Here is a 113,359-nt window from a genome sequence, read left to right as displayed (position 1 = left end):
TGTGGATGTGCACGGGGACGGATTCGAGCGCCATCTTGCACCGCGACGCGGTGCTATGAAGCAGATGGGCGAGGGATTGCGCGCGGCCGAAGCCGAACTGGCGGCCAATGGCATCACCACGGGCGTGCTGGCACAATTCGTCAGTTGGGAAGGCGGGTTGCGGGGCCTTGACTTCGCCGATCAGGTCTTTGCCGCGATCGCGGAGGTCGGGCCGGATCTTGTGACGGATCTGCGTCCGCAATTGCGGTTCGAGACGCATCTGATTGATCTTTATGCCACCTTGCCGGAGCGGGTGGCAAAGTGGGGCGTCGCCTATGTCGTGTTCAACGATCACCTGCCACATGAGCGCCTTGCCGAAGGGCGTAAACCGCCCCGGATCACGGGGCAGGCCTTGAAAGCGGGGCGAAATCCGGACGTACATTTCCAGATGTTACTGGATCTGCATGCGCGCTCCGGCGAGGTGTTCGCAGCCCTTGGCCCGCTCTGCGATGCGTTGCTTGCTGCGGGTGTCCGTATCGGAAGTCATGATGACAACACAGCCGAAGCGCGCGCGCAGTGGCGTGCGCGTGGCGCGCGTGTGGCTGAATTTCCCGAAACGCAAGGCGCGGCAGAGGCTGCACGTTCCGCGGGCGACGCTGTTGTTCTGGGCGCACCCAATCTGGTGCGTGGCGGCTCTCACAAAGGCAACGTGTCGGCGCTCGACCTTGTCGCGATGGGACAGTGCGACGCCCTGGCATCTGACTATCACTACCCATCTCCGCGTCGTGCGGCATTGATGTTGGCGCGCAGTGGCGTGCTGGATTTCGCGGCGGCGTGGGCCTTGGTGTCGTCAGGGCCTGCCCGCGTTCTTGGGTTGACGGATCGCGGCAGGCTGGTCCCGGGGCTGCGCGCCGATATCGTGATTTTGGATGCAGAAGATCGCGTGGCGGCTACCCTGTCGGGCGGGCGCGTCAGTTACATGTCCGGGGATGTGGCAGAGCGGTTCGTGGCGGGCTGAAGACCGCCTTACGAGGTCCATGGCAACGTGCGGGATTCTTGCAAGATAGCGCTGCTGCCTATGAAACGACCCGGTTGACATGGCCCATTTTGCGACCTGCGCGCGCTTCGGCTTTGCCGTAGAGATGCAGAGCGCTGCCTGCCTCGCGCGCTATCTGGGGAACGCGCTCCATGTCGTCTCCGATCAGGTTTTCCATCACCACGTCGGCGTAACGCTTGCCGTCGCCCAGCGGCCACCCCGCGATTGCGCGGATGTGCTGCTCGAATTGATCCACGACGCAGCCATTCTGCGTCCAGTGCCCGGAATTGTGCACGCGCGGGGCAATCTCGTTCACGATCAATCCTTGCGGCGTCACAAAAAGCTCGACTCCCATGACCCCGACATAATCGAGCGCGTTCAGGATGTTGGCGGCCAGCAGAATGGCATCCGTACGCTGGCTGGCTGACAGGCGGGCAGGGATTGTGGTGCTGTGCAAGATACCATCCTTGTGCACATTCTCGCCCGGATCGAAACAGGCCACGGACCCATCCAGACCACGCGCGGCGATGACAGAGACTTCGTGGCTGAACTCCACGAAACCTTCGAGGATTGCGGGCGCACCCTTCATATCGGTCAAGGCGGTGGCCGCGTCCGCCGCCGCCATGATCCGGGCTTGCCCCTTGCCGTCATAGCCAAAGCGCCGCGTCTTGAGGATCGCGGGCGTGCCGATCGCGGCCAGCGCGGTCGCGAGGGCGGCCATGTCCGGTACGTCCGCATAGGCGGCAGTTTTCAGGCCGAGGCCAGAAAGGAAGTCTTTTTCCACAAGCCGGTCCTGGCTGACGCGCAGCGCCTCGCGGCCCGGCCGGATCGGCGCATGGTCTTCGAGCGCATCCAGAGTCAAGGTGGGGATATTTTCGAACTCATAGGTGATGACATCGACCGTGGTGGCAAAGGCGAAGAGCGCGTCGTTGTCTTCGTAAGGGGCGGTGGTGCACATGTGCGCGACGTCACCGGCCGGGGGCAGGGCGCTTGGCTCAAAGATGTGGGTCTTGAAGCCAAGCCGCGCGGCCGCAACCGACAGCATACGTCCCAATTGGCCTCCGCCGAGAATGCCGATGGTTGCACCCTGGGCCAAAGGTTTAGTCATCGGTCGGTACCTCGGGGATGGAGGCCGACAGGTCTGCGCGCCATTGATCCAGACGTGCCGCCAGATTGGCATCGTTCAAGGCAAGAATACCCGCAGCCATCAGACCCGCATTGGCTGCGCCGGCCGCACCGATCGCCATGGTCGCCACCGGAAAACCGCGCGGCATCTGCACAATGGAATAGAGCGAGTCCACGCCGGACAGTGCCCGGGTCTGGACCGGAACGCCGATCACAGGGACGCGCGTCTTGGAGGCCATCATGCCCGGCAAATGCGCGGCACCGCCAGCGCCCGCGATTATGACCTGAAGACCGCGTTCTGCAGCGGTTTTGCCATAGTCCCACAGTCGGTCCGGCGTGCGGTGCGCCGAGACGATCCGCTTTTCATAAGGCACACCCAGCGCGTCCAGCATATCCGCAGCCTCGCGCATCGTCGGCCAGTCGGATTGGCTGCCCATGATTATGCCAACCTGTACGGTCATACTGCTTCTCCTGCGATCAAGAAGCGCGGAATATAGGTGTTTCGTGGTCAAGCGCAATCGTTTCCGAAAGCGCCGCTTCAGTCATCTGGACGCAAGTCTGCCCATGCGGGTGAATGGCGGCTTCACGCAATGATATCAGGGGTCAGACGATCTTCGATATTGGCAATTATATCCTTGAGACGCAGCTTTTTCTTTTTCAGGCGTTGCACCGTCAACTGGTCGGCAGTGGGCATCTCCTGCAGCGCGCGGATAGAGTCGTCCAGATCCCGGTGCTCGCGACGAAACACTTCAAGTTCAACGCGCAGCACTTCGTCGTTCTTCATCGAAAGATCCGTGGGGGCGTTCATGATATGATTCCAAACAATTAGTGTAACGTTAATATAATCACGACAACGCGATGCGCCTAGACCTTGTTACACACATGGTTTCTGCCCATATTAGGCGTGTTCGTTGCCGTATACGGGACGGACACCTGACTGTCGCTTGCCCTAAAAGGACGTGTCGTATGACGAAAATGACTTTGGCCTCTTACCCGCATATGCTTGGGTTTGAGCAACTTGAACGGCTTCTGGAACGGACTGCCAAGGGCAGTGAAGGCTATCCGCCGTTCAACATCGAACAAACATCTGACTTTTCGTACCGGATAACGCTTGCCGTGGCCGGTTTCGCCGAAGAAGACCTGTCGATCACCGTTGAAGATCGGCAGTTGGTTATTCGCGGCCGACAGGCAGAAGAGACCGAGGGCCGCATATTTTTGCATCGTGGCATTGCCGGACGGCAGTTCCAACGCAGTTTTGTGTTGGCCGATGGTGTCGAAGTGGGTGAAGCTGTGATGGAGAATGGTCTGCTGCATGTGGATCTGACCCGCGCCCAGCCCGAAACGATCGTGCAGACGATCAACATACGGAAAGGATAAGTCATGAACACGCCATATGATTTGAATGCTGATGTGGGCCGCATGGTCTATGTCAAACCGATCTCGGTCGATGCGTTGCCCAAGGAAGTTCAGGATCAGGCCGAAGGCTTGAAGCAGTTGTTCGCTGTACATGATGCGGAAGGTCAGCAATTGGCCTTGGTGGCGAATCGCAAATTGGCGCTGGCACTGGCGGTTCAGAACGACTACGCCCCGCAGCCTTTGCACTGATGGTTTATTGACGGGCTGCGTACATTCACGTGGCCCGCTTTTTGGGGATGCAAGCGGACGGATCACGCATTCCTCACTGTTTGACGCGTCACTCTAAATTTACTCCGACGGATTGTATCTATCCACGAAGCCCCCGTAAGTTTCTGCAAACCAGATTGTCTGAGGGGGAACACGATGCAATTTGAGGTGGACTGGGTGGACGCGTTCACCAATGTCCCGTTTGGTGGAAACGGATGCGCCGTCGTCCACGATGGCGCAGGTTTGGGTGAAGAGACCTGTCTCGCTTTCGTTCGTGAAACGTCATTGGTCGAGTGTACGTTTACAGGCCCTTCGACGGTTGCAGATATTAGGGTGCGTTATTTTCTGGCCAGTCGGGAAATCCCGTTTGCGGGGCACCCGACGGTGGCCACTGTCGCCGCTTTGCGCCACCGTGATTTGATCGGCGACGGCACGCTGGTTTTGGAAACCGGGGCAGGCCTTGTGTCGGTTGCAATTGCCGATGGTCAGGTGACGATGACCCAGATCGCGCCGGACTTCGGCCCTTACGTTCCCAAAGCGCTTGTCGCCGCAGTCGGTGATATCGCGCCGGAAGACATCGTGCACCCACCCCGAATCGTCTCGACGGGGTTGCCGTTTTGCATAACGGTTCTGAAAGATCGCACCACTTTGAATGCGGTGCGTTTGAACAGTGTCGGATTGCAGGCTTACTTCGACCAATTGGGTCTCGACGGGACCGACATGATGGAGCCATTCTGGGTCACGCAAGCGGGTGCCACTGAGGAGGGTGACAGCTATGCGCGGCTGCTTTTGGCGCCGCCAAGTCCGGGTGAGGATCCGTTTACCGGGTCTGCGACCGGGGCAATGGCCGCCTATCTGTGGTCTGAAGGGTTGATTGGAACGCCCCGCCTTGTTGCAGAACAAGGGCATGGAATGGGACGGCCGGGCAGGGCATATGTCGAAGTTTTGGGTCCACGGGGGGCGATCACCGGGGTGGTTGTGTCGGGCCAGGCGCATGTGTTGATAAGCGGATCCTTACACTTGTAAAAAGGCGCACCAAAGGGTGCGCCTTACGGGAAGAGACTTCCGCGGGACTCTCTGATCGAGCCCGTAAGGCGGAGGCATCCTCCGCCGGTGGTATCGCTCGAATGGTCTAGATCAGGCCCATCGACTCCAGTTTCAGCAGAACCTGGTGCGCGCAGTTATCGACGTCGACATTCTCGGTTTCGACGCTCAACTCAGGGTTTGCAGGCACATCGTAAGGGTCTGAAATACCTGTGAACTCTTTGATCTTGCCTTCACGCGCCAGCTTGTACAGGCCTTTGCGGTCACGGCGTTCACACTCTTCGATCGTGGTGGCGACGTGCACTTCGACAAAGGCACCGAAAGCTTCGATGTCTTCGCGCACGGCGCGGCGCGTGGTGGCATAGGGCGCGATGGGCGCACAGATGGCGATCCCGCCGTTCTTGGTGATCTCGGACGCGACATAGCCGATGCGGCGGATGTTCAGGTCGCGGTGCTCTTTGGAGAAGCCCAGCTCGGAGGACAGGTTCTTGCGCACGATGTCACCATCGAGCAATGTCACCGGACGTCCGCCCATTTCCATCAGCTTGACCATCAAGGCGTTTGCGATGGTGGATTTGCCCGACCCGGAGAACCCGGTGAAGAAGACGGTAAACCCTTGTTTGTCGCGTGGAGGCTTGGTGCGACGCAGTTCCTTGACCACTTCGGGGAACGAGAACCATTCGGGGATTTCCAGACCTTCGGCCAGGCGGCGGCGCAGTTCCGTGCCCGAGATGTTCAGGATGGTAATGTCATCCTTATCTTTGATTTCGTCCATGGCTTCGTATTGGGCGCGTTCCTGCACCCAGACCATGTGTTTGAAATCGACCATTTCAATGCCCATCTCTTCCTGATGCGCGCGGAACAGGTCCTGCGCGTCATAGGGGCCATAGAAATCTTCGCCAGCGGAGTTGCTGCCGGGGCCTGCGTGGTCGCGACCGACGATGAAGTGGGTGCAGCCGTGGTTCTTGCGGATCAGGCCGTGCCAGACCGCTTCACGCGGGCCTGCCATGCGCATGGCGAGGTTCAGAAGGGACATCGAAGTTGTCGCTTGCGGGTACTGGTCGAGGACCGCTTCGTAGCAGCGCACGCGGGTGAAGTGATCGACGTCGCCCGGTTTGGTCAGGCCCACGACCGGGTGGATCAGCAGGTTGGCCTGTGCTTCACGTGCGGCGCGGAAGGTCAGTTCCTGGTGCGCGCGGTGCAGCGGGTTCCGGGTTTGGAAAGCCACAACCTTGCGCCAGCCCATTTTACGGAAAAACGCGCGCAATTCGTTCGGCGTATCGCGACGGCCGCGGAAATCGTAGTGCACAGGTTGCTGGATGCCTGTGACCGGTCCCCCCAGATAAACGTCGCCCGCCGTGTTATGCAGGTAGTTGACGGCAGGGTGTGCGCTGTCATCTGCTCCGAACACTTTTTCGGCTTCGAGCGCTTTGTTGGGTGTCCAACGGTCGGTGACGGTCATTGTGGCGAGGATCACGCCTTCCTGGTCACGCAGCGCGATGTCCTGACCGATCTCCAGATCGCCGGAGAATTTTTCGTTGACGTCCAGCGTGATCGGGATCGGCCACAGATGACCGTCCACGGTGCGCATGTCGTTGACGACACTGTTGTAATCCGCTTCGGAAAGAAAGCCCTTCAGCGGGTTGAACCCACCGTTCATCAACAGCTCCAAGTCACAGATCTGACGTGGTGTCAGATCCCAGCTGACAAGGTTCGCAGCTTCCATTTTGAGCTTTTGCGCGCTGTCATAGGAGACGAATAGCTCCGGGATAGGGGCGAGATTATTTTCCATCAATTTTGTCCTGTAGTTTAAGGGATTGAATCCAGAGGTTGTGCCAGTCAGTTCGGAATAGAGCGCGTCGTATTCTGCAAACTTTCGAGTTAAGAATTGGTCAGTGAGCCGAATTTTTTCGGCGGCACCGCGTGTCGTCAGTGCATAGTAGTAGCGTTGGCGTTTGTCGGGACCGTCATGGCCGCTGACGGAGACGAAACCGGCTGCCGTTGCGCCACGCAGCAATGCGTTGAGCCGACCCAGAGACACGCCCAACGCTTCGGCCGTAGACCGTTGCGACGCCTGCGGCGCCAGATCAAGCTGGCGCAACAGACGGAAGAGCTGATCTTCGTATTCCGGATTGGGTTTCGTCGCGGCGCTTGTCATGTCACAGACTCAGTTACGTTCATGCGTGAACACATGTCAGAAGAAGTGTGTTCATGAAAGAACAAACTTTCAATATGCGACGTTTTTGTACATTGTGGTTAATGGGCGACACGGAAGCTGCGGCGCAGGTCTGATCAGAACGAGCCTGTCTGAAGTGCTCCTGCATCGCTCGCATCTGACAGGGGCAAGGCTTGCAATGGTGCTTCGCGGCCACGCAAAGTGAGCGACACGAGGCTGTCATCGGGCGGACTTATGTCGGCGGCAATCAGAATATCAATGGAGACAATCGCTTGCACACCAAGGGCCTTGGTTTCACTCTCCAGACGCGACGCGATGTTGACCGTATCACCGATCAGCGTCCGTGGCGCCCGACCCGCCGCACCGATCTCTCCCAGCACGACTGTCCCCAGATGAACGCCGATGCCGATCGAGACTGGGGTGCTGCCTTCTTGCGTCAGGGTGGCATTGAATTTCTCGAGCGCTGCCCCAATCCCTTCAAGCGCCTTGAGTGCAGCGCGGGCCGAACTGGTGTCATCCCTTGTTTCAAAAACAGCCATCAGCCCGTCGCCCATATACTTGTCGATCGTGCCATCCGCCGCGAGAATGGGCGGGACGATCTCATCGAAGAACCGGTTCAACAGGAAGACCACATCATAGGGCAGTTGCCCGTCGGTCCGGGCCGTAAAGCCGCGCATGTCCAGAAAAAGGACAGCAAGCCGGGCTTCCTTGCCTTGACTGGCATGGGCGCGCCCCCGTTTGCCATCCTCTGCAAAGACTCGAAACACTGTTGTCGGGCCTTGTGGCCGAACCTGACAAGCAAGCCGCGCATTCGGCGGTGCGCCAACCGCGTGCAAGGCGCGCCTTTCCGCGGCTGAGGGCGGTGGCAAGTCATCAAGCCCGTCCTCGACGATGACCCGGCAGGTGGTACACCGCCCACGTCCACCGCACAGCGCGGTATGAACCACCCCTGCCATCCGCGATGTTTCCAACAGCGTCGGCCCCCGCGCGGCCCGGACGGTCGGGCCGTTCACATAGGTGATCCGCACCGGTTTGCGGATGCTCGCCACGGTCCAGCGTATCAGGATGAATATGATCAGAACGCCCAGAATTGTCCACATGATGCCGTCCACACGTGTGTCGATTGTGCGGAGAAAATCAAAGCCTTGTTGGTCTGGAAATCCCCAGGCTTCAAAGGCCATGGCCCGTGTCCCTGGGTCCTGGAGGATCTCCCGCACCGCGCGGCCAGAGGTGACGAATCCCAGCAAGGCCAAAGTCGGTACCAGAACGGCGATCCCGATCATCCATGGAATGGCACGCCCCCACCACGACGTTATCCTGAGCCACATATGTATGCCGATCGCGGCGTGCACCCAGGTGACGGCCATCAAGACCACCTGCAGCCACCCATCGGTCGTGTCCCATATCAACGCGGTGACATAGCCCAACCGGGTATCCACGCCGATGGCTTGAAATGCGATATGGGTGTAGATGATGTGGCTGCTCAGGATCAGTGGGATCGTGATGCCAAAGGCAATCTGGATGCCTTCGCCCAGCGACATCCGAAGCGAGCGCCGCATGGCGATTTTATAAAGCGCGAGCAAAAGATGCGTGATCAGCGCGGTGCCCAACAGGACCTCGCCCGGGGCGCTCCGGGTGACGGCCAGCCGGAGGTCCTGAAACGCATTGGCAACGCTGGGGGAGATCAGAACGGCCGCAATGTTGAGCAAGTGGAGCGTGACGTAGAGCATGAGCACGAGGCCGGACGCGATCCGCGCCCGCGTTGCCCAGTTGCCACGCCAAAGCACGCTCGCCATGATGTCCCCAATTCACGTAGTTCCGAGAGGAAAGGGTGGCGACAGAACACCTGTCGGTCAACCTGTCATTGGTCGCTGGTCGCCTTTGGTGTTGGCGGACCACACCCGGTGTTGATGGTGGTAGAGGGGGCCCCGCCCCCGCCCTTCGGGCTCCCCCGGGATTTTCGGGAACAGAGAAGGGGACGCCGGTTCGCGCACACACGGGGGCGCGCGCGAACGCATGGCAGTGATCTCTATTCCGCGACTGCGCTGATGATTGTTTCGGCGGTCGTGTCGCTTTCGGTTTCCGCGATGAAACGTTCGGCCTCGAGCGCTGCCATGCAGCCCATGCCCGCAGATGTAACAGCCTGGCGGTATTTGTAATCCGTCAGATCGCCCGCGGCAAAGACGCCGGGGATCGATGTTTCCGTGCTGTCGGGCTTTGTCACGACATAACCCCCCATATGCGTCTCCAGAACATCCCTGACCAGCTCATTGGCCGGCGCATGGCCGATCGCAACAAAAACGCCCTTGGCCTGGATGTCCGTCAGTTCGCCCGTTTTGGTATGTTTGACCTTGACCCCTTCGACACCCAGCGGGCTGTCGCCGCCGTAGACTTCGACCAGTTCGTGGAACCACAGCGGCTCGATCTTTGGATTTTTCATCAAACGATCGATCAGGATTTTCTCGGCTCGCAATTCGTCCCGGCGGTGCACAAGAGTGACTTTGGACGCGAAGTTGGTCAAAAACAAAGCCTCTTCGACGGCCGTGTTGCCGCCGCCGATCACAACGATTTCCTGTCCGCGGTAAAAGAATCCGTCGCATGTGGCGCAAGCCGACACGCCGAAGCCTTTGAATTTCTCTTCCGAGGGCAGACCCAGCCATTTGGCGCGCGCGCCGGTTGCCAGAATGATGGCGTCCGCAACATATTCCGTGCCGCTGTCGGATTGTGCGACGAAGGGCCGGTTCGAGAAGTCCACGGAGGTGATGATATCGCCGATGATGTCGCAGCCCATCGCCTTGGCGTGATCCTGCATGCGGATCATCAGATCGGGCCCTTGCACCTCGGTGTCGCCTGGCCAGTTTTCGACCTCAGTCGTGGTGGTCAACTGACCGCCGGGTTCAATCCCTTGCACCAGTATCGGATTCAGCATCGCACGGCTGGCATAAACGCCCGCAGTGTAACCGGCAGGGCCGGAGCCAATGATCAGAACCTTCGTGCGCTTTGTCTCGGCCATGATAACCCCCGGTCGATTAGATTTCAGTCCGACTGATATAGACACAGGATCGCAAGGTTTGAACCCCGCGATTGAAGGGAAGATCGTCCCGTGATTTACCGCTTTGATTTCCAAATGTTGCGCTGGTGCGAAAGATTATTGCGCATACTCCGCGGGGTGCTATAACAACCGCAAATTCAGGGGGCGCTTATGGCAAGCACGCGACTCGATTCGATTGATCGCAAGATTCTCGCAGAACTTCAGTCAGACGGGCGCATGACCAATGTCGAATTGGCCAAGCGGGTCGGCATTTCTGCGCCACCCTGTTTGCGCCGCGTGCGCACGCTTGAGGAAAGCGGATACATCAAGGGCTACCATGCGGATGTAGACGCACACGAACTGGGCTTTGAGGTGCAGGTTTTTGCCAATGTCGGGCTGGCCAGTCAGGCCGAAGTTGACCTGAGCGCCTTTGAAAATCTGTGTCGTGCCTGGCCGTTGGTGCGTGAGTGCCACATGCTCAATGGAGAGGTGGATTTCATCCTCAAATGCGTGGCACCCGACCTGTCCAGTTTCCAAAGTTTTCTGACGGGCGAATTGTTGACCACTGCAAACGTGGCGTCGGTCAAGACTTCGCTGGTGATCCGGCAAGCCAAGGACGCACCCGGCGTGCCGTTTGAGGTTCTGGAAGAGCGTTTGCGCAAGCAAGCCTAGGCGGACTTGCCAGGCTCTACCCGTCACCTGCTTATTACTTTGGCTCAATCGCCCCTGCCGATCGCGCGCCCCTCTTTCCCAAGGTCAGAGTACAATTGTCGCGATCAATCGGCCATAGTCGGGGGCTTTTTCGTGGACCGATCTGCGATAGGAAAAGAACCGATGCGGATCGAAATACGTGCAGTGGCGGGTCCATTCCGCTGATGCAATTCCGGCGGCGCGCAGGCGCGACAGTCCGTAACCGGGCAGATCGAAATGCATGCGGTCGCCGTCGCCCCCTGCAAAAAAGCGGGCGTTCTCCGGGCCTTCGTCCATAAATTCCTCAAAGAACTCTGGGCCCACTTCGTAGGCCCTTTGGCTGATCGTCGGCCCGATGACCGCGTGGATCTGGCTGCGGATGGCACCGAGAGCCACCATTGCGTCGACTGTTGCCTCTACAATACCCGCCTGTGCACCCTTCCATCCCGCATGAGCGGCACCTATGACCCCGGATTGTGCGTCTGCCAAAAGCACCGGCTGGCAATCTGCGGTCAGTACGGACAGCGCCAGACCCGGTGTGCGCGTGACAAGGCCATCGGCCTTGGGTTTGGTCGTCACGGGGCCGGTGACGTGGACGGCATCGGCAGAATGAATTTGGTGGACACCGATCAAATGGCTTGCATCTACGCCCATTGCGTCTGCGACACGGGCGCGATTGATCTCGACGATTTCGGTCTGGTCAGAACTGCCCGTGCCGCAGTTCAGGCCGGAAAAAACACCCGAAGACGCGCCGCCGGCGCGGGTGAAAAATCCATGGCGAACCGGGGCAAGTGTATCGGCGGTGAGGATCTCAAGTGTCATTTCGTCAGCCCCGGCGGTGGCGCAGAAGTCGCCGGGAATACGCCCAGCACTTTGAACAGGTTTCCCATTTCTTGCGGATGCGTCAACCGTCGATGTGCAGCGATATGGGTCTCACGCGCCCGACCGGTGAGCTTCTGGGCAAGCTGTTGCGCCCGTGCCGTGATCCCGAGCCGTTCGAGAAAGACACCCTGTGGCGTGACCCGCGAATGCGAGGCGGGTGCGGTTGCGGTGGCAAGCACTTCGAAATCTACATGAGCTGTCAGATCCGCGCGCCCCGGGTCCGCGAGCGGATCGACCGCCGCGTGGTTTTGAACAGCCTGAAGGGTGTCGCCCTGGCTGCGCCAATCGCCGTAATCGATGATCAGGGCCGCGCCACCCTGTGCGGCGATGTGGCTGCTGATCACGTTCAGAATCGTGCGGGCGGTCGGACAGACTTCCACGACATCACCATCGCCTGTGTCTTCCAACCGGTGTTCCAGATCAGCACGGGGCGCGGGCGCAGCAAGTCCAAAGCCAAGCGCATCGCCCGTCAACCCGACACAACGCTCCCGCCAACCGGATCCTGCGCGCTCGAATTGGCGGATGGGAAGCGCGTCGAAAAATTCGTTGGCGACCAGCCAGAGCGGCGCGGCTGGCAGATCATTGACACTGGACACCCATGTCGGCGCGTGTCCGACCAGCGTTGCAGCCTGAGCGTCTTGCAGGACAGGGGAAGCCTCGACGAGATGGATGTTCGCCGCGTCATGAAAGCCGGGTACGCTCCGGGTGGCGCGCAGAATATCCGCCATCAACGTGCCGCGGCCCGGACCGAGTTCGGCCAAGGTGAAACGCTCCGGCGCCCCTTGATCGAGCCAGCTTTGCGCGAGGCTGAGGCCCACCAACTCGCCAAACATCTGGCTGATTTCGGGCGCCGTTACGAAATCGCCCTGCGCGCCCAAGGGGTCACGGGTGGTGTAGTAGCCTTTGGTGGGATGCAGCAGGGCCTCGGACATAAAGTCTGCGACGGAAATCGGGCCGGTCGCGGCAATGCGTGCCATCAGGTCGTCCTTGAGGGTCATGTGGCTATGGCGGCGCGCTTACGTGCCCTAAGAATCAACCAGACGCCAAGCGCAATCATGGGCAGTGACAGGATCTGACCCATCGTCAGCCCGTAGCCGCCGACATGCCAGGCGAGGCCCAGCGGATTGCCCTGCGAGATGAATTGTGCGTCAGGCTGGCGTACAAATTCGACCATGAAACGCGAGAGTCCGTAGCCTGCAAGGAAGGTACCGCAGATCAGTCCGGGCCGTTTGAACGCGTCGCGGCGCCATGCCAACCACAAAAGCAGGGCGAGCAAAATCAATCCTTCCAGCGCGGCCTCGTAGAGTTGCGACGGGTGGCGGGCGCATATGTCTGTGATGTCCGGGCAGTACTGCGCGGTATACCCGGGAAAAGCGACGCCCCAGGGCAAATCCGTCGGACGCCCCCAAAGCTCGGCGTTTACGAAATTGGCAAGCCGACCGAGAAGCAGTCCAGGGGGTACGCCCAAGGCGATGGCGTCCGCTGCACTCAGCCGATCGATCTTGTGCCGTCCGGTATACAGCCACGCGGCAACGACAACCCCCAGCATACCGCCGTGAAATGCCATGCCACCCTGCCAGATGGCCAGAATGGATGCGGGATTCTCAAGGTAAACACCGGGTTGATAGAACAGGACATAGCCAAACCGCCCGCCCAGAAGTACACCCAGGATGATCCATGTGAGCATATCCTCGATTTGGGCGGGGGTCATGACGGGCGTGCTGTTGGGCCACAGTCGTGGTGATTTCACTGCCATCACAACGAGCCGCCAGCCGATGATGATCCCAACGATATAGGCCAGCGCGTACCAGCGCAGCGCCAGTTCCATCCCAAAAAGCGAGATGGAGAAAATCTCTGGCGAGATGTCGGGGAAGGGGATCATGGCGTGCATCTGCGTCTGAATGCCTCTGTGTCGGGGTGAGGTCAACCTTGCGGGCGGTGCCTTGGCACTCCATATAGGATACAGCGACAAACGGGAAACCAAAACATGCAAGCACGCGGCAAGATTTTTGACGATATTTCTCAGTTGATGACCAATGCGATGGGCGTTGCTCAGGGCGCGCGGGACGAAGCGGAAACGGCGATGAAGTCTATGATGGACCGCTGGCTGGCGGATCGCGATTTTGTCACCCGTGAAGAATTTGACGCCGTGCGCGCCATGGCGCAAAAAGCCCGCGAAGAAAACGAGGCGCTGAAGGCGCGTCTGGACGCGCTGGAAACCAAGTAATCCGGCGGGGGCGCTGCCGCGCCATTCCATATTCTGCCAGCTTGAGAATGATCGCCCGGTATCTGCCGGGCGTTTTGCGTTTCAGGCGGGCCCTCCGGGGGATTTTCTTGGAACAGAGTAGGGCAGGCGCCTAGGCGTGCCCGCGTTTCACGGTCAGTCGCCCTGCGGCCGGGTTTTCAAGATCGGGCGTGCTTATTTTGCGATCAAAGTGTCTTTGTCCCCAACTTATTGAGGTTATCCCCAAATAAAGGGTTGCCACAGACGTCAAGCACGGCCACCATATCTGGTAGAGGCACGGGGGATCGCCCCGGTTTCTAGAGCAGGCACCTAGCGCTTGGGGCGCTGCCAGCCCCCATCGCTACAGCGAATAAGAGGTGGCGACATGGCCCTTTCCGAGCAGTACCTGGAAGACGAAATCCATCCCATTGATATCGTCGAGCACATAGCAGAACACCATGAGTGGGATTTTGACCGCATTGGCGATGATCAGATCGCAATGGCTGTCGAAGGTCAGTGGCGCACATACTCCATCACTTTGGCCTGGTCGGGCTATGATGAGACGTTGCGCATGGTTTGCACCTTCGAGATGGAACCGCCCGAGGAAAAGCTGTCCGAGCTTTATGAACTGCTGAACCTGATCAATGACCAGTGCTGGGCCGGGTCGTTCACCTATTGGGCAGAGCAAAAGCTGATGGTCTATCGCTATGGTCTGGTTCTGGCGGGTGGTCAGATTGCGGGCCCCGAGCAGATCGACACCATGATCAACGCTGCTGTCATGAGCGCCGAGCGGTATTATCCCGCGTTGCAATTGCTTGTCTGGGGCGATCGGAGCCCGAAAGACGCGTTGCAAGTCGCCATTGCAGAGGCCTATGGCCGCGCTTAATCTGTCCCCCTGATACGTCGGGGGAAATTTTATGCAAGACGAACGGATTGCGGCACATGGCCTTGTGCTCTTGGGCTGCGGCAAGATGGGGTCGGCCATGCTGGCCGGTTGGTTGGAACGCGGGTTGCCTGCTGACAAGGTTTGGGTGCTGGATCCCGGACCGTCCGATTGGGTGGTGTCCACGGGTGTACACGTGAATGCACCTTTGCCTGACGCTCCTGCTGTCGTTTTGATCGCCGTCAAACCCCAGATGATGGGCAATGCGTTACCTGCGATCACGGCGCTGGCCAATGGGCAGACGGTTTTTATATCGGTGGCTGCCGGTACCCCGATCTCCTCCTTTGAACGTGCATTCGGGGCCAACACCCCGATCATACGTGCCATGCCCAACACACCGTCAGCGGTGGGTCGCGGTATCACGGCGCTTTGTGCCAATGTCGCGGGGCAGAGCGCCTTGGGTGAGGCGGAGTTGCTGATGTCTGCTGTGGGGGAGGTTGTGTGCCTTGAAAGTGAGGCGCAGATGGATGCCGTGACCGGTGTCAGCGGATCGGGCCCCGCCTATGTTTTTCACCTGATCGAAACCCTGGCCGCTGGCGGCGTGGCGCAAGGGTTACCGGAAGAACTGGCCCTGCAATTGGCCAAGGCCACAGTCGCGGGGGCGGGCGCGCTTGCCATGCAATCGGACGAGGATCCGGGGCAACTGCGCGTGAACGTCACCAGCCCCAACGGGACCACGCAAGCGGCTTTGGAAGTGTTGATGGATCCCGACCGTGGGTTTCCCACCTTGTTGCCCGAAGCGGTTGCCGCCGCCGCGAACCGATCCAAGGAGTTGGCCAATGGATGAGATCAGTTTTGATGACTGCATGAAGGTTGATGTGCGTGTCGGGCGCGTGGTGCGCGCCGAGCCCTTTCCCGAAGCGCGCAAGCCCGCGATCAAGATGTGGATCGATTTTGGGTCCGAATTGGGAGAGAAAAAGACCTCGGCCCAGATCACGGTACATTATGAACCGGAAAAGCTGGTGGGTCGGCAAGTGTTGGCCGTGGTGAATTTTCCTGCCCGTCAAATCGGGCGGTTCATGTCAGAGGTTCTGGTCCTTGGCTTTCCCGATGCGGATGGGGCCATCGTGTTGGCGCAGCCAGAGCGGGATGTCCCGGTCGGGGGCCGTTTGCATTGAGCCGCGTTCTGATTGCCCGCCCGCTGCCGGATGTCGTGGTCGACGCCGCGCGCCCTTTCTTCGATGTCGTGGATGTGCGCAATGAAACCCTGCCTCTGACAGGAGACGAGATGCGTGCCAGCCTGCGTGACTATGATGCTGTGCTGCCGACCCTCGGGGATCAATTCTCTGCCGCAGTTTTTGCGGATGTGCCTGACCCGCGCTGTCGGTTGCTCGCCAATTTTGGCGTTGGTTTCAATCATATTGATGTGGCTGCGGCCCGCGCGGCAGGTATCGCCGTGACGAACACGCCCGGGGCGGTCACCGATGCGACGGCTGATATCGGTGTCATGCTGATGCTGATGTCTGCGCGGCGGGCGGCAGAGGGGGAACGCTTGGTGCGGTCCGGAACGTGGGCGGGATGGCATCCGACGCAGATGTTGGGACTGCACATGTCCGGCAAACGTGTGGGAATTGTCGGTATGGGCCGGATCGGTCAAGCGATCGCGCATCGGTGCCATTTCGGATTTGGAATGGATGTGTCGTATTTCAACCGCTCTCAGAAGGCGCTGCCCTATCCTGCGCAACGGTATCCGACGCTGACCGATCTGGCAGGGCAGGTCGACTTTCTTGTGGCGGCTGTGCCCGGCGGAGCAGAGACGCATCATTTGATTGATGCCGCTGTACTGAGTGCAATGCAGTGTCATGCGCATTTCATTAATATTTCGCGCGGGGATGTCGTCGACGAAGCGGCCTTGGTTGCAGCGCTCGAGGCTGGAACGATTGGAGGAGCAGGGTTGGATGTCTACGAATTTGAGCCCAAAGTGCCAGAAACTTTGATGGGTTTGGATAGGGTGACCGTACTGCCACATCTCGGAACAGCGGCCTTGGAAGTTCGCGCCGCAATGGGCCTTCTGGCCGTCGACAACCTCAGGGCATTTCGACTGGGCGAGGCGCTGCCGAACCCCGTTTAAGCCGGAAACCGACGCGGTTTCCGGCTACAATCCGGTACGGATTGCGCTCTATGCGGCAAAGGTTGGTCTTACTCGGTGAGGACATCGTGTCGATGTCCCGCCGCGATCCGTGTCGGATCGCGTTTGTCTCAACGACCGACCGCTTCGCGCCAGTGCCGCCTGCAGAGTGACACATACGTCTCGTTGCCACCAATCTGCACCTGCGCACCGTCCTTGATAACATTGCCATCGGCCCCTTGCCGGATCACCATCGTCGCCTTTTTCCCGCAATGACAAATTGTGCGAACTTCGCGCATTTCATCGGCTAGGGCGAGCAGCGTTGAAGAACCGGGAAAGAGCTTGCCCTGGAAATCCACCCTCAAACCGTAACACATGACCGGCAAATTCAGGTCGTCGACGGCGCGGGCGAGGTCCCAAACCTGTGCTTCGGTGAGAAACTGGGCTTCGTCGACAAACACACAGGCAACCGGCCCTCGGGCGGCCCGTTTTTCGAGCTTTTCGAACAGATCTTCGCTTGGATTAAACGTGTCTGCTGGTGTGTCTATTCCAATGCGCGAAGCGATGCGGCCGGTGCCTGCGCGGTTGTCGAGTTGCGCCGTGAGAAGATAAGGCTCCATCCCCCGTTCCCGGTAGTTGTGCGCCGCTTGCAGCAGAACGGTCGATTTGCCTGCGTTCATTGTAGAGTAGTGAAAATAGAGCTTTGCCATGGCGCCTTCCTTAAATCGGAGGCCCTTGGGGGGCAAGAGGAGCGAAGGTAGTGCAAAGGCTGGCCTGTTCAGAGCGCATTGGTCCTGTTTCATTGGTATTTTGAGGAACTCAAGGCGTTGAAGAGACCTGCGAACGTGCCGCTCACCCGCCTGCTCCTTGGTCAGTCTTGCCGTTCAACAAGGATGGAGCCAACCGAATATCCCGCTCCAAAGGAGCAGATCAGGCCGATATCACCGTTTTCCATGTCTTCGGAGTATTTGGAGAACGCGATAATCGATCCGGCGGAAGACGTGTTGGCGTAATCCTGCAGGATATTGGGCTGTTCGCCAGGTGCCGGATCGCGGTCGAGGACACGTGCGCCGATATAGTCGTTCATCGATTTGTTTGCCTGATGCAGCCAGACGCGTTTGAGGTTGGGCGCAGTCACACCTTCGTCGGACATGTGGTTTGCGATGTGCTGGTTTACCATGGGCAGCACTTCCTTGAACACTTTGCGTCCGTTTTGCATGAACTGCATGTCTCGCCGGTCAATCATACCGTCAGGCCGGGACCGCCGCAGGTAGCCATTGTTGTTGCGGATATTATTGGAGAACCGGGTGGCGCAGCGGGTCGATCTGATTTTGAAATAAGGACCGGTCGCGGCCTCTTGCCGCTCGATCAGTATCGCCGTTGCCACATCGCCAAAGATGAAGTGGCAATCGCGGTCACGCCATTCCAGATGGGCGGAGCAGATTTCGGGGTTGACGACCAGAGCCGAGCGGATCGATCCGGAGCGGATCATGTCAGCGGCCGCCTGTATTCCGAATGTCGCGGACGAGCAGGCAACATTAATGTCAAAGGCAAAGCCCCGAATGCCGAGCAGGTCCTGCACTTCGATCGCGACCGCCGGATAGGCGCGTTCGAGGTTTGACGCCGCACAGATCACAGCGTCAACATCCGCAGCCGTCTTGCCTGCGGCGACGAGGGCCTTGTTTGCGGCATCCACCGCCATTTCTGCCATGATTGACGGTTCATCATCACTGCGTTGGCGCAGCAGCGGGTGCATGACCTCCGGATCCAGAATGCCGGATTTGTCCATGACATATCGCTGTTCGATGCCCGAAGCCTTCAGGATGAACTCTTCAGAGGAGTGCGCTTTGGCCAACCGCGTTCCTGCGGCGATCTCGTCGGCGTTCTCGGCGTTGTATTTGTCGGCATAGGCATTGAAGGCCACAACAAGTTCAGCGTTGGATATCACGTGTTCCGGTGTGAAAACTCCGGTTCCGGTAATGGCGGGCGTGAAGGACAAGGCACGTGCCCCTTTCAAAGATGTCGGATTTCAAGCGAACCTACAGATGTGTAGAAGGGCTCGCAAGCGATAGCGGGGTGTGCATCTGAAAGGTTGCGCCAGTGGCGCTGAACAATTGTCGCCTTCAGGTGTGTGACGTGCGCGCGATTTCATCGTGACGTCCGGCGCAATATCCGTTCCGCAAGCGGCGTTTGGGCCGTTGCTGGCATAACCCAAAGGACAGGTGGATCGAAGGAAGATTTCAAATTTGTTTTCATCAATCTTCCTATTGTCATCATGCTGTTACGCCCGACTGCCAAGTGCAAGGCAGGTTATGCGCCACCAAAAAACGCATGACCAAAAGCAAATTGAACGATGTGCGCGGCTTGATTAAAATTCCGGCAGGTGTATCGTCTCGAAGTCGATTAACTGATGCGGGCGAAATGCCAAGACATCGCATGGACATAGCACCGTAACGGTGCATGGGAGGACCAATGAAAAGAACTTTGCTCGGCGCACTCGCCGTATCCACATTCTTGTCGCCAATCGCGGCGGCGGCGCAAACTGAAGTCCAGTTCTGGCATGCCTTTACGGGCCGTCTGGGTGAGTTGGTGAAAGCGCAAGTCGCAGATTTCAACGCAAGTCAAAGTGACTATGTCGTTGTCGAAAGCCACAAGGGCAACTACTCGGAAACGCTGAACGCGGGCATTGCGGCCTTCCGGGCGGGTGAACAGCCTCATATCCTGATGGTGTTCGAAGTGGGCACCGCCACGATGATGGCCGCCGAAGGAGCTGTCAGGCCGGTCTACGAAGTGATGGGCGAAAGCGGCGCGACCTTTGATCCCGATGCATATATCGGGGCTGTCAAAGGGTACTATACGTCGACGGATGGCGATATGCTGTCACTGCCGTTCAACTCTTCCACTCCTGTTTTGTGGGTGAACCGTGACGCGATGGCGGCGGCTGGCGTCGATCCCGATACGGATTTGTCCACGTGGCAAAACGTCGGCGCGGTGCTGGATCAACTCAAAGCTGGTGGTGAAGATTGCCCGCTTGTGACCGCATGGCAAAGCTGGATCCATCTTGAGAACTTGTCGGCCTATCATGACGTGCCCTTTGCCAGCCAGGACAACGGGTTTGCCGGTCTGGACACCGAGTTGATGCTGAACGGCGAAGCGCAGGTTGCGCACTTGACGGCAATGGGTGAGTGGGCGCGCGATGGCAAATTCATCTATACGGGGCGTCGCAACGAAGGTGGCGCGAACTTCCGTGCCGGCGAATGCGCACTCTTTACCGAAAGCTCGGCGGGGTATGCCGGGATCAAGTCCGAAGCGGAATTCGAATTTGACGTGCGTCCGTTGCCCTATTGGGAAGGCGTCGGCAACAGCCCGCAGAACACCATCATCGGTGGTGCATCGCTTTGGGTGATGTCGGGCCATGAGGCGGATGAGTACAAGGGCGCTGGTGAATTCCTCTCCTACCTGTCTTCGTCCGACGTGCAGGCGAAATGGCATCAGGACACCGGGTATCTGCCGATCACGACAGAGGCCGGAGAGGCCACCCGCGCATCCGGTTTTTATGACGCAAACCCCGGTACCGATATCGCTGTCATCCAGATGACCGCCAAAGAGCCAACGGCCAATTCCAAAGGCTTGCGCCTCGGCTCGTTCGATCAGATCCGCGGGATCATTGACGAAGAGCTTGAGGGCATCTGGTCGGGTGATAAGACTGCGCAGGAAGCGATGGACAGCGCCAAGGAACGTGGCGACGCATTGTTGCGGCGTTTCGAAACCGCCAATAACTAAGACAAGACGCTCTTGGCGGGCCTTGCGATGGGCCCGCCAAACACAGGACTAGGAGCAATTGATGGAAAAACGCGTCACGTTTCGCGGCTGGTTGCTGCCCTTGGTACTGATCGCGCCGCAGGTTGTCATTTCCCTCGTGTTTTTTTTCTATCCTGCCGGGCAAGCGATCTGGCAATCGCTGTTCATCCCTGACCCTTTCGGCTTGTCCTCTCAATATGTCGGGCTGGGGAACTTTGAATTCCTGCTGAATGACAAATTCTACCGCGCGGCCTTTGGCACGACGGCGATTTTTTCGATCCTCGTGACGCTGTGCTCGATGATTCCGGCCTTGTTTCTGGCCGTCATCGCCGATCGACTGATCAAGGGATCGGGTGTGTATCGCACCATGCTGATCTGGCCCTATGCCGTGGCCCCCGCCGTCGCCGGTGTGTTGTGGTTGTTCATGTTCAACACCCGTGTGGGCGTCATTTCTTGGTATCTGGGCCAACTTGGCTATGACTGGAACCATGTGTTGAATGGCGGCGAAGCGATGGGTCTTGTCGTGGTCGCCTCTGCCTGGGGCCGGATCAGCTATAACTTTCTGTTCTTCTTTGCGGCCCTACAGGCTGTTCCGCGCTCGGTGATCGAAGCTGCAGCCATCGACGGGGCCCGCTTCTGGCGCCGGTTCTGGACGATCGTGTTGCCGCTGTTGTCGCCCACGACATTCTTTTTGCTGGTCGTGAACGTGGTTTATTCGTTCTTTGAAACCTTCGGTGTGATCCACACCATCACCGGGGGCGGGCCGCAACAATCGACGACGATTCTGGTCTACAAGGTCTTTTCCGACGGGTTCGTCGGGCAGGATCTGGGATCGTCCTCTGCACAATCTGTGATCTTGCTGGTGGTGGTTGGATTGCTGACGATCATCCAGTTCAAGTTCATCGAAAAACGGGTGCACTACTGATGGCCCGCGAAGTGCATGGGATGGTCGAAAAACGCGGCTCGGGACTGTGGCTGACCCATGTGTTTATGATCCTCGGCGTGATGGTGATCTTTTTCCCGATCTGGCTTGCCTTTGTCGCGTCTTCGGTCACGCAGCCTGAAATCGTGCGCCCCCCGATGCCGCTCTGGCCCGGTGACCAGCTTTGGGAAAACTACTCCAAAGCGCTGTTTTCCGGCGTCAACGTGCCCGTCGGCACCATGCTGTTCAACAGTCTGGTGATGGCCATCGGTATCGCGGTGGGCAAAATCATCATCTCGTTGCTGTCGGCCTTTGCCATCGTTTATTTCCGGTTTCCGGGGCGTAACTTCTTCTTTTGGATGATCTTTCTGACCCTGATGCTGCCGGTTGAGGTGCGGATCGTGCCCACATTCGAAGTCGTCGCCGGCTTTGGTATGCTCAATAGCTACGGCGGTCTGATCTTTCCGTTGATTGCATCGGCCACGGCCACGTTCCTGTTTCGGCAGTTTTTCCTGACGATCCCGGATGAGCTGGCCGAAGCCGCCCGGGTCGATGGCGCCCGGCCCATGCGGTTTTTCTGGGACATCGTCGTGCCGATGAGCCGCACGAATGTCGCGGCGCTCTTTGTGATCCTGTTTATCTACGGCTGGAACCAGTATCTGTGGCCTCTTCTGATCACCACCGATCCCGAGATGAATACCATCGTCATGGGCATCAAACAGATGTTCCCGTCGGGTGACGATGTGGCCGATTGGCCGGTCATCATGGCCACATCCATCCTTGCGATGATCCCCCCGGTGATCGTCGTCGTCAGCATGCAACGGCTGTTTATTCGCGGCCTTGTGGATAGCGAGAAATAATATGGCGACAGTCACCCTGAAGGGGATCAAGAAAAGCTTTGGCGCGACGGACGTGATCCACGGGATCGATGCCGAGATCGCGGATGGCGAGTTCATCGTGATCGTCGGGCCGTCCGGTTGCGGCAAATCCACCTTGTTGCGGATGGTCGCGGGCCTTGAAACCGTGTCGGGCGGAGATGTCCTGATCGGCGGCGCACGCGCCAATGACAAGGAACCGATGGACCGCGACATCGCCATGGTGTTCCAGAACTACGCGCTTTATCCGCATATGTCGGTGCGTCAGAACATGGGCTATGGGTTGAAAATCGCGGGCTTGCCCAAGGATCAGATCAACGCCAAGGTGCTTGAGGCAGCCAAGCTGTTGCAGTTGGAACCACTGTTGGATCGCAAGCCCAAACAGCTGTCAGGAGGCCAGCGGCAACGCGTTGCCATGGGCCGCGCCATCGTGCGTGAACCTGCGGTTTTCCTGTTTGATGAGCCGTTGTCGAACCTCGATGCCAAGCTGCGCGTGCAGATGCGGCTCGAAATCAAGGAGCTGCAATCAAAGCTGGGGATTACGTCGCTTTATGTCACCCATGATCAGGTCGAAGCGATGACAATGGCGGACCGCATGATCGTGATGAATGGGGGCATTGCCGAACAAATCGGCACGCCACTGGAAGTGTACGAGACGCCCCGCACGCTTTTTGCTGCGCAATTCATCGGCAGCCCCGCGATGAATGTCTGCGCGGCGGCTGTTCACGATGGGAATGTGACCCTCGGTGGGCAGGTGGTGATGCAGGCAGACACGCCGGATGGTCCGGTCCAGTTCGGAGTCCGCCCCGAGCATCTGGAGCGTGACGAGAACGGTCCGATTGCAATCAACGTGCTCATGACCGAACCCCTGGGCGCCAATACACTCCTGCATGGAAAGATGTCCGAAACCGGCGAGGCTGTTACGGTCAGTCTTCCGGGGGTGCATCTGCTAGGGGCCAAAAGCGAGACGATCCGTTTCCGGGTGCAGGACGGCAAGGGGCATTTGTTTGATCAGGACACCGGACTGCGGCGCACGGGTTGACGTGAACGCGAGAAACTCGGATGCCCTTTTCCGGTCAGCCTGGAACCTTGGCGGTAAGCCGCCCGCTATACATCGAAGGTCTTCTCAAAACGATGTGGCGCACTGCCGCTGCTGCTAGACTGACCATTGGTGCTGTCGGATCGGTCGCACTCGATCCGGATGCATTTTACCTTCCAACGGATCACAAGCGGGGGATTGACCCCGTTGGCCCTGCTCACGCACGGTGTGGACATGAAAATATTGCAGAACCCTTTTCGCGGTATGGGCCTTGGCGGGGATGCGCTGGCCGATATTCCATTTCCATCCACGGACGCAAGTGCGCCTCTGGCGCTTTTGGCGCGGTGTCCGCGCGCCGCACAGACCCCATTGCATGATGCACCCGAAGTGGCGGCTGCCAGCGGCGTTGCAGTGGTCCGCATAAAGGATGAGCGCGGCCGCATGGGGCTGGGCAGTTTCAAAGCCCTGGGTGCCGCCTATGTCATCGCCCGCGATGCGGCCGAAGGACGCGCGCAGGGTCAAACCTATGTCACAGCCAGTGCTGGCAATCATGGGCTGTCTGTCGCGGCGGGTGCCGCGGCCTTTGGGGCTCAGGCCGTAATCTATATTGCCGAAACCGTACCGGAGAGTTTTGCCGACAGATTACGCGGGATGGGGGCTGAGGTGGTCCGAAGCGGGGCCACTTACGAGGCAAGCATGGAGGCCGCAATGCAAGCCGCCGGGCAGGGCGGTCATGTGCTTTTGTCCGACAGTTCATGGGCCGGATACACGGATCGGCCTTACCGCGTCATGGAAGGCTATCTTGCCCTTATGGCCGAAGTGTTAGCCCAGATTGATGTGCCTCCCACACATCTCTTCTTGCAGGCCGGTGTCGGTGGATTGGCGGGCGCCGCGGCCGCCATAGCGCGTCAGGAGTGGGGCGACCAAACCCGGATCATGGTGGTCGAGCCGGAAGCCGCCCCCGCTCTGATCGCATCAATCGAAGCGGGCATGCCAGTTGAGACAACGGGTCCGGTATCGGCCATGGGGCGTCTGGATTGCAAAGTGCCGTCCCTGATTGCTCTGAAAGGATTGGCGCGGGATGCGGATGATTTTGTCACGATCACCGAGGCCGAAGGCACCGACGGGGCTGCGCGGGCTGACACATTCGGTTTTGCCACAACACCTTCGGGCGGTGCCGGAATGTCCGTGCTGCTGACCTGCGCAGAGCACCGCGCCACGCTGGGCCTGGATGCAAGCGCCCGGGTGCTGGTAATCCTATCCGAAGGGCCTGACGGGTGAGCGGATTTGAGGCCAGTGAATACCGGGTGCGGACAGAGCGCGCTCAGACCATGATGGCCGAGGCGGGGCTGGAGGCCCTGTTGCTCACAACAGAACCGGACGTGCGCTATTTCACCGGATATCTGACCCGGTTCTGGGAAAGCCCGACGCGGCCTTGGTTTGTGATTGTCCCGGCTGCCGGTGATCCGATTGCGGTCATCCCTTCGATCGGGGCGCCTTTGATGCAGGCCAGCTGGATCACCGACATTCGTACCTGGCGCTCGCCCGATTATCTTGATGATGGCGTGTCACTGGTGGCCGAAGCTTTGCGTGACTGCGTCAGTACCAGCGGGCGGATCGGCGTCCCCAGCGGGCCGGAAACACATGTGCGGCTGCCCCGTGACAGTTGGGACGCGATTGGGCAAGCGGTTGAAGGCCGCAGGCTCGTTGGCGATGCACTGATCCTGAAACGGCTGCGTATGGTCAAGTCCGAAGCCGAAATAGGCAAGATCCGAACAACCTGCGCCATTGCCGACCGGGCCTTTGCCCGTGTGCCGGAGATTGCGGCGGAAGGCGCCGCACTGGACGATGTATTTCGCAGATTTCAGATGTTGTGTCTGGAGGAAGGCGCGGATTGGGTGTCCTACCTTGCCGGTGGGGCGGGGCAGGGAGGATATGGCGATATCATCGCGCCAGCGACCGCTCAGGCGCTGGTAAAGGGCGATGTTCTGATGCTGGACACTGGGGCGGTGCGCGACGGTTACTTCTGCGATTTTGATCGCAATTGGGCCATTGAACGTGCCACGCCCGAAAGTCAAAGCGCCTATGTGCGGCTGATCGAGGCCAGTGATGCCGCATTCGAGGCTGCAAGACCAGGTGCGACTGCCGCTGACCTGTTTCACGCGATGGACGCGGTATTGACCGGCGGTGCGGGTGGGTCGGATGCAGGCCGCTATGGTCATGGGCTGGGGATGCAGTTGACGGAATGGCCGTCGTTGATCCCCGATGATCACACGGTTCTGGAGGCGGGCATGGTGCTGACGCTGGAGCCGGGCATAGACGTGGGACACGGGCTTGGGATGGTGCACGAAGAAAACATCGTCGTGACGCAAACCGGCGCTGACTACCTTTCGACACCTGCCCCGCGCAGTTTGCCTGTGCTCTAGTATGGACGCCTTTCGCTATACCCGTGCTGCGGATACCCGCCGCAAATTGGGGCTCATCGCTCTGCAAGCGGACGAAAGCATCGAGGATGACATGCGCCGTTTGCTGCCGCGGGATGTGAGCCTGTTGGTCTCAAGGGTGCCGTCCGGAGAAGACGTGACGCCCGAAAGTCTGTGCGCCATGGCCGGACACGTGACCGCCGCCGCGATGCTGTTTCCGCGCGGTTTGCGCTTTGATGCGGTGGGATATGGCTGTACCTCGGGCACCTCGCAGATCGGGGCCGTGCGGATCGCGGAACTGGTCAGTGAGGGCACCGAAACGCGTCTTGTCACCGAGCCGGTCTCGGCTCTGGTCGCTGCCTGTCGGTCGGCTGATATCAAACGACTCGCGGTTTTGTCGCCCTATGTCGCGTCGGTGTCCGAACGACTCAGGGAGGTTTTGGGTGCGGAAGGGATTACAACTCCCGTCTTCGGCAGTTTTGCGGAACCGAACGAGGCTTTGGTGGTCTCGATCGATGCGCCATCCATCATGGCGGCTGCCACGACCCTTGTGCAAGACACTGCGGTCGACGCCCTGTTCCTGTCGTGCACGAACTTACGTACACTCGATGTGATCGCGCCGCTTGAGCAGAGCCTCGGCATGCCGGTGCTGTCCAGCAATCTTGTGCTGGCTTGGCACATGATGGGCGGGCATGGCGCGCCCCGCGATCTGCTTTAGCGCATCACAAACGGGTTGCTCATCGGCTCTTCCGAGGTGTTGATCCACGTGGTCTTGGTGCGCGTGTAATCCAGGATTGCTTCGGCCCCCGCCTCGCGGCCATAGCCGGACTGTTTAAACCCGCCAAACGGCGCAATCGGAGATATCGCACGGTAGGTGTTCACCCAAGTGATCCCCGACCGGATGCGCCGCGATACCCGATGCGCGCGGGCGACATTTTGGGTGAACACGCCTGAACCCAGCCCGAAATCACTGTCATTGGCCAGCGCAATCGCTTCTTCTTCGGTGTCGAAGGGCAACAGCGACATGACGGGGCCAAACATCTCGACCTTGAGGGTTTCCACGTCAGGACTGTCGCACAGAACCAGTGTGGGGTTGAAATAGTGACCCCCGGCGGGTGCACGCATGCCGCCAAATGCAATCTTGGCTCCCTGCGCGCGTGCCGTCACCAGTGTCTCTTCGATCCGGGTGACCTGCGCGATCGTGCAAAGCGGCCCCAGATGCGTGCCGGGATCGTGAGGGTCACCAATGCGCAATCCCTTGGCCTTGTCAGTTATCGCCGCGACCAGAGCGTTGTAGATCGGGCGATGCACCAAGCCGCGCGTGCCCGCGACGCAGGACTGGCCCGAAGCGCCGAAGTTTCCAGCGATCAGGCCATTGGCAGCCGCATCGATATCAGCGTCGTCAAACACCAGAATGGGGGATTTGCCACCCAGCTCCAGCGTGGTGACGGCAAAATTCTCGGCTGAATTGCGCACCACATGCCGCGCAGTCTCCGGCCCGCCGGTGAATGCGATCCGGTCAATGCCGGGATGCCGGGTCAGGGGAATGGCGCAGTTCTCCGCGTCGCCTGTCACCACCGAAACCACGCCCTTGGGAAAGCCGACCTGATCGATCAACCGGGCGAATGCAATCATCGGTGCAGGAGCCACTTCGGACGCTTTCAGGATCACGCTGCAACCCGCAGCCAGCGCCGGGGCCAGCTTGGTCGCGGCCAGAAACATCTGGGCGTTCCATGGCACCACGGCGGCCACGACACCAATGGGCAAACGTTGGGTGAACACATGCATGTCAGGTTTGTCGATGGGCAAGACCGCCCCTTCGACCTTGTCCGCCAGTCCCGCATAGTATCGATAATAGTCCGCGACATAGCCGGTCTGGGCGGTGGTTTCTGCCGCCAGCTTCCCGCTGTCGGTTGTCTCGATCCGGCCCAACGCGCCCGCGTTCTCAGCGATCAGGTCTGCGAGGCGGTACAGCAATTTGCCCCGTGCCGTTGCCGTCATGTCGCGCCAGTCCGGGTTGTCCAGCGCCGCTTGGGCTGCTGCCACTGCGCGGTCGATATCGGCAGGGGCGGCGCAATCGAAGGTCGCCCAAACCGCGCCTGTTGCGGGGTTGATGCTGTCCATCTTCTGGCCTGCGGCCCCGGCGGTGAATTCACCTGCAATGTATAGCGGATAGTGGGGCAGATCGCTCATGGCTTTGGGTCCTTGGTTTAGCAAAAGGCCGGCATCACATCGTCGATGAACCGCGCCAGAGAGGCGCGCTTGCGTTCAGTGCTCATGCCGCTGTCGATCCAGAATGAAAACTCATCATAACCCAGATCTTCGTAACGTTTGAGCCGATCTATGACGTCCTGCGCCGTTCCGATGGTCAAATCGCGGCGGAGCGTTTCAGCGGCCATCATTGTGTTGGCGGCGATATCGGCATCGCAGATCTCTTCCATCAGACCCTGTTTGACGGGCCGTTTGTTTTGGAACCATGCGCCGAAGTAATTGTAGAACCGGCTGAGCTCCCGTGCGCCCCGGTCGGCGTCTTCCGCGTCGGAGGCCACATAGGTGTGATGCAGCAGCATAATTTTGGGGCGCGGACCCGCAAAGTCTTCGCAAGCCGAGTTGAACTTGGCCATAAGGTCGTCAATTTCGGCATCACCCTGCCACAGCGGGGTGACTTGCACGTTAAAACCGTTTTGCACGGCAAAGGCATGGCTGTTGGGATCGCGGGCGGCCACCCAGATCGGCGGGCCACCGGCCTGGGTCGGGCCGGGCGCACTGGTGGTGGCGGGGAAAGTGTAAAATTCACCCGCATGCGCACAATCTCCGGCCCATAAGAGTCGCAACAAAGGCAGCGTTTCGCGCAACCGTTGCCCGGCTTCCCAGGCGTCCAATCCGGGCATCATCCGTTCGTATTCGTAACTGTATGCCCCGCGCGCAGCCCCGATCTCCAGCCGTCCGCCTGTCATCAGATCGGTCATCGCAGCCTCACCTGCCAGTTTGATGGGATGCCAGAAGGGAACGATGACCGTGCCTGTTCCGAGGCGGACGTTCTTGGTGTGATGCGCGAGATCGGCGATGGTGGTGAACGGATTTGGCGCGATGGTGAACTCCATCCCGTGATGCTCGCCGGTCCAGATCGCACGCATCCCACCCTCATCCGCCATTTTGCACAGGCCGATGAATTCGTCATAAAGCGCCGCGTGGGACTGATCCGGGCTGAGCCGTTCCATATGAGCGAAAAGCGAGAAATCCATGGCTATCCCCTGTCTTTGGTGCGCAGCACGTCACCGGTTTGATCCGAGCCGACATAGAGGGCGAAGGCTTGCGTTTTGTGTTCCTGGGCAAAGCGTTTGAGCAAGGCATCCAAGGCCGGGTCTGGTGCATGCGCCGCGTCGATAGGCATGGCGACGAGCCCCTCGGGCGCTGCGTTGACATGGCCGCGAAAGACGATCCGGCGCCCACCTCGATCCCCGTCATAAATCGCATAAACGACACCCAGTTCCGCAGCGATGCCTTGGCCCGCAAGATAGTCCTCAAGTGCCCGTAAAGGGCTGGCATCGGTTCCGACAGGAATCATGGGCAAGTCATTTGCTTGGGTCAGATAGACCCGCGCACCATCGTCCAGCAGAACGCAGGCGCGGGTGTGGGTGGGCGCAGGAGCCTCGGCCCGCCGTTCCCGGCTCAATTCAAAATACCCGTCAGGGCCATATCCCAGTCCGGGCGCGTCACACATGTCGTATGCGATCACCCGTCCCATCAGGACCGTATGATCGCCCGCTGGCACGCGGGTGAAAACATCGCAAACAAATCCGGCGGCCCGTCCGTCGATCAAGGGCATGTCAGCGGCCCCATCGCGCCAGTCCTTTGGTCCGAACCTGTCGGATTTGCTGCTGGCGAAACGGTTTGCGATGGCTTCTTGCCCTTCGGCCAGAATGCTGACCGCAAAGTGAGAGGTTTTCTGAAAGTCGCCGTAGCTGGAGAGATGTTGCCCCGGACAGACCAACAGCAACGGCGGATCGAGCGAAACTGATGTGAACGAGTTGGCAGTGAACCCGATGGGCGTGCCGTCGGCGCAGCGGCTTGTGACCACGGTCACCCCTGTCATGAAGCGACCAAAGGCGGCGCGCAATCTGGCGGCGTCGGGGGTCATGGCCGGGCCCTTTGGATGTGCTGGATCAGCGTTTCTGCAACCTCGCCCGGGTGGGTCATTGGTGCCATGTGCGCCGCGTTTTCGAGGATGTGTGCCTGCCCTTTCGGGGCCAATTCGGCCATGGTGCGGGCCATAGCAGGGGTGGAGTTGGGGTCATCCGCCCCCGTCAGGAACAGGGCCGGTGTCTGCATCTGCGTCAATGCCGCGCGGGACGGCCCATCGTGGTGGGCAAAGACCAATAGGCCCGCGCATAGCCATCATGATGGGCGTCAGTGAGCCACGTGCGGCACGCAATCGCGGCGGCGAGGTGCTCACCTGAGGGGGCCGCGCCAAACCACCGCTGCAAGGTCGGGGTCGGATCTGATGGCCCGTGGTCCTTTAGGCAAGTCGCCCGTGCTTGCACGGCTTGGGAGGCGTCTTCTGTTCGCTCAAAGACGGCATTCAGGGCTGCGACAGAATGCAGGCTTTCAGGATGTGCGGAGGCGATTTCAAGCGCGATGAACGCGCCCATGGAGTGGCCTGCCACCGCCACCGGGGCGTCCAGGGCTGCGATGAATGCGGCAAACCGTTCGGTGTAATCCACCAAAGTCGTCGTGTTGTTCAGGGGCGATGCGCCATGGCCGGGCATGTCCACGGCATAAACCATGAAATGCGGAGCGAGTAGGGGCATTACTCCGCCCCACGCTTCGGCGCGCAAGCCGACACCGTGGATCAATACCAGCGCGGGTCCTTGGCCCTCGGACCAGTAGTGCAGGCCTCCCGGGCCCTCAGATCGCGGCCGGATTGTCCAGGTCATGGCCCAAATCCTTGAGGTCCTGATAGCGGTCACCAATGCGATGATGCGGGCGCCCCGAGGTCGCGGCCCCGAGGGCAATCACAAGTTCATCGGCGCGGGGAGCATCGGGGATCGCGAAGTGTATCGTCAGATAATGTGACCGCCGCCCCGCGTCGTGCTTATCCATCAGCGGGATCTGCATCGCGGCGTTTGCCGGCCCCCTTGTGTTGGTGAAGGCCAGATAGGACGTGGCCTGGACAGCCTCGCGAAAATGGTTTCCAAACCGAAGCGTATGGATGAGGCCGGAGGCGTGTTCGATCTCTCCATCCAGACCGACGATGGCAGCTTTTCCAAAGGCCTCGATATTGTCTCCACCGCCACACAGGCCCGTTATGCGATCTGTGAGCAACGCTCCCAGTTCCGGCCCATAGGCCATGATTTCTGGCCTGAGGTCTTCGACATAGCGACCTGCCCAAGGATTCTTGACGACTGCTGCCGCCGCACACATACGCCAAGGGGATTGGACGGGTTTGAACCCTTCGATCAGGATGTCTTCCTGATAGGTTACGATTTTGCGAATTTCGGGTGTCATTGGGCCTCCTGAATTGGCCAAGGATACAGCCCGGGTGGATATCGACCTAATGAAAGAAAAGACTATGGAGGCATTAGATACTCTTATGGTAACTGTTGATCATGCCCAAAAGCCTGCCTCCACTCACCTGGTTTCGCGCCTTTGATGCCGCGGCCCGACACCTCAGCTTTACCGCAGCCGCGGACGAGCTGGGGTTTACCCAATCCGCGATCAGCCAGCATGTGCGTGCGTTGGAAGAGCGCCTTGGTGCGCCATTGTTCATCCGGGACAAACGTGCGCTGATCCTGACGGAAGCCGGGCGCGGTCTGGTGCCGGACGTGGCGGCCGCCATGGCGCAACTGGCCGCGGCCACTGAACGGTTCGTGCCGTCGCAAAGGGTGCCGAAACTGACGATTGCCACCAGCGCCAGCGTCTCGCAGTGGGTCTTGGCGCCGGGCTTGCGCCATTTTCACACGGCCCATCCGGACATCGCCCTTCAACTTGTGTCAACAATCTGGCCGGATGATTTCAGCGCAACGCGCGCCGACATCGACATTCGCTTCGGAGCCCAGGCTGTGGTTGGGCGCAACGCGACCCTGATCGAACCTTCGCACCTCTGCGCGGTTGTGGCGCCGGAACGGGCGCAGACATGGGAGGCTGCGATGTCGCTGCCGATGATCCAGCCCGTCGGCCTGTCGACGGGGTGGCGCGACATCGGAGCGGCGATGGGGCACAAGGATTGGCCGATGCCGATGATCGAAGTGGACACGCATGGGTTGGCCGTCGATCTGGCAGTGGCGGGGGCAGGGGTTGCGTTGACGCACAGCCTGATTGCCCATCACGCCCTCTCAGACGGTCGCTTGCTCAATCTTGATCTGCCCGACACGCGCGCGGTGGAAGGGTACTATCTTGCGTGCAATGCAACGGATCTACCCACGTCGCAACAGGTCTTTGTGGATTGGTTTAACGCGTGGGTTGCGCGCTGAAATCTCGAAATTACGGACAACTGGGCGAAGCCACTTGCACAGGCTACGGGCAAGGTGCTTGTTTGTGCACAAAGGCGCGCGCGTGCAAAGCTTGAAGCAAGGATGGATCACATGAAACTTGGCTGTATCGGAGATGACTTTACGGGGTCCAGTGATCTGGCCAACACACTTGCCAAGGGGGGGATGCGGGTCACCCAATACACCGGCGTGCCGGACGCGTCGGCGGATCCATCGGTCGAAGCGGGGGTCGTGGCACTGAAATCCCGCTCGATCGATCCGGGCGACGCCGTTGCCAAATCGCTTGAGGCTCTGGCTTGGTTGCGAGCGCAGGGCTGCACCCAGTTCTTTTTCAAATATTGTTCGACGTTCGACAGCACGGCCAGGGGGAATATCGGCCCGGTTGCGGATGCCTTGGCCGAAGCCCTTGACGCACACAAGGTTATTGTTTGCCCCGCTTTCCCGGGCACCGGGCGGTCTGTCTATCAGGGTCATCTGTTTGTGAATGATACGCTGTTGAACGAAAGCGGCATGCAAAACCATCCCTTGACGCCGATGACCGACCCGGATTTGCGGCGCTGCATGGCGGCGCAGTCGCGGTTTTCTGTTGGCCATGTGGCGGCAAAGGCGGTGTTTGAGGGGGCAGACGCTATTTCCGGTGCGCTCGATGCCCAACATGGTGCCGGGCATCGGCATATCGTCGTGGACGCGATCCGCGATGCGGATTTGCGCGAGATTGGCGCGGCGGCCCGCGATTTACCACTGATCACGGGTGGTTCCGGCGTTGCGCTCGGCCTGCCTGCGAATTTCGGATGTGTCGCCGGTACTGTGCCATGGCGCGGACAGGCGGGCAGGGCGGTTGCCTTGTCAGGATCCTGTTCGACGGCCACGCGAGCGCAGGTCGCGCATCATGCGGCAGCGCATCCGACCCGGGAGATTATCGCTGCTGACGTGATCGAGGGGCGGTTGACTGCGGCAGATATGGCGGCCTGGTTACTGGCTCAATCGGGCGTTCCATTGGCCTACAGCTCGGCTGATCCGGATGTGGTGCGGGCTGTGCAGAAAACATACGGACGCGAACAGTCCGCCAGTGCGCTTGAGGGGTTCTTCTCAGACGTTGCACGCCTGTGCCGCGATGGTGGGGCGACCCGGATCATCACGGCGGGTGGTGAAACATCGGGTGCTGTGATCGAGGGGTTGGGCCTGGACCAGCTTGAGATCGGGCCGGAGATTGACCCCGGCGTGCCCGCCTTGCGCACAGGGCCTGATTTGGTGGTGGCCCTGAAATCCGGGAACTTCGGGGCGGAGGATTTCTTTGAAAAGGCAAATAAGGTCCTGGCAGGCGCATGAGTACCGAAAGCGCGCTGCGTGAACAGATCTGCCTGCTGGCCAAGTCGTTGTTTGACCGGGGGCTGACTCATGGGAGCACGGGCAATATCTCTGCCCGGACGGATGACGGGGGGCTATTGGTATCGCCGACCGGAACAAGCTTTGGGCGGCTGGACCCGGCGCGGCTCAGCCGGTTTGATGCGGATGGTCAGTTTCTCGATGGCGATCCACCGACCAAGGAAATGCCGCTTCACACGGCTTTTTATGACACACGAAGTGCGGCAGGCGCGGTGGTGCATCTGCACAGTTGCCACTCGGTCGCGCTGTCGATGCTTCCGGGCGCTGACACCGACAATTTCCTGCCCCCGCTGACCCCTTACGGAATCATGAAACTGGGCAAGGTGACCTTGCTGCCGTTTTTCTTGCCCGGCGATCCGGCGATGGGCGATGCTGTCCGCGGATTGGCGGGAAAACGCAGTGCCGTGATGCTGGCAAACCACGGCCCGGTCGTGGCAGGCAAAGATGTTGAGGCGGCCTGTAATGCCATCGAAGAATTGGAAGACACTGCCCGACTGGCATTGATGACGCGCGGGATGTCACCGCGCGCTTTGACGGATACGCAAGTGCAGGCCGTGGTCACGACCTTCGGCGTGCAATGGGACGACTGAGCCACCGCAACCAGGTTTTCTAAGGGATCGCATCCCCGTCCGCGCCAAAAAAAACGGTGCGCTCGGGATCAAAGGTCAACCCAAGCACATCGCCCACTTTCAGATCCGCATCCCCAGAGATGCGCACGTTGATCGCGCCTGCGCCGCCACAATCGAAAAGAACAAAGGTATCAGCCCCAAGATATTCGATGACATCAACCGTACCGTCACATTGCCCAGTGCCCGCCGCGCCGACTTCGATATGCTCTGGCCGGATACCGACCTGCGTGGCGCCCGCCGCGCTCGCCGTATAAGGCCCGCTGCGCCCGCCCGGCACAACGTAGCCATCCCCCTTGGTTTCACACGGGACAACATTCATCTTGGGGCTGCCGATGAACTGGGCCACAAAGGTATTGGCCGGGCGGGTATACAGCTCGCGTGGCGTGCCGACCTGAATGATACGGCCTGCGTCCAGCACAACGATCCGGTCCGCGAGCGTCATCGCTTCGACCTGATCATGGGTGACGTAGATCATCGTGGCATCAAGCGTTTGATGCAGCTTGGAAATCTCGTGGCGCATTTCGACGCGCAGGGCGGCATCGAGGTTCGATAGCGGCTCATCGAACAGAAACGCGGTCGGGTCGCGCACAATCGACCGACCAATGGCCACTCGTTGACGCTGACCGCCGGAGAGGTCCTTGGGACGCCGTTCCAGATAGTCTTCCAGTTTCAGGGTCGCCGCCGCCGCGTCCACCTTTGCCGCAATCTCGGCCTTGGGCGCACCGGCCGTCTTGAGCGAAAAGCCCATGTTATCCCGCACGGACATATGTGGATAAAGGGCATAGGATTGAAAGACCATCGACAGCCCGCGTTTGGAGGGCGGCTGATCCGTCACATCTTGTCCATCAATGTCCATCGAGCCGCGACTGATGTCCTCAAGCCCGCCGATCATCCGTAGCAAAGTAGACTTGCCACAGCCCGAAGGACCTACAAAGACGACAAACTCACCGTTCCTTATTTCAAGGTCGATGCCCTTGATGACCTGAACCTCGCCAAACCACTTTTCGACGGCATTGAGGGAAATCGCGCCCATTTCATTTCCCCCGTGCGTTGGGGGACGCCCAACCAAGCCAGATCGCTGCCGTCCACGTAAAGGAACTACCGCCCGCGGGAGATCCGTCCATCGGATCGAAATACTCAGCAAATCCGTGCTCGGCTATCAGATCGGCGGTGGAGGCGCGCAAGGCTTCGCCTTCGGCTTCGAGGCCCATCTCGGTGAGCCCCAGCCCGATCATCAGGTTCATCACGCCCCAGACCGGCCCACGCCAGTAGCGTTTGCTGTCAAATCGGTCGTCCTGAGGGCTGAGCGAGGGCACCCCGTATTTCACCTGGGCCTGCACATTGGCATAAATGTCGCGCATACCGGCTGTGTCCAGCCCCGCATACCAGCACAGGAATGATGCGTTCGAAATGGCATTGGCCCAGGTTCCGCTGCGCACATCGCGGCTGTCGTAACAGCCCAAGTCGTCATTCCAAAGCGTGGCCGCCCCCTCCTCCAGTGTCGCAATCCAGCCCGTAAAATCATTGATGTCCCGACCCATAATCCGGCCTATCGCGGCCAGATCCCGCATTGACCGCAACAGCGTGAAGGTCATTGTCGGATCGGCCACGCGGAACGGCGTGTCTTCCAGCATGAGCGCTTCGTTCCAGCCCATGCGCGCCCCCCGTTGCACCAGCCAGACATAGCGATCGTAATCATATTTCGTCGGGCGCATGCTGCTATCCACATGGGACGTATCGCGGCGCTTGTAATCGCCAACACCTTCGGGCGTGATGGCGGCCATGGCGACGTCCCAATCCGGGGCGTTGTCGCGGCCGGCTTCCCATGGATGGGTGATGCAAACGGCCCCGCGATCCAGCCGCCAGTTTATGAACCACCGGTGCCAGGCCACCATTTTGTCAAACAGACCCGCCATCCGCTGCGCGCCAACTTCCGGATCGCGTTCAAAAATCTGGCGCGCCATGGCCGCTGCCACAGGCGGCTGCGAAATGCCCGAGGACGCAACCGGGCCAGTCCCCTTCCAGACGTCATGGCTGGGAAAATACCCTTCGTCCGGGACGTGAAACAGGATGTGCGGCACCATGCCATTGTCCCATTGCCCCTCGAACAGCGTCTCGATCTCGCGCCACGCCCGGTCCAGATCAAATTCAGCAAATCCGATCGCGGCAAAGGCGCTGTCCCAATTCCATTGATACGGGTAAAGGCCCGCCGTCGGGATCGTATAGCGCCCCTTGTCATTACGGCGCAAAATCTCGCGCGCCTGTTCGTCGAAGGGATCAGCCCAGGTCAAATCTCGCATTATCCTTTCACTGACCCAGCGGTCAGCCCCTTTGTCATGAAACGCTCAAGCCCGAGGAACAGAACCATGATCGGCAATGTTGCGATCACGGCGCCTGCCATCAGATGCTGGCGCGGAATTTCGGAAGAGTTCAGCATCGCGACGCCGCGCGTCAGCGTGAACTTCGATGGATCGTCCAGCAGCATGAAGGCCAGCAGAAATTCGTTCCAGGCGATCATGAAGACGTAAAGCGAAACTGAGACCATGGCGGGCAGGGACAAGGGCAGGGTGATCTTCATGATCACTTGAATCCGGTTCAGCCCATCCATGAGCCCCGCTTCTTCAACCTCGCCCGGAAGACCCCTGAAATAGCCCTGCAACATATAGAGCGCGACGGGAATGGTCGTGACCGGATAGATCATCAAAAGCCCCGGAATGGTATTGCGCAACCCCGTCATCGAAAAGGCGATGTATATTGGCAGAGCCAAAACGATCATCGGCACCATGTAAATCAGCAAGATCGAGCGCGAGAACGCCGCCCGCCCCTGAAAGCGCAGGCGCGCCACTGCATAGGCCCCGGGCACACTGAACAGCAAGGTTATGAACACCGTCAGCACGGAGACATAAAAGCTTGTCCAGAGGTAGCTGCCAAAATTGAACTGGCCGAACAGCTCGAAATAACTCCGAAAGAGATCCAACCCCCGGCTCAGATCGACCGAAAAATCGAGCGGGTTCTTCAACAACGCCTGTTGGGATTTCAGGCTCGTCATCACCATCACGTAAAACGGGATCAACACAATGGCCGTGAAAATGATATAGCCAAAACCGGTCAAAAACCGAATTACCGCATCCTCAAACGCATGGCGGTTCAGTGCGCCGACATGGGCCTCGACCAGCATCCGCTCAAGCGGCCAGATGGTAAACAGACCAAAGAGGCCGACAGCCAACAACCTCCACATGATCGAGACACCTTCACCGAAAAACATGGGCGATAGTGGGGTCAAAAGCAGTGTCATCGCGACCAGAATTCCGCCGACAATCACCCACCGCGCGTTCTGAACATATACGAGGGCCATCCCACCCGCAGCGCCCACAAGCAGACATCCCCAGATGCCGGGCCTAAACCCAAGGCCGCTGGCGAAAGACAAGGCAACGGAAACTGTCACCGCGATGACAAAGGCCCACATAAGGCCGATCACACCCCCGGTCACGATCCCTTGACGCAGCAGGTTCACGACAAATCCCTCTTCATCTTGCCGGGTAAACTCCTGGGGGAATTGGCCGCGAGGCCAAGGGGGGCAGCGCCCCCAAACCCGCCCGCGGCACGCGCGGCACAAACTTGCTTTGTGGCTCCACCGCTCACAGCCCTTCCTCCTGACTGATAAAGCGAAAGAAGAGGACGCTGAACAGGAGCAGCATCACAAATATGACCACCGCCACTGCGGCACCGGCCCCGATATTCGAGATCGCAAAGGCCTGTTCATAGACGTTCACGGTCAAGGTGCGCGTCCCGGCATTGCCCCCGGTCAGCAAAAAGATGTCGTCGAACTTGTTGAAGGTCCAGATAAAGCGCAACAGGAACAGGACCGACAGAATGCCCAGCAGCATGGGCAGGCTCAAATACCAGAATTTCTGAAACGGAGACGCTCCATCCATATCGGCAGCTTCATACATGTCAGTGTCGATGGACTGCATGCGGGCCAGAATGAACAGGAACGAGAGCGGAAAATAGCGCCAGATCTCGAAGACGGTGACCATGATCAACGCCAGTGGGCGTTGCCCGAAAAAGTTGATCGGTCCGGACGTGACACCCATCTGGATCAACAAGGCGTTGAGCGAGCCGGAGAATGGATCCAGCAAGGTGACCCAGGTGAAGGCCACCGCGATAATGGGCGATACGTAAGGAAAAAGGTACAAACCGCGCAAAAGCCCCTTGCCGCGAAAGCTCTTGTTCAAAAGCAAGGCGGCAAACAGGCCCACCACCAGCGCTCCGATGGTGCCGAAAACGGTATAGAAAAGCGTCGCCCACAACACGTCCCAGAACTCGTCTCCGTCAAAAATACGGGCAAAATTTTCTAGCGTGAATGCGGAATTCGTCAGAACGCTGTCCCCTTGTCCGCGACTTGTGGGTTCCGAACCTTCCACGATCTCCTCGAGAATCTCGGGATCACCGTCCAGCGTCACGGGTATCCTGAGCCGTTCGTTGAACCCGCCCTCCACATCGCCGAAATCACAGATAAGAGCGGCGCCGTTCAGATCGCAATTTGGTGGAACATCAAGGAGGGTCACTCCGTCTGGGATTTGGTCGGTAAATCCCATACCGGTAACGGTTTTGGTCTGCGATGAATTGCGCACCCGATATTCAAGTCGGTAGTCGCCGTCCCGTTCGCGCAGACTTTCGCGGATCACAGGGGCGACGGGGCGCAAATCGGCAAGGCCTACCGGTTTGAAGCTGATCCAGAAAATCGCCAGCAAGGGCAACACGATCACCAGACTGACAATGGCAATCGTCGGCAGCAACAAGCCCCACGCCAGCCTGGCTTCGCGCTGTTCAAGCGCACCTTTTGTCGTCGGAGGCATAGGGGTTGTCATGAATGCAGTCTTCTGAGTCCAAAAGAAGAACGAGAGGGCGCCTGATCTGCCCTCTCGCGCACGTTACTTAGTTCACAGAAGCCAGCGCTTCATTCATAGCGGCAACTGCCGCGGCAGCATCCAGTTCGTCGTCGATATACTGGCGGACGATGCGGTTTATCGCCTGTCCATTGATCATCTTGGAGGCCAGCGACAACTGTCCTTCCTCAACGCCCCAGCGTTGCGCAACCTTCAGGCCGCCCACGATTTCGTCCAGCATTTCCGCGGAATAGAGATCTTTCAACGCGGCCTTGCGATCAACGCCAACTGGAATCTCGGACCAACCGGCACTGAATTTTCCCGGCTCGTCTGCGGTGCCTGTTCGCACCGGGAACTTGCCTTCGGCCGCGATGGACAAGGTCTGCATGTAACCGTCGTTCATCGAATATTCGACGAAGGCTTGCGCGATATCGATGTCTGCATCCGTTGTGATCCCGAAATAGCGGACATCGCCCCATGCGGCTCCGTCCGGATTTGAGGGACCGGCAAAATTCGTCACGATGCCGGTCTTGGCTGCAAGCTCCGTGGTCGTCGGATCGTCGTTTATCGTGGGCGCCGCGCTGTCGCGCAGGCCTGCCAATTCATCGAGAATGAATGGAGACCAGATGATCATCGCCGCATCCCCTGCAAAATAGAGTTCGCGCGATTGTTTCCAGAAGAGTTCACCCGGAGGGGAAGCCTTGGCAATGGCTTTGTAAAATTCCAGTACTTCGGTGGTGGCCGCAAGGTCGAGTTCCTGAAAGCCGCCTTCGCCCACGGGCGACACGCCATTGGCCAGGAATACGTGTTCGAGCACCTGGCTCATGAAATTTTCGTCCACCTTGGTCGCGGCGACAAATCCGTACATTTCGGGCGGATTGTGCAGCACATCAATGGCCGCCAGCACATTCGCGTAAGTGTTCGGAGGCGCAAGGCCGTTTTCTTCGAACAAATCGGCGCGGTACACGATCATCTGCGTCCAGCCATCCACGGGCACAGAGGCGATATCGCCCTGATAGGCCGCCATGGAAAGTGGGCCTGCCGCGAACGTATCGCGTCCCAGCGCATCAACAACTTCTGTTGCAGCATCCGTATCCAATATGCCGGCCTCAGCCCATGGCAATGCGTATTGCAACGGATGGTAAATCACATCCGGCAAGTCACCCGCCGCAAAAGCGGCCGTAGCGCGCGTGCCCAGTTCGCTTTCCGAAACAGGGATCACTTCGACCGTGTCGCCTGTTGCCTTGGCAAATTCTGCCGCCATCTCTTGCTGCTTCGCCAGACGCTCGGGTTGTTCTTCGGTCGTCCAGAACCGGATATTATCCGCCATGGCTGTGCTGGCTGTCAGCACCAGTCCCAGTGCGGAACCCAAAAGCAAACGGCCTGTCAGGCCTTTGGTCGATGTCATGAATGCGTCCTCCCTGTGGTTTTTCGCGTCATTGCTTGGGGTCACAAAGGTGCAATGCCGAATTGGAAACATAGCTATGGTGCGTCGATAATTGCAACGATGCAACAAAAAATGGTATTCGGATATTTACCCAGTCATTTACAGTTTATTCAAAGAAAATGCTGCGTTGCGGCAGGTTAAGATCGAGTGTTTTGCAACGTTGCAGCATGATTCGGAGTTGTGTGACAGATCAAAGCCTGTACCTATATCGAGGGAGAAAGATCCGCCCTTTGCGGGTTGCTGCATTGATGATGGTTGAGAACAGGTCCAAGCCTCCGACGCTCAAGACGATCGCAGATCTGACCGGCCTCAGCCTGTCGACTGTGTCGCTCTCTTTGCGCGACGGCAGCCGTCTCAAGAAGGAAACGCGCGAGAAAATTGCACAGGCCGCTGCCGAGGTTGGCTATGTTCCCAATCGGGCTGGCGTTCGATTGCGCACAGGGCAGACAAATGTGCTGAGCCTGATCCTGTCCCCTGCCCGAAACACCATCAACTATGCACAGCAAATCATCGAAGGCATCGGGGCGCATTTGATGGGAACGAAGTACCACCTGAACGTCATCCCCGATTTCCAGCATGACAAGCCCGAAGACGCCGTCCGATATGTCTTGCAAAGCAGGGCAGCGGACGGAATTATCCTGACCCATACCAGTGCGCGTGATCCGCGTGTTCAAATGCTGTTGGACAGTGGCTTCCCTTTCGTGTCGCATGGGCGCACCGAATTCTACGGCGCGCATGCATTTCACGACTTCCACGTTGAGCGCTATGTGCAGATGGCGGTTTCGCGTCTGTTGGAGCGTGGGCGCAAACGGTTCCTTCTCGTGGCCGAAGACGACGGCACGACGAATTTTGCCAAGATCGTCGGTGGCTTTCACCGCTGTTTGGCGCAGAATGGCATGACGGGCGAGGTGGCGACGGAAACGGGTATCCTTGTGTCCACCGAAACGGCGCGGTCATTCGGCGGTGCCCTTGCGGATCGCCCTGAACCGTATGACGCCATCATCAGCAATAATGAGTTGACGACGATTGCGCTTATGGGTGGCTTGGCCGACCATAACCTGGTCGAGGGCCGGGATTATTCGCTGATTTGTCGACAGACCACGGATATTCTGCCCACGCTCTTTCCGGGCATTGATACGGTTGGCGAGGACCTGTCGGAAACGGGCCGCGAACTGGCCCGATTGTTGATCGCGCGGGTCAACGGCGCCCAGGCGGAAACGCTGCAAACCTTGCATCCGCCGACGCCACATTGGCGCAGTACCTGACGGCGTTTCGCGCCGCCGCTGACGATCATACGCCGGTGTATTCAGGAGCTGTTTGAACGGAACATGCTTTGCGAACGCATCATCCTATCGCCCATTCAGGATCAGGTCAGATGCCTTTTCTCCGATCATGATGGCCGGGGCATTGGTATTGCCGCTCACAATTTCTGGCATGATTGAACAATCGGCCACGCGCAGACCCCGGATGCCATGAACCCGCAGATTGTCGTCGACCACGGATGTCTTGTCTCGCCCCATTTTGCAGGTGCCTGTCGGGTGATAGATGGACGCCGTGTTGTTGCGTGCCCAGTCCAGCGTGGCGTCATAGTCATCCATGGGAAGGTCCGCGTGCGGCCGGAACTCTTGTGATATCTTGGATTTCAGCGGCGCGTGGCGTGCAATCTTGCGGGCGATTTTGATCCCCTCGACGACCGTGCGGCAGTCGGTGTCGGTGCTGAGGTAGTTGGGAATGATCTTGGGGTAGGTGCGGCCATCGGCACTTGCCAGCCGGATCTCGCCCTTGGATTCGGGGCGCAATTGACAGACGGACATGGTAAAGGCGGAAAACTTGTCCGCGCCTTTGCCCGGGTTTTCGGCAGACAAGGGTTGCACATGAAATTGGATGTCGGGCGTTTCCATGTCCGGCCGGGTCTTGATGAATCCGGTGGCCAGACTGGCGGCCATCGTCATTGGGCCGGTGCGGAACATAAGGTATTTCAGGCCGATCCTGGCTTGGCCAAACAGGCTCGACACCTCGTCATTCAGGGTCGGTTCGTTGCACTTGTAGACCAGGCGCGCTTGCAGGTGATCCTGCATGTTCTTGCCGACGCCGGGCAGGTCAGCGATCACGTCGATGCCATGCTCGGACAACTGCTCGGCTTCGCCGATACCCGACAGCATCAGCAATTGCGGCGAGTTGATCGAGCCGCCGGACAGAATGATTTCTTTGCGCGCCGTGACGGAACGCAGCGCGCCGCCCTTGTCGCGGTAGCTGACGCCGGTTGCGCGCTTGTCCGAAATCTCGATCTTTTCCACCTGAGCATGGGTGATGATCTTGAGGTTTTCGCGGTCTTTAATGGGGTTCAGGAAAGCAACGGCGGCGGAGCAGCGGCGTCCGTTCCGGGCGGTCAGCTGAAAGAAACCAACGCCTTCCTGTTCGGCCCCATTGTAGTCCGGGTTGAACTTGTAGCCTGCCGCTTGCGCAGCCGCGACCCAGGCGTCCGTAATAGGGCGCTGGACTCGCATGTTCGAGACCGACAGATTGCCCTGATCGCCGTGAAACGCGTCTGCGCCCCGCTCGTTGCGCTCCGAGCGTTTGAACAGCGGCAAGACATCGTCCCAGGACCAGCCACGATTGCCCATCTGGGCCCATCGGTCATAATCCTGTGGTTGCCCCCGCACATAGAGCAAGCCGTTCAAGGAAGACGAGCCCCCCAAAACCTTGCCGCGCGGCCATTCGATCGAACGGCCATTCAACCCCGGATCGGGTTCCGTCTTGTAGCACCAATCGACGGTGGGATTGTGGATCGTCTTGAAATAGCCGACCGGAATATGGATCCAAGGGTTCAGGTCACGGCCACCGGCCTCAAGCAGAACAACTCGTTTCGTCGGGTCAGCGCTCAGACGGTTCGCGACGACACAGCCAGACGAACCGGCCCCTACGACAATGTAATCGGCTTCCAAAACGCGCCTCCCAGGCACTTTACGTCACAAAGACTATGCAGATTGTTTTTTATGCGCCAGCTTTTATTGAGATAAATGGTCTCGTTAATGTGAGGTGGGAAAATGCACGGGACTGGGAGGAAAAGCGTGGGGTTAACCAGTTTTGCGCTCGGGGATGGTATATTGAAAGGGCCGGTAACGCCTCTTCGAGGGGTATGCAGTTTCGACGTCGATTGCAGCATCCATGGGCGTGCAACCCATCCGCTTGGCGGTAACTTTCCGTTTGGCGGCGTCTATCCGTTTTCTTTTGCCGCTTTGTGGCTTTAACCTGTACGCGGCGTCGGCTGTCATGGGCGTTCCATATTTGCGGCTGCTGCGCTATTTATCTGGGCGCGTTGATTGCTGTGTTGCGCTTTGTCGCGTTCGTGCCGCAATTGGGACCGACGCTCCTACCAAGTTGGTAAAACACCATGCCTGACGATCATCTCTCCCGCAAAGCCCCCCAAATTCCCACCAATCTGCGTTTGCTGTTGGTGATGGAGGAAGTGGCCAGGCGGGGGGTGGCGGTCAAGCCGACGGATCTGATCGACGCACTGGGGCTGCCAAAGCCGACGGTGCATCGACTTTTGCAGACCGCCGAAACAGAAGGGTTCCTGCAACGCGACCTGGACGGGCGCTCCTTTGGGCCAGGTCCGCGGCTCCGGGCGCTGGCCGTCAGCACGGTCTCGTCCGAGCATCTGCGCACGGCACGGCTGACGATCATGCGCGGCCTGGCCGAACAGATCGGCGAAACCTGCAATCTTGCGACGCCGGACCGCGAGGGGATGACCTATCTGGACCGGGTCGAAACCGAATGGCCGCTGCAGATTCAACTGCCCATCGGCACTCAGGTGCCGTTCCACTGCACCGCAAGTGGCAAGATGTACCTGTCGACATTGCGTCCGCATATCTTGCGCTCGGTCTTGACCGGGCGGCCGCTGGACAAAAAGACGGAGCGGACGCTGACCGATATCGACGCGCTTCAGGCTGAGTTGGAAATGACCCGCACCCGCGGCTACTCGACGGATAACGAAGAATTCATGACCGGTATGGCCGCGCTTGCCGTGCCGGTGAAGGACGCACAGGGCAAGCTGTTGGCGACCCTGTCGGTGCACGCACCCGTTCAGCGCAGCAGCCTGCTTGATATGATGGACTGGCTGCCGGCGTTGCGCCAATGCTCTGCCGAATTGACCCAACTGCATTCGGAATAGATCACAGGAACACAGGGCGCACCGTGCCGGGTCGCAGTGCTTCGATCTCGGTCAGGATATCCACGATCTGTCCTGTGAACATATCGCGGATGGCGGCCTTGTAGGGCGGCAGATTGGTACATTCGAGCAGTAAGGTCTGGCACTTCGCGGCGACGTGATCTTTAACCAGAGCGGCGATCTCTTCTGCCGCCCGCCGTTGATCCAATGCGCAAGCATCCAGCTCAATCACCTGCTTTAAATGCATGTCAGCGTTCAAGCCAAAAACCTGTGTTTCATGTCCTCTGAGGATATCTCCGTGCCCTGCAATCAGCTTGTTCGCATCAAAGGTTAGGACCGCAATCGCGCCGCCCAGGCAGGCCAGTCCCGGCAAGGCCATCAGGGCGGAGGCGACAACCGGGCGCGTCGTCTGCGCCTGAAGCTGTGTCTGCCAGTGCGCCAGAAACCCGCAAGAGGTGGTGATAACGTCGCCCCGTGCGCGGCGCACGGCCTCCTCAAAGGGCGTGATATTGACCGATCCGGGATCCCCGGTGACGATACGACCAACCGAGGCTGCAGGAATGCGTATGAACTCGACCTCGGCCAAATACGTGTCGGCGCTGGCCACATCCCCCGGAACACGTGGGAAATGCGTGTCGAGTTGCAGAACCGTCAGGGCGGGCCTCATCCGGGGCCCGACGCCCGGATGTTGTCCGGCAGCCATGTTGCAAGCTCCGGCCAGATCACGAGGATGATCACCATCAGCAGCATGAGCAGAACCATGGGGATCGCGACCTTGGAGATATAGGAAATCTCGTGCTTGGTCATGCCTTGGAGTACAAAAAGGTTGAAGCCAATGGGCGGCGTCACCTGCGCCATCTCGACCACCACAACGATGAAGATGCCGAACCAGATCACGTCGATACCGGCCTGACGGATCATCGGCTCGACGATGGCCATGGTCAGCACCACGGATGAAATCCCATCGAGGAACATACCGAGGATGATGTAGAACACCGTCAGCGCCGCGATCAATGTGATCGGCGACAGGTTCATCTCATCAATGGCCGCCGCCAACGCACGCGGCAAGCCGGTAAAGCCCATCGCCAGCGACAAGAACGCAGCCCCCATCAGGATCAGCGCAATCATGGCCGAAGTCCGCGTGGCCCCCATCAGCGAGGCAAAGAACGCCTGCGGTGTCAGAGATCGTTGGAACATCGCCAGGGTCAGCGATCCGAGCACACCCACGGCCGCAGCCTCAGTCGCAGTGGCCCAGCCGAAATACATCGACCCGATGACGGCAAAGACCAGCAGCAGCACGGGCACCAGAAAGCGGCTTTCGGCCAGCATCGCGCCGAATGACATGCTGGGTTCCGGCTCTGGCCGCTCGTGGGGGCGAATGAAATGCCAGCCCACAATATAGCTGGCAAAGAGCGCGGCAAGCACAAGGCCGGGGATGATGCCCGCCATGAACAGCTCGATGATGCTCTCGTTGATCGACACGCCATAGACGATCAGCGTGAGCGAAGGTGGGATCATCAGGCCCAGCGTCGCCGCCCCGGCCAGTGTGCCGATGATCATGTATTCGGGATAGCCGCGCGCGCGCAATTCCGGAATCGACATCTTGCCAACAGTGGTCAGAGTGGCCGCCGAGGATCCAGACACGGCGGCAAAGATCGTACAGCCCGCGATATTGGTGTGCAGTAACCCTCCGGGCAGCCAGCGCATCCAGGGCGCAAGGCCGCGAAACATGTCTTGGCTGAGGCGCGTACGATACAGGATCTCGCCCATCCAGATGAACAGGGGCAGGGCGGTCAGGGTCCAACTGCTGGCCCCGGTCCAGATTGTGGTGATCATGGCGTCGCCCGCGGGGCGCGTGGTGAACAGTTCCATCCCGACCCACGCAACCCCCATCAGGGCAAGGCCGACCCAGATGGACGATCCCAGCAGGGCAAAGAGGACAAAGAGAAAGACGATTGTTGCGTAGGCTTCGGTCATTCCACGGCCTCCCCCTGGATCGGGTTTTCACCGGTTGCGAGCATCCGGCAGAGCGTGTCCCAGAGCGCGATGGCCAACAGGATGGTGCCGATGGACATGGCAAGTTGCGGCACCCAGACGGGGGTATAGATCAGTTCGGATGAGGCTTCTGACATCGCCGCCCCCCACTCGCGCGGCGCGCGCGAGGGCAGGCTCAGCAAAGTGACGACCCATTCGGGGATCTGATCCTGCCCTTGTGTGCGGTCATTCAGCATTTCGGAAAAGACATTGGTCTTGACCGCGTAGCGCGCGAAATAGGTGGCGATGACAGCGGCCCCAAAGACGGCGAACACATCGAGCCAGCGATTGAGGAAGCGGTTGGCATTGAGCAGGATCGACACCCGGATATGCGCGCCGCGCGTCATGGCATGGGACAGGGCAAAAAAGGACGTCGCCGCCATCGCATAGCCTGCGAATTCCGTGGTGCCGGGCAGGGCGATCCCGGCCCAGCGGGCAATCATCCCCGCCACGATTAGCCCAAGAATCGTGACCATGAAACAGGCCGCCACAGCGCCCGAGGCCAGATACAGACCGTCAAGTACCCGCCATAACGGCCGAAGCACGCGCACCGCCCGTGGCCCAAGCCACCAACAGATCAAGGCGACGAGGCTTGGAAAGATAAACAGCCACACCCAAAGAGGCAGACCCAGCACCGGGGACCAGTCACGCATTCATGTGGCTCCTGAAAGCAAAAGGGGCGGCACGTTGGCCGCCCCGTCAAGGTATCAGTTGGCGTTGTAGGCGTCGATGATGGCCTGACCGGGCGCGCCGGCACTTTCCAGCCATTCTGCCGTCATCTTGGCGCCTATGGTTTCCAGCTCTGTCAGAAACTCGGGGCTCGCATCTGCCACGGTCATGCCGTTCTTTGCCAACTCATCAAAGTAGAAGTTGGCCAGTTCTTCGGACTTTGCGGCGCAGGACGCTGCCGTCTCGTCCGCGGCCCTCTGGATCGCCGCCCGGGTTTCATCGTCGAGTCCTTCCCAGACTTGCGTATTGACCATGACATAGTTGCGCGGCAGCCACGCGTTGACCTTGTAGTAGTGGCTCAGGTGTTCCCACACCTTGCGGTCATAGCCCGTTGAACCCGAGGAGATAAACGCAGATGCGACGCCGGTGGCCAAAGCCTGGCTCAGTTCCGCCGCTTCGATCTGCACCGGGATCATGCCCAACTCTTCGGCAAAGGTCGCCGTGGCCGAGTTATAGCTGCGGAATTTGATGCCCTGGGTGTCGGCGGATGATCCGACTTCCTTGTTGAAATAGAACCCCTGACCCGGCCATGGGCAGGTATACAGTGCCACAAGGTTCAGGTCGGCCAGTTGCGCGTTCACGCTGTCGCGGGCGGCTTCCCACAGTTTGGCGTTGTCGGCATAGCTTGTCGCGATGAAAGGCAGGTTGTCCCAGCCCAGCAGTGGGGCTTCATTGGCATGGGCCGACATGAACCGCTCACCGATAGGCACTTGGCCGGTCTGGACCGCGCGTTTGATGTCGCCGCCCCCAAAGAGCGAGCCGCCCGGATGCACGGTGATGTTGATGGCGCCATCGGTGTATTCACGCACCCGGTCGGCAAAGGCCACGCCTTCTTCCGAATGATAGTTTGTGGCCGCATAGGCCATGGGCATGTCCCAGTTCTGAGCATGGCTGTCGGCAAAGGCCGTGGTGGCGGTCAACGCCAAGGCGATGCCTGTCTTCATAGCATATGTCATGATAGCTCCCGGTTGGTTGCGCCCCTTTATCGGGCTTGGTGTTTTGCTGGATCAAAAGGCGCAAGGTCAATGTTGGGCCGTACACCTGATATCAGGTCCGCGATCAACCGACCCGTTTTGGGTCCACCTGTCAAGCCGACGTGTTGATGGCCGAATGCACTGTAGCTGAGACCAAGGTCGTCGTTCGCCCCGATAACGGGCAGGCTGTCGGCGGGTGCAGGACGGTGGCCCATCCACTCATCGATGCGCTCGTAGGTGACGCTCGGCAGCAAGGCCGCGACCTGCCGTTTCAGCAGCGCAAAGGGAGCGGAACTTGGCCCGTTTTCCAACCCGCCGAGCTCCACCACGCCGGCGGCACGGATGCGCCCGTCCATCGGGGTGATGACAAACTTGCCCGCTGCGACCATCATCGGCGCGCGCGGCATCGCCGACGGATTGACCAGTTCGATGTGATAGCCCCGCTCGCTTTCGAACGGAACCTTGACGCCCAGCTTGTGCGCGATCTTTTTCGACCAGGGGCCAAGGGCGAACACAATGGCATCGGCGCGCATTGGCCCGTCATCGGTGTCCAGCGCTGTGATCTGGCCATTTTCCATCTGAATGTCGGTGATGGCGGTGATATGCAACGTGCCGCCCTGATCCACAAAATGCTCAGCCAACGCTTTGACATAGGCACCGGGGTCTGAGATACGACCGTGCTCCTTGCACCGCACCACCGTTTCAAACGCATCGCCAAAGATGGGGTCGAATTGGGCGTAATCCGCGCCGCTGACGACCTTATAGCGGACACCCACCGCATCGCGTTTGCCCCAGCCATAGCTGTCGGCCTCGAACGCGGCACGGGTGGTGTAGCCAAAGCAATAGTCGTCGTCCGATACGAATCGTTCCGCAGGCGTGCCCGCCGCCAAGGCGTGGTGCTGGGCCGCACTGTCGGCCAAAAGGGTGCTCATCGCCTGAACGTAGTGATCGACGTGGGCGTCGGTGGCATAGCTCATGTACTTGCTCAGAAACGGAAGCAGCTTGGGCAGGTAGGACCACCGCAGAAAAAGCGGCGCGTCGCGGTCCAGCAGCATACCCGGTGCCTTGCGCATCAATCCCGGCACAGTGACCGGCACGACGGCGCCAGCGGCCAGAACGCCCGCGTTCCCGTGGCTCGTGCCGGAGGCGGGCCCTTGCCGATCCACAACGGTTACCTTATGGCCCGCCCGCTGCAACCAGATCGCGCAGGAAATGCCGACGATGCCCGCACCGGCCACCAGAATGTGCTTTTGAGTCATAGGGAAAGCCAACGGCATTTTCGAGCGCTTCGCAAGGGGTGTCAGAGCCCGTGAAGCTGATGCTTTTCCAAAAGCGCGACCAGCATATCGCGGGCCTGCCTCCGATGTGTGTGATGGATATCGTGCGCCGTTTTCGCATCACCGGCCGCGATCGCTTGGTAGACCGCCCTGTGATCGTCGTTGGACTGGACCGGTTTGGGGCGCATGAAGAGCGTCGTGGAGCGCGCCCGCCGCACCTGATCGCGCATCACGGAGACGATCATCGACAGCCGGGCATTGCGGCCCAACCGCACCAGTTCGCGGTGAAACCGGTCGTCTGCCTGCGCCCAGGCGCGCAAATCATCGTTGGCCAGTGCTGTATCCATGTCATTGATCGTCGACGCCAAAGTGGCAAGGTCCGCGCGCGAATACCTGGCTTCGGCAGCGCGGGCGGCTGCGAGGCTCTCGAGCTCGGTCAGGATGTCGTAAATATCGCGCATGTCTTGCGCCGACACCGGGGCGATCCGAAGTCCGCGCCGTGGTCGCAATTCGACCAGCCCCTGCGCGCGCAATGTCAGCGCCGCTTCACGTACCGGCGTGCGTGACATGCCAAGCCGTTCCGCCAGTTCCGTCTCCAGATGGTCCGAGCCGGGGGCCAATTCACCGGAAAAGATCATCTGACGCAGCTCCGATGTGGCACGGTCAACGCTTGAAATGGCCTGTTCCATCATGATCTCCCCACGGCGATTTTGCGCCCCTCGCTGGCCGACGCATAGATCGCATCCTTGATGGCAATGACATCCAGATAGGCATGTGCTTCATTTTCGAGCGCTGTGCCATTTTCCATGGCTGCAATCACATGCGATTGCAGGGCGTGAACGCAATCACCGCCGAACCCGTCCCATGTGTCGGGGGACAGGATTTGAGTCTCGGCGCTCTCGCCAAACCCCCGCCGCGTCACCGCCCCGTCGCCGTAGAGGGTCAACACGCCTTCGGTCCCTTCGATCTGGGCCTCGCCCATGGTGCGCCGCAGATTGTCGGCCACATGATCCAGATGTCGGTTGCCATCGAAAAGCGCCCGCACCGGGCCGTGATCAAAGATCACGTGGCCTGCGTCCTCACCCGCGATGGCTGGATTGATGCGCCGCAGATCCGCATAGACCGCCTGTGCCGGACCAAAGAGAAACCGGAATGTATCGATCCAGTGTACGGCCGTTTCATGTATCAAAAACCGGGGCATTTGCTGAAAGTACGGCTGCCGGTCCAGATAGGCGCGCGGGCCTTGCCCATCGCCGGGCCGCAACCGAAAGGTGGCATTCAGGACCTCACCAATACGCCCTGCGTCCAGTTCGGATTTGAGGGTGCGGTACCACGGTTGAAAGCGAAAGTTTTCGTGCACGATCAGGGTGGCCTCGGCAGCTTGCGCTTCAGCCACGATTTGCCGGGCTTCCTCCAAATCCATGCAAAAGGGCTTTTGACAGATGATCCACTTCAGGCCCGCAGCCAGAGCGGTTCGGATCGTAGCGGCGTGGGCCGGCGGCGGGAGGATGATATCCAGCAGGTCGGGCTGTGTTTCGGTCAGCATGGTCCGAAGGTCGCCATAAGCAGGCAAGCCCGTCGCCTTTGCGCGGGCGAGATCGGTGTCGCAGGCGCCCACAAGTGCCACGTCACCCATCCGCGCCCAACTGCCATAGTGGAACTGGCTGAAATACCCGGCCCCGACGCAGGCGACACGAACCGTCATGCCAATGCGGCCCGGATGGATGCAGCCACCTCGGCAGTGCTGGCCGTCCCGCCCAGATCACGGGTCAGCGTCTGGCCTTTCGCCACAACCGCGTCCACAGCGGCCCGCAGCCTGTTGCCATCCGCCTTCATTTGCGCGACGTCATGTTTGTCACCCAGCCAGTCCAGCATCATTGCGGCCGACAGGATCATCGCCATCGGATTTGCCACGCCCTTGCCCGCAATATCGGGGGCCGAGCCATGGCAGGGTTGGAACACCGCATGATCGTGGCCGATATCTGCGGACGGGGCGAGGCCAAGCCCGCCCATCAACCCAGCGCCCAGATCGGACAGAATGTCGCCAAACATGTTCTCGGTCACCATCACGTCAAATTCCCAAGGCTTTTCCACCATCCACAGGGCGGTGGCGTCCACATAGGCGTGGGTGGCCTCGATCTCAGGATGCCTGGCGGCTTCGGCGTCGAACATCTCGCGGAAAAAGGCAAAGGCGCGGAACACGTTGGCCTTGTCGACACAGGTGACCTTGCCGGGGCTGCGCCCGGAGGTTTGACGCGCCTTGGCCAGATCGAAGGCAAAGCGAAACAGCGGTTCGGAAATTGCGCGGGTGATGCGCAGGGTTTCGCGCGCCTCATCCGCCTCGACCTCGCCGCAGCCTTGGGTATAGAACAACCCTTCGGTACTTTCGCGGATCAGGACAAAGTCGATGGATTGCCCCCCGGCCAAGGCCAGCGGCGTGGGCTGGCCGGGGCGCACGGTGACGGGCCGGACGCCTGCGAACAAGGTCAGCGCCTTGCGCAGGTCAATCTGTGGTGAAATTTCGGTACCATCGGGATAGCGCACATCCGGTAGCCCCATCGCCGACAGCAATATGGCGTCAGCGCTGCGGGCGGCGTCCATCGAGGCGGCGGGAAAGCTTTCTCCGGTTTGCGCGTAATGTGCGGCACCGGCAGGTGCATCGACGAAATTCAGCCCATACCCACCCGCAGCCGCCATGTCGCGCAGGATTTCGAGGGTGGGGGACATGATCTCCGGCCCGATCCCGTCGCCTTGGAAGACTGCGATTTCAAATGAATTTTGCATGGCGAAGGCCTCCTTTGGCCGTAATGTACGTCAAAGCGACTCGCTTTCCGTATCTGTTTATGTATACGTTAATGGATACGTTTGTAAATTCCCTGTCTCCGTATCGGTGCGCAGGGCCCAAGGGAGAGACCAAAGATGCCTTATGCCGTGACCGTTGTTTTTGACATCAAACCGGGCAAAATGGATGATTTCATGACCCATATCCTGAACAATGCCCGGTGCTCGGTGCGGGATGAGCCGGGCTGCCGCCAATTCGATGTCTGCACCGATCCAGAACAGCCGAACACGGTTTTCCTGTATGAGTTGTACGACGATCTGGCCGCTTTTGAAGCTCACCAAACCATGCCGCATTACAAAGCCACCGGCCCCAAGGTCGCCGATCTGGTGGCGGACAAGACATTGCGCACGTTTGCCCAAGTCGACAGATGAGCGACTGGGAAGTCTATGCAATCAAATACGCCGACCGGGATGCCCGGACCCGGCGCGACAGCTTTATCTTTGACGACAATCACGATGCCCCGCACGCCATGGACTATTTCATGTGGCTGATCCGGGGGCCGGGCCGGGTGATCCTGGTGGACACCGGCTATGATGCGCAGGAGGGGCGCGCGCGCGGCAGGCCGATCCGCCTTGATCCGGTGGAGGCACTGAAACCCTTTGACCTGTCGCCTGAAGACGTGACCGAGATCATCGTGACGCACCTGCATTATGACCATGCGGGCGGGTTGCACCTTTTTCCCAATGCAGCCCTGCATCTGCAGGCGGCCGAGATGGCCTATGCCACGGGGCCATGCATGTGCCATGACACGTTGCGGATGCCGTTTACTGCGGGCCACATCTGCGAGGCGATCAAGCGGCTTTATTCCGGCAAGGTCATCTTTCACGACGGTGATGCACAGATTGCCGATGGGCTGACGGTGCATTGCATCGGGGGCCACAGTCGCGGCTTGCAGGCGGTGCGGGTGCGCACGCAGGCGGGCTGGATGGTGCTCGCCTCGGACGCGGCGCATTATTACGAAAACTTCGTGGCCCGCAAACCGTTCCCTATTGTGGTGGATTTGCAGGATATGCTCGACGGATTCGAAACATTGCGGAACCTGGCCAGCGCGCCTGCATTGATCGTGCCGGGCCACGATCCGCTGGTGCGAACGTATTTCGACCGGGCAATGGCCGATCACATCTATCGTCTTGATACCGGACCCGTGCGCGACATCCCCATGTAAACCAAGGGCGCGATCAGGCCATGCGTTGGTGTGATCGCCAGCCGTATGGACTAGCTGCCAGGCGCTTCGGTCTGCAAATGTGATCGGTGTATGAGGCATATTTCGAACTGCATCCTGCACCCTAAACAGGCGTCACAGGGCACTTGGCCCGTGATTGTAAATCAAATCGTTGATAATCGACCCACTGTCCGCGCATAACGGTGGTAAAGCATTGCGCGCCCAGAGGAGGACAGACCATGTCCAGGACAAGCGGTCGCGCTCAGCGGCATGAGAAATCGATCAACCTTGCCCTTCAAGGGGGCGGCTCGCACGGGGCGTTCACATGGGGCGTGCTCGACCGCTTGTTCGAAGAAGACAAGCTGTGGATCGAGGCAATCAGCGGTACCTCCGCGGGGGCGATGAACGCCGTGGTGGCCGCGCAGGGGATGTATGACGATGGGGCCCAAGGGGCGCGCGAGGCGCTGGACGCGTTCTGGCGCGCCGTCAGCCGGGCCGGTCAGTCCAGCCCGATCAAACGGACCCCGCTCGATGTGATGCTCGGAACGTGGTCGCTCGACAGATCACCGGGTTATGCGATGATGGACATCATGAGCCGGATGGCGTCCCCGTACGATCTGAACCCGCTTGACCTGAATCCGCTGCGCGATGTGGTCGACGATTTCATTGATTTTGAAAAGGTACGGAACTGCGTCGATCTGGGGCTTTTCATCGCGGCCACCAATGTTGAAACGGGCCGTGCGCGGGTGTTTCGCCGCGAAGACCTGACGCTGGATGTGGTGATGGCCTCCGCCTGCCTGCCCAGCATGTTCAAAGCGGTCGAAATTGACGGCGTGCCCTATTGGGACGGCGGCTATATGGGTAATCCGGTGCTCTTTCCGTTCATCGATCACTCGCCGTCCTCGGATATCGTCATTGTTCAGATCAACCCGCTGGAGCGGCCCGGCACACCACGCTCGGCGCGTGATATCCAGAACCGACTGGGAGAGATCACCTTCAACGCCTCCTTGTTCCGGGATCTCAGGACGATCGACCTGATCCACCGTCTGATCGAGGAAGGCGCCCTGACAGAGGACGAATACCGTGTGATGAACATGCACATGATCGATGGATGCAATGACATGCTGGCACTGGATGCATCATCGAAAGTGAATTCGGAATGGGCTTTTCTGATCCACCTGCGCGATTTGGGCCGAGAACATGCAGACCGCTGGCTGGGGGCGAATTTCGACAAGATCGAAGTGGAAAGCACGCTCGACCTCAGGGCGCTCTTTGCCGAGATTGATAACGTGGCGCAGGGAGAATGCGTCGAGCTGAGATCCCGCAAGATGTAGAGTTCAGGCGCACTGTCGGGAAATTTCCAGCAGCGCTGCCGCCTGCATTCAATAAATCGATCACCCGCGGAAGAGTGGCGGCGCGCTATTGCGATGCAAACTCACGGGTTTTGCCTGCCGCACGCAAGTCCTCGATGGTTTTCCCGACGCAATCTCCCTGGATCATGGTCTCGGCGGGCTCAACAACGCCTGTTGCGTCGACCAGTGCCACCCCACCATTGAGACCGGAGTATTCGGCGGACCCGTCAGGTTGGATCCTTGAAAGATAGATAAAGGTTGTCCGGTCCCCGACCGAACACAACAATGCGGCGGGAAGGTCGGTCGTTTCCGCCGCGTAAGAGCCCGTCGGCACGATCGCGCAAGCCATGATGGATGCGGCAGACAATAGGGTTATTCTGAATGACATTATTAAAACTCCTGCTGGCATTTCGTGTCCAGAGCATTGCCTGTACGATATCTTGAAGTTGGCTGTGCTGCGCACACGGCGGTCTTTTGCTCTTGTTCCGAATGTACGCGCGTGGTTGATCCGTCCGATTTGGGTATTGGGTTACACAGAGAGGCGGTACACGGACTTTGTCCATGTTTGTGACATAGAGCAAGACTAACGCTGCCGTGTCCAGACCCGAAACGGAGTGTCACTATCCTACTCGGCGAAATGGCACGCCACCCGTGCGCCGCGCACGGCACGCAATTCCGGTCGGGTGGTGCGGCACAGATCGGTCGCCAGAGGACAGCGGGGATTGTACGCACATCCGGGCGGTGGATTGATCGGATCGGGGATTTCGCCTGTCGGAGGCGGCACGTCGCGGCCAAAGGCCCCCAGTTGCGGGGCGGCGGCCAGCAACATCTGGGTGTAGGGGTGTTTGGGATCGTCAAAAAGCGCATCTGGGTCCGCTTCTTCGACCAAACGCCCCAAATAGAGCACTCCAATCCGGTCGGCCATGTGCTGCACCACCGTCAAATCGTGGCTGATGAACAGATAGGTGAGGCCAAACTCGTCCTTCAGATCACTCATCAGGTTCAGCACCTGCGCCTGCACCGAGACGTCCAGTGCGCTGGTCGGTTCGTCACAGACGATCAGCTTGGGTTCAGATGCCAAAGCGCGGGCGATACAAATGCGTTGCCGCTGTCCACCCGAGAATTCATGGGGGAACTTGCCTGCATCGCGGGCAGAGAGGCCAACCTGTTCCAGCAGCTTTTCGGCCATCCCGGTCGTTTCTCCGCCCCGCGCGGCGACTGGCTCCACGATGATATCACGCACACGCCAGCGCGGGTTGAGCGAGGCGAACGGATCCTGAAAGATCATCTGGATATCGGCGCGTACGTCGTCGACTTTTTGCGCATCTGTTTCGCGGGTCAGATCAACGCCCCTGATCTCGACGGCGCCTGTCGATGGGCTCAGCAAGCCAACCAGCATCTTGCCGATGGTCGATTTGCCCGATCCGGACTCGCCCACAAGCGCGTAGACCGTCTTCTCCTCAATCTCGAACGAGACGTCGGAAACGGCGGTCAAAAGCGCCTTGGGTTTGCGTTCGATCACGCGGTTCAGCCATGGCTTTGACACGTCAAAGATCCGGGTGAGGTGACGGACAGAGACAAGCGCCATCACGCAACCTCTTCGCGGGACAGGGGGAAGAAACAGGCGGCGCGGCCTGCGCCGTCTTCGATATGTGGGCCCGGGTCCTGACGACACACGGCCTGTACTTTGGGGCAGCGCGGGCTGAAGGCGCAGCCCGGAGGCAGCGCATCCAACCGGGGCATCGCACCGGGGATCTGGTGCAGCCGCGCCTTGCCACGCGAGGCCAGTGGGGTCGAACCCATGAGCCCGTCGGTATAAGGGTGCAGCGGGGCAGTCAGCACGTCGCGCACTGGCCCAAGCTCTGCCAGCTTGCCTGCATACATCACGGCCACGCGGTCGGCGGCTTCGGCAATCACGCCCATGTCGTGGGTGATCAGCATCACGGCTGTGCCCCGATCCCGGCAGAGCCTTTTGAGCAGCGCAATGATTTGCGCCTGAACGGAAACATCAAGGGCCGTGGTCGGCTCATCTGCGATGATCAGGCTGGGTTCGGCACAAAGGGCCAGCGCGATTACCACCCGCTGTCGCATCCCGCCCGAAAATTCGTGAGGATAGCTGCCGACACGCTCGGCAGCTCCGGGGATGCCAACCTCCTCCAAGGCTGCCACGGCGCGTTTATCCGCCTCGGCGCGCGAGATGTCGAGATGCGCCAGCATCGTCTCGGTCAACTGGTCTCCGATCCTGAGCAGTGGGTTGAGCGAGGTCAGGGGGTCCTGAAACACCATCCCGATCTCTTTGCCGCGCAGCTTGCGCATGGCGTCGCCCTGAAGTTGATCAACGCGCCTGCCGTTCACATGAATTTCGCCCTTGGAGATATGGGCCGGGGGGCTGAGCAGGCCAATGACAGCGTTGCCCGCCATGGACTTGCCCGCGCCCGATTCACCCACAACGCCGAGGATTTCACCTGCGGTGATGTCGTAGGACACCCCGTCGACTGGGCGCAGAATGCCGTGGCGCGTGGGAATTTCGACGGTGAGGTCGCGGATGGAGAGGATGGGTTTTGTCATGTTCAAATCTTACAATCGTGGGGCGCGCATGCCAGACATCCGATGCCCGTCATCGCATCGTCGCCCACATCTCGTGGAGCGCGACATTCAGCGATATAGCACGCCATCACCGCAGCCTCGGGTTCAGCGCGTCGCGCAGCCAGTCGCCCAGCAGGTTCACACCCAGCGCCAACGTCAGCAGGGTGACGGCCGGAAAGAGCAAAATCCACCATTCGCCGGAAAAGAGGAAGCCTTGGCCGATGCGGATGAGGGTGCCCAGCGAGGGTTGGGTGGGCGGTGCGCCGACACCGAGGAAACTGAGCGTCGCTTCGGCGATGATCGCAAGCGCCAGTGAAATGGTCGCGATCACCAGAACAGGGCTCAGCACGTTGGGCAGGATGTGGCGCAGCATGATGGCGGGGCTGGTGCGGCCAATCAGACGGGCGGCTTGCACGTATTCCTTGTTCTTTTCCACCAATGTGGCACCGCGCACGACGCGGGCGAATTGCACCCAGTCCGACAGGCCAATCGCGATGATCAGGACCCAGATTGCCATCTGGTCGCGGTATTCGACCGGGGTAACCCCCTTGGCAATGCCAAAGATCAACATCGCCACGAGGATCGCAGGGAAGGTCAGTTGCACGTCGGCCACGCGCATGATGATCGTCTCGGTCCAGCCGCCCACATAGCCTGCCAGCAAGCCCAGCGTTATCCCCAGGACCATGGCAAAGGCGACAGCCGCCGCACCCACAAACAGCGATATCCGCATGCCGTACAGGATGGTGGAAAACACATCGCGGCCCTGATCGTCCGTGCCCAGCCAGAACGTTTCGCCGGTAAAGGCATTCGGCGTCATCGGTGCGGAAAACCCGTTCATCAGGTTGAGCGAACTGGGGTCAAACGGATCATGGGGCGCGATCAGCGGCGCGAAGATGGCACTGAGGATCAGGATCGAAACGACGACGAAACTGACCACGGCGACGGGTGAGCGTTTGAACTGGTAGAAAAAGTCGCTTTGCAGTGCGAGCTGCAAGCGGGAGGGGTCTTTGACGGGTACCTCCGGCAAGGATGTATCGGCCATCAGTGTCCTCCTGTCCGGTCGGCGCGCAGGCGCGGATCAATAGCGAAATAAAGCAGGTCAACAATCAGGTTGATGCCCACGAACATTACGGAAATCAGCATCAGATAGGCGGCCATTACCGGGATATCGACGAACTGGATCGCGTTGATAAAGAGCAGCCCGACGCCCGGCCACTGGAAGACGGTTTCGGTGATGATTGCAAAGGCGATGATGCTGCCCAGTTGCAGACCGGTGACAGTGATCACCGGCACCAGCGTGTTTTTCAGAGCATGGTGAAAGTTGACGGCGCGTTCTTTCAGCCCACGGGCGCGGGCAAAGCGGATGTAGTCCTGGCGCAGGACTTCCAGCATTTCGGAACGCACCAGTCGCATGATCAGCGTCATCTGATAGAGGCCCAGAGTGATGGAGGGCAGGATCAGCGCCTTGAGACCGGATTCCGTGAGGAACCCGGTGGACCAGCCGCCTATTTTAACGGTCTCCCCCCGTCCGAAACTGGGCAGCCAGCCCAGTTCGACCGAGAACAGGTAGATCAATAATATCCCGATCAGAAATGTGGGAAGGGATACGCCGATGAGGGACACCGACATGATCGCATTGGCTGCAAACCCGTTGCGCCGGATGGCGGTAAACACGCCCAGAGCGATCCCGAGCGAGATGGCGAGAAACCCGCTGACCGCCGCCAGTTCCAGTGTGGCCGGCGCGCGCTCCATCAGGATCTCCGACACAGGGCGACCCTGGCGATAGCTGACGCCGAAATTGCCTTGTACGGCACTTTCGAGGAACTTGTAATATTGCACCACAAAGGGCTGATCGAGACCGAGGACCACGCGCAACCGATCGATATCGGCCTGTGTGCGTTCCTGACCGAGCATGTTGTCGATCGGATCGCCCACAAAGCGGAACATGGAGAAGGCAACCAGCCCCACGACCAGCAGGACGAGGGCGGATTGCGCAACGCGTTGGATGACATATGCGAGCATTGTGGCGGTTCCCCAAGGGTGCAGGGCGGATTGAAATCCGCCTTACAGGCTTAGTTGACGGTGACCCAGCGCAGGATGAAGAAGTTATCCGGGCGTTGCGTCAGATCGACGTTTGACTTGGCGCCCCACACGAGCGGCTGCACGTACATGGGCACATAGGCAACTTCGTCTTGCAGGATCCGGGTGACTTCGTCCAGCATCGCCTGACGTTCGGTGTCGTCGATCTCGGATTGGATCATGGGCAGCAATTCATCGACACGGGCGTTCGAATAGCCGCCGAAGTTCCAGCTGCCCAGCTTTTGTTCCTCGTTGGGTGTGGCCGCCAGAAAGCGGATCGGGTGCTCGGCGTCGAAGGTGCCGGGCGACCAGCCCAGAAGGTACATGTCGTAGTTGTCGGCGCGCAGTTCGGGCCAGTAGTTCTGCACCGGCATGGCATCGAGCACCGCCGTGATCCCGACTTGCGCCAGCATGCCCGTGATCGCCTGACAGACGGCTTCGTCGTTGAGGTACCTGTCGTTGGGGCATTTGAGGCCAAAGGAAAAGCCATCTGCATACCCTGCCTCGGCCAGCAGCGCCTTGGCCGCTTCGACATCATAGGCGGGACGATCCGCAAGGGCCGCGGAAAAACCGCGCATGGCGGGGCTGACCAACTGGCTCGCGGGTTCGGCATTGCCGCGCATGATCGTTTGCAGGATGGCGGGCACGTTGACCGCATGGGCGACGGCTTGGCGCACGCGCGCATCTGCAAAGGGGTTCGCATCGGTAGTTTCGGCGGAATATTTCAGCGCGTCGGCCTCATGCGGGAAGCCCAGCATGATCACGCGCGCCTCGATCCCCTGAATGACCTTGACCGCATCATTGCCCGCTAGTCGGGCGGCATCCTGTATCGGCACCGGATTGATCAGGTCGACGTCACCCGACAGCAGGGCGGCAACGGCGGTGGCCGGGTTCTGGATCGGGGTCAGTTCGGCGCGGGTGATGTTATGCTCGGCCGTGTCCCACCAGCCTTCAAAGGGCTCAAGCAGGGTGCGCAGGCCCGGCTCTCGGGCGGTAACGCGGAAGGCGCCGGTGCCGTTGGTGTTGAGCGTCGCGTAGTTGCCGGACTCCTTGTCGGGCAGGGTGGCGTTATTGTCTGCGGCCCAGCCACTGTCCATCATCATCCAGTTGGCGATGCTGTCGGGAAAGATCGGATTGGGCGCGGTGGTCATGATATCAACGGTGTAATCGTCCACCACGACCACATCAGAGACGGGCGCAAACCAGCTGCGCGTGTCGGAGGATTCGTCACTGGCACGTTGGTACGAAAACAGCACGTCTTGGGCGTCGAACGCCTGTCCGTCATGGAACGTCACGCCTTCGCGCAGCGTGAACCGCCAGCCTTCGCCCGCGCCAATCGGTTCCCAACTCGTGGCGAGTGCAGGCTCAATCGACATGTCTTTGCCCCGACGTACAAGGCCTTCGTAGACATTGTTCAGAAAGCCCAGAACCGGGGAGGAGTTCACCGCGTGCGGGTCCATCGTTTGTGGGTCGGTGGTTTCGGCCCAGCGGAATTCCTCGGCAAAGGCGGGGGCGGCAAGCAGCGTGGTCGCAAGCAAAGTGGCGCGGATCATGGCAGCGGTCCTCGGGTGAGTTTTGGTCATAGGCGACAAGAGATACACCAATTATCAGCTGTATCGCGCCCGACGTTTTCGTGAAAGGCAATCGGGCCGCCGCAAATGCCGCCGCGGCCCGATCAGGATCGGTTCGGGATCAGTTCATCGTCATGTATTTGACCTTGGGCTGGTCTTCGGGGTCAACGTCGATGCCGACGCCTTCACCCATGCCCCAGTTCAGAACCTGGTGGTGCAGCGGGATATACAGCGCCTCGTCCTGCACGGTCCGCCAGATGCTGGCGATGTCGGCGTTGCGTGCTTCAAGGTCGGTGTTGGAGGCCAGCGATTTGATTTTGGCGTCCAGATCGGCATCAGAGAACCCCGTGCCGTTCCACGTGCCGATGTCCGATTCGCGTGTATGGACAAGGAAGTTGAACACATATTCGGAATCGTAGGTCGGAACGCCCCAGCCCAACATGTAGAAGTCGGTCTTGCCGTCGGTGATCAGCGGGAAATGCTGCGCCTTGGGCTTGGCGTCCAGATTCACATTCACGCCGATCTGGCTGAGCATGCCCACGGCGGCCTGACAGATCGCCTCGTCGTTGATGTAGCGGTCGTTGGGGCAGTCCAGACGGATTGTGAACCCGTCGGGGTAGCCCGCTTCGGCCATCAGCGCCTTGGCACCTTCGATGTCGGTCACGGATTCGGCATCCATCTCGGCGGTCCAGCCGTTCACGAAGGGCGGGGCGATCATGCCCGCGGGCTGGGACTGGCCGCGCATGACGATCTGTTTGATCGCATCGCGGTTCATCGCCATCGACATCGCCTTGCGCACGCGCACATCCGCCAACGGGTTCTTGCCGTCGACATTGTCGGCCTCGATATCGTCCGGGCCCTGGTTCATCCCGAAAAAGATCACGCGGTTTTGCGGGGCCTGCTTGACCACCAGACCTTCGCTTGCATTGACCCGTTCAAGATCCTGTACGGGCATGTCCTGAAGGAAGTTCACCTCGCCCGACAGCAGGGCGGCCACGCGGGTCGCGGCGTTCTGGATCGGGGTATAGACGATCTCGGTCACTTCCAGTGGGAACTGATCGATGCCCCAGTAGTTCTCGTTTTTTGTCATGACGGTTTTCACGTCAGGCTCGCGGCTGGTCAGAACATAGGGCCCCGTGCCGTTGGCGTTGGTGGTGGCATAGGTAATCTCGCCGCCCTCAAAGTCCTGCACGTTTGTCGTGTTGTTCGCCTCGGCCCAGCCCTTGTCCATGATGAACAGGTTCGTCAGGTTGCTGGGCAGGATCGGGTTGGGGCCGTCTGTGACCATCTCGATAGTGAAATCATCCACCGCGCGCACTTCGGTGATCGAGCCGATCAGCTCTTTCATGTCCGAATTGGGCTGCTTGGCGCGCTCGAAGCTGAACACGACGTCCTCGGCGGTGAACGCCTCGCCGCCGTGAAAGGTTACGCCCTCGCGCAGTTTGAAGACCCAGACGTTCGGATCGCCTTCCTTGGGAGCCCATTCGGTGGCCAGCGCAGGCTCGAATGCGCCCGTGGTGTCCCGAATGATGAGGGGTTCGTACATCTGGTGGCGGACCGTATGCGTGGGCCCTTCGTTCTGGGCGTGCGGATCAAGTGTCAGGGCATCGCCTGCGCGCGCCCAATTCAGGGTTTCGGCGCTGACGAGGGCGGTGCTCGACAAAAGTACGGCTGCGGATAGAAGTGTTGTTGTTTTCATTTTTGATTTCCCTGTTGTCGTTCTGGCGCGGAGTGTTGGGTATGCCGGGCCGATTGGCAAGCAGGTAGACGGCGAACACAGCCAACTTGTTCCGCGTAAGGGTGATAAAACAAGAATGCAGCATGTTTGAAGTCAATATCGACAGTGGCGTGCCGCGTCATCGAAGCCAGGTCAGGGCGCACCCGTACCCAAGTATGTTTTTGGATTTCAAATGGTCGCAGCGCTGAGCGGGCACAAAATCCTGAACCGTCATGTCGTGCGACTACACGAGCGAGCGCTCCATGAAATAGACTTTGTTGCGCCATGCATCCGGGAACCCCTCGGGTTGCGGCATAGAGACGAAACCGGCGCTCTCATACATGGCGCGTGCATGGGTCAAAAACGTTGCCGATGAGAAGAACACGGTTTCATATCCATCAGCCACCATCTGTTCAAACATGGCGTCGAGCATTTGACGCCCAACCCCATGGCCCCGGCCCGCGGTGCTCACAAACATTCGATTGAATTCAGCGATACCCGGACTTGCTTCGCTGTACATGACACATCCGGCAGGGATCCCGTCCACAGAGGCGATGAGGATGCCGCCACGCGGTCGTTTATGGAGCTTCGGTAGATCCTCAAGGATGGCCTGAAACCTTTCGGGATCCATCGGATGATCGGCTCCTGTCGGCCAATCGGCGGGGTAGTTTTCCCAATGCCATTCCAGCCACTCTTGGCAGAGTGCGCGCGCCGCGCCGACATCCTTGTCATCGCGCGCCAGTCGCACCAGAATTTCCGTCATTGCCCCACCCTTGTGAAAAGGAACCCCGGCAAACCGTCCCGTCATCTCTGCATGAAGTCAAGAGAGTGGGCACCATTCTGGTGGATGTTGGATTGGTCGGCCCCAAACCATCGCAAAGTCTTTTGAGCGTTGATCAGCACGCCGCGCAGCAAGACGCCGTTTCTTGCTTCTTTGGCAGAAGCTGCCTCTTGCGGGCCCTTGTTTTCGGACGATCGCCCGCCCGGGATTATTCCGCCGCGTGCTGATAGGAGGGGCGCAACAGGAACGGCGCATCGGATGTCTCTGCTTGTGGAGTGCGTTGGCGCACGCGGTGGATCAGGGCAAAGAGCGGCGGAGTGAAGTAAAACGACACCACGGTCGATAACAGCACGCCTCCCGCGACCGACATCGCAAACGGTGGCCAGAACCCGCCCCCGGCAAGGATCAGCGGCAGGAACCCTCCGAACGTGGTGATCGTCGTGGATACGATATGGCGGCTCGATCCCATGACCACATCCACCATCGCCTGCTTGTCGCCGCTTGCGGCGGCATCGTCCTCTTGCAGTCCCGACAGAATGATGATCGCCGCGTTGATTGACACCCCGATGGATCCGATGACCCCGATGATCGCATTGATCCCGAAAGGGTACTGGAATACCGCGAGCGCGAGCAGGCTCAGCCCTGCACTCAGGCCTGCGACAACCAATGTGACCACGGTCAACCGGAACGAGTTGAACGTCAGCGCAATGGCCGCAATCGACAGAGTCACGATCAGGCCAAGCGAGGCCAGAAGATCGCTCAGCGTATCGGCGCGCGCATCGCTGTCACCGCCCACTTCAAGCCTGTAGCCCGGTGGCAGATCAAAGCCTGCGGCGTCCAGTGCGGCCCGCACCTGGCCCAGGGCTTCTTCGGGCAGCACATCGCGCAGGATAAAGCCTTGGACGGTATTGACCCGTTCGCCGTTGCGCCGTGTGATCGTGCTGGCCGCCGGTGTCAGGTCGATGGTCGAGATCGCAGACAAGGGCAGGGCGGGCCAGCGGCCTTCAGCGGCCAGTGCGGCGGCATCCGGGCGCAGGATCGGCAGATCGCGAATTGCCTGAATGGAGCTGCGCGTCGCATCCCCCAGTCGGACGCGTATGGGTAACTCTTCGGCGCCTTCTACCATGGAGCCGCCTATGACCCCTTCAAGCCCGGCCTGCAACTGACCTGCGATCTGACCCAGATCGAGGCCGAGCAGCTGGGCCTGTGCTTCGTCAATGGTGACGACGGCCTTGGGCGCGCCCCCGCCAATGGTGCTGCGGGCCACGACGACGCTGTCGGTACTGGCCACGATCCGGCGAGCTTCGTCCCCGAGGGTGCGCAGGGTGCCTACGTCGGGGCCGACGATCCGCAATTCGACCGGTGCCGCGACGGGTGGTCCCTGCACCAGTCCGCGCACGAGAATTTCCGCGTCGGGCGCGGTTTGAGCCAATGTCGCCTGAAGTTCGCGCAACACGGCTTCGGTGGCTTGCGGCGAGGTGGTCGTCAGTAGTGCCTGCGCGTGGCCGGGCGCATTTTCACGATCCCCGACGATGTTGTAGTAGAAGGCGGGCGCGGAACGGCCCACCACCCACATCATTTGCGTGATCCGCGCGTCTTGGCCCAAATGGTCGTTCAATCGGGCGACCACATTCTGCGTTGCGGCGATGCCGGTGCCGGGAGCCAGATTGACCTCGATATAAAACTGATCCCGGTCCACGCCGGGGAAGAACTGTGCCGTGAGGGTTGGCAGGCTCAGAAAGCCCATGATGGGCAGGACAAGCGACAGCGCAATCGACCGCACCGGGTTTTGCACCGCCCACCGCAGGCTGGCGGCGAAGGCGCGCCCCAAAACACCGGCTTTAATCCCGCCACGCACACCACCCGCAGGCAGCAGGTGCCCTGCGACGGCAGGGGTCAGCGTGATCGCCACGACAAAGGACCACGCCAGCATGATGACCACAGCAATCGCGATGGAGCCGACGAAATCGCCGGCAGGCCCCGGCAACAGGATAAGCGGCGTGAAGGACAGGGCCGTGGTGATGGTCGACGCCAACAATGGCGCAAAGAGGCGTTTGACCGACTGGCGCACCGCCTGTATCCGGCTGAGCCCGCGTTCGAGCCGTTGACCGACCTCGTCCGTCATGACGATACCCGCGTCCACCAACAGGCCCAGTGCCACGATCAAACCGGTCACGGACATCTGATGGATCGCGAGGCCGATGAAATTCATCGTGAACAAAGTGGCCAGCGTCACAACAGGCAGGATGAGCGCGACAATCAAGGCAGAGCGCAAGCCAAGGGTCAAAAGCAGCACGCCCACCACAAGACTGACGCCGATCGCCATGTTCAGGCCAACTTCGGCCAGCCGGTCGGCGGTATAGCCGCTTTGATCAAAGGCCAGATCAAGTGAGACCCCAACCGGCACATCACGCTGATAGTCTGCGATCACATCGCGCACGAACCCCGCCCAGACATCCACCTGAAGGCCGGATTCCAACTTGGCACCCAGCAAGACGGCAGGCTTCCCGTTGTAGATCGCCAGTTCGGAGGATGGCATCTGCGGTCCGCGCGTGATCTCTGCGACCTGAGACAGGTAGGTGACGGCGCCGGTGTCAGACTGGCGGATCACGATCTCGCGCAACCGGTCAAGCGCCTCGACCTCGCCCGCGACCGATATCAACAAATCCGACCCGTTCGGGCGCACCCGCCCCGCAGGGCCCTTGGCGTCGGCCTGGGCGATGGTGTTGGAAATATCGGCAGCCGTCAGTCCCAAGGCTGCCGTTGCGACCGGATCGAGGGTCACCAGAACTTCGTCCTTTGGCGCGCCGAACATGTCGACCAATTCGGTGCCGGGGATGTTGCGCAAATCCTGTGCCAGATCCCGCGCATAGCGGCCAAGGATCGTGCTGGGCACGTCCGGCGACGCGCTGAACGCGGCAATGGCCGCGAATGCCCCCGTACCATCGGTGTCAAATTCAGGCTCCAGCGCGTCGGCGGGCAGGGTAGGGGCGAGGGCGGACAGATCATTCCGGATTTCGGCCCAGACCTCTTCGATCCGGTCGTCGGGAATTGTCACGCTCAGTTCCACCGAGACAATCGAGATGCCCGTAGACGAGGCCGAAGAGATCACATCGACCTCTGCCACTTCGCGCAATACATCTTCGATCTCGGACGTTACGAGGGCTTCGACCCGGGCGGGATCGGCGCCGGGCACCGCCGTGGTCACGGTGCCGAAGAGGTTGGTGATCGTTGGATCTTCTTGTCGGCCAATGGCCAGCAGGGAGGACAGACCCGCCGCGATAATGACCAGCAGGGCCAGTGCGACGATCCGGGGTTGGCGAAAGGTGAGGCTCTCCATCATTCGGCATCCGCAAGGCGCACGACACTGCCGGGCACAAGCCGGTGGGTGCCATCGGGTAGGATCAAGACTTCGCCGTCCAATGTGCCGCGCACATACGCGATGTCGTTTTCGATATGGAGGATTTCGACCGCAGCAGCCTGCGCGACAAGTGTGTCCTCATTCTCAGGTGTCAGAACAATGACGGTCCAGAGCCCTCGTACCCCATCGCGCAGCGCAGTCAGGGGAACGGCGTATCCAGCCATGTCCTGCGTGGTTTCCAACGTCAGCGTTCCTGCCGCGAGATAGACCGGATCATCGGTTTCCAGCTCAAACAGAGCGGTGCGCGTGCGCGTCTGCGGATCCAGATCTGACCGCAATCCTGCGAATTGCGCCGGGTATGGCACTCCGCCAATGGTGATAACCGACCGGGCGTCCTGGAGCACAGGGGCTAGCTTGGGATCAATGCCAACGCGAAAGGTTGGCGCTGTGCCCTTGCGGACGTCCACGATCGGGGTGCCGGGGCTGACAATGGCACCGGGATCTACAAACCGCGCGCCGATGACACCGTCAAAGGGGGCCAGCAGGTCGGTTTGTGACAGGCGTACGTCGACTTGGGTGATGGCAGCGTCCACTTCGGCCATCTGCGCCTTGATGGCGGTCAGGCCGAGGGCCACATTGTCCACCGCCTGATCCGAGGCAAAGCCCCGGTTGCGCAATTGGGACTGGCGTTCGCTGGTACGGCGCGACAGTTCCGCCTGCGCCTCCAGGGCGTCGCGGGACGCTTTGAGGCGGGCGCGTTCCGTCATCAATATGCGCGTGTCCAGCTTGGCCAGCACCTGCCCCTGTGTGACGCGATCGCCTTCGTCCACATTCAGAACGTTCAGGCGACCGCTCTGCTCGAACCCGAGATCGACGGTTTGGGCGGCTTCGACCTGCCCATGAAAGGCGCGCGTGGTGACCACTGTCGATGATGGTGCGATCCTCAGCGCCGAAACGGTCGTGATGGCTGCAGGCGGGGGCGCGTCAACGGCGGCTGCGCGGGTGGCAAGCGTGGTACTTCCCAGCCAGATGGCGCCGGCGGCCAGTGCGATCACCGCCACGGTTCCTGTGAGTGTGGCCAGACGACGCAGTGCTTTTTTCCAAAATGGCGTCGAGACGTTGGGGTCTTGCTGGGGTAATGTCATCGTCGACTCCGTGAGGCGCAGTGAAAAATCATAAAGTTAGTGGTGCTTACTCTTGTATTCAGAGATATGTAATAACCACTTACTTTGGCAAGGCTAAGAGGCGAAAAAAGTGAAGCAGGCACCACATCAGACAGATCGCGCCCCGTATCATCACGGCGATTTGCGTGCGCATCTTATTGAAACTGTGCGGCTTTTGGTCGAGGAAAAAGGCGCGGACGGGTTTTCAATTTCCGAAGCCGCGCGGCGCGCGGGTGTCAGTTCGGCGGCACCTTACAAGCATTTTGACGATCGAAACGAGATCGTACGCGCCGTTGCGCTGGGGGGAATCGAGCGGATGCGGCAGCAGATGGACGACGCCGCGCAGGCCGCGACAGGCGATGAAATGGCGGCAATCACGGCCTTGGGCATGTGCTACGCCGCCTTCGCACGGCGTGAACCGGGCGTGTTTCGGTTGATGTTCGGGCTGACAAAGGGCCACGAAGAAGACCCGGAATTACAGGCGCGAGGGGACGCCTGTTTTGACGTGGTCAAGCGCGAGGTGCGCGCCGTCATGCCGCCGGGCACTCCGGAGGCAGAGATTGAGCGGCGGGGATACATGCTGCACATGTTCGTGCATGGCCACGCCTTTCTGGAGATCGATGCCAAACATGATCTGAACCTTACTACGGAACAGGAAGAGGCGATGATGTCGGATATTTCGCACCGGCTGATGCGCTAGGCGCGGTCCTGTCTTTACGCACTCTGAATCATCTGATTGGTCCAGAAAACGCCATCGCTTGATGTATCACAAGGTCTTTGTCCCGACGCGCACTTAGATTTTGTGCCAAACGGACGGGATGGCCATGGCAGCGACGAACAAGAAAGATTTGGCCGGGATCAGCCGGAAGGAGTATGAAAAGCTCCGAAGCCTTCTGACACGGATAGAAGCGGCTGCGGCACTGGAAAAGCGGGATGAGGATACGTCGATCAAGGATGTGATTGCACATCGCGCCCATTGGGTCGACTTGTTCTTGGGCTGGTATGCCGACGGCCTTGCCGGAACGCCCGTTTTCTTTCCCGCTGAAGGGTACAAGTGGAATGATCTCAAACGCTATAATGCTGATGTGAGGGCGCGGCAGAGTGATCTGGATTGGCCCGGAGCGATTGCATTGCTGGACGTAAATTTCGGCAAATTTTGCGATTTCATAGACGGTCATTCCGAGCAGGAGCTGTATGGCGGCCCGATGAAAGGCGCGCGCAACGCCTGGACACCCGGACGATGGGCCGAAGCCGCTGGTCCGAGCCACTTTCGGTCCGCTTCAAAGTACATTCGATCCTGCCTCAGGAGCGATAGGGCGGAAAACTCCTGAAGTGGCAGCACTGATCACGGAATGACCCTGTAACCAGATGGCTGGTGTTCGTTTCCGATGTCAGGCAGTGTTTGGACGACCAATGGGTGGGACAAACAAAAGATGAGGCAGGCATGAACGTTCATATTCTCGACGATTGGTTCGACACGCTGCGGGAATTGCCGTGCTATGCGAAACTTGCTGGCCATGACGTGACCATCTGGACGGATCACGAGCCTGACCCGGCCAAACTGGCCGCACGCGTGCAGGATGCCGATTGCCTGGTGCTGTTTCGCGAGCGTACGAAAGTCGGCGCGGAATTGCTCGACCGGTTGCCCAACCTCAAGCTGATCAGCCAGCGCAGCGTGTATCCACATATTGATGTGCCAAGCTGTACGCGCAACGGCATCATGCTCTGTTCGGACATGCACGGTGGAAGCCCGTCCTATGCGGCGGCCGAGATGACGCTGGCGCTGATCTTGGCGCAGTACCGTCAGATCCCGCAGCAGTCCGCCTCGCTCAGGGCCGGCACGTGGCAGATGGGGGTCGGGCGCACGCTCAGGGGGCGTACGCTGGGGCTTTACGGCTATGGTCGCATTGCCGGCGCCGTTGCGGGATATGCGGCGGCGATGGGGTTGCATGTGCAGTGGTGGGGGTCCGAAGCCGGGCGCGCCCGCGCGCAGGCCGACGGCGCCCATGTTCCGTCCAGCCGGGCGGCGTTCTTTGCCAGTTCAGACATTGTCAGTCTGCATGTCCGATTGAAACCTGAAACGCGCGGCATCATCACCGCCGACGATCTGGCGACCATGCAGCCGCGCAGCCTTTTGGTGAACACGTCGCGCTCTGGCCTGATCGCGGCGGGGGCCCTTGAGGCCGAGATCGCCCGCGACCGGATATTTGCCGCGGTCGACGTGTTCGATAAAGAGCCGATGACCGACACGGACAACATTCTGGCGACGCATCCCAACGTGCTGGCCACGCCACATATCGGCTATGTGACGGAGGATGAATTCGATCTGCAATTCTCGGACATTTTCGATCAGGTCAACGCATATGCGCAAGGCGCCCCGATCCACGTGATCAACCCTGAGGTTGTCTGAAAAGGCGCGCAAAAAGCGGTGCGCCGAGGATCACCACGAATATCCGCAAGACGTGGTGGGCAATGACAAAGGCGACGTCGGCCCCCACGATCAGCGCAAGCACAGTAAGCTCGGCCTGTCCGCCAGGGGCAAAGGCCAAAAGGGCCTCCATGCCGGGTGCAAGTTCAAGGATGTAGACGGCCTCGACGAATATCAGGGTCAAGATGATCAGAATGACGCAAAAGCCCAGGCCTGCGGCCATATCGCGGCGCACTTCGGCCATGGTGATGCCAGTGTATTTCACGCCGACGCCCATGCCGATAAAGAACTGCGCCGCCCAGATCGCCTCGGCCGGAGGCCGGTGGTGGAGCAGGCCCGCCAGCGCACAGGCGGCCGCAACGATCAACGGGCCGAGGATCGATGCACCAAACATGCCGATGGCCTTGGCACCTTGCCAGCCCACAAGCGCACAGGCGATCATGAGCAACATTTGACTTGGCGCGATGGAATTGGCCGGCGCGCCGGGCGGGTTGCTCAAATCCGCGTTCCAGAACCCCTGTAGGATAAACGGCAACGCCACGACAATGACCAGCACGCGCGTGGCATGGATCAGAGACAGGCTGCGCGGGTTGCCGCCCGCCTCTTCGCCAAAGATCAGCATATCCTGTAGCCCGCCGGGCATTGCCGAGTAGTAGCTGGTGGCGAAGTCATATCCCCAGAGCCGTTGAAAGTAGGGGACGCCGACCAGTCCGATGCACACGACCATGACGGGGATCAGCATCAAGGTCGGCCACATCCCGGTCATCGCCAACAGCAACGGAGGCGTGAATGTGGCGCCGACGGCGACGCCCAGAATGGTGCGCATGCCCTCGTTCAGCGGTTTGATACCGCGCATTCTGAAACCCACCAGTGCCGCGCACAGACAGGCTGAGATTGGGCCAAGCAACCATGGCAACGGCAAGGCGAAAGCCTCGAAAATGGCGACGCCCGCGAAGGCAATTGCGAAGGTCAGCACGAGGGAGATCATCGCCCAAGCACCTTGAGCCGATGCCGCAAAGAGGTCTCAAGATGCACTGTCGCCGCAGACCCTGCCGCCGCCACGTCACCCTTCGCGATGGCATCGATAATGTCCTGATGCTGCGATGTGACCACCTTGATCCGTTCGGGATCATCCAGAGTGGTCGGCCCAAGGAGCATCAGCGCATTGTTAAGAGCGCGGGCCGCATCGAGCAGAAATCGGTTTCGGGTGGCATGATAGATCCCGCGATGAAAGTCCTGATTGAGTGCTGCGGCCTGTGCCGGTGCGCTCTCGGCAATGGCACAATTGAGGTCATCCAATGCGTGGATTTCGGCGGAGGCCGCATGTTTGGCGGCCATTTCGGCGGCGGTCCTCTCCAGAACCGATCGCATTTCGTAGAGTTCGACAAGTTCGGTGTGACTGAGTTGTCGGATGACGGCACCCAGACGGGGACGGTGCTCGACGATGCCATCGGCCTCCAACCGGCGCAACGCTTCGCGCACAGGGGTGCGCGACAGCGACAGGCGTGTGGCGACGTCGGTTTCCCGCAACCTGTCTCCTGGTTTGAAATCGCCGCTGCGAATGGCGGTGAGCAGGCGGATATAAGCAACCTCGCCCTGGTTCATTTCGGGATCTGACATACTGAGCCTTAAAAAATGTATCCCCTTGGATACATTTTCTATGTAGCACGTAAAAACGCCGTGTCAAAACCCGAATACAGCACCGAAGGTCCGCGTCAGATCGGTTGCGTTTGGTGTGCTGACGCGAAGATCAGTAGTCGTTTCTGATCGCAATCCCGATGCTGGAGTTGCTGGTCTCTGTCTCGAAGCTTCCATACACGGTGATCTTTGGCGTGAGATCAATATTGAGCGACACTTCCGGGCCATCTGCCCCGCCGACCACCACGTCGGAGTAGATGTTGTCCGTGAGGTATTTTCCCGCCCGGAGATTTGTTGCACCGTCTTCGTCAGTGGTAAGATCGAGATCATCGAGGCCGACGGATCCGCGCAGCCGCGACAGAATTCCTTCGCCACCGCGTCCTGCGAGGACGGCGATGGCACTGGCAAGCTGCAAGGCTTGAAATGCGGACAATTCGCTCACACTTCGGCCAAAGAAGATCTGCGCAAGCACTTCGTCTTCGGGCGCTTCGGGGTTTGATGCAAACCGCACTTCTGGATTGTCTGCCGGCCCGCTGAGCGTGATCGTCGCGGTGCCGGTAGCGGTGTCGGTCTCTGCCACGAAAAGCATGAAGATCTCAAAGCGCCCTTGCAGACTGATCGATCCTTCGGTCAGGTTGAAACGTTCCGTCAGCACGTCCATCCGGCCCCGGATCAGGTTGAACTGTCCGGTCGAAATCAGGTCGGATGTCGTCCCGGTCAGACGCAGATTGCCTCCGAGTTCAGCATCGAGCCCGCGCCCGCGGACGAAAATCCGGGACGGGGCATTGACGGTGATGTCAATGGGAAAGACTGGGCCGGGTGCCCTGCTCGTTTCAGGCGGCCTGATCAGACCGGCAAACTTTTGCGTGCGCATTACGGGGCGCGTAGCCCCGATATGGGTGATGTCCGGTATTGGTCCCGAGCTTGACAGGCTGCCCGATGGCACTTGAACATTCGTTTCGCCCACATTGATCGTGCCGCCGATCCGCGCCCCGTTCAGCAGAGGTCCGCTGACGGTGATATCACCGTCAAGGGCGGTGGTGTACAACTGCGAGTCGGTGACGGTGAGATTGTCCAGCGTGATGGCCAGATTTGAAGCAAAGGAACTGTCCAATCCGATCGGCCCATCAATCAGGATCGCGCCACCTTCGGTCGCGCCCGCGCGCACCGACAGGACTGCTTGAGACCCGGTGAGATTAACCGTGCCGCTGACGTCGTTGAATGAGATCGGCAGGTTGGGCGTTGCCACTCTTGCGTCATTCACCGTAACTGTCCCGCGGACCGATGTCAGCGCCGGGGGACCCTGAACCGTCAGATCCGCACGCGCCGTGCCGATTATTGAACGTGGCTGGATAAACGGGTTGATCAGGCCAAGCTGGGCTTGCACGTTGACCGCAAGGTCAAGCAGACCGTCTGTGCCGACATTGCCGGCGATCACACCCTGTGTGCCGGAAGGTCCATCGATATTGGCATTAACGTCAAATCCACTGGCTGTCTGCTGGACGGTTCCTTGTACCGCTGCCCCGCCCGGTGCCTGTGGTATGATGCTGCCGAGGTTTGGCAAGTTAAAGCTGTAGGTTGCACCCACGAGGCCGTTTTCGAGCTTTGCGTCGATGTCGCCCGTGCTCTGGTTTGGTCCGGTGATATCGGCAGCGACCTGCCATCCGTTGGCGACCTGCTCCACCGTCCCACCCACGCCAAGCGGGCCAGAGACCTGCGGTACGAGCGGCGACAGATCTGGCACATCAAGCCGGTAGTCCAACGATACGGTGTTCTGCGCATCGACGGTCACATTCACATCACCCGTGCTGCTGTAAGGGCCTGCGATATCCGCATCGACCTGCCAGCCGGTCGCGACCTGCAAGACCTTGCCGGAGACGCCAAGAGGGCCTGAAACCTGAGGTACAATCGGAGAGAGGTCGGGGACATTCAGGCTGTAGTCCACGGCAATCGTGTTCGCTGCGTCAAGGATCAGCGCGATGTCGGCCGTGCTGCTATAGGGGCCGGTGATGTCGGCATCGACCTGCCAGCCGCTCGCCAGTTGCAGAACCTGGCCCGTGGCGCCAAGCGGGCCAGAAACCTGCGGCACGATCGGCGACAGGTCCGGCAGATTGACGTTATAGTCAACCGACAGCTTGCTTGCCGCGTCGAGCAGGAGCGCCACGTCGCCTGTGCTGCTGTAGGGGCCGGTAATATCGGCATCGACCTTCCAACCCGCATCCAACTGGGCAACCTTGCCCGAAACGCCGAGCGGGCCGGAGACCTGCGGCACGAGCGGGGAAATATCGGGAACGTTCAGGCTGTAATCCGCGGCAAGCTTGTCTTGCGCGTATTGGCCATCCAGCCGTACCGCGGCATCCAGTGGGCCATCCACGGATGCCTCGAAATCCCAGACTCCTGCCGACTGCACCGCGTTTGCAGTGATCTGCGTGGCACCTGTGATCTGGGGAACGACTGCGGATATATCGGCGAGGCTGGCAGTCAGATCCACATTTGCGCGATCCGGTTCCAAAACGGCCAGCACATCCGCTGTGGCATCCAAAGGTCCGCTCAGTGAGGACTGGATCGTCCAGATGCCGTCATCCTGCGCGGCTGTAGCGTCAATCGTCAGGGGGCCAGAGATATCTTCGGAGATCATTCCGACATCGGTCAGTTGTGCATCGAACTGGGCGCGCGATCCGTCGCTTTTGAGGGTTGCCGTTCCGGTCGCAGACAGCGCTGGATTGCGCAGCTCGAGCTTGTCCAGAAAAGTGCCTTCTTCGGTCCGCCGCGCGGCCACATCCAGCGCCGTCGTCCCGGCCAGCAATGTGTCGACCTCGGCAATACCGATGGCAAGGTCTTCGGTTTCGCCGTCGATCTGGATGTCAAAGAAACCGCCCAGAGACGCAGTGCCCGACGCCCCGACAGAGCCTCCGCCCTCAAGGGCAACGCCTGCCAAACCTGCAAAGGCGGACAGGTCACTGGCGTTCAGGTCGGTCTGGAAGGTGACCCCGGTCTCGGTGTCGACCTCGACGTCGCCGCTCAACGCCCAGTCGGCCCCGGAAAGCGCGATATCGCTCAGGCGAAACGGCTGATCCTTGATCAGGTCGACATTCATGCTGCCTTGAAGTGAGGAACCGACGGCTCGTGCGGTGTCAGGATCGCTGAGGTCCAGGCCGTCTGCATCAAAGGTGACACGTGCATCCAGCGTGCCGACGGTGTTGACGTTGCCTTGCAGCGTGCCGTCGAGATCCAGCACCAACTGCTCTGCCTTGGCGGCCACCGTGTCCAGTCCCAGGACCTTAAGCTGCGCATTGAGCGCATCGCCGTTTGCCGCATCAAAGTCGACGCGAATATCTGCCCGGTCGATCCGGACGGGATCGCCGGAACCTGGCAGCAACACCGGCTCGCCATCGGGATCGTCGATTGTTCCGGTAATGTCCAACAGGGTGGGCCAGGAATCGGGCCCCAAGGCCACCTGTCCCGACAGGTTCATCGCCCGTGTGTTCAGGGCAAGGTCATCAAGCTGCAAGGCCCCATCCGTCTGACGCACGCCCTGCGCCACAAGCTTGACGTCCGGTCCGAAGAATTCGGCGTACTCCCTCAGGAAGAGCGCCGTGACATCGCCGCCCATATCCAGATCGAAGTTGGTGGGGCCGTCGTCGCGGCTGACGGTTGTCAAAGTACCGGTCAGGCGCGGTGTGTCATCAGTGCGCAATGCCAACGTGGCTTGGAGATTGCTTAGCGGCCCCGCGCCCGTCACTTGCAGATCAAGGCTTGGACGGTCGGGTATACCCATCAGCCCGGACAGCAAGCCGCCCTCGGCTTCGGTCAGATCAAGATCCAGCATCAACTCGCGGGTTTCGTTGTTGAAACTGCCTGAGACGTTGAATTGCGCCTCCTGATCGTCGATGCGCACAGCCTGCAAGGTGACATCGCCCGCGCCACCGGCCAATTGTGCCGCACCGGTCAAGGACACGGCCAGCGCCTCGCCCAAAACCGGGGCGCCGAGCGCCACGCGGGCAATGTTCAGCTCCCTTATGACCAGAGACGCGGGCAATTCGGGCAGGGCAAACGGGGTCGCCTCGGGGGCGGGCGGTGTGCCGGGAGCGGGCAGGGGCTTGCGCGCCACCTCGACCTCGGATGCGGAGAGCTTGTCGATTTCGATACGGCCACGTAGCAGGGCGGACCGTGTCCAAGCCATTGCCACGTCATTCAGGGTAAGCCAGACCCCGTCATCATCCGCGATGGTGATCCGTGCGATCGTTGCCTCGCTGCTGAAGGCCCCGGCAAAGCCATCGATGCGCACGGTGCGCCCTTCGCCGCCGAGGCTTCGTTCCAACAGACCGGTGAGAAAGCCACGATCTTCATCATCGTCTTGCGCGGCAAGCGACAAGGGCCAGATCAGGCAGAGAACGAGAGCGATGAGACGCATCAAAACGACTGTCCAATTCCAATGTAAACTTCAAATCCACTGTTGTTGCCGGGACCACTTACGGGAAACCCGACATCAACCCGTATGGGTCCGATACCCGTGGCGTAACGCACACCCGCGCCAGCACCGCTTTGCCAATCGCCGGAACCGTCGTAAAAGCTTTCTGCTCCGATATAGCCTGCGTCGTAAAACCCGACAACGGAGAGGTTGCCGCCAGTGGCCACGCGGACTTCGCCGGAGAGCCCTACGAAGGTGCGGCCACCGATGGTGACGTCGTCGCTGAGTTCTACGCCGAGAGACTGGTAGGGCTGGCCGCGAACCGTGCCACCCCCGCCGGAGTAAAACAGAAAGTCGGCTGGTGCATTTTCGAGCGACGGACCGACGATCGATCCAATCTGCCCGCGCACCGCCAATGTCACACGTTCGCCAACCTTTCGATAGGTGCGCAGGTCGGTATAGCTCAAAAGACCAGTTTTGGTCCCGGAAATGTTCAGAAACGGCTCCATGCCGATGGACGCATAATATCCCGATGTCGCATCAAGCGGATCGTCGCGATAGTCGAAAACCGCCTGTAGCGGCAAGGATGCAATCGTGTAGTTCCGCGTGCCCAGATCGTCCTTGGTTTTTGCCGTCTTGAGGGCAAGGCCAAAGCGATATTCTGTCGTGTCCGAATAGAAATAGACGCCTCCGGCCTCAATCCGGCCGGTGCGCGCTTCATAGAATTCTTCATCGACGTCCTCGAATTCAACCAGCAAATAGGCTTCAAGATCTGTCGCGAACGTCGCAGGGCGGGACAGACGTGCCGAGAGAAGGTAATCGAGGCCGGAAGTGCTGGTATTGTTGCTACCGATGCCTCCGAAGGACCCTTCGATCAACAGCCGCTCCGCGTTGCCAAAAATATTGCGGTGCAACCAGCTGCCCTCCAGGGTCAGCCCCTCGTCCGTGCCGTATTCTGCGCCAAAGGTATACCGACGCGGCAACTGGTCATTGATGGTTGCCGTTACATCGAGCGTGCCGTCGGGATTGGCGACTTCCGCCTCGGTCAGGTTCGATGTGCTGAAGGTTCCGGTCCGGCGCAACCGCGTCTGGACCTTGCGCAACGTGTCTGGATCAAAGACATCGCCGCTGGGCCAACCTGCAATCTCCTGCAGGCGCGCCTCGGGGACCTTGCTTTGCCCTTCTATGTACAGGTTGCCAAATCGCAGACGCGGTCCGGGGTCCAGCGTCACGATGGCATCCAGCGTGCTGTTGGTGTGCCGGGCGGTGATTTCTTGATCCGCGACGCGCGCCTTGGCATGGCCGTCCTGCCGCCATCCTTCGATCTGGGCGGCCGTTGCAGCCCGCATGGCCGAAACGCGGGCTGTTTGCCCTGATTCGAAGCCCTCGACCGGTTCGGCGAGTTGCGACTTCGGCCCAATGCCGACGGTCCCGAATGTGAAGCGGTTGCCGGGTTGTACGATAATTTCGACTTTTTTGATTTGGTTTGGGGCCGAAACCGGCGAAATCAAGGCAGCCTCTTTTCCATCGACCAGAATACTGATCTCCGGTGCAAAAAAGCCCGCGTCATAGAGCAAACCGATCGTGCGGCGATATTCCGCCTGTGCGGCACTGAGGACTTCAATGGAACTGGGTTGTTCGGCGCCTTCGTCTTCTGGTTGCAGCGTGCTCAGCAAAGACGCGGCGCGAATGCGGTCAGCGAGATTTTCGTCCTGTGCGGAAACTTCAAGTTCGAACGCGCCCACGGGGCCGATACCCGCACCCGTCACTGCCAAAACCGCCAAAAAACGGCAGATCGATCGTTTCATATAGCTGCTCTCCGTCACGCATGCGCGTGATTGTACTTTTTAACTGTAAATACATCACTCCAGCGCCAGAAGATAGGTTGGGGGACGCATTTAATGACCCGGTGGCAATGCCGGGCTCTACGTCTTGATGTAGCCTGCCACGACTTGAAGCAAGCGAAAGGCGGTGGCTGCATCATTTTCCACGACTGCCATGAAGTCTTCTTCGCTGATGCGCAGACATTCGAGGTGTGTTTTTGCACGCATATCCAGCGCGCGTGGCTCGCCCCGGATCAATCCCAATTCGCCGACAAGTGCGCCGGAGCCTACCGTGACGATCAGAGTCGGGTCTTCGCCGTCCACGGGCAGCAACAGATCGGCCTCGCCGTCGATAATCATATATGCGCCATCGGTGGGGTCATCGTTTTTGTGGAATACATAATCGCCAGGCTCTGCCGTGTACCAGCGCGCGCCGAAGGCCAGCAGCCGTAACTGTTTGCGCTTGAGACCCGAGAACATCGGCGTCGCACTGAGCGCATCGACCTTGCGGGCGAGGTCTGCGCCCACATCGCTGTCCGCCGCGGCCCGTTCGCCCTCGGCCCCGACAAGCCGCCCTTGCTGGATCTCGAAGTGATGGTCAAAGACGCCTTCGTCTTCGAAGGACTCGTTGAGGAAAATGAGCGTGGTTTCGGGCAAAAGCCTGCGCAGATTGGCATAAAGCGCCTCTTGCGCGTCGGCATCGTAACTGGCCATTACCCGATCCATGATCAGAAGGTCGGGCCGTTTGATCGTTGCACGGCTGATCGACAACGGTTCGGCAAAGAGCGCGGGCAGGTTCGCGCCGCCCAGGGCAATCGGAACGTCGAAAACCAGTTCCAACACAAGCTGGTTGACGCCCTCGGCGTCCAGAACTTCCGAAACCACGCGGCGCAAATCATCACCGCGCGTCCCCGCACTGTCCGACACTTTACCACACAGGGCATTTTCCAGAACGCTCAGACCCACAAGATGCCCGTCCGGTGTGATGGGTGCATAGAGGTCTTTCATCTGTTGCTGCAACGCGGTTGCGTGATGCTGCCGCATCTCGAGCACTTGCCTGCGCACCTCGTCCGGGAAGGCCGGGCCGATCTGTTCGGCGGTGATGCGCGACGGTACACTGAGCAGCAAGGCCAGGTCGTCATCCGTGATGTCGGTGCCGGCGGGTTTGCGGTTCACCAGATCCAGAGCGGCCTCATAAACGGCGACATCCAGACCCACCTTGCGAAAGAGCGGGTGATCGGTGCCGTTCGCGCCGAAAATCTGGCGCAGCAGGTCAATGACGTTTCGGGCCAGCGCCTCGAGGTTTTCCGTCAGATTCAGCTTATTCAGCAAGCGCAGGAAGTCGACCTTGGCGGCCAGTGCTTCGGGTGTGATGACCGCGCGGGGTGTGGCGTAAAGCAGGTTTTCAAGGACCGGCATGCCGGGATTATACGCATCCGGGTCGAACGCATGCACAAAGCGATTCAATTCGGCGTCCGCAATAGCCTGCGCAACTCTGGGCCGCAATGCGATCAGAGCTTTGCTCAGATCCGGGTGCGCTTCGGGATCACAGGTCTGATCCAAGGCGCGCCGGGTCAGCGCCGCGCCGCTGCCCATCCCCTGGATCAGCTTGCTCCACCATGTGCGCAAATCATCTCTGCTCGCGACACCTGCTATCGCAGGGTCGAGCCATTCCGCGGACAACATATCCGCAGAGTTGCCCGCGCGCAGCGCCTCGCGCGCAAAGTCCGTCGGGGCCTCCTCCTTCACCGGAGCAAAGCGGACGGGCATCAGAACATTGCTGCCGAACGTGCCCTGGAACATGACGGGGCGCGATGTGGCATGGCCGATCCGCTTGGCGATGACGGCCTCGTGCAGCGTTTTGATGTCATGGCCTGACAAGATTACCCTCCCGCTGGTGGGTAGGGTCTCCCGCGTGAGCACTTCGGCCAAGGCCCGGCGGTCTTCGTCATTTCCGGCCGTAATACCGATCGTGGTTCCCGCAGGCAGCGTGACCGAGATATCCTCGAGGACCGGGTTCCCGTCTCCGTCCCGCACGGTGACCTGGTCCAGTACGACATCGCCGGTCAGGCGCGGGATGTCATCGCATGGGCCGTAAATCAGCACTTCGTCGATCATGCCGTCTGGGGCAAAACGCTCGGTGATCGTTTCCCAGCGGAGCGCCATGTCGGCAGATTGGTTGTAATAGGCCAGCAACTCTTTCCATGGGCTGGACAGGTCTTTGTAGGCTGCCAGCGCCGCCACCAGCGCCCCGATCGTGACCTCGCCCTGAATGACGAGGTAGCCACCAATGGCATAGAAGAGAAAGGGGGTAAGTTGCGTTATGAAGTTGTTGATAAACTTCATGAAAAACTTTTTCTGGTAGATCTCGAACCGGATGTCGAACAGCCGGCCGAGCCGGTCGCCGATCATCGCCATCCGGTAGCGCCAGCCCCCGTTGACCCGCAATGCGGATGCCCCCGCCGCCCCTTCGCCGATCTCCGCAGCCAGCGCGCGCACCTCTATGACCCGTTTTTTGTTCAGCAGGTTGATCTGTCTTTGAAGTCGCGGGATCAGCCATGCCTGAAGCGGGATCAGCGCACAGGCGGCCAGCCCGAACGTGATGGATTGAAAGAACAGGAAGCCGAGGATCGTCAGCATCTGGCCCGCTTGCAAGACGGGCTGCGCGACCGCATCGCCCATCAACCCGCCCATCGGCTCGCTCTCGGCGGTCACCATGCTGACCAGTTCACCTTGACTGGTGCGTTCGAAATAGGGCTGTGGAAAGCGTAAAATCCGGGCGATCAATTTGTACCGCAACCGTCGCAACAGTCGTTCGGACAGCACGCCCTTCATGGTGTTGATTCGCATTTTCAGAAGGCCGTGCACCAGAACGGCGATCAGAAACGCCATGCTCAGCAACATCAGATAGCCGGTTTGCGAAAACTCCACCCCATAGGCGTCAACGGTCGCCGTTCCTGCGCCGATGGCATCGTTGATGATCCGTTTGGGCAATTCCAACGTCAGATACAGCAGGGGAAACAGCGTCAGTGTGACCACCAGCAGCGTCATCTGATCCCGTTTCGAGTGGGTCCAGATAAATGCAAAGAGCGAACGTTCTATCTGACTATTCCAAACTTCATGCCTGAGCGAAGCGGCCCAGCCCATGTCTAGCAAGCCCGGTAACGAAAAATCAATGCTTGGCGCAGGATGATTGCAGCGCGCGCGGATGCGTCTTACGGTGTCGGTGCGACATACCTAGGATCCGGATTTGGACACCTCGATTACATTTGCGCTTGCGCTGCTGTTTTTGCTCCAAACGAAGCACCTGTTTGCCGATTTCTTTCTGCAAACGCCGCGTATGCTGCGCGATCGTGGCAAGTATATCCACTTTGGCCGGATGCAGCATGCCGGGCTACATGCCGTCGGTTCACTGATTGCCATGGTGCTTATCGGCGTTCCGGTCGCCTTGTCCCTCAAAGTCGCGGCTGCGGAGTGGATTGTGCATTATCATATCGACTGGGCGAAAGGCCGCTGGTCGGATCATACCGCGCATGGGCCGGATCAGGCCGGGTATTGGCGCGCGTTTGGCGTCGATCAGGCGCTGCACCAGTGGACTTATCTGGTTATGGTCTCGGCTGTTTTGTTTTGGTGATGACAAGGATTTATTGTAAAAAACCCGTCCTCAATTGAGCCGAAACCACACTCGCCGCGTCGACAGGTGCGGGGCGCTTCCTCGATTTGATCGCAGCGTCTTTCGGCTTCGGAATTTGCGCAATTACAGTCGCGAAACAAACCCTGCAACGCGCCCTTTTGCATTGACAGGCTGCGCTGTGCTGGCGTTGATGGCCGCAACTTTCAAGGAGGACAGAGATCATGATGAAAACCCGCGCCGCCGTCGCCGTCGAAGCCGGAAAGCCGCTCGAAATCATGGAGGTCAACCTGGACGGTCCTCGCAAGGGCGAAGTCCTCGTCGAAATCAAGGCGACGGGCCTGTGTCATACGGATGAATTCACCCGGTCCGGGGACGATCCCGAAGGTATCTTTCCGGCCATTCTGGGCCACGAAGGGGCCGGCATCGTGCTGGAAGTGGGCGAAGGTGTCACCACGCTGGAACCGGGCGATCACGTCATCCCGCTCTACACACCGGAATGTCGTGAGTGCGAATATTGCCTGTCGGGCAAGACCAACCTGTGCCAGAAAATCCGTATCACCCAAGGACAGGGCCTGCTGCCAGACGGCACAACCCGCTTTTCAATGCTCGACGGCACGCCGATCCATCACTACATGGGCTGTTCGACCTTTGCCAATCACACCGTGGTGCCCGAGATCGCGCTGGCAAAGGTGCGCAAGGACGCGCCCTTCGACAAGATTTGTTACATCGGCTGTGGCGTGACCACCGGCATCGGTGCCGTGATCAACACCGCCAAGGTCGAGATCGGCGCACGCTGCGTGGTCTTTGGCCTCGGTGGTATTGGCCTCAACGTGATCCAGGGCCTGCGGCTGGCAGGGGCGGATCAGGTCGTGGGCGTCGATCTGAATGATGACAAGGCCGAGGTTGGCAAATATTTCGGCATGACCGACTTCGTGAACCCGACCAATGTCGCAGGAGATCTGGTGGCGCATCTGGTCGAACTGACGGGCGGCGGTGCGGATTATACCTTTGATGCGACGGGCAACACGACCGTGATGCGCACGGCGCTTGAAGCCGCCCATAAGGGGTGGGGCGAAAGTATCATCATCGGCGTGGCGCCCGCCGGTGCGGAAATTTCGACCCGTCCCTTCCAATTGGTCACGGGCCGGGTCTGGCGCGGGACGGCCTTTGGCGGGGCCAAGGGCCGTACGGACGTGCCCAAGATCGTCGACTGGTACATGGACGGCAAGATCGAGATTGATCCGATGATCACGCACAAGCTGACCTTGGACGAGATCAATCACGGCTTTGATCTGATGCACGAGGGTAAATCCATTCGGGCCGTGGTCGAGTTCTGATCGACCAGCCAACGCGGTGAAATACTGTAAATGACGCCGATCGCTGTTACAGCGGTCGGCTTTTTTTGCTGTTAGCAAGAGTCCGGCAAGCCGATTTTTACGCAACGTTTGCCCGTGCCGCTGGTGTCATTGCGGCCGAGGCCCATTATGTTGGATGAACAGAACCGAGCTAAGGAGTGCACCGTGAAACTGACCGTCAACGGAACAGAGCATGAGGTGGATGTCGAAGACGACATGCCGTTGCTCTGGGTGTTGCGCGATGAATTGAACATCAAGGGCGTGAAATACGGCTGCGGTGTCGCGCAATGCGGCGCGTGCACCGTCCATATCGATGGTGTGGCCGTTCTGTCGTGCCAGATCCCCGCCGCGGACGTCGACGGACGGATCACGACCATTGAAGGGTTGGGAACGACCGAAACGCTCCATGCGGTCCAGGCGGCCTGGATCGAATACCAGGTCGCGCAATGCGGCTATTGTCAGCCGGGCCAAGTCATGCAGGCGGCGTCATTGCTTTCGGAAATCCCTAATCCTACGGACGCGGAGATTGACGACGCTATGAGCGGCAATCTGTGTCGCTGCGGCACCTATCTGCGCATGCGGGCTGCGATCAAAGCCGCCGCGACCAAGTTGCAGGAGGCCTGAGATGGCGCGGATCGGAACAATCGCCCGTCGCACGTTCCTGATCGGCTCAGCCGCTGTGGTGGGGGGTGTTGCCTTTGGATATTACGCCTACAAACGCCCCGCTCAGAATCCGTTGTTGGAGGGGCTGGACAGCGGCACGGCGGCGCTGACCCCTTACGTCAAGATCGACCAGAGCGGTATCACGCTCATCACGCCGCGAGCTGATAGCGGGCAAGGGGCCTATTCTGTGCAGGCGATGCTGATCGCCGAGGAACTCGATGTAGGGCTTGACCAGATTCGCGTGGATCCCGGCGTGCCAAGCCCGGCCTATTACAACACCGCGCTCAGTTCCGAAGCGGCTCCGTTTCGTGCCACGGATGACGGCCTTGTCGCCGAAACCACGCGGGGCGTGATGGATGCCATGATGAAGTTTATCGGCATGCAAATCACGGGTGGTTCCACCACGGTGCCGGACAGCTACGACAAATTGCGGATTGCAGGGGCTGTGGCCCGTGAAACGCTCAAGGCGGCTGCGGCACAGCAGAGTGGTCTGGATGTGGCAGCGCTCAAAACCGCCAACGGTGCGGTAATTTTGCCGGATGGTCGCACGATCAGCTATGTCGAACTGGCCCCGATCGCCGCGACGCTGGAGCCGGTTCAGCAAGTGCAACTGCGTGACCCCGGCGCGTGGCGACTGATTGGACAAGCGGTCGAGCGATTGGACATTGTCGCCAAGTCTACGGGGATCGCGACCTATGGTATCGACCTTGAGGTCGAAGGCATGTTGCACGCAACCGTCCGCACCAACCCGCGCCGGGGCGGGCCGATGAACAGTTTTGATGCCTCCGCCGCAAGAGGGATGCGCGGCGTGGTCGATATCTTTGAAATCACTGGCGGCGTTGCGGTTGTGGCCGATAACACCTGGCGCGCCTTTCAGGCGGCGGACGCCATCGTCTTTGACTGGGGTCCGGCCCCGTACCCGGCCCAGATGGAACAGCATTGGCAAGTGCTCTCTGAGAGCTTCAACGAAGATCATCTGGACAGCCGCAGGCGTGATGAGGGCGACGTAGACGCCGCAATGTCCGGGGCCGAGGTCATCACCGCCGAGTACCGCGCGCCCTATCTGGCGCACGCCCCGCTTGAGCCGATCTCGGCCATGGTGCGCGTGGCCGCGGAACAGGTGGATGTCTGGGCGGGCACGCAAATTCCGCGCCTTTTACAGAGCACCGTGGCTGACATGACGGGTTTCGGTGTCGATCATGTCCACGTGCACGCGCAAATTATGGGCGGCAGTTTTGGACACCGGCTCGAAGACCGGGTCGTCAGGGAGGCCACCGAAATTGCGATGCAAATGCCGGGCGTCCCGATCAAGCTGACCTATAGCCGTGAAGAAGATACAAGCCATGACGACACCCGCCAGATCGCCATGGCGCGGGGGCAGGGTGTCGTCCGGGACGGCAAGGTCGAGACCTTTGACCTTGGCATTGCCATGCCGTCAGTGATCGCCAGCCAAATCGGGCGTCTGGGCTTTCCGGTGGCCGGACCAGACATGCAAATCGTGGCGGGTGCCTGGGAGCAACCGTTCAAAATTCCGAATTACCGCGTGTCGGGTTACCGCGCGCCGGAACTGGCTCCGATCTCGTCCTGGCGATCGGTCGGGGCGTCGACCAATGGCTTTTTCCACGATGTCTTTCTGGATGAGCTCATCCATGCGGCCGGGGCCGATCCGATGGCCGAGCGTCTGCGGCTCTGCTGGCACGACCCGTCGCGCAAAGTACTGGAGGCGGTGGCCGAGATGTCGAACTGGGGCGCGCCACTGGCTGCGAACAAAGGGCGCGGCGTTGCCTTCTGCATGTCTTTTGGTGTTCCGACAGCGGAGGTGATCGAGGTCACCGACACCCCAAATGGTATTCGCATCGATACCGTATGGGTGGCCGCAGAGGTGGGCCGCGTTGTCGATCCGGTGAACTTTGAAAACCAGGTGCAGGGGGGCGTCGTCTGGGCGCTGGGCCACGCGATGAATTCCGAGATCACCTATTCGGACGGGCAGGTCGATCAGCAGAACTACTACGATTTCGAGGGGATGCGTCATTACCACACACCGCAGATTCATGTGCGTGGGCTGGAAAACGGCGACCATGTGCGCGGTATGGGAGAGCCGATGGTGCCACCGGCTCCGGCGGCGCTGTCCAATGCGATCTTTGCCGCAACCGGTCAGCGGGTTCGCGAAATGCCAATGCACAAGTTCATCGATTTCGTTTGATGTATTGCAACCAGCTTACCGTTTCACTCGCAGGGCGGGGGGTCAGACCCGACAACCCTGAAAAGGGGCGTCAACGCGCGATGCTTGGAATTTTGAGGCCCGGACGACCCCTCGCTGTGCCACCTTAAGGGCGTGGGAAAATTGACCACCCGGACCCGCCGGGACGATCACACAGGATCATCCGGATTGTCTGTCATTGGCCTTTGAGATGCAGCGCCGGACGATTCATGGTGGAGACACTTCGCGGTTTTTCAGGTGCTCCGATTTTTCAGCCAGCTCAGCGTCTCATCGGTTGGCGCGATGGGTTTGTATTCAGCGCCGACCGGGACGGTCCAACCGAGCCTGTCGATTTCCGCCAATATGTGCGCATAGTCGAGTTCGCCATGATCCGGCGTGCCGCGATCCGGGACGGACGCGATCTGGATGTGTCCGATCAGCGGCAGGTATCGCGCAAGACGCCGAGAGAGATCGCCCTCCATGATCTGCAAATGGTAGCAGTCAAACATCAGTTTGAGATTGTCGCGGCCTGACTCGTGGATGATCGCGGCGGCCTGTTGCGAAGTGGACAGGAAATATCCCGGCGCGTCGTAGTGGTTGAGCGGTTCAATCAGGATCGTGATGTTATGCGGCATGGCCTGATCGCAGGCATAACTCAGGTTCGCGACGAAAGTCTCGTGCGCGCGTGGGCCGCCGGAAAAACCCGCCATGACATGCACCGCTTTGGTGCCTGTCTTTGCCGCGTAAGCCAGGGCGTCGTCAATCGCGGCGCGGGCCTCGGCTTCGCGACCGGGCAGGGCGGCCAGGCCGTTTTCCCCATTGGCCGTATCACCCCGCCGGGTATTCAGGCCCAGCATTGGCAGGCCGGTTTCCGACAGGGCCGCGCTGACCTCCGAGGCGGGTGTATCATAGGGCCAATGACATTCGACTGCATCAAATCCGGCTGCTTTCGCAGCCCGAATGGCCTCGGGTAAGGGGCGGTCCGCCCATAGAAAGCCCAGATTGGCGGAAAACTTCATAGGTCCCACTCCTCGTTGAATTTTGTGACCACTCTGGTGATCTGATCGCGCGCAAGCATTGGTGGCGCAGTGCCACGGCGCATAATGACATGCTGCGCGCTGTCCTGCGGCGGCACGTCCGGTGCGCCACTGCGCATCGACGCCCGCACGTCAGAACGCGCGAGAAGACCCGAAAGTTCGCGTTTCGCTTTATGATCGTTGGCAATCCAGCCTGTGAACGGTGTCATGGCCCCTGCCTTTGTTTTGGATCCGCCAAAAGTGTCATGCTTTGCCCCGGTCCCGCAAAAGTTTGATCAGGGGCAAGGAAAGCATCCCTGCTGCGAGCGCCACCAGCACCACCGCAAGGGGATGGCCCGTAAAGAATGCCGCGAAACTGCCGTCGGTGATGATCAGCCCCTGTCGCAGACTGATTTCGAGCGTTGGCCCCAGCACCATGCCAATCACCAGAGGCGCCATGGGCATGCCCTGACGGCGAAGCAAAAATCCGGCAATGCCAGCGCCGCCCATCACCATCAGATCAAAGGGATTGCCGCGCACGAAATAAACGCCCACGGAACAGAGCAGCACGATCATCGCCAGCATATAGCCCTCGCGCAGGCGCAGCAGGGGGGCTGCGGCCTTCGAGACGATTATCCCCACCGGCAGCAGCATCAGGTTGATGACGAAGAAACCCGAAAAGATCGCAGCGATCAGCACCGGGTTGTCAGTCATCAGCCGGATGCCCGGGGTCACCCCGTGCAGCGTCAGCGTCGCCAACATCACCGCCGTGATCGCATCGCCCGGAATGCCCAATGCCAACGTCGGTACCAAGGCGCCCCCGGTCACGGCGTTGTTGGCGGATTCCGATGCGATCAGCCCATCCGGTTCGCCCCTGCCGAAATTCGCGCGGTTTGGCGACGAGCGTGCCGCCTCGGCGTAAGAGATAAAGGCCGCCGTCGCCGCACCTGTGCCGGGCAAGATGCCGATACCGTTGCCGATGGCCACGGATTTGGCCAACACTTTCCAGCGTCCGCGCCACGCCGACAGGGGCGGCAGCACGATGCCCTTGAATGTCACAAGGGTCTGGTCCTGTTCGAGTTTGGCAGCTGCGCGGATCAGCACTTCGGACAGCGCAAAAACCCCAATGACCACGGCCAGCAGGTTGAAGCCCGATATCAGTTGAAAGTGGCCAAATGTGAAACGCGCCTCTCCCGTGATCGGATCGCCGCCGACGCAGCCCAGAAACAGCCCGATACTGCCCGCGACAAGCCCCTTGAGCAAAGAGCCTTCGGACACGGATACGATACAGGTCAGGCCCAGAAGGATCAGGGCAAAGGTCTCGATTGGCCCGAAATTCAACGCCAGGGCCGCCAGTTGCGGGGCGGCAAACAGCAACACAACAGCGGATACCAGACCGCCAACGGTCGATGCGATCGTGCTCCACCCGAGGGCCAGACCGGCCTCGCCGCGCTGCGCCATGGGATAGCCGTCCAGACAGGTTGCGGCCGATTGTGGCGTGCCCGGTGTATTGATCAGAATGGCTGAGATCGACCCGCCATAAACGGAGCCCGCATAGACTGCCAACAACAGCAGAATGGCCGGAGCCTGCGACATCGTCAGCGTGAAGGGTAGGATCATCGCGACCGCCACGGTAGAGCCGATCCCGGGCAAGGCGCCCAGGACAACGCCCAGCATGGTGCCCAGCACCAGCACGGCGATGCCTTCGACGGTAAAGATCAGCGCCGCGGCTTGCGGTAAAAGGTCGATCATCGCGTATTCCTCAGAACCACCAGGTGAACGGGGATGTGGGCAGGGGCAGGGCCAGCACATGGTTGAACAGGGCAACCAAAGCCATCGGCACCCCGACGGACACAGCCAGCAAGGGCAGGGGTTTGCGTATGTTGAGCGTGATGAGGATGAGAGCCGTCATCGGAACGGCTGACAGAAAGAACCCCAGCCGCGTCATCGACCAGAGAAACACCAGGGTGCCCAATGCGATGATCGCGACGCGCAGTATCTGAGGCCGGTCGGTCTCCTTGCGGGTGATCAACTCGGAGGCCAGATCCAGTGCCGCGAGGACAACCCAAAGCCACAGGATGATGCGTGGAAAGAACATCGGGCTGAACGCTCCGCCGAGGTCGGCATATTGCTGTCCATAAGTATTGTACAAAAGCACTACTGCGATCAGCAGCAGCACCAGAGATGTTATCCTGCGTTCACTCAGCGCGTGCATGGATGGGCCTCCGTTCAGGGCGATGGCGGGCAGAGCGGGCGCCCCATGACGGGACGCCCGCCCATGGATCAAAGTCCGGCAGCCTCAATGATGGCGGCGTTGGCCTCATATTGCGCACGGAAGAAGGTGTTGAACGCCTCCGCGTCGCGATAGTTGATCGTGGTCTGCGTGTCGGCGGCGAACTGCTGGAACCCTTCGGAGTTCACGGCCGTGCCGCAGGCCTCGGACAACTTGGCCACGATCTCGGGCGGAGTGCCGGCAGGCGCGAACAGACCGCCCCAGAGGTAAAGCTCATTCAGGGGTGCTGCGATGCCCACTTCGGTGGCGGTAGGCACATCCGGGAAGTTCTCCAGCCGCGTGTCGGAGAAGGCGATCAGTGGGCGGAAATCACCGCGCTGCATCAGGATCTCGGTATCTCCGAAAAACTGGATCGTGCCTGCGGCCATCGCCTGCAACGCCGGACCGGAGCCCTGGAAGGGCAGATGTTTGATCTTGTCCATCAGGCCAAGCCCCTCGAAGGCGGCAACGGTGGTCAGATGTGTCATCGCGCCGGGGCCGGACGAGCCAAAGAGATAGGTGCCGGGGGCTGCCTCGATGGCGGCTTTCATGGCGTCCACGTCGGTCAGATCGTTGGAGGCGTTGGTGAACAGCACGGTGGGGGAGGCCGCGACGGAACAGATCGGCGCCCAGCTGTCGATGCCGTAAGGCACGTCCTTGATCTGGGGTTGGATCGTGCCCACGGTGACGGACCAATAGCCAAGCTGATAGCCAGTGGGCTTCTGGCCTGCCAGCGCTGCCGCTGCGACGGTGCCCGATCCGCCCGCCATGTTCGAGACGAACACGTCACCGCCCAGAGCCTCGGCAAGGTGCGGGGCAAAACCGCGCACCAGTAGGTCCGTGCCGCCGCCCGCATTGAACGGCACGACAAGGTTGACGGGGCGTTCAGGAAAGTCCTGTGCCTGTGCCGCGACGGCCAGTGTACTGCCCAGGATGGTTCCTGCGGCCAATTTCAAAGTCTTTTTCACGGTATTTCCTCCCATTTGGAATTGTTGTTCGATTGGTTATCAGTTGCCGCTGACTTGTGTCCGCGGCCTATGTTTTCTTTTCCGGCAGTGTCAGTCCTGCGTTGCGGGCATAGACCTTCGCCACGGCGGCATCGTCCTCGCGCCCGTGCCCCATGCCCGAAGCTGCCAGATATTGCTGCAACGCCGCCGCTGCGATCGGGGCCCCAAATTTGGCGCCGCGCGCGATGTCCAGGACGATGCCCAAATCCTTTGGCCAGATATCGACCGCCGAATGTGGCGTGTAGTCGCCCGAAATAATATGAGGCGCGCGGTTTTCCAGCATCCAGGACGTTCCCGCACATTGCGGAATGACTTTCATGAAGCTTTCAGCGTCAATGCCCTGGGTCATGCCAAAGGTTAGGGCTTCTGCCATCGCGGCAATATGGACACCTGCCAAAAGCTGGTTCACCGCTTTCATTGCGGAGCCGGGCCCGGCACTGTCGCCAAGTTCAAAGACCGTCGCGGCACAAGCGTCGAGCACGGGGCGAGCGGCCTGAAATGCATCAGGCGTTCCGGCAGCCATGATCGACAGTTGTCCCTGTGCCGCCTTGGCCGCCCCGCCGGAAATGGGGGCGTCAAGGTAGTGCACGTCGCTGGCGTTGCAACGCGCCTCCATCGCGCGCGCAAAATCGGGCTGGACCGTCGGGCAACAGATGACGACGGCTCCGGGTTTGAGATGCGGGACGATACCTTCTGCGCCGAACAGCACGGTTTCGGCCTGCGCTGCGTTCAGCACCACAACCACGACCGCGTCCAGATCGGCGGCGACGTCACCGGGGGCACCTTCTGTGCCGCCTTCGGCCTGAAACCGCGAAACGGCTTGTTCATTCACATCGTATCCATAGGTCGTATGGCCCGAGCGCAGCAATGACTGCGCCATCCCGTACCCCATCGAGCCAAGGCCGAAAATGGCCACCTTGAGGCGAGTTGTCATGACGCGTCTCCTGATAGTTGGTTTTTTGTTTGGTGGGCGGCGTCGCGCCGCGTGGATTTGACGTGCCAGACCTTGTCTGACGCGGTGATGAATATGTCGGTGCCCTCCGCCCCGCCAAAGCACAGATTCGAGGCTGGGGCGGGCAGGTGTATCTTGCCAAGGCACTGCCCGTCCGGCGCGAGGCACCTGACGCCGTCCATCGCGCTGGTCCAGACATATCCCTCATGGTCCACGCGAAGACCATCGGGCACGCCCGGGATGACCTCGGCAAAGACTTCGCCCCCTGTCAGGGTCGTTCCGTCAACGTCAAAGACCCGGATGTGATGGGGCAGGTCATAGTTGATCCCCGGAAAGCTCGCGCCTCGGATTGCCCCGGAGTCCGCCACATAGAGGCGGCGCTCATCTGGAGAAAAGGCGAGCCCGTTGGGTTTGTCGAAATCCGTTGCCACGACCGTCAAGGTGCCGTCTGGCGCGACGCAGAACACGTAGCAGCCGCCGATCTCACTCTCTGCCGGATAGCCTTCGATGTCGGAGTTGATTCCGTACGGTGGATCGGTGAACCATACGGAGTCGTCAGAGCGGACAACAACATCGTTCGGGGAATTCAACCGCATGCCCTTGTAGCTGTGCGCGATCACTTCGATGGCCTTCGGGTCTTCGGGATCAAGCCTGCGGATCACGCGCCGTCCGCCATGTTCGCACGACACCATGCGCCCCGTGTGGTCCAGCGTGTTGCCATTGGCAAATTCGCTGTTGGCAAGCGCGACGGAGACGCCGTGTTCGGGCCGCCATTTCATCATCCGCTTGTTGGGAATATCGTTGAAATAAAGCGTATCGTTCAGCCAGACCGGGCCTTCGGTCCAAATACAACCATCCGCAATCATGTGGGGCGGGGCCGTCGTGTCGATCATATCGGCAAAGGCCGGATCGTAGATTTCGTAGTGTGCGGACATGGTCAACCCTCCTTTCGACGCAAGGTCTGAAACAGCAGCATAAGGGTGATGCTGCGCCAGACGTTGGAAAATTGCAGCACTGACAGGATCAAAGTGCCGCCAATCAGTACTGCCGCGATTGTACACAACAGATAAGAATCCCCCATCGATTGACTGTCCTGATCTACATATCTGGCGAGCAGCACGCCCCCGAAGGCAGAACACACGCCCGTCGTCGCGAACGCGGCAAGGATCACGGAAGACGTGATGATCAGCGCCGTGGGTATGCCCAGCACATCCAAGGTCATCGCGTCGGCCAGGTCATGATTGATCACCCCGCCCGGTGTGGGGCCCAGCAACCGGGCCAGTCCAGCCAAAACCCTCCAGCTTCAGCACCTCCTGCGCCGCCGCCTGTGGCGGGGGCTTGACCGGGAACAGATCGGTGATCTTCTGTCCGACCCTCTTGGAAATGATCGCGGGATAATCGTGGGCCCCGTTGGCCCCGTTGGCAAAGCTATCGACCAGCGCGCCGTTCCGAAAGAGAGAGATGCGGTCAGCCAGCGCCTCGATTTCGTGAAAGCGGTGGGAGATGAACAGAACACCAACACCGCGGGCGCATTCGGGTCGGATCAACGTGAAGACCTTGTTCACGAGGGAGGCGTTGAGCGCACAGGGCGCCGCGTCCAGGATCAACCACCGGGAATTGCGGACCAAGGTTTTGGCAATCGCGACCTGTTGACGTTCCGCGAGGCTCAGATTCGCGATGCGTGCGGCCATTCGGAAGTTGCCACCGTCCATCTGTACAAGCACGACCCGCAAGTGCTTCACGATGCCGCCCGGAAGGGGGCCCAGACCTGATCCGGGTGCCCTCAGGATCAGGTTTTCGTGCACGTTCAGGTCCGGCACCGGTGATAGTTCTTGAGATATGCACACCAATCCCCGCGCGATGGCTTCGCGCGGTGTGGGCAACCGGGTTTCTTCTCCGTCGATGAAGATACGCCCTTCACTTGGCTGGATCACGCCCGAAGTGACCTTCGTCAACGTGGATTTGCCTGACCCGTTTTCACCCAAAACCGCGTGGACCTCCCCGGCCTTGCTCACAAGGACGTTCCGCTTTGACAGCCTGAAGCGACACGCCGTTGACGTCAGGTGTTGCCGGCGGTCTGGCCGAGCAACTCTTCGGGCTTGAATGGCGCAAATCAATCCGGAAACCCGGTGCCGGTGTTGAAGGACTTCGGCAAGTCCTGGAAAAACTTCGCACCAGGTTCCAGTTCCTCCGAAACAACCTTCTTGCTGGTTCCGGCGTCCCGGTGTTCAACGACTGTCACGATTTTGAGGCCGTCGACGTTTTCCAGAGCGCTCATCATGCCGCGCGGCGGTCGCGGTCGGTTGCGTTGCCCGGCAATCCATCACCCATCAGGATCTTTTCTGCGGTACCGTTCAGGGCACACACGACGGCCTGCGCTTTTGGGCGGTCAAGTTCCATCTGGCTTTCATCGATATGAAGTATCTTGCTTGTACCAAGCGCTCTCCCGAGGGCTACAATTCCTGTGCCGGACCGTTTTGCACGGCGGATCAGAGGTGCAAATGTGGCCAGTTTGACGGCATTGAAAGTGATCGCATCGTATCCTGCGGCCGGTACACAGCATTCGGGCCGATATGTCTCCGCTGCGGTCATTCAGGCAGCGGCAACCATCACGGTCCAGACCAGCAGCAGGTTTTTCATTTGTATCCTCCCAGATCACATTTATTGGCGCTGTTTACGTAAACATACCTGCTTCAGGTTCAATGATTACGTAAACACTTGTCAACTTGATTCGTTGGCTCAAGGGTGATCTGACGACGCCAAAGCAGAAAAGGACGGTACGCAATGCGCTTGGGAAAGACAGCCGCGCCAACGATGGACGACATCGCCATCGAAGCGGGGGTCAGTCAAATGACCGTGTCGCGGGTGATGCGCGGTGCGGGCAAGACCTCGCGGGAGGTCCGCGAAAGGGTCGAGCAGGCTGCACGCAGGCTCGGCTATGTCCAGAACCGTCTGGCCAGCGCCCTGCGTGAAGAAATGACACCTCTGGTCGCCGTGGTCTTGCCGACGCTGGGCAACCGGGTGTTTTCCGAAGTTTTGACAGGTTTGAATGAGACCCTGACCGGCAAGATGATCCAACCAGTGTTTGGGGTCAGCGAATATTCCCTCGAGCGCGAAGAAGAGATCGTACGCGAATTGCTGGCATGGCGTCCGCGTGGCATCGTCTTGCCCGGATTGGAGCACACGGACGCGACCCGCGCCGCGATCCGCGCATCGGGCGTGCGTGTGGCCGAGGTGATGGACATCGATGGCGTGCCGATGTCGGGGGCCTTCGGTATTTCTCAGGCGGAAGCAGGCCGGGCGACAGCGCGCTACATGCTGGAACGGGGCTATCGGCGTTTCGGATATATCGGCAGTCAAGGGGGCCGCGATTTGCGTGCGGCCAAGAGGTACAGTGGGTTTTGGGAAGTGATCCGCGAAGCTGGCGCGCAAATGGCGCTCCATCAGGTCAGTGACGCGCCCTCGTCGATGGTCGAGGGGCGCAAAATGACGGCGGATGTGCTCGACCGGTCAGACGCTCCGGAGGCGTTGTACTATTCCAACGACGATCTGGCCGCGGGCGGGATCATGCATTGTCTCAGCAACGGAATTGACATCCCCGGCAGCCTCGCACTCGCGGGCTTCAACGGGCTCGCCTTTCTTGAAGCGCTGCCGATCCGACTGACCACCATCGAAACGCCACGATTGGACATGGGACGGCGCGCAGCGCTCTACGTCACGAACAGCAGGAACTCTCAGGACGGGTGGGCAGACACTGATGTCGTGGATCTCGGATTTCGGCTCGTGCATGGCGACTCCTGTTGACCGGAGTAACCTGCCGCGCTTTCTGATCCGCTTTCGGGCGTACCTGCCCTAAGTGACAGTCACTATCTTTGCACCGTATTTACGACGATGCGGTACAAAGAACCCGCGTTTCGCGGTCGACATATGTCCGACCTCGGGCCCTGCATGAAGCCAAAGGCCGGTTCGAGCGTGTGGCCTGAAACGAAGTACCGACGATGGCGCTGTCTTGGTGCGCTCGGAAAAGCCTTGCGATTACGACCAGTCGCCGTTGATCATGATTTGGCGAGCGGCGTCGCGTCGCTTCAGGCCGCGTGCCTTGAGTTCCGCGTCGCTCAGCGCATAGACGGCCTGCGTTTGCACCAATGCGCCGTGTGGAAGGCTGATGCGGGCAACAAAAGCAGCGATCTGGTTAAGAATTGTCATCGGTGTCTCCGTTATTTTTATTTTACGGTGTTGCTGACATAGGTATTGCACAGGCATTGCGTCAGGTGCGCTGACGCATAGCTGTTTTGCGTGGCGCGCATATGACTGGTAAATCGCTGATTTCGTGCTGTGCATCAAAGCTGTAGAGACGTCATGTAAAATCTGCAAATTCACGCACGGTGCGCCACTGTCAACTGGCCGCCGCGTTTTGCCCACTCAACATGTCTGACACGCCGCCGAAGCGCCGCGAAAGGTGTCGCATGCCGTAGGCTCGCCCCGGCTGCGTCCCGATCAGGGTTTCATCAGTGCCTGGAGTTCACTGGTCCGCGTGCGCGTCAAGCGCGTCATGCATTCGTACCAAATCAAAGGCTGGATCGAGCCTCCTGCAAAGACCGCGATTTCGGCGGTGCATGCGGCATCGCGAAAGGCCAACCACTTGCGCTGTGCATCCAAAAGCTGATCACCGGCACTCAACTGATCCATATAACTTTTGACCTGTGGCCAGACCGCGTTCAGCTGTCCGTCCGCCGTCTGATAGACGGCGGCCGCGCAGTCATTCATTTCCATCTGCGACTCGCCCGGGCAGGCCGCCAGGGCCGCATTGGCTGACAAGAATACGACAAGACTAAATACTAAACGCATCGTCTACCTCCACTTGCATGGCCGTGACCAAGCCATTTGTTTGCATTGCCATGCCAATGACGCTCAGCAATTCTCCATGTTGTTCCGCGCTCATTCCCTTGGCCGTCGCGGCGGCGGTGTGGGAATGGATACAGTATGTGCACCCATTGGCGACGGAGACGGCGATATAAATCATTTCCTTGACCAGCGGATCCAGATCGCCGGGGCCCATGACCTCTTTCAGCCGGGCCCATGTCGCGGCCAGCAAAGCCGGATCATTTGCCAGCGCCCGCCAGAAGTTGTTGATGAAATCGCCCCCACGGGTGGCGCGAATGTCGGCGAAGACGGCCAGCACCTCGGCGCTGGCCGCTTCATCGGAAATCAGCGGAACGGTCGCCATCAGACCATCGCAAAGATGCGGGCCGGACCGCCCGTGCCACCCACATGGTTGGGTGCGCCAACGACCAACGTGGCACCGGCAGCCGGCACCTGATCCAGACCGGCCAGATTCTCGATGCCATAGCGGCCTGCGGGCAGCCATGCATAATGGGTCGCAAAATCGGGCGACGGACCATAATCCAAAGACAGCGTATCGACTGCGATGGCCGCTGCTGTGGTCTCTTCCAGCAACATCTGTGTGGCTTCAATGTGGAAGCCGGGGAAGTGTTTGACGCCATCTGCGTCATTGCCGACAAAAGCCGCCGCATCGCCTGATTTCGCCGCCCAGCCTGAATGCATGGCGACGCACGCCTTGTCCGGAATGGCGCCATTGGCTGCAATCCACGCCTTCAGATCGTCCGGCGTGACCTGCGCATCCGGATTCTCGGCCGCCTTGGCGGCAATATCGATCACGCAAAGCGGCACGACCAGATCAGAAACCGGGATTTCATCCACCGAATTGCCGTCGGCCGAAAAGTGCAGCGGCGCATCGATATGGGTGGCGGTATGCTCGTTGATCGTCAGGTTCATCAGGTTGAACCCGTGTTCGGCAAAGTTGAACTGAGGCTCCATGGAAATCCCGGGGACACCGAAAAACGTCGGAAACTCCGGGCTGAGCGGGTGAGTCATGTCGAACACACCCCCATGCCCCGCCGCCATCGCCGCAGGTGCCGCGACCATGCCACCCAATGTGGCGGCAGCACCCACCGCAGCGGTGGTCCTGAAAAAGTCACGGCGCGACAGCATCCGATCCTTCACCGCATTCATCACACAAACGTCACACATAATCAAAATCTCCCTTGGGGCATGATACCGGACACAGGTTGCGCGGCACCTGCTGGTTGAATTCGTCCATCCTGCGCGCAGCGGGCTTCGGGATCAAGTGTGAGTTATGTTGCTGATCCGGCGCCAACCATGGGCCGCGGGGGGGCATCCGGTTCGAGAGGCAGCGCAGGACGCACGTCATCGCCCCTTGAGACCATTGCATTGTGCACGGTCATCGCTCCGCCACAGATGGAAAGCGGTTTTTTTCGCGCCCTTAGCGGTTGGTGCGTTTCCGCAGCAGGTAGGTATCCATGATCCACCCATGATCCGCGCGCGCCGCGGCGCGCCGGGCAAGGATGCGCGGTGCCGCCTCAGAGAGCAGGCCTGCTTCGAGCACTTGTTCCTTCATGCCCAGATAAGCGCCCCACCAGATGTCGTAATCCGCGCCTTCCAGCGTTTGAAAGGCACAGGTCCCGTCCAGCATAACCACCAGCGTCTCGGTGTCGGCAGGCCAGCCGTGATCGCGCAAACGCCGTCCGGTCGATATCGTCACGGGGGCATTGAGCGTATTGAGGGGGATGGCATGGGCGGCAGTCAACGCCTGCACTGAGGTGATCCCCGCGACAACGGTCAGCCGTGGCGCGGGGTTCAGGCGGGCGGCGATCCGCAGTGTGCTGTCATACAGAGACGGATCGCCCCAGACCAGCAACGCCACACGCGTGACACCGGGATGACCAGCCAGCGCCTGCGCCCAGATATCGGCGATGGCGTCATGCCAGGCTTCGACCCGGTCGATATAGGGCAGGGTTTCGTCGCGCACGGGCATGTCGAACGGCACGATATGCGCATCCGAGCGGACGTCCGCAATGATCTGCGTGCGCAGATCGGCGAGGTCTGATTTCCCTGCGCCTTTGTGCGGGATCAGGAAAAGATCCGCATCCAGGATCGCGCGCCGCGCCTCGCCCGTGAGATGATCAGGGTTTCCCGTGCCGATGCCGATGAGAAAAAGATGTATCATGACGCCCTACGCAAAAGGGCCGCACGAATGCGGCCCCGTCGTCTTCGAGTTGTATTGCTTAGGCTGGATTGTACAGCCGACGTGTGAACAGACCGGTATGCTTCCAGCCGCGGATCGCCTTTGCGCCCGCAAGAACGGCAAGATCGGCCACCGGTTCGATCAGGATCACCAACATGTAAGCGGCCCCGAATGTCAGAACGGATTGCATGTTTTCCGCGCCAACGCCCTGACCGTAAATCGCCCAGAAGGCGACCCAGGCCACGATGCCGCCTTGATAGACGGCCGACATTTTCAGCACTTGTGCATAGTCGAGATCAACATAGGCGCGCGCCTCGGGCACGATGCGCTTGGCCAGAGCGTGCAGCGCAAAGAGCGGGAACAACAGTGTCGTCATGTTCACGGCGAACATCGGCAGGTCAGACGGGGCAAAGAGCGTGCCCTGTATCAAAAGCCCCAAGACCAGACCTGCTGCTGCGGCGCCCGCGCCCAGCAACAAGAACAGCGTTGTGCCGAGGATGAAGTGGACTTCGGAAATACCGGCGGAGAAATGCGGCATCACTTCGAAAAACACGAAGGTGCCAACCGTCGCCAAGACCGCACGCACTGCAAACGCAGGCACGTTGGATAGTTTCAGGTCATCGGCAGCCAGTTTCAGCGAATACCCCGCAGCAGCCGCTGCAGAGCCATAAGCGAAAGCCATTTTTGCGCCATCAACGACGCCCGGTTCGATATGCATTTCTTTCTCTCCTCGCCACCCGCCCGGCGGCTTTTTTACCGGTTTCCCGGTGTGTTACGTTCGCGACGGCAGGTCTCCTGACTTTCGGGTCAATGCGGCGCCGAACCTTCCCAGCCAAATGTTGGCCAGTGGTTTTGCCGGGCCACTCTCCGGTCACAGTTGCGGGGGCAGTTCGGGATATTCGCCCGATTCCCTTTTCAGGCCCGTTGCCGGGCCACCATCGTAAATCCACGTTTACACCCTTTCCACGATCGGACAAGCCTGTTCGCGGCATTTGGGGCATCAGTTGAGCCACCACCGCGATTGAAGCGCCCGGATTGATCCAAGCGCGCGGCGCGCAGGTTCAGGTGCTGGTCTGCGCGGTAGGCTCTATGCGTTTCGTTGCCGAAGACCGGCATATGAGGGGACTGATTTTTTTGTGCCCCTCGTGATCGGATGCACGGGCGGACGCGCTCGGTCCTAGCCCTCCGCCAGCGCACCATAGAGGATCAGGGCAGGCGCATTGCTGATCGTTTCCGAGAGGCGCGCAGCGAGATCGGCCACGGTCATCCGGTGCAGTGCCTCAACAGACGTAGAGACACCTTCGGCGAGCAAGGCAGGCGTATCGGCGGGCAGCCCCGCATCCATCAACATGATTGCGAGCGCCGGAAACGTGCGCTGCCCCATGAAGACAACTGTGGTCGCCTGGGCATCTGCGAGCGCTGCCAGGTTCAGATCCTCGGGCAGGGCCCCTTGCACATCGTGACCGGTGATGAATTGCACGCGACGTGCTGTCAGCCGACGGGTGAGCGGAATGCCTGCCGCTGCCGCTGCCGCACAGGCCGATGGCACGCCGGGGATGATCTCGAAATCGATACCGGCGGCTTTGAGCGCTGTGGTTTCTTCTTCCAGACGGCCAAATGTGCCGCCGTCGCCGGATTTCAGGCGCACGACCCGCTGACCGCCTTCGGCATAATCGACCAGAAGGCGGCTCACATGATCCTGTTTTGGCGATGGTCGTCCGGCCCGTTTGCCGACACCGACCAGATCTGCGCCCGCGCGTGCATGCGTCAGGATCGGACCGGCGGAGAGATCGTCGAACAGAACCGCATCCGCCCGTTTCAATCGGTCCACGGCCTTGAGCGTCAGCAATTCAGGATCGCCGGGCCCGGAACCCACAAAGCTGACAAAGCCGGTCACGGGGCCTCTCCGGTGATCAGATGAAAGAATGTGCCGGTTACATTTTCGCGCCACGATCCGGTCTGCACCACGGCGTTGCCATCTGCGTCAAACACTTGCGCAAGCGCGGGGTCGGGCTGTTCGAGGATGGAGGAATAGTGGAATTCGTGCCCGCGCAAAGCTGCGCCCGCGTCAAATCCCGCCATGGGCTTTTCAAGGACAGCCCGCCGATACCCGAGATTGAATTTCCGCTTTTCATAGCTGGTCACCAATCCCAAAAGCCCGGCCATTTCATGACGTGTGCCGTCCTTGTCGATCAGACCTGCGCCAAGCGCCATGTAGCCGCCGCATTCCCCGTGCACCGGCTTGGCCTCGGCGTGGGCACGCAGGCCTCTTTTGAATTTGGAGGCGGCTGCGATGGTGCCTGCATGCAATTCAGGGTAGCCACCGGGCAACCAGACCAGATCCGCGTTTGTGTCCGGCGCTTCATCGGCCAGCGGTGAAAAGGGCAGGATTTCAGCGCCGTGCGCCCGCCAGCCGTCCAAAAGGTGTGGATAGGTAAAGGAAAAGGCCGCGTCACGGGCCAGTGCAATCCGTTGCGCGGGCGGTTTGGGCAAGGGATGCGCGGCCATCGGAGGGCCTGCGCGGGCCGCAGCGCGAAGCGCGCTCAGATCGACATTGTCCCGCAGGAAGTCCGCGTAGCCTGCAATTGCGGCCTCAAGGTCTGGATGTTCGACCGCCTGTATCAGGCCCAGATGTCGTTCGGGCAGTTTGAGGTCACCGCGCCGGGGCAAGGCGCCCAGGACGGTGACGCCTGCGCGCTCCATGCCCAGCCGTGTCAGGCGTTCGTGGCGTGGGCTGGCCACCCGGTTGAGGATTACGCCGGCAAAGGGCAGGTCGGGGTTGTACATCTTGAACCCCAGCGCGGTGGCCGCCGCCGATTGCGCCTGCCCGCCGACGTCGATTACCAGAACAACGGGCCAACCCATGGCCAATGCGGTCTCTGCGCTTGACCCGAACCCGGTCTGGCCGCGCGTCGCGACCCCGTCAAACAGGCCCATGGACCCTTCGGCGATGCAGATGTCGGCCCCTGCCACCTTGGCCGCGATCCCGCCCAGCAGTTTTTCGTCCATCGCCCATGTGTCGAAGTTGAACGAAGACCTGCCCGCAGCGGCGAGGTGAAAGGCCGGGTCGATATAGTCCGGTCCGCTTTTGAACGGCTGCACCGTCGCCCCGTCATCTTTCAACGCCCGCAGCAGGCCAAGCATCACGGTCGTTTTGCCCGTCCCCGAGGCCGGGGCGGAGATCATAAGGCCGGGAGGATTAGTCATCGCCGTGGCTCCAGCTGGCCCAAGGGCTGTCTGCGGTTTGAGGGCGGTAGCGGCGGTCGTAATCCGCAGCATAGAGGCAGCTTTCGTCAAACCTTTCGGCTCCGATCACGTGGCCCACGAGGATCAGAGCGGTTCGGCTGATGCTGCCGTCCATCGCGCTTTTCAGTGTTCCCAAGGTGGCATGGATGATCCTTTGATCTGGCCAACTGGCGCGGTAGACCACCGCAACCGGGCAGTCAGCACCATATGCGGGGGACAGATCCTCTATGACCTGATCCAGATTGCCGATCGACAAATGGATCGCAAGCGTGGCCCCGGTCGCTGCAAAATTCGTAAGCGTTTCCCCCGGTGGCATGGTCGAGGCGCGCCCGGGCGTGCGGGTCAGAACGACCGATTGCGCGATCCCGGGCAGGGTCAGTTCCGCCCCGAGGGCCGCTGCCGCCGCACTGAAGGACGGCACGCCGGGGGTGACGGTGAACGGGATGCCCTCGGCCTTGAGCCGCCGCAATTGCTCTCCCATCGCCGACCAGACGGACAGGTCACCCGAGTGCAACCGCACGACATCAAGCCCTTTGGCATGGGCGGCTGTGATCTCGACCATAATATCGTCGAGGTCCATCGCGGCGGTGTTCACGACCCGCGCATCGGGCGGACAATGGCCCAGAATGGCCTCGGGCACCAAGGAGCCTGCATATAGGCAGACCGGGCTCGCGGCGATCAGGTCGCGCCCGCGCAGGGTGAGCAGATCGGGTGCGCCGGGGCCTGCGCCGATGAAATGGACAGTCATTCAGTGTCTCCAATGGCGATGGCGCAGGTCGCCATGCGGTCGGTGGAAATTGAGCGGGGGCCAGAAAGGCGCGCCTTTGGGCCGATGGCGGCGAGGGCGGTTGCCTCTGCCACAGAGCCGGTCGATTTGTGGGTCAGGCTGGCGGTGGACTGTGTGAGCGTCGTTTGTGCTTCGGCCAGTTCGGGGGCAATGGCGATCAGTGGCACGGCTCGGGCGTCGGCAAAATCACGCAGGTCGCTTGCCTTGTCCTCAAGCGTGGCGAATGCAGCGGGGCTGTGGTCTTTGCAGGCTTGTGCCAACGCGTCCGCCAAGCTGCCCTGTGTCGCACCCTTCCGAAATCCAAACCCAGCCACAATCATCGGATCAAGCTCCATTGCACCACGGGATAAGAGGCCGACCAGCCGCGCTTGGGGCCAAGCGCTGTGGCGTTCGAGATCTCGATCCGCATCAGGTCTCCGCCCAGTTCGGCGTGGAACCCGGCCAGCAGCGCTTCGCCCTCCAAGGTGACGGCATTGACGACAATGCGCGGCGAAGGGAGGGCCGTGACGGCCTGTAACAGATCATGTGAAAGGCCTCCGCCGACGAAAACGGCGTCGGGCGCGCGCAGGTCTGTCAGGGCCTCTGGCGCCGCGCCTTCGATCACCGTCATGCGATGCCCGACGCCCAGGTTGGCCGCGTTCTGGCGGATGCGTTCAACGCGATCTGCCCGCGGCTCGATACTGGTCGCTGTGGTTGTGGGATGCGCCAGCAGCCATTCCAGCCCGATCGATCCGGAGCCGCCGCCGACGTCCCACAGATGCGCGCCGGGCAGGGGGGCCAGCGTGGACAGCGTAATGGCACGGACCGGACGTTTGGTGATCTGGCCGTCATGGTCAAAAGTGTCGTCGGGCAGGCCTGTCGCGACAGGAAGCGCCCGTCCATCGCCTGCGACATGCATTGCCACGCAAACCGGATGTTCGAATGCGCCAGTGATCGTTTCTGCGGTGCTTGATGTGATCCGTTCGGCCACGCCGCCCAGATGTTCCATGACGGTCAGCCGGCTTTGGCCATAGCCTGTGGATGTCAGATACGTGGCCAGACCGGCGACCGCTTCACCGTCGCGCAATGTGGCGATGATCTTGACCCCGTGTGCCAGATCGCGGCGCAGGCGGGTGAAGGGCGCGGCGTGCAATCCGATGCACATCGTTTTGTCCAACGCCCAGCCCAGATGTGCCGCGGCCAGCGCAAAGCAGGACAGCGCGGGCAGGGCCGTCCATTCAGAGGCGTCGAACTGGCGGGCAATCACGCTGCCCGCGCCAAACCAGAACGGATCGCCCGACGCCAGAACGACGACCTGCTGGCCACGCAACCCTTCCAAGACGGACAAGCCATCCGCAAAAGGTACCGGCCATGCGATCCGCTGCGCGGCACTCTGCGGGACCATCGCCAGGTGGCGGGGCGGGCCCATGATGATTTCAGCGCGCCGAAGTGCCGCTTGACTTGACGGCGTCAGCCCGTCAACTCCGTCCTCGCCGATGCCGACGATGGTCAACCAGGGAGTCTCAGACATGCAGCCGAACCTCCTGATCCTTGGGGGCACGACCGAGGCCACAGCTTTTGCCAAAGCGGCCGCCGAGGCAGGCCTGCGCGGTACGGTCAGTTTTGCGGGCCGGGTCGAGCGCCCAAGGCGTCAACCCTTGCCGCAACGTGTCGGCGGGTTCGGCGGTGTCGCCGGTCTGCTGGCCTACGTGCAGTGCCATCAGATCACTCACGTGATCGACGCAACCCACCCTTTTGCCGCCCAAATGAGCTGCAATGCGGTGGCGGCCTGCACGAAGGCAGACGTTCCGCTGATGGCACTGACCCGTGCGCCGTGGTGTGCCGCGCAGGGCGACGACTGGACCCATGTGCCGGATATCGCAGGTGCGGTGGCGTCGCTGAACCAACCCGCGCGCCGCGTCATGCTGGCCGTGGGTCGCATGCATTTGCAGGAGTTCGCGCCAAACCCGCAGCATTTCTATCTGTTGCGGCTGGTCGACCCACCCGCCATTCCACCGCCCTTTCCCGACCACCATGTACTGGTTTCGCGGGGGCCGTTCACCACCGATGATGATCGCGCCTTGATGCAGGATCACGGGATCGATCTGGTGGTGTCCAAAAATGCTGGTGGAACAGGCGCTTATGCCAAGATCGCGGCGGCACGGGAGCTTGGGTTGCCCGTGCTCATGATCGACAGGCCTGCCATTCCAGTCCGGCCCGAGGCAAACAACGTTGCCGATGTGATGGCGTGGATTGCTCATACCGGCACGGATCGGGGCGTATAGACGATCGGTGGGCCGTCGCGTTCGATGATCCGGGTTTGCGAAGATCCGACAATGACCATTGTGCGCATGTCGGCCATATCTGCAGTGGCGTCGGGGAGGGGGACAACGCGGATTGCCTCGTCCGGTGTCGAGACGGCGCGGGCAAAGATCACAGGCCGGGAATCCCCACAGGCGTCGCGCAGGATGTCCAGCGTGCGCTCGAACCCTTCGGGCCGGGATTTGGACCTTGGGTTATAGAAGGCCATGGCAAAATCCGCCTCTGCCGCGAGCCGCAATCGCCGTTCGATCAGCGCCCATGGCTTGAGATTGTCTGACAGGTTGATCGCGCAAAAATCATGACCCAAAGGCGCGCCTGCACGCGCCGCAGCGGCGAGCATCGCTGTGATGCCGGGCAGAACGCGGATATCCAGACTGCGCCAGTGAGCGGGGCCGGCCTCGACCGCTTCGAACACGGCGGCGGCCATGGCAAAGACCCCCGGGTCGCCTGAGGAGACGACGACCACCCGCTTGCCTTCGGCGGCCATCTCAAGCGCGTGACGCGAGCGGTCAATCTCGACCCGGTTATCGCTGGCATGCAGCGTCAGGCCGGGGCGTTGAGCAACGCGTGCAACGTAAGGAATATAACCGACGATGTCAGTGGCCTCTGCCAATATCGCGGTCACCTCTGGCGTCACCAGCGCGTCATTGCCGGGTCCAAGCCCTGCGACAACAACCCAGCCTGTCATGGCCTGCGCCCCTGGCCGTGCACGACGATGATCGAGAAATAAGGGGTCACTTTGCCCTCTGCCTCGGCCAGTCGCTGAACGCTTTGGTTCGGCATGGTGGCGTATTCGACCAGCCATGCGGCCTCATACCGGCCAGCGGATTTCAAGGCACGGCGGACCTTGTCGATGTTGCGTCCGATTTTCATCACCACAATGGCGTCGGCATTGGCCATGTTCTGGGCCAGCACGTCCTCGGGCAGGGTGCCCATGAGCACCGTCAGGATATCGTCGCCCCACGTGATTGGCGCGCCTGTCGCGGTCCAGGCCCCCGACATGCCAGTGATGGCCGGGACGACCTCAACCGGGATGTCGTCCTTCAACCGTTCATAAAGATGCATGAAGGAGCCGTAAAAGAACGGGTCGCCCTCGCAGAGCACCACGACGTCTTCGCCGGCATCGGTCAGAGCGCGCAGGCGCGCGGTGCAGTCGGTGTAAAAGCGGCTCAGGATTTCATTGTAGCGCGGATCGGTGAGCGGAACTTCGGTCGTCACAGGATATTCCATCGGGATTTCCTGCGCACCGACGGCCAGCATTCCGTTCACGATCTGCCGGGCTTGACCGGGTTTGCCTGCCTTGCGGAAAAACGCGACGTGGCGGGCACCGCGCACCAGCCGATCGGACCGGACACTGAGCAAGTCCTGATCGCCGGGGCCGAGCCCGACGCCGTAAACCGTTCCGGATTTTTGCGGCGCCCTCATTCCATGCGGCTCGCAATGGCGTTGATGGCGGCAACCGTGATCGCGCTCCCGCCCAAACGGCCCTGCACGATGCAGCATGGCACCGGTTGGTCCGCCCACAGCGCATCCTTGCTCTCGACCGCGCCGACAAAACCGACGGGGCAGCCGATGATGGCGGCTGGGCGTGGGCAAGCGGGGTCTTCAAGCATATTCAGCAGGTGAAACAAGGCGGTTGGGGCGTTGCCGATGGCCACGACGGCCCCCTCAAGATGCGGGCGCCACAACTCGAGGGCGGCGGCAGAGCGGGTGTTGCCCATCTCGGCGGCCAATTCACGTACGCCGTTGTCGTGCAGGGTGCAGATCACCTCGTTGCCCGCGGGCAACCGAGGCCGCGTGATCCCTTCGCTGACCATGCGCGCGTCGCACAGGATCGGCGCACCAGCCTCCAGTGCAGTCCGGGCGGCTGGCACGAAACCGGGAGAGAAACGGCAATGCGCTTCCAGCCCGACCATGCCTGCGGCGTGGATCATGCGCACCGCAACCTGCTCTTCGTCCGGATCAAAACGTGCCAGATCTGCCTCAGAGCGGATTGTGGCAAAAGACTGCAAATAAATCGCGGCGCCGTCAGTTTGATAGGTATATGGCATTGGATCAGTCCGGAATGGTCTTCAGGTCATCGGCGGAGAGCCCGCGCTTGCGCGGCTGATCCCATGGATGGCCGTTTTCCACAAGGTCATACGCGCCGTTATCGCCCACAAGGGTCAACGGTGCAGGGCGCGGATGGGCGCATCCCTTGGAACAGCCGGAGACGTGCAAACCCTTGGGATGTTTCGGGGCCAGCACGCGGGCAATGGTCCGCGTTTCAACCGTGGCTGAGGCGCAGGCAGGCGCGCCGGAACAGGCATGTGCGCGCAAGATCGGGTCGTTTGCATCGGTGACGAAGCCGTGGGTGTCGGCAACTGTTTCGGCCTCTTCCAGCAGAAACAACCGCCAGGGCGTGCAGCGCAGGCCCGTGGTTTTGGTATCGGTCACAAGGGCCGCCAGGGCGCGCGCATTCAGACTGCCGAACGGTGCGCCAAAGATTTGCGCCTCGTTCAGGCGGCCCGCCTGCAGCGGGTTGGTCATGGGCCGCGCCAGGTGTGTCTCCCAGTCCGGCGGCAATGGCGTTGTCAACAGATGGTGCGCCATCCGCCCGGCCATGCGCCCACCGGTGTTGCAGAACCAGTGCGCCATTTCGATCAAGGCCTGTGGCGCGTCGTCCGCGTCGATCGCCCATCCCCGATTGCTGCCATCCGCGCGCAAGATCAACGCACCGTCACCGCCTTGCTCAAACCGGAAATCGGCAGAGGCGGCCCCGAGCATCGGTGTCGGGCCAGTGTCCAGTGCGATGCCCATTTTGGCGGGCAGGTCTGGCAAAGCTGGCAGGCAAGCCACGATGTCGTGGTGCAGGCGTTCCGTCATGTCGCCGGAGTGCCAGAGCGGTGTCGCGATGATGTTGCGCCGGGCTTCAACGCTTGGGTCTGCGTCAAGCAAATCCAGCGCGGCGAGACGATCCAACACCATTGCGTGATTGGCTTCGACCATGCCGCGCATTTGCAGATTTGCCCGACTGGTCAGGTCGATAATGCCATTACCATGGGTGCAGGAAATGTCGCACAGCCCAAGCACTTGTTCGGTTGTCAATCGCCCCAGACGGGGGCGTATGCGGGCGATCAGGCCATCGCCTGACATCATGGGCCGGTGGGCCCCGGGGCACCATCCCTTGATGGTTCTCATTGTGCGGCCTCAAGGGCGGCCCGGATCGAATTGCGACGCGTTTGCCAAAGGCCCGCCGCATCGAGGGCTGCAAACTGATCCTGCATCGCCTGATATGCACCCGGGTTGGTCTCTTGCAGGAATTCGGACACGGCTGCATCTCCCAGAGTGGCCTCGTGATAGAGATCAAAGAGATGCGGCCTCACAACGCCTGCCAAATGGGCGAAAGCGGCCATGTGATCAAGCGTCGCGGCGATCTCTGCCGCGCCCCGGAACCCGTGGCGCATCATGCCTGCCAGCCAGCCCGGCTGCGTGGCACGCCCTTGGACGACGCGCGCGATCTCTTCGGGCAGGGCGCGGGCGCGGGGGGCGTCGGGGTTTGTGCTGTCCAGGTGATAGAGCGCCGCGCTGCCGCCGGTGATCGCCTGCGCCGCGGCAAAGCCCGCTTCGTGTGCCGCATAATCTGAGGCGAGCAAAATGTCGGTTTCGGGCAGGTCTTGCAGGTGCACAAAGCTGTCGGCGGCGGCGACGCGCGCACGCAACCCGGCCTCGTCCTTGATCGCATCCGTGCCGTTCAGCGCATAGGCGCTGGCGCGCAACCACGCGGCCCCGGCGGCCTCCCGGCTTTCCTCGGTAAAGGTTTCCAGATCTGCGCCCATGCCCAGCCCAAAGCTGCCGGGCGCGGGGCCATAAACGCGCGCCGCCTCCGGTTTGCCCGCATAGGGGTTCCAGTCCGGGGCCTCATCACGGGCGGCGAGCGCGCGGATCGCCTGACCGAAAAGGGCGGACAAGGTGGGAAAGACATCGCGGAAGAGGCCCGACACGCGGAGCGTCACATCGATGCGTGGCCGATCAAGATCGGTGATGGGCAGCACTTCGATGCCGGACACCCGCTCTGACCCCTTGTCCCAAACGGGGCGGACGCCAAGCAGGTGCAGCGCCATGGCGAATTCCTCGCCTGCCGTGCGCATGGTGGCCGACCCCCAGAGGTCGACGATCAAGCCACGCGGCCAGTCGCCTTCATCCTGCAAATGGCGGCGCACGAGTTCCTCGGCCAGTTTCACACCTTGAGCATAGGCGGCGCGCGTAGGCACGGATCTGGGGTCGGTGCTGAAGAGGTTGCGGCCCGTGGGCAGAACATCGCTGCGGCCCCGGTAAGGCGAGCCCGAAGGCCCGGCTGCGATCCGCATGCCATTCAGTGCAGCGATCAGGGCGGTGCGTTCCCCGGCGATGGAAGGGCTGACGTCGCCATCCCGTCCGCGGCCCCAGATGTGCAAGCCGTCGCCGTACTGGCTTTCCTTGATGTCGCAGACAAAGCGGTCAATCCGGGTGATGGCTTCGGCGGTCGACGTGGCGCGCGCCAGTCCCAGATCATCCTCGATGCCAAGGGCCTGCGCCTCGGCGCGGATGTCATCCTGCAACCGGTCGCGGCGTTTCGGATCGAGCCCGTCCGCCGTTGAAAACTCATCCAGCAAGGTCTCCAACCGGACCAGCCGGTCCGGCGTATCGCTGGCTTTCATCGGGGGGGGCAGGTGGCCGAGGGTCATGGCCCCGATGCGCCGCTTGGCCTGTGCGGCCTCGCCCGGATCGTTGACGATAAAGGGATAGATGACAGGCAGGGTGCCCACCAAAGCCTCGGGCCAGCAAGCATCGGAGAGGGCCACCGACTTGCCCGGCAGCCATTCCAGCGTGCCATGCGCGCCGATATGGATCAGGGCGTCGGCCTTGGTCTGCAGCCAGAGATAGAAGGCGACGTAGGCATGGCGGGGCGTGCGGCTGAGGTCGTGGTAATCGTCATCACGGGCTGCCGGTGTGCCCCGTTCAGGCTGCAACGCCACCAGCGCCTGGCCGCGCCGGGTTGCGGCGAAGTGAAAGGCGCCGTCCGGCGCATCCGTTTCCGGGGTTCCCCACGCCTCGGCCAAATCGTCTTGCAGCGATTGCGGCAGATGCGCGAGGGCGGCAAGGTACGCGTGGAGGGGCCAGGTGAGTGTCTGGCTGCCAAGCGCGTCTTGCAGCGGAACGTGACTTTGGTCGATGCTGTGCCCATCTCCTGACAGATCGTCCAGAATTGCCTCTGCCGATGCCAGCGCATCCAGCCCCACGGCGTGGGCCATGTTCCAGTCCTTGCCGGGATAGGTACTCAGCACCAATGCGGGCTGGCGGTCTGGCGCTGGTCGGGCTGCCAGATCAACCCACGCTCGGACCTTGTCAGCGACGCTGGCGACCCGGCCCAAATCTGCTGCATGTGCAAAGCGGGAAAATTGCAGATGTTTGTCGCGTTTTTGCGGTTCCTTGAATGAGGTCACGCCCGCAAAAAGCCGCCCGTCCACTTCAGGCAGAACCACGTGCATCGCCAGATCCGCAGGCGAAAGCCCACGCTCCGCCTCTGCCCACATCTTGCGCGTCGCAGTGGAAAGTGCCACCTGAAACACAGGCACGTTGCCCGCATCCAGAGGCGAGGTGCCGGTGCCGCCTTTCCCCGAAAAGGCGGTGGCATTGACGATGGCGGCGGGGGCCATGTAGGCGATTTGTCGCGCCAGCCAGCCCGCCGCGTCCGGTGCTTTTAGCGACGGTGCAAAAAGCCCCAGCACCCGAAAGCCGCGCTCACTGAGAGCCGCATAGAGGGCTTCGATGGCCGACAGGTCTGCCGCCGCCAGATAAGCGCGATAGAAGGTGAGCAGGACCAAGGGTCGATCATCCGCGAGTGAAATGGCGGGGCAGGTGACGCCATGCTCGGGCGTCCATGCGCCGACCGTTGGCAGGGATTTCGCCCCACGCACCGGACCGGCATATAGGCCCGAGGCCAGCGCCATCTGTGCCAGTGCTGCTTGCGCGGCGACGGCACCGCCCGTGTCACACAGATGCGCCAATCGGCGCAGCGTGCTGACGGGCAGGGTGGAAATCTCATCAAGCCGCGTATCGGGCCGCCCGTCTGCGGGCAGGACGGCGAGTGCGATGCCTTTGGCCCGGCACAGAGTCTCGACTTGCTGCAATCCGTAAGACCAGTACGGCACCCCGCCAATCAGGCGGATCAGGATGCCCTTGGCTCCGGTTAACGTTTGCTCAACATAGGTATCGACCGACAGTGGATGCTTCAGGCCAACGAGATTTGCCAGTCGCAGGGACGGCATTTTATCAGCCCCGCCACCGCGATGATAGGCTGCCGCAAAAGCCCCGAGGTCACTGTCGGAAAACGACAGCACGACCAGATCCGCAGGCGTTTGCCCCAGATCGGTCGGCGTCTCGGTTTCCTCAAGGCCGTGGCTTTCGCGAAAGACGACGTGCATGGCCGCTACCCTGCTATTCCGCTGCTTGCGTTGCAGGTTGAACCAATGCGGCCCGGATCGCTGCGGCATTCACGTCGTCATGTTCGGCAATCACGACCAAACGGCCCTGGCGGGCTTCATTCGGTCCCCAGGGACGATCAAACTGATGACGCACCCGTGCGCCGACTGCCTGCACCAGCAGGCGCATCGGTTTGCCTTGCACGGCGGCATAGCCTTTGACCCGCAGGATATTCTGCGCCTTTGCCATCGCTTCGATCCGCGCAACGAGATCGGCAGGGTCGGTCACTTCGGGAATGTCGATGATTACGCTTTCAAAGTCGTCGTGCTCATGGTCGTCATGGCCGTCGTGATGGCTTGGGCGGGCGTCGATATCGTCCTCTGCCGCAGCTTCGAGACCCAGCAACACGCGAGGATCCACGATGCCTTCGGCGACCTCTACAACGGGGATCGGACGCGGGGCGTGCGCCGCTATGATGGCTTTTGCCTTGGCAATGCCTTCGGGGCCAGCCAGATCGGGCTTGGTCAGCAAAATGATATCAGCGCAACTGATTTGATCCTCGAACACCTCCGATAGGGGTGTTTCGTGATCAAGCGAGTCATCGGCCGCGCGCTGCGCATCGACCGCGGCGACATTGGGCGCAAATCGGCCTGCGGCCACGGCTTCGGCGTCGGCCAATGCGATCACGCCGTCCACGGTGATGCGACTCCGAATATCCGGCCAGTCAAAGGCCTTGAGCAAAGGTTTGGGCAGGGCGAGACCCGAGGTCTCGATCAGGATATGTTCGGGCTGCGGATCAAGCGCCATCAGGGCCTCGATTGTCGGAATGAAGTCATCGGCGACCGTGCAGCAGATACAACCGTTGGCCAGTTCCATGATGTTTTCGGCCGGGCAATCGGGGATCGCACAGGATTTCAGGATCTCGCCGTCTACACCTACATCACCAAATTCGTTGACGATAATGGCCAGACGCTTACCTTGTGGGTTCTGCATCAGATGGCGCACCAGGGTCGTCTTGCCCGACCCAAGAAAGCCGGTGATGACGGTGACGGGGATTTTGTTCAGGTTGGACATGGATCAAAGCTCCTGCGGGGGGATACGGGCGATGCAATTCTTGCGGAAATGTTCGGGGCGGGTGCGCCAGGGCACGAGGCCATCTGCGGTTGCTGCATAGGCCGCGACACCTTCCAGGACGGTGTCGGCATGTTCGGTCTCCAGCAGATTGCCATAGACATATGTCCAGCGGTCAGGGCCGCCACGTACGGCAACGGAACAACCCGAAGAGCAGTTGGATAAGCATTCCACTGCCTTCAGGGTAACACCGTCCGGCATACCTCTTTCTGCCAGTACCGCATGCAAAGCTTCGCCTGGGCGCGTTCCGCCTTCGGGCACGTCCATCTCGCGCCTGCATTTGACGCAAACCAAAAGCTCGACAGGGGCCATATCAACTGAAGCTAACTCGCTCATCACGTCTTCCTATATGGGGGCAGATGACGGGACGGCGCAGCCGCAAGACCCGACACCCGGAAACACCCCGTCCGGTTTCAATCGTCTCGTCGCTGGCAGGTCTCCCGGCTTGCGGATGCCAGAGCAT

Annotated in this window: 109 protein-coding genes and 2 riboswitches (2 of these 111 running past the window's edge); of the genes, 34 read left to right on the top strand and 75 right to left on the bottom strand. The window is 60.5% G+C overall.

The features are described 5' to 3' along the window. On the top strand, nt 1–997 hold the 3' portion of the coding sequence (locus LC354_RS00830) for an alpha-D-ribose 1-methylphosphonate 5-triphosphate diphosphatase (RefSeq protein ID WP_399202693.1). 146 nt of this gene lie to the left of the window's left edge; 997 of the gene's 1,143 nt are visible here — the last part of the coding sequence; its start codon lies beyond the left edge, outside the window; it ends in the stop codon at nt 995–997. Nucleotides 998–1,055: 58 nt separating this feature from the next. On the opposite strand, the gene LC354_RS00825 is transcribed toward LC354_RS00830, so the two are convergent. The 3 genes from LC354_RS00825 to LC354_RS00815 form a co-directional block, all read right to left on the bottom strand. After that, nucleotides 1,056–2,123 (bottom strand): 5-(carboxyamino)imidazole ribonucleotide synthase, encoded by a 1,068-nt coding sequence (locus LC354_RS00825; protein WP_223420891.1) that lies wholly within the window; start codon nt 2,121–2,123, stop codon nt 1,056–1,058. After that, complete coding sequence (gene purE / locus LC354_RS00820) at nt 2,116–2,601, bottom strand: 5-(carboxyamino)imidazole ribonucleotide mutase (RefSeq protein WP_223420890.1); 486 nt, start codon at nt 2,599–2,601, stop codon at nt 2,116–2,118. Before purE ends, LC354_RS00825 begins: the two co-directional genes overlap by 8 nt. Nucleotides 2,602–2,723: 122 nt before the next feature. Further along, entirely contained in the window at nt 2,724–2,948 is a 225-nt protein-coding gene (locus LC354_RS00815) for a YdcH family protein (RefSeq protein WP_223420887.1), read from the bottom strand. A gap of 158 nt (nt 2,949–3,106) precedes the next feature. Here LC354_RS00815 and LC354_RS00810 point away from each other — a divergent pair, with 158 nt between their 5' ends. The 3 genes from LC354_RS00810 (at nt 3,107) to LC354_RS00800 (ending at nt 4,789) form a co-directional block, all read left to right on the top strand. After that, nucleotides 3,107–3,517, top strand: a complete 411-nt coding sequence (locus tag LC354_RS00810) for an Hsp20 family protein (RefSeq protein ID WP_223420886.1) — start codon at nt 3,107–3,109, stop codon at nt 3,515–3,517. 3 nt (nt 3,518–3,520) lie between these two features. Continuing rightward, nucleotides 3,521–3,745, top strand: a complete 225-nt coding sequence (locus tag LC354_RS00805; RefSeq protein WP_223420884.1) for a DUF1150 family protein — start codon at nt 3,521–3,523, stop codon at nt 3,743–3,745. Nucleotides 3,746–3,919: 174 nt separating this feature from the next. Beyond that, nucleotides 3,920–4,789 (top strand): PhzF family phenazine biosynthesis protein, encoded by an 870-nt coding sequence (locus LC354_RS00800; protein WP_223420882.1) that lies wholly within the window; start codon nt 3,920–3,922, stop codon nt 4,787–4,789. 106 nt (nt 4,790–4,895) lie between these two features. On the opposite strand, the gene LC354_RS00795 is transcribed toward LC354_RS00800, so the two are convergent. From LC354_RS00795 to trxB, 3 genes are all read right to left on the bottom strand, one after another. Then, entirely contained in the window at nt 4,896–6,965 is a 2,070-nt protein-coding gene (locus tag LC354_RS00795; protein WP_223420881.1) for a bifunctional sulfate adenylyltransferase/adenylylsulfate kinase, read from the bottom strand. Between the two features lie 134 nt (nt 6,966–7,099). Then, nucleotides 7,100–8,779 carry an adenylate/guanylate cyclase domain-containing protein gene (locus LC354_RS00790; protein WP_223420879.1) on the bottom strand — a complete coding sequence of 560 codons (1,680 nt, stop codon included), beginning with the start codon at nt 8,777–8,779 and terminating at the stop codon, nt 7,100–7,102. A 233-nt stretch (nt 8,780–9,012) separates the two neighbouring features. Further along, nucleotides 9,013–9,996: a thioredoxin-disulfide reductase gene (trxB, locus tag LC354_RS00785; RefSeq protein WP_223420878.1), complete on the bottom strand. Its 984-nt coding sequence runs from the start codon at nt 9,994–9,996 to the stop codon at nt 9,013–9,015. Between the two features lie 189 nt (nt 9,997–10,185). Here trxB and LC354_RS00780 point away from each other — a divergent pair, with 189 nt between their 5' ends. Continuing rightward, on the top strand, nt 10,186–10,686 hold the full coding sequence (locus LC354_RS00780) for an Lrp/AsnC family transcriptional regulator (protein ID WP_223420876.1): 501 nt from the start codon (nt 10,186–10,188) through the stop codon (nt 10,684–10,686). A gap of 84 nt (nt 10,687–10,770) precedes the next feature. Here the strand turns inward: LC354_RS00780 and pgeF are convergent, their stop codons facing one another. From pgeF to lgt, 3 genes are read right to left on the bottom strand one after another with little or no spacing between them, the layout of a single operon-like run. Then, nucleotides 10,771–11,526, bottom strand: coding sequence for a peptidoglycan editing factor PgeF (gene pgeF, locus LC354_RS00775; RefSeq protein WP_223420875.1), 756 nt, complete (start codon nt 11,524–11,526; stop codon nt 10,771–10,773). Next, entirely contained in the window at nt 11,523–12,584 is a 1,062-nt protein-coding gene (locus LC354_RS00770) for a class I SAM-dependent methyltransferase (protein ID WP_223420873.1), read from the bottom strand. Before LC354_RS00770 ends, pgeF begins: the two co-directional genes overlap by 4 nt. Next, nucleotides 12,581–13,477 (bottom strand): prolipoprotein diacylglyceryl transferase, encoded by an 897-nt coding sequence (gene lgt / locus LC354_RS00765; RefSeq protein WP_223420871.1) that lies wholly within the window; start codon nt 13,475–13,477, stop codon nt 12,581–12,583. The genes LC354_RS00770 and lgt overlap by 4 nt, the downstream gene beginning before the upstream one ends. Nucleotides 13,478–13,573: 96 nt before the next feature. Here lgt and LC354_RS00760 point away from each other — a divergent pair, with 96 nt between their 5' ends. The 5 genes from LC354_RS00760 (at nt 13,574) to LC354_RS00740 (ending at nt 16,824) form a co-directional block, all read left to right on the top strand. After that, on the top strand, nt 13,574–13,813 hold the full coding sequence (locus tag LC354_RS00760) for an accessory factor UbiK family protein (protein ID WP_223420868.1): 240 nt from the start codon (nt 13,574–13,576) through the stop codon (nt 13,811–13,813). Nucleotides 13,814–14,195: 382 nt separating this feature from the next. After that, nucleotides 14,196–14,696 carry a type III secretion system chaperone family protein gene (locus LC354_RS00755; RefSeq protein WP_223420866.1) on the top strand — a complete coding sequence of 167 codons (501 nt, stop codon included), beginning with the start codon at nt 14,196–14,198 and terminating at the stop codon, nt 14,694–14,696. A 31-nt stretch (nt 14,697–14,727) separates the two neighbouring features. After that, nucleotides 14,728–15,540: a pyrroline-5-carboxylate reductase gene (gene proC, locus LC354_RS00750; RefSeq protein WP_223420864.1), complete on the top strand. Its 813-nt coding sequence runs from the start codon at nt 14,728–14,730 to the stop codon at nt 15,538–15,540. Next, nucleotides 15,533–15,871, top strand: coding sequence for a tRNA-binding protein (locus tag LC354_RS00745; RefSeq protein WP_223420863.1), 339 nt, complete (start codon nt 15,533–15,535; stop codon nt 15,869–15,871). The genes proC and LC354_RS00745 overlap by 8 nt, the downstream gene beginning before the upstream one ends. Beyond that, entirely contained in the window at nt 15,868–16,824 is a 957-nt protein-coding gene (locus tag LC354_RS00740) for a 2-hydroxyacid dehydrogenase (RefSeq protein ID WP_223420862.1), read from the top strand. The genes LC354_RS00745 and LC354_RS00740 overlap by 4 nt, the downstream gene beginning before the upstream one ends. 128 nt (nt 16,825–16,952) lie before the next feature. Here LC354_RS00740 and LC354_RS00735 read toward each other — a convergent pair whose 3' ends face one another. Next, complete coding sequence (locus LC354_RS00735; RefSeq protein WP_223420861.1) at nt 16,953–17,531, bottom strand: thymidine kinase; 579 nt, start codon at nt 17,529–17,531, stop codon at nt 16,953–16,955. Nucleotides 17,532–17,692: 161 nt separating this feature from the next. Continuing rightward, on the bottom strand, nt 17,693–18,820 hold the full coding sequence (locus tag LC354_RS00730; RefSeq protein WP_223420860.1) for a beta-ketoacyl-ACP synthase III: 1,128 nt from the start codon (nt 18,818–18,820) through the stop codon (nt 17,693–17,695). 473 nt (nt 18,821–19,293) lie between these two features. Between LC354_RS00730 and ugpB the strand changes: the two genes are divergently transcribed. From ugpB to LC354_RS00695, 7 genes are all read left to right on the top strand, one after another. After that, nucleotides 19,294–20,604, top strand: coding sequence for a sn-glycerol-3-phosphate ABC transporter substrate-binding protein UgpB (ugpB, locus tag LC354_RS00725; RefSeq protein ID WP_223420859.1), 1,311 nt, complete (start codon nt 19,294–19,296; stop codon nt 20,602–20,604). A gap of 61 nt (nt 20,605–20,665) precedes the next feature. Continuing rightward, nucleotides 20,666–21,547 carry a sn-glycerol-3-phosphate ABC transporter permease UgpA gene (gene ugpA / locus LC354_RS00720; RefSeq protein ID WP_223420858.1) on the top strand — a complete coding sequence of 294 codons (882 nt, stop codon included), beginning with the start codon at nt 20,666–20,668 and terminating at the stop codon, nt 21,545–21,547. 20 nt (nt 21,548–21,567) lie between these two features. Next, on the top strand, nt 21,568–22,404 hold the full coding sequence (gene ugpE / locus LC354_RS00715) for a sn-glycerol-3-phosphate ABC transporter permease UgpE (protein WP_223420946.1): 837 nt from the start codon (nt 21,568–21,570) through the stop codon (nt 22,402–22,404). 1 nt (nt 22,405) lies between these two features. Beyond that, complete coding sequence (gene ugpC / locus LC354_RS00710; protein ID WP_223420857.1) at nt 22,406–23,461, top strand: sn-glycerol-3-phosphate ABC transporter ATP-binding protein UgpC; 1,056 nt, start codon at nt 22,406–22,408, stop codon at nt 23,459–23,461. A gap of 231 nt (nt 23,462–23,692) precedes the next feature. After that, nucleotides 23,693–24,739: a pyridoxal-phosphate dependent enzyme gene (locus LC354_RS00705; RefSeq protein ID WP_223420856.1), complete on the top strand. Its 1,047-nt coding sequence runs from the start codon at nt 23,693–23,695 to the stop codon at nt 24,737–24,739. Continuing rightward, the gene (locus LC354_RS00700) at nt 24,736–25,884 is read left to right on the top strand and encodes a M24 family metallopeptidase (protein WP_223420855.1); all 1,149 of its coding nucleotides are present in this window, start codon (nt 24,736–24,738) and stop codon (nt 25,882–25,884) included. Before LC354_RS00705 ends, LC354_RS00700 begins: the two co-directional genes overlap by 4 nt. Nucleotide 25,885: 1 nt before the next feature. Beyond that, nucleotides 25,886–26,599 carry a maleate cis-trans isomerase family protein gene (locus LC354_RS00695; protein ID WP_223420854.1) on the top strand — a complete coding sequence of 238 codons (714 nt, stop codon included), beginning with the start codon at nt 25,886–25,888 and terminating at the stop codon, nt 26,597–26,599. On the opposite strand, the gene LC354_RS00690 is transcribed toward LC354_RS00695, so the two are convergent. The 6 genes from LC354_RS00690 to LC354_RS00665 are packed head-to-tail and all read right to left on the bottom strand — an operon-like array spanning nt 26,596 to nt 31,389. Further along, nucleotides 26,596–28,074, bottom strand: coding sequence for an aldehyde dehydrogenase (locus tag LC354_RS00690; RefSeq protein WP_223420853.1), 1,479 nt, complete (start codon nt 28,072–28,074; stop codon nt 26,596–26,598). The two genes, LC354_RS00695 and LC354_RS00690, sit on opposite strands and share 4 nt — an antisense overlap. Before the next feature lie 17 nt (nt 28,075–28,091). Beyond that, nucleotides 28,092–29,126 (bottom strand): LLM class flavin-dependent oxidoreductase, encoded by a 1,035-nt coding sequence (locus LC354_RS00685; protein WP_223420852.1) that lies wholly within the window; start codon nt 29,124–29,126, stop codon nt 28,092–28,094. A 2-nt stretch (nt 29,127–29,128) separates the two neighbouring features. Further along, nucleotides 29,129–30,022: a flavin reductase family protein gene (locus LC354_RS00680; protein ID WP_223420851.1), complete on the bottom strand. Its 894-nt coding sequence runs from the start codon at nt 30,020–30,022 to the stop codon at nt 29,129–29,131. After that, nucleotides 30,019–30,213, bottom strand: coding sequence for an alpha/beta fold hydrolase (locus LC354_RS00675; protein WP_223420850.1), 195 nt, complete (start codon nt 30,211–30,213; stop codon nt 30,019–30,021). The genes LC354_RS00680 and LC354_RS00675 overlap by 4 nt, the downstream gene beginning before the upstream one ends. Before the next feature lie 5 nt (nt 30,214–30,218). Further along, nucleotides 30,219–30,818 carry an alpha/beta fold hydrolase gene (locus LC354_RS00670; protein WP_223420849.1) on the bottom strand — a complete coding sequence of 200 codons (600 nt, stop codon included), beginning with the start codon at nt 30,816–30,818 and terminating at the stop codon, nt 30,219–30,221. Beyond that, nucleotides 30,790–31,389, bottom strand: a complete 600-nt coding sequence (locus LC354_RS00665; RefSeq protein WP_223420848.1) for an amino acid synthesis family protein — start codon at nt 31,387–31,389, stop codon at nt 30,790–30,792. Before LC354_RS00665 ends, LC354_RS00670 begins: the two co-directional genes overlap by 29 nt. Before the next feature lie 101 nt (nt 31,390–31,490). Between LC354_RS00665 and LC354_RS00660 the strand changes: the two genes are divergently transcribed. From LC354_RS00660 to otnC, 3 genes are all read left to right on the top strand, one after another. After that, entirely contained in the window at nt 31,491–32,354 is an 864-nt protein-coding gene (locus LC354_RS00660; protein ID WP_223420847.1) for a LysR family transcriptional regulator, read from the top strand. A 111-nt stretch (nt 32,355–32,465) separates the two neighbouring features. Then, nucleotides 32,466–33,701: a 3-oxo-tetronate kinase gene (gene otnK / locus LC354_RS00655; RefSeq protein WP_223420846.1), complete on the top strand. Its 1,236-nt coding sequence runs from the start codon at nt 32,466–32,468 to the stop codon at nt 33,699–33,701. After that, nucleotides 33,698–34,348 (top strand): 3-oxo-tetronate 4-phosphate decarboxylase, encoded by a 651-nt coding sequence (gene otnC / locus LC354_RS00650; protein WP_223420845.1) that lies wholly within the window; start codon nt 33,698–33,700, stop codon nt 34,346–34,348. Before otnK ends, otnC begins: the two co-directional genes overlap by 4 nt. A gap of 19 nt (nt 34,349–34,367) precedes the next feature. On the opposite strand, the gene LC354_RS00645 is transcribed toward otnC, so the two are convergent. The 5 genes from LC354_RS00645 to LC354_RS00625 all read right to left on the bottom strand — a co-directional run bounded on the left by LC354_RS00645 (nt 34,368) and on the right by LC354_RS00625 (nt 40,684). Beyond that, nucleotides 34,368–35,420, bottom strand: coding sequence for an ABC transporter ATP-binding protein (locus LC354_RS00645; RefSeq protein ID WP_223420844.1), 1,053 nt, complete (start codon nt 35,418–35,420; stop codon nt 34,368–34,370). A gap of 1 nt (nt 35,421) precedes the next feature. After that, a complete protein-coding gene (locus tag LC354_RS00640; RefSeq protein ID WP_223420843.1) occupies nt 35,422–36,687 on the bottom strand; it encodes an MGH1-like glycoside hydrolase domain-containing protein in 1,266 nt (421 codons plus the stop codon). Then, entirely contained in the window at nt 36,687–37,901 is a 1,215-nt protein-coding gene (locus LC354_RS00635; RefSeq protein WP_223420842.1) for a carbohydrate ABC transporter permease, read from the bottom strand. Before LC354_RS00635 ends, LC354_RS00640 begins: the two co-directional genes overlap by 1 nt. A gap of 124 nt (nt 37,902–38,025) precedes the next feature. After that, complete coding sequence (locus tag LC354_RS00630) at nt 38,026–39,258, bottom strand: carbohydrate ABC transporter permease (RefSeq protein WP_223420841.1); 1,233 nt, start codon at nt 39,256–39,258, stop codon at nt 38,026–38,028. A gap of 67 nt (nt 39,259–39,325) precedes the next feature. Further along, a complete protein-coding gene (locus LC354_RS00625) occupies nt 39,326–40,684 on the bottom strand; it encodes an ABC transporter substrate-binding protein (RefSeq protein ID WP_223420840.1) in 1,359 nt (452 codons plus the stop codon). 269 nt (nt 40,685–40,953) lie between these two features. Here LC354_RS00625 and LC354_RS00620 point away from each other — a divergent pair, with 269 nt between their 5' ends. Next, a complete protein-coding gene (locus tag LC354_RS00620) occupies nt 40,954–41,988 on the top strand; it encodes a LacI family transcriptional regulator (protein ID WP_223420839.1) in 1,035 nt (344 codons plus the stop codon). A gap of 84 nt (nt 41,989–42,072) precedes the next feature. On the opposite strand, the gene LC354_RS00615 is transcribed toward LC354_RS00620, so the two are convergent. Continuing rightward, nucleotides 42,073–43,668 carry a GMC family oxidoreductase gene (locus LC354_RS00615; protein WP_223420838.1) on the bottom strand — a complete coding sequence of 532 codons (1,596 nt, stop codon included), beginning with the start codon at nt 43,666–43,668 and terminating at the stop codon, nt 42,073–42,075. A 449-nt stretch (nt 43,669–44,117) separates the two neighbouring features. Between LC354_RS00615 and LC354_RS00610 the strand changes: the two genes are divergently transcribed. Then, nucleotides 44,118–44,897, top strand: coding sequence for an IclR family transcriptional regulator (locus tag LC354_RS00610; RefSeq protein WP_223420837.1), 780 nt, complete (start codon nt 44,118–44,120; stop codon nt 44,895–44,897). Nucleotide 44,898: 1 nt separating this feature from the next. On the opposite strand, the gene LC354_RS00605 is transcribed toward LC354_RS00610, so the two are convergent. Genes LC354_RS00605 through LC354_RS00570 form a run of 8 tightly spaced genes read right to left on the bottom strand, consistent with a single transcriptional unit; the run spans nt 44,899 to nt 52,692 of the window. Further along, nucleotides 44,899–45,597, bottom strand: a complete 699-nt coding sequence (locus LC354_RS00605; protein WP_223420836.1) for an aspartate/glutamate racemase family protein — start codon at nt 45,595–45,597, stop codon at nt 44,899–44,901. Beyond that, on the bottom strand, nt 45,558–46,871 hold the full coding sequence (locus tag LC354_RS00600; RefSeq protein WP_223420835.1) for a TRAP transporter large permease: 1,314 nt from the start codon (nt 46,869–46,871) through the stop codon (nt 45,558–45,560). Before LC354_RS00600 ends, LC354_RS00605 begins: the two co-directional genes overlap by 40 nt. After that, the gene (locus tag LC354_RS00595) at nt 46,868–47,581 is read right to left on the bottom strand and encodes a TRAP transporter small permease (RefSeq protein WP_223420834.1); all 714 of its coding nucleotides are present in this window, start codon (nt 47,579–47,581) and stop codon (nt 46,868–46,870) included. Before LC354_RS00595 ends, LC354_RS00600 begins: the two co-directional genes overlap by 4 nt. Before the next feature lie 54 nt (nt 47,582–47,635). After that, nucleotides 47,636–48,613, bottom strand: a complete 978-nt coding sequence (locus tag LC354_RS00590; protein ID WP_223420833.1) for a TRAP transporter substrate-binding protein — start codon at nt 48,611–48,613, stop codon at nt 47,636–47,638. 26 nt (nt 48,614–48,639) lie between these two features. Beyond that, on the bottom strand, nt 48,640–49,890 hold the full coding sequence (locus LC354_RS00585) for an NAD(P)/FAD-dependent oxidoreductase (protein ID WP_223420832.1): 1,251 nt from the start codon (nt 49,888–49,890) through the stop codon (nt 48,640–48,642). A 41-nt stretch (nt 49,891–49,931) separates the two neighbouring features. Further along, entirely contained in the window at nt 49,932–50,600 is a 669-nt protein-coding gene (locus LC354_RS00580; protein WP_223420831.1) for a GntR family transcriptional regulator, read from the bottom strand. Then, nucleotides 50,597–51,613, bottom strand: coding sequence for a Gfo/Idh/MocA family protein (locus LC354_RS00575; protein WP_223420830.1), 1,017 nt, complete (start codon nt 51,611–51,613; stop codon nt 50,597–50,599). Before LC354_RS00575 ends, LC354_RS00580 begins: the two co-directional genes overlap by 4 nt. Beyond that, nucleotides 51,610–52,692 carry an isocitrate/isopropylmalate dehydrogenase family protein gene (locus LC354_RS00570; RefSeq protein WP_223420829.1) on the bottom strand — a complete coding sequence of 361 codons (1,083 nt, stop codon included), beginning with the start codon at nt 52,690–52,692 and terminating at the stop codon, nt 51,610–51,612. The genes LC354_RS00575 and LC354_RS00570 overlap by 4 nt, the downstream gene beginning before the upstream one ends. Nucleotides 52,693–52,827: 135 nt before the next feature. Between LC354_RS00570 and LC354_RS00565 the strand changes: the two genes are divergently transcribed. From LC354_RS00565 to LC354_RS00555, 3 genes are all read left to right on the top strand, one after another. Then, nucleotides 52,828–53,121, top strand: a complete 294-nt coding sequence (locus tag LC354_RS00565) for a putative quinol monooxygenase (protein WP_223420828.1) — start codon at nt 52,828–52,830, stop codon at nt 53,119–53,121. Next, a complete protein-coding gene (locus LC354_RS00560; RefSeq protein WP_223420827.1) occupies nt 53,118–53,915 on the top strand; it encodes an N-acyl homoserine lactonase family protein in 798 nt (265 codons plus the stop codon). Before LC354_RS00565 ends, LC354_RS00560 begins: the two co-directional genes overlap by 4 nt. Nucleotides 53,916–54,151: 236 nt before the next feature. After that, nucleotides 54,152–55,246, top strand: coding sequence for a patatin-like phospholipase family protein (locus LC354_RS00555; protein ID WP_223420826.1), 1,095 nt, complete (start codon nt 54,152–54,154; stop codon nt 55,244–55,246). A gap of 85 nt (nt 55,247–55,331) precedes the next feature. On the opposite strand, the gene LC354_RS00550 is transcribed toward LC354_RS00555, so the two are convergent. From LC354_RS00550 to LC354_RS00505, 10 genes are all read right to left on the bottom strand, one after another. Next, nucleotides 55,332–55,652, bottom strand: coding sequence for a hypothetical protein (locus tag LC354_RS00550; protein ID WP_223420825.1), 321 nt, complete (start codon nt 55,650–55,652; stop codon nt 55,332–55,334). A gap of 237 nt (nt 55,653–55,889) precedes the next feature. Next, a complete protein-coding gene (locus tag LC354_RS00545) occupies nt 55,890–56,852 on the bottom strand; it encodes an ABC transporter ATP-binding protein (RefSeq protein WP_223420824.1) in 963 nt (320 codons plus the stop codon). Further along, complete coding sequence (locus tag LC354_RS00540) at nt 56,852–57,832, bottom strand: ABC transporter ATP-binding protein (protein WP_223420823.1); 981 nt, start codon at nt 57,830–57,832, stop codon at nt 56,852–56,854. Before LC354_RS00540 ends, LC354_RS00545 begins: the two co-directional genes overlap by 1 nt. 106 nt (nt 57,833–57,938) lie before the next feature. Further along, entirely contained in the window at nt 57,939–58,892 is a 954-nt protein-coding gene (locus LC354_RS00535) for an ABC transporter permease (protein WP_223420822.1), read from the bottom strand. Continuing rightward, nucleotides 58,892–59,872, bottom strand: coding sequence for an ABC transporter permease (locus LC354_RS00530; RefSeq protein WP_223420821.1), 981 nt, complete (start codon nt 59,870–59,872; stop codon nt 58,892–58,894). Before LC354_RS00530 ends, LC354_RS00535 begins: the two co-directional genes overlap by 1 nt. 50 nt (nt 59,873–59,922) lie before the next feature. Then, entirely contained in the window at nt 59,923–61,482 is a 1,560-nt protein-coding gene (locus LC354_RS00525; protein WP_223420820.1) for an ABC transporter substrate-binding protein, read from the bottom strand. 139 nt (nt 61,483–61,621) lie between these two features. Next, nucleotides 61,622–63,199: an ABC transporter substrate-binding protein gene (locus tag LC354_RS00520; protein WP_223420819.1), complete on the bottom strand. Its 1,578-nt coding sequence runs from the start codon at nt 63,197–63,199 to the stop codon at nt 61,622–61,624. 262 nt (nt 63,200–63,461) lie between these two features. Beyond that, complete coding sequence (locus tag LC354_RS00515) at nt 63,462–63,980, bottom strand: GNAT family N-acetyltransferase (protein WP_223420818.1); 519 nt, start codon at nt 63,978–63,980, stop codon at nt 63,462–63,464. A gap of 226 nt (nt 63,981–64,206) precedes the next feature. Beyond that, on the bottom strand, nt 64,207–67,341 hold the full coding sequence (locus LC354_RS00510) for an efflux RND transporter permease subunit (protein WP_317849258.1): 3,135 nt from the start codon (nt 67,339–67,341) through the stop codon (nt 64,207–64,209). Next, entirely contained in the window at nt 67,338–68,504 is a 1,167-nt protein-coding gene (locus LC354_RS00505; RefSeq protein WP_223420817.1) for an efflux RND transporter periplasmic adaptor subunit, read from the bottom strand. Before LC354_RS00505 ends, LC354_RS00510 begins: the two co-directional genes overlap by 4 nt. Nucleotides 68,505–68,613: 109 nt before the next feature. Here LC354_RS00505 and LC354_RS00500 point away from each other — a divergent pair, with 109 nt between their 5' ends. The 3 genes from LC354_RS00500 to LC354_RS00490 all read left to right on the top strand — a co-directional run bounded on the left by LC354_RS00500 (nt 68,614) and on the right by LC354_RS00490 (nt 70,932). Beyond that, nucleotides 68,614–69,222 carry a TetR/AcrR family transcriptional regulator gene (locus LC354_RS00500; RefSeq protein WP_223420816.1) on the top strand — a complete coding sequence of 203 codons (609 nt, stop codon included), beginning with the start codon at nt 68,614–68,616 and terminating at the stop codon, nt 69,220–69,222. Between the two features lie 124 nt (nt 69,223–69,346). Next, the gene (locus LC354_RS00495; RefSeq protein WP_223420815.1) at nt 69,347–69,853 is read left to right on the top strand and encodes a ClbS/DfsB family four-helix bundle protein; all 507 of its coding nucleotides are present in this window, start codon (nt 69,347–69,349) and stop codon (nt 69,851–69,853) included. A gap of 113 nt (nt 69,854–69,966) precedes the next feature. Next, a complete protein-coding gene (locus LC354_RS00490) occupies nt 69,967–70,932 on the top strand; it encodes a D-2-hydroxyacid dehydrogenase family protein (protein WP_223420814.1) in 966 nt (321 codons plus the stop codon). Here LC354_RS00490 and LC354_RS00485 read toward each other — a convergent pair. From LC354_RS00485 to LC354_RS00465, 5 genes are all read right to left on the bottom strand, one after another. Then, nucleotides 70,913–71,938 (bottom strand): AbrB family transcriptional regulator, encoded by a 1,026-nt coding sequence (locus tag LC354_RS00485; RefSeq protein ID WP_223420813.1) that lies wholly within the window; start codon nt 71,936–71,938, stop codon nt 70,913–70,915. The genes LC354_RS00490 and LC354_RS00485 overlap by 20 nt on opposite strands. Then, nucleotides 71,935–72,570 (bottom strand): GntR family transcriptional regulator, encoded by a 636-nt coding sequence (locus tag LC354_RS00480; protein WP_223420812.1) that lies wholly within the window; start codon nt 72,568–72,570, stop codon nt 71,935–71,937. The genes LC354_RS00485 and LC354_RS00480 overlap by 4 nt, the downstream gene beginning before the upstream one ends. Nucleotides 72,571–72,700: 130 nt before the next feature. Continuing rightward, nucleotides 72,701–77,002, bottom strand: coding sequence for a translocation/assembly module TamB domain-containing protein (locus tag LC354_RS00475; RefSeq protein WP_223420942.1), 4,302 nt, complete (start codon nt 77,000–77,002; stop codon nt 72,701–72,703). After that, nucleotides 77,002–78,807: an autotransporter assembly complex protein TamA gene (locus tag LC354_RS00470; protein WP_223420811.1), complete on the bottom strand. Its 1,806-nt coding sequence runs from the start codon at nt 78,805–78,807 to the stop codon at nt 77,002–77,004. Before LC354_RS00470 ends, LC354_RS00475 begins: the two co-directional genes overlap by 1 nt. A gap of 117 nt (nt 78,808–78,924) precedes the next feature. Further along, the gene (locus LC354_RS00465) at nt 78,925–81,873 is read right to left on the bottom strand and encodes an ABC transporter transmembrane domain-containing protein (protein ID WP_223420810.1); all 2,949 of its coding nucleotides are present in this window, start codon (nt 81,871–81,873) and stop codon (nt 78,925–78,927) included. A 199-nt stretch (nt 81,874–82,072) separates the two neighbouring features. Here LC354_RS00465 and LC354_RS00460 point away from each other — a divergent pair, with 199 nt between their 5' ends. The 4 genes from LC354_RS00460 (at nt 82,073) to LC354_RS00445 (ending at nt 86,677) form a co-directional block, all read left to right on the top strand. Next, entirely contained in the window at nt 82,073–82,456 is a 384-nt protein-coding gene (locus LC354_RS00460; RefSeq protein WP_223420809.1) for a DUF3307 domain-containing protein, read from the top strand. 224 nt (nt 82,457–82,680) lie between these two features. Next, nucleotides 82,681–83,793, top strand: coding sequence for an S-(hydroxymethyl)glutathione dehydrogenase/class III alcohol dehydrogenase (locus tag LC354_RS00455; RefSeq protein ID WP_223420939.1), 1,113 nt, complete (start codon nt 82,681–82,683; stop codon nt 83,791–83,793). A 183-nt stretch (nt 83,794–83,976) separates the two neighbouring features. Then, nucleotides 83,977–84,435: a (2Fe-2S)-binding protein gene (locus tag LC354_RS00450; RefSeq protein ID WP_223420808.1), complete on the top strand. Its 459-nt coding sequence runs from the start codon at nt 83,977–83,979 to the stop codon at nt 84,433–84,435. 1 nt (nt 84,436) lies between these two features. Then, nucleotides 84,437–86,677 carry a xanthine dehydrogenase family protein molybdopterin-binding subunit gene (locus LC354_RS00445; RefSeq protein WP_223420807.1) on the top strand — a complete coding sequence of 747 codons (2,241 nt, stop codon included), beginning with the start codon at nt 84,437–84,439 and terminating at the stop codon, nt 86,675–86,677. A 251-nt stretch (nt 86,678–86,928) separates the two neighbouring features. Here the strand turns inward: LC354_RS00445 and LC354_RS00440 are convergent, their stop codons facing one another. The 11 genes from LC354_RS00440 to LC354_RS00390 all read right to left on the bottom strand — a co-directional run bounded on the left by LC354_RS00440 (nt 86,929) and on the right by LC354_RS00390 (nt 94,513). After that, complete coding sequence (locus LC354_RS00440) at nt 86,929–87,693, bottom strand: hydroxypyruvate isomerase family protein (RefSeq protein WP_223420805.1); 765 nt, start codon at nt 87,691–87,693, stop codon at nt 86,929–86,931. Further along, the gene (locus LC354_RS00435; RefSeq protein WP_223420804.1) at nt 87,690–87,920 is read right to left on the bottom strand and encodes a hypothetical protein; all 231 of its coding nucleotides are present in this window, start codon (nt 87,918–87,920) and stop codon (nt 87,690–87,692) included. The genes LC354_RS00440 and LC354_RS00435 overlap by 4 nt, the downstream gene beginning before the upstream one ends. A gap of 34 nt (nt 87,921–87,954) precedes the next feature. Beyond that, nucleotides 87,955–89,442 (bottom strand): tripartite tricarboxylate transporter permease, encoded by a 1,488-nt coding sequence (locus LC354_RS00430; protein WP_223420803.1) that lies wholly within the window; start codon nt 89,440–89,442, stop codon nt 87,955–87,957. A 10-nt stretch (nt 89,443–89,452) separates the two neighbouring features. Continuing rightward, nucleotides 89,453–89,905: a tripartite tricarboxylate transporter TctB family protein gene (locus LC354_RS00425; protein WP_223420802.1), complete on the bottom strand. Its 453-nt coding sequence runs from the start codon at nt 89,903–89,905 to the stop codon at nt 89,453–89,455. Between the two features lie 68 nt (nt 89,906–89,973). Then, nucleotides 89,974–90,930, bottom strand: a complete 957-nt coding sequence (locus LC354_RS00420; RefSeq protein ID WP_223420801.1) for a Bug family tripartite tricarboxylate transporter substrate binding protein — start codon at nt 90,928–90,930, stop codon at nt 89,974–89,976. A gap of 67 nt (nt 90,931–90,997) precedes the next feature. Then, nucleotides 90,998–91,903, bottom strand: a complete 906-nt coding sequence (gene ltnD / locus LC354_RS00415; RefSeq protein WP_223420800.1) for an L-threonate dehydrogenase — start codon at nt 91,901–91,903, stop codon at nt 90,998–91,000. Beyond that, entirely contained in the window at nt 91,900–92,856 is a 957-nt protein-coding gene (locus LC354_RS00410; RefSeq protein WP_223420799.1) for an SMP-30/gluconolactonase/LRE family protein, read from the bottom strand. The genes ltnD and LC354_RS00410 overlap by 4 nt, the downstream gene beginning before the upstream one ends. A gap of 2 nt (nt 92,857–92,858) precedes the next feature. After that, complete coding sequence (locus tag LC354_RS00405) at nt 92,859–93,170, bottom strand: hypothetical protein (RefSeq protein ID WP_223420798.1); 312 nt, start codon at nt 93,168–93,170, stop codon at nt 92,859–92,861. Next, a complete protein-coding gene (locus LC354_RS00400) occupies nt 93,157–93,936 on the bottom strand; it encodes an ATP-binding cassette domain-containing protein (protein WP_223420797.1) in 780 nt (259 codons plus the stop codon). Before LC354_RS00400 ends, LC354_RS00405 begins: the two co-directional genes overlap by 14 nt. Nucleotides 93,937–94,034: 98 nt before the next feature. Then, nucleotides 94,035–94,202, bottom strand: coding sequence for a hypothetical protein (locus LC354_RS00395; protein WP_223420796.1), 168 nt, complete (start codon nt 94,200–94,202; stop codon nt 94,035–94,037). Next, a complete protein-coding gene (locus tag LC354_RS00390; RefSeq protein WP_223420795.1) occupies nt 94,199–94,513 on the bottom strand; it encodes a type 1 periplasmic-binding domain-containing protein in 315 nt (104 codons plus the stop codon). The genes LC354_RS00395 and LC354_RS00390 overlap by 4 nt, the downstream gene beginning before the upstream one ends. Before the next feature lie 192 nt (nt 94,514–94,705). On the opposite strand from LC354_RS00390, the gene LC354_RS00385 reads away from it, so the two are divergent. Next, on the top strand, nt 94,706–95,725 hold the full coding sequence (locus LC354_RS00385) for a LacI family DNA-binding transcriptional regulator (protein ID WP_223420794.1): 1,020 nt from the start codon (nt 94,706–94,708) through the stop codon (nt 95,723–95,725). 231 nt (nt 95,726–95,956) lie between these two features. Here the strand turns inward: LC354_RS00385 and LC354_RS00380 are convergent, their stop codons facing one another. From LC354_RS00380 to cbiE, 11 genes are all read right to left on the bottom strand, one after another. Further along, complete coding sequence (locus tag LC354_RS00380) at nt 95,957–96,127, bottom strand: hypothetical protein (protein WP_223420793.1); 171 nt, start codon at nt 96,125–96,127, stop codon at nt 95,957–95,959. A 291-nt stretch (nt 96,128–96,418) separates the two neighbouring features. Further along, nucleotides 96,419–96,769, bottom strand: coding sequence for a lysozyme inhibitor LprI family protein (locus LC354_RS00375; protein ID WP_223420792.1), 351 nt, complete (start codon nt 96,767–96,769; stop codon nt 96,419–96,421). Further along, a complete protein-coding gene (locus tag LC354_RS00370; protein ID WP_223420791.1) occupies nt 96,753–97,148 on the bottom strand; it encodes a carboxymuconolactone decarboxylase family protein in 396 nt (131 codons plus the stop codon). Before LC354_RS00370 ends, LC354_RS00375 begins: the two co-directional genes overlap by 17 nt. Then, on the bottom strand, nt 97,148–97,972 hold the full coding sequence (locus tag LC354_RS00365) for a cyclase family protein (RefSeq protein WP_223420790.1): 825 nt from the start codon (nt 97,970–97,972) through the stop codon (nt 97,148–97,150). Before LC354_RS00365 ends, LC354_RS00370 begins: the two co-directional genes overlap by 1 nt. A gap of 253 nt (nt 97,973–98,225) precedes the next feature. Then, the gene (cobF, locus tag LC354_RS00360; protein WP_223420789.1) at nt 98,226–98,969 is read right to left on the bottom strand and encodes a precorrin-6A synthase (deacetylating); all 744 of its coding nucleotides are present in this window, start codon (nt 98,967–98,969) and stop codon (nt 98,226–98,228) included. Nucleotides 98,970–99,027: 58 nt separating this feature from the next. Next, a complete protein-coding gene (locus tag LC354_RS00355; protein WP_223420788.1) occupies nt 99,028–99,705 on the bottom strand; it encodes an energy-coupling factor ABC transporter permease in 678 nt (225 codons plus the stop codon). A gap of 50 nt (nt 99,706–99,755) precedes the next feature. After that, nucleotides 99,756–99,942, bottom strand: a riboswitch (cobalamin riboswitch). 222 nt (nt 99,943–100,164) lie between these two features. Further along, the gene (cobA, locus tag LC354_RS00350) at nt 100,165–100,884 is read right to left on the bottom strand and encodes a uroporphyrinogen-III C-methyltransferase (protein ID WP_223420787.1); all 720 of its coding nucleotides are present in this window, start codon (nt 100,882–100,884) and stop codon (nt 100,165–100,167) included. After that, nucleotides 100,881–102,194, bottom strand: coding sequence for a cobyrinate a,c-diamide synthase (locus LC354_RS00345; protein ID WP_223420786.1), 1,314 nt, complete (start codon nt 102,192–102,194; stop codon nt 100,881–100,883). Before LC354_RS00345 ends, cobA begins: the two co-directional genes overlap by 4 nt. Then, nucleotides 102,187–102,981, bottom strand: a complete 795-nt coding sequence (gene cobM / locus LC354_RS00340) for a precorrin-4 C(11)-methyltransferase (RefSeq protein ID WP_223420785.1) — start codon at nt 102,979–102,981, stop codon at nt 102,187–102,189. Before cobM ends, LC354_RS00345 begins: the two co-directional genes overlap by 8 nt. Then, complete coding sequence (locus tag LC354_RS00335) at nt 102,978–103,340, bottom strand: cobalamin biosynthesis protein (protein ID WP_223420784.1); 363 nt, start codon at nt 103,338–103,340, stop codon at nt 102,978–102,980. Before LC354_RS00335 ends, cobM begins: the two co-directional genes overlap by 4 nt. Beyond that, nucleotides 103,337–104,530, bottom strand: a complete 1,194-nt coding sequence (cbiE, locus tag LC354_RS00330; RefSeq protein WP_223420783.1) for a precorrin-6y C5,15-methyltransferase (decarboxylating) subunit CbiE — start codon at nt 104,528–104,530, stop codon at nt 103,337–103,339. Before cbiE ends, LC354_RS00335 begins: the two co-directional genes overlap by 4 nt. Between cbiE and LC354_RS00325 the strand changes: the two genes are divergently transcribed. Then, complete coding sequence (locus LC354_RS00325) at nt 104,529–105,284, top strand: cobalt-precorrin-6A reductase (RefSeq protein ID WP_223420782.1); 756 nt, start codon at nt 104,529–104,531, stop codon at nt 105,282–105,284. The genes cbiE and LC354_RS00325 overlap by 2 nt on opposite strands. Here the strand turns inward: LC354_RS00325 and cobJ are convergent. Genes cobJ through LC354_RS00290 form a run of 7 tightly spaced genes read right to left on the bottom strand, consistent with a single transcriptional unit; the run spans nt 105,257 to nt 113,232 of the window. Continuing rightward, nucleotides 105,257–106,009, bottom strand: a complete 753-nt coding sequence (cobJ, locus tag LC354_RS00320) for a precorrin-3B C(17)-methyltransferase (protein ID WP_223420781.1) — start codon at nt 106,007–106,009, stop codon at nt 105,257–105,259. The two genes, LC354_RS00325 and cobJ, sit on opposite strands and share 28 nt — an antisense overlap. Further along, on the bottom strand, nt 106,006–106,746 hold the full coding sequence (locus LC354_RS00315) for a precorrin-2 C(20)-methyltransferase (RefSeq protein ID WP_223420780.1): 741 nt from the start codon (nt 106,744–106,746) through the stop codon (nt 106,006–106,008). Before LC354_RS00315 ends, cobJ begins: the two co-directional genes overlap by 4 nt. Then, on the bottom strand, nt 106,743–107,372 hold the full coding sequence (locus LC354_RS00310) for a precorrin-8X methylmutase (RefSeq protein WP_223420779.1): 630 nt from the start codon (nt 107,370–107,372) through the stop codon (nt 106,743–106,745). The genes LC354_RS00315 and LC354_RS00310 overlap by 4 nt, the downstream gene beginning before the upstream one ends. A gap of 4 nt (nt 107,373–107,376) precedes the next feature. Further along, nucleotides 107,377–108,501: a precorrin-3B synthase gene (gene cobG / locus LC354_RS00305; RefSeq protein ID WP_223420778.1), complete on the bottom strand. Its 1,125-nt coding sequence runs from the start codon at nt 108,499–108,501 to the stop codon at nt 107,377–107,379. Further along, on the bottom strand, nt 108,498–111,767 hold the full coding sequence (gene cobN / locus LC354_RS00300) for a cobaltochelatase subunit CobN (RefSeq protein WP_223420777.1): 3,270 nt from the start codon (nt 111,765–111,767) through the stop codon (nt 108,498–108,500). The genes cobG and cobN overlap by 4 nt, the downstream gene beginning before the upstream one ends. A 13-nt stretch (nt 111,768–111,780) precedes the next feature. Further along, nucleotides 111,781–112,839, bottom strand: a complete 1,059-nt coding sequence (cobW, locus tag LC354_RS00295; RefSeq protein WP_223420776.1) for a cobalamin biosynthesis protein CobW — start codon at nt 112,837–112,839, stop codon at nt 111,781–111,783. Between the two features lie 3 nt (nt 112,840–112,842). Beyond that, nucleotides 112,843–113,232: a DUF1636 family protein gene (locus tag LC354_RS00290; protein ID WP_223420775.1), complete on the bottom strand. Its 390-nt coding sequence runs from the start codon at nt 113,230–113,232 to the stop codon at nt 112,843–112,845. A gap of 77 nt (nt 113,233–113,309) precedes the next feature. Further along, a riboswitch (cobalamin riboswitch) is annotated at nt 113,310–113,359 on the bottom strand; it runs 170 nt beyond the window's last position.

Origin of the sequence: Tateyamaria pelophila (assembly GCF_019966495.1) — a bacterium.
Taxonomy (GTDB): Bacteria; Pseudomonadota; Alphaproteobacteria; order Rhodobacterales; family Rhodobacteraceae; genus Tateyamaria; species Tateyamaria pelophila.
This window is presented reverse-complemented; position numbering and strand designations above follow the sequence as displayed.

Excerpts from the sequence above, each read along its gene's own strand:
- LC354_RS00590 (WP_223420833.1), bottom strand. The coding sequence starts at position 48,613 with ATGACATATGCTATGAAGACAGGCATCGCCTTGGCGTTGACCGCCACC.
- LC354_RS00290 (WP_223420775.1), bottom strand. The coding sequence starts at position 113,232 with ATGAGCGAGTTAGCTTCAGTTGATATGGCCCCTGTCGAGCTTTTGGTT.
- LC354_RS00735 (WP_223420861.1), bottom strand. The coding sequence starts at position 17,531 with ATGGCAAAGCTCTATTTTCACTACTCTACAATGAACGCAGGCAAATCG.
- otnC (WP_223420845.1), top strand. The coding sequence starts at position 33,698 with ATGAGTACCGAAAGCGCGCTGCGTGAACAGATCTGCCTGCTGGCCAAG.
- cobG (WP_223420778.1), bottom strand. The coding sequence starts at position 108,501 with ATGAGAACCATCAAGGGATGGTGCCCCGGGGCCCACCGGCCCATGATG.
- LC354_RS00685 (WP_223420852.1), bottom strand. The coding sequence starts at position 29,126 with ATGGATTTCTCGCTTTTCGCTCATATGGAACGGCTCAGCCCGGATCAG.
- LC354_RS00380 (WP_223420793.1), bottom strand. The coding sequence starts at position 96,127 with ATGACAATTCTTAACCAGATCGCTGCTTTTGTTGCCCGCATCAGCCTT.
- ugpB (WP_223420859.1), top strand. The coding sequence starts at position 19,294 with ATGAAAAGAACTTTGCTCGGCGCACTCGCCGTATCCACATTCTTGTCG.
- ugpE (WP_223420946.1), top strand. The coding sequence starts at position 21,568 with ATGGTCGAAAAACGCGGCTCGGGACTGTGGCTGACCCATGTGTTTATG.
- LC354_RS00445 (WP_223420807.1), top strand. The coding sequence starts at position 84,437 with ATGGCGCGGATCGGAACAATCGCCCGTCGCACGTTCCTGATCGGCTCA.
- pgeF (WP_223420875.1), bottom strand. The coding sequence starts at position 11,526 with ATGACACTTGAGATCCTCACCGCCGATACACTTGCCCCGGTTCGCCAT.
- LC354_RS00585 (WP_223420832.1), bottom strand. The coding sequence starts at position 49,890 with ATGACTCAAAAGCACATTCTGGTGGCCGGTGCGGGCATCGTCGGCATT.
- ltnD (WP_223420800.1), bottom strand. The coding sequence starts at position 91,903 with ATGACAACTCGCCTCAAGGTGGCCATTTTCGGCCTTGGCTCGATGGGG.
- LC354_RS00625 (WP_223420840.1), bottom strand. The coding sequence starts at position 40,684 with ATGACATCGACCAAAGGCCTGACAGGCCGTTTGCTTTTGGGTTCCGCA.
- LC354_RS00795 (WP_223420881.1), bottom strand. The coding sequence starts at position 6,965 with ATGACAAGCGCCGCGACGAAACCCAATCCGGAATACGAAGATCAGCTC.
- LC354_RS00800 (WP_223420882.1), top strand. The coding sequence starts at position 3,920 with ATGCAATTTGAGGTGGACTGGGTGGACGCGTTCACCAATGTCCCGTTT.
- LC354_RS00565 (WP_223420828.1), top strand. The coding sequence starts at position 52,828 with ATGCCTTATGCCGTGACCGTTGTTTTTGACATCAAACCGGGCAAAATG.
- proC (WP_223420864.1), top strand. The coding sequence starts at position 14,728 with ATGCAAGACGAACGGATTGCGGCACATGGCCTTGTGCTCTTGGGCTGC.
- LC354_RS00780 (WP_223420876.1), top strand. The coding sequence starts at position 10,186 with ATGGCAAGCACGCGACTCGATTCGATTGATCGCAAGATTCTCGCAGAA.
- LC354_RS00515 (WP_223420818.1), bottom strand. The coding sequence starts at position 63,980 with ATGACGGAAATTCTGGTGCGACTGGCGCGCGATGACAAGGATGTCGGC.
- LC354_RS00550 (WP_223420825.1), bottom strand. The coding sequence starts at position 55,652 with ATGTCATTCAGAATAACCCTATTGTCTGCCGCATCCATCATGGCTTGC.
- lgt (WP_223420871.1), bottom strand. The coding sequence starts at position 13,477 with ATGCACGCCATGATCCCCTTCCCCGACATCTCGCCAGAGATTTTCTCC.
- cobW (WP_223420776.1), bottom strand. The coding sequence starts at position 112,839 with ATGTCCAACCTGAACAAAATCCCCGTCACCGTCATCACCGGCTTTCTT.
- LC354_RS00825 (WP_223420891.1), bottom strand. The coding sequence starts at position 2,123 with ATGACTAAACCTTTGGCCCAGGGTGCAACCATCGGCATTCTCGGCGGA.
- LC354_RS00390 (WP_223420795.1), bottom strand. The coding sequence starts at position 94,513 with ATGACCGCAGCGGAGACATATCGGCCCGAATGCTGTGTACCGGCCGCA.
- LC354_RS00815 (WP_223420887.1), bottom strand. The coding sequence starts at position 2,948 with ATGAACGCCCCCACGGATCTTTCGATGAAGAACGACGAAGTGCTGCGC.
- LC354_RS00535 (WP_223420822.1), bottom strand. The coding sequence starts at position 58,892 with ATGGCCGATACATCCTTGCCGGAGGTACCCGTCAAAGACCCCTCCCGC.
- cbiE (WP_223420783.1), bottom strand. The coding sequence starts at position 104,530 with ATGTCTGAGACTCCCTGGTTGACCATCGTCGGCATCGGCGAGGACGGA.
- LC354_RS00475 (WP_223420942.1), bottom strand. The coding sequence starts at position 77,002 with ATGCGTCTCATCGCTCTCGTTCTCTGCCTGATCTGGCCCTTGTCGCTT.
- LC354_RS00465 (WP_223420810.1), bottom strand. The coding sequence starts at position 81,873 with ATGACGCTGCTGGTGGTCACACTGACGCTGTTTCCCCTGCTGTATCTG.
- LC354_RS00810 (WP_223420886.1), top strand. The coding sequence starts at position 3,107 with ATGACGAAAATGACTTTGGCCTCTTACCCGCATATGCTTGGGTTTGAG.
- LC354_RS00705 (WP_223420856.1), top strand. The coding sequence starts at position 23,693 with ATGAAAATATTGCAGAACCCTTTTCGCGGTATGGGCCTTGGCGGGGAT.
- LC354_RS00510 (WP_317849258.1), bottom strand. The coding sequence starts at position 67,341 with ATGATGGAGAGCCTCACCTTTCGCCAACCCCGGATCGTCGCACTGGCC.
- LC354_RS00680 (WP_223420851.1), bottom strand. The coding sequence starts at position 30,022 with ATGACCCCCGACGCCGCCAGATTGCGCGCCGCCTTTGGTCGCTTCATG.
- LC354_RS00455 (WP_223420939.1), top strand. The coding sequence starts at position 82,681 with ATGAAAACCCGCGCCGCCGTCGCCGTCGAAGCCGGAAAGCCGCTCGAA.
- LC354_RS00570 (WP_223420829.1), bottom strand. The coding sequence starts at position 52,692 with ATGCAAAATTCATTTGAAATCGCAGTCTTCCAAGGCGACGGGATCGGG.
- LC354_RS00605 (WP_223420836.1), bottom strand. The coding sequence starts at position 45,597 with ATGGCTGCCGGACAACATCCGGGCGTCGGGCCCCGGATGAGGCCCGCC.
- purE (WP_223420890.1), bottom strand. The coding sequence starts at position 2,601 with ATGACCGTACAGGTTGGCATAATCATGGGCAGCCAATCCGACTGGCCG.
- LC354_RS00365 (WP_223420790.1), bottom strand. The coding sequence starts at position 97,972 with ATGTGTGACGTTTGTGTGATGAATGCGGTGAAGGATCGGATGCTGTCG.
- LC354_RS00760 (WP_223420868.1), top strand. The coding sequence starts at position 13,574 with ATGCAAGCACGCGGCAAGATTTTTGACGATATTTCTCAGTTGATGACC.
- LC354_RS00545 (WP_223420824.1), bottom strand. The coding sequence starts at position 56,852 with ATGGCGCTTGTCTCTGTCCGTCACCTCACCCGGATCTTTGACGTGTCA.
- LC354_RS00660 (WP_223420847.1), top strand. The coding sequence starts at position 31,491 with ATGCCCAAAAGCCTGCCTCCACTCACCTGGTTTCGCGCCTTTGATGCC.
- cobF (WP_223420789.1), bottom strand. The coding sequence starts at position 98,969 with ATGATACATCTTTTTCTCATCGGCATCGGCACGGGAAACCCTGATCAT.
- LC354_RS00695 (WP_223420854.1), top strand. The coding sequence starts at position 25,886 with ATGGACGCCTTTCGCTATACCCGTGCTGCGGATACCCGCCGCAAATTG.
- LC354_RS00430 (WP_223420803.1), bottom strand. The coding sequence starts at position 89,442 with ATGATCGACCTTTTACCGCAAGCCGCGGCGCTGATCTTTACCGTCGAA.
- cobJ (WP_223420781.1), bottom strand. The coding sequence starts at position 106,009 with ATGACAGGCTGGGTTGTTGTCGCAGGGCTTGGACCCGGCAATGACGCG.
- LC354_RS00370 (WP_223420791.1), bottom strand. The coding sequence starts at position 97,148 with ATGGCGACCGTTCCGCTGATTTCCGATGAAGCGGCCAGCGCCGAGGTG.
- LC354_RS00480 (WP_223420812.1), bottom strand. The coding sequence starts at position 72,570 with ATGTCAGATCCCGAAATGAACCAGGGCGAGGTTGCTTATATCCGCCTG.
- LC354_RS00440 (WP_223420805.1), bottom strand. The coding sequence starts at position 87,693 with ATGAAGTTTTCCGCCAATCTGGGCTTTCTATGGGCGGACCGCCCCTTA.
- LC354_RS00600 (WP_223420835.1), bottom strand. The coding sequence starts at position 46,871 with ATGACCGAAGCCTACGCAACAATCGTCTTTCTCTTTGTCCTCTTTGCC.
- LC354_RS00770 (WP_223420873.1), bottom strand. The coding sequence starts at position 12,584 with ATGACCCTCAAGGACGACCTGATGGCACGCATTGCCGCGACCGGCCCG.
- LC354_RS00315 (WP_223420780.1), bottom strand. The coding sequence starts at position 106,746 with ATGAGGGCGCCGCAAAAATCCGGAACGGTTTACGGCGTCGGGCTCGGC.
- LC354_RS00610 (WP_223420837.1), top strand. The coding sequence starts at position 44,118 with ATGCCTGACGATCATCTCTCCCGCAAAGCCCCCCAAATTCCCACCAAT.
- LC354_RS00410 (WP_223420799.1), bottom strand. The coding sequence starts at position 92,856 with ATGTCCGCACACTACGAAATCTACGATCCGGCCTTTGCCGATATGATC.
- LC354_RS00690 (WP_223420853.1), bottom strand. The coding sequence starts at position 28,074 with ATGAGCGATCTGCCCCACTATCCGCTATACATTGCAGGTGAATTCACC.
- LC354_RS00505 (WP_223420817.1), bottom strand. The coding sequence starts at position 68,504 with ATGACATTACCCCAGCAAGACCCCAACGTCTCGACGCCATTTTGGAAA.
- LC354_RS00425 (WP_223420802.1), bottom strand. The coding sequence starts at position 89,905 with ATGCACGCGCTGAGTGAACGCAGGATAACATCTCTGGTGCTGCTGCTG.
- LC354_RS00630 (WP_223420841.1), bottom strand. The coding sequence starts at position 39,258 with ATGACAACCCCTATGCCTCCGACGACAAAAGGTGCGCTTGAACAGCGC.
- LC354_RS00580 (WP_223420831.1), bottom strand. The coding sequence starts at position 50,600 with ATGATGGAACAGGCCATTTCAAGCGTTGACCGTGCCACATCGGAGCTG.
- LC354_RS00790 (WP_223420879.1), bottom strand. The coding sequence starts at position 8,779 with ATGGCGAGCGTGCTTTGGCGTGGCAACTGGGCAACGCGGGCGCGGATC.
- LC354_RS00520 (WP_223420819.1), bottom strand. The coding sequence starts at position 63,199 with ATGAAAACAACAACACTTCTATCCGCAGCCGTACTTTTGTCGAGCACC.
- otnK (WP_223420846.1), top strand. The coding sequence starts at position 32,466 with ATGAAACTTGGCTGTATCGGAGATGACTTTACGGGGTCCAGTGATCTG.
- LC354_RS00530 (WP_223420821.1), bottom strand. The coding sequence starts at position 59,872 with ATGCTCGCATATGTCATCCAACGCGTTGCGCAATCCGCCCTCGTCCTG.
- LC354_RS00640 (WP_223420843.1), bottom strand. The coding sequence starts at position 36,687 with ATGCGAGATTTGACCTGGGCTGATCCCTTCGACGAACAGGCGCGCGAG.
- LC354_RS00665 (WP_223420848.1), bottom strand. The coding sequence starts at position 31,389 with ATGACACCCGAAATTCGCAAAATCGTAACCTATCAGGAAGACATCCTG.
- LC354_RS00540 (WP_223420823.1), bottom strand. The coding sequence starts at position 57,832 with ATGACAAAACCCATCCTCTCCATCCGCGACCTCACCGTCGAAATTCCC.
- LC354_RS00490 (WP_223420814.1), top strand. The coding sequence starts at position 69,967 with ATGAACGTTCATATTCTCGACGATTGGTTCGACACGCTGCGGGAATTG.
- LC354_RS00670 (WP_223420849.1), bottom strand. The coding sequence starts at position 30,818 with ATGACCTGGACAATCCGGCCGCGATCTGAGGGCCCGGGAGGCCTGCAC.
- LC354_RS00335 (WP_223420784.1), bottom strand. The coding sequence starts at position 103,340 with ATGATTGTGGCTGGGTTTGGATTTCGGAAGGGTGCGACACAGGGCAGC.
- LC354_RS00525 (WP_223420820.1), bottom strand. The coding sequence starts at position 61,482 with ATGATCCGCGCCACTTTGCTTGCGACCACGCTGCTTGCCGCCCCCGCC.
- cobN (WP_223420777.1), bottom strand. The coding sequence starts at position 111,767 with ATGCACGTCGTCTTTCGCGAAAGCCACGGCCTTGAGGAAACCGAGACG.
- LC354_RS00745 (WP_223420863.1), top strand. The coding sequence starts at position 15,533 with ATGGATGAGATCAGTTTTGATGACTGCATGAAGGTTGATGTGCGTGTC.
- ugpA (WP_223420858.1), top strand. The coding sequence starts at position 20,666 with ATGGAAAAACGCGTCACGTTTCGCGGCTGGTTGCTGCCCTTGGTACTG.
- LC354_RS00555 (WP_223420826.1), top strand. The coding sequence starts at position 54,152 with ATGTCCAGGACAAGCGGTCGCGCTCAGCGGCATGAGAAATCGATCAAC.
- LC354_RS00470 (WP_223420811.1), bottom strand. The coding sequence starts at position 78,807 with ATGAAACGATCGATCTGCCGTTTTTTGGCGGTTTTGGCAGTGACGGGT.
- LC354_RS00560 (WP_223420827.1), top strand. The coding sequence starts at position 53,118 with ATGAGCGACTGGGAAGTCTATGCAATCAAATACGCCGACCGGGATGCC.
- LC354_RS00645 (WP_223420844.1), bottom strand. The coding sequence starts at position 35,420 with ATGGGCGCGATTTCCCTCAATGCCGTCGAAAAGTGGTTTGGCGAGGTT.
- LC354_RS00385 (WP_223420794.1), top strand. The coding sequence starts at position 94,706 with ATGCGCTTGGGAAAGACAGCCGCGCCAACGATGGACGACATCGCCATC.
- cobM (WP_223420785.1), bottom strand. The coding sequence starts at position 102,981 with ATGACTGTCCATTTCATCGGCGCAGGCCCCGGCGCACCCGATCTGCTC.
- LC354_RS00495 (WP_223420815.1), top strand. The coding sequence starts at position 69,347 with ATGGCAGCGACGAACAAGAAAGATTTGGCCGGGATCAGCCGGAAGGAG.
- LC354_RS00755 (WP_223420866.1), top strand. The coding sequence starts at position 14,196 with ATGGCCCTTTCCGAGCAGTACCTGGAAGACGAAATCCATCCCATTGAT.
- LC354_RS00435 (WP_223420804.1), bottom strand. The coding sequence starts at position 87,920 with ATGACACCGTTCACAGGCTGGATTGCCAACGATCATAAAGCGAAACGC.
- LC354_RS00805 (WP_223420884.1), top strand. The coding sequence starts at position 3,521 with ATGAACACGCCATATGATTTGAATGCTGATGTGGGCCGCATGGTCTAT.
- LC354_RS00575 (WP_223420830.1), bottom strand. The coding sequence starts at position 51,613 with ATGACGGTTCGTGTCGCCTGCGTCGGGGCCGGGTATTTCAGCCAGTTC.
- LC354_RS00485 (WP_223420813.1), bottom strand. The coding sequence starts at position 71,938 with ATGATCTCCCTCGTGCTGACCTTCGCAATTGCCTTCGCGGGCGTCGCC.
- LC354_RS00310 (WP_223420779.1), bottom strand. The coding sequence starts at position 107,372 with ATGCCATATACCTATCAAACTGACGGCGCCGCGATTTATTTGCAGTCT.
- LC354_RS00675 (WP_223420850.1), bottom strand. The coding sequence starts at position 30,213 with ATGCAGACACCGGCCCTGTTCCTGACGGGGGCGGATGACCCCAACTCC.
- LC354_RS00395 (WP_223420796.1), bottom strand. The coding sequence starts at position 94,202 with ATGATGAGCGCTCTGGAAAACGTCGACGGCCTCAAAATCGTGACAGTC.
- LC354_RS00375 (WP_223420792.1), bottom strand. The coding sequence starts at position 96,769 with ATGCGTTTAGTATTTAGTCTTGTCGTATTCTTGTCAGCCAATGCGGCC.
- LC354_RS00355 (WP_223420788.1), bottom strand. The coding sequence starts at position 99,705 with ATGCATATCGAACCGGGCGTCGTTGATGGCGCAAAAATGGCTTTCGCT.
- trxB (WP_223420878.1), bottom strand. The coding sequence starts at position 9,996 with ATGGCCGAGACAAAGCGCACGAAGGTTCTGATCATTGGCTCCGGCCCT.
- LC354_RS00595 (WP_223420834.1), bottom strand. The coding sequence starts at position 47,581 with ATGCGTGACTGGTCCCCGGTGCTGGGTCTGCCTCTTTGGGTGTGGCTG.
- LC354_RS00345 (WP_223420786.1), bottom strand. The coding sequence starts at position 102,194 with ATGACTAATCCTCCCGGCCTTATGATCTCCGCCCCGGCCTCGGGGACG.
- ugpC (WP_223420857.1), top strand. The coding sequence starts at position 22,406 with ATGGCGACAGTCACCCTGAAGGGGATCAAGAAAAGCTTTGGCGCGACG.
- LC354_RS00325 (WP_223420782.1), top strand. The coding sequence starts at position 104,529 with ATGCAGCCGAACCTCCTGATCCTTGGGGGCACGACCGAGGCCACAGCT.